This window comes from Paenibacillus sp. MZ04-78.2, assembly GCF_024213375.1.
Lineage (GTDB): Bacteria > Bacillota > Bacilli > Paenibacillales > NBRC-103111 > Paenibacillus_G.
The window spans coordinates 57,672-157,734 of record NZ_JANAVJ010000009.1 but is presented as its reverse complement, the minus strand read 5'-3'; the positions used below and the strand labels follow the sequence as shown (position 1 = coordinate 157,734).

At 55.2% G+C, this 100,063-nt stretch carries 86 protein-coding genes, 4 pseudogenes and 1 riboswitch (1 of these 91 running past the window's edge); of the genes and pseudogenes, 57 read left to right on the top strand and 33 right to left on the bottom strand.

Going from position 1 to position 100,063, the window contains the following annotated elements; translation table 11 throughout:
• Positions 1–83: 83 nt before the first annotated feature.
• The 7 genes from NLX71_RS10010 to nagZ all read left to right on the top strand — a co-directional run bounded on the left by NLX71_RS10010 (position 84) and on the right by nagZ (position 10,041).
• The gene (locus tag NLX71_RS10010; protein WP_254363455.1) at positions 84–1,292 is read left to right on the top strand and encodes a discoidin domain-containing protein; all 1,209 of its coding nucleotides are present in this window, start codon (positions 84–86) and stop codon (positions 1,290–1,292) included.
• A 24-nt stretch (positions 1,293–1,316) separates the two neighbouring features.
• Positions 1,317–1,982 (top strand): IseA DL-endopeptidase inhibitor family protein, encoded by a 666-nt coding sequence (locus tag NLX71_RS10005; protein WP_254363454.1) that lies wholly within the window; start codon positions 1,317–1,319, stop codon positions 1,980–1,982.
• Between the two features lie 48 nt (positions 1,983–2,030).
• Positions 2,031–3,161 carry a hypothetical protein gene (locus tag NLX71_RS10000; protein ID WP_254363453.1) on the top strand — a complete coding sequence of 377 codons (1,131 nt, stop codon included), beginning with the start codon at positions 2,031–2,033 and terminating at the stop codon, positions 3,159–3,161.
• A 353-nt stretch (positions 3,162–3,514) separates the two neighbouring features.
• A complete protein-coding gene (locus NLX71_RS09995) occupies positions 3,515–4,849 on the top strand; it encodes an extracellular solute-binding protein (protein ID WP_254363452.1) in 1,335 nt (444 codons plus the stop codon).
• A gap of 71 nt (positions 4,850–4,920) precedes the next feature.
• On the top strand, positions 4,921–6,744 hold the full coding sequence (locus NLX71_RS09990; RefSeq protein WP_254363451.1) for a cache domain-containing sensor histidine kinase: 1,824 nt from the start codon (positions 4,921–4,923) through the stop codon (positions 6,742–6,744).
• A 5-nt stretch (positions 6,745–6,749) separates the two neighbouring features.
• A complete protein-coding gene (locus tag NLX71_RS09985) occupies positions 6,750–8,402 on the top strand; it encodes a response regulator transcription factor (protein ID WP_483874627.1) in 1,653 nt (550 codons plus the stop codon).
• Positions 8,392–10,041: a beta-N-acetylhexosaminidase gene (gene nagZ, locus NLX71_RS09980; RefSeq protein ID WP_254363449.1), complete on the top strand. Its 1,650-nt coding sequence runs from the start codon at positions 8,392–8,394 to the stop codon at positions 10,039–10,041. Before NLX71_RS09985 ends, nagZ begins: the two co-directional genes overlap by 11 nt.
• 96 nt (positions 10,042–10,137) lie before the next feature.
• Here nagZ and NLX71_RS09975 read toward each other — a convergent pair whose 3' ends face one another.
• From NLX71_RS09975 to NLX71_RS09965, 3 genes are all read right to left on the bottom strand, one after another.
• Positions 10,138–11,049, bottom strand: a complete 912-nt coding sequence (locus tag NLX71_RS09975) for a CapA family protein (RefSeq protein WP_254363448.1) — start codon at positions 11,047–11,049, stop codon at positions 10,138–10,140.
• Positions 11,050–11,175: 126 nt separating this feature from the next.
• Positions 11,176–13,767, bottom strand: a complete 2,592-nt coding sequence (locus tag NLX71_RS09970; protein ID WP_254363447.1) for an Ig-like domain-containing protein — start codon at positions 13,765–13,767, stop codon at positions 11,176–11,178.
• Positions 13,768–13,947: 180 nt separating this feature from the next.
• Complete coding sequence (locus NLX71_RS09965) at positions 13,948–14,523, bottom strand: GbsR/MarR family transcriptional regulator (RefSeq protein ID WP_254363446.1); 576 nt, start codon at positions 14,521–14,523, stop codon at positions 13,948–13,950.
• 273 nt (positions 14,524–14,796) lie between these two features.
• Here NLX71_RS09965 and NLX71_RS09960 point away from each other — a divergent pair, with 273 nt between their 5' ends.
• The 4 genes from NLX71_RS09960 to NLX71_RS09945 all read left to right on the top strand — a co-directional run bounded on the left by NLX71_RS09960 (position 14,797) and on the right by NLX71_RS09945 (position 18,014).
• Entirely contained in the window at positions 14,797–16,005 is a 1,209-nt protein-coding gene (locus tag NLX71_RS09960; protein WP_254363445.1) for a quaternary amine ABC transporter ATP-binding protein, read from the top strand.
• A complete protein-coding gene (locus NLX71_RS09955; protein WP_254363444.1) occupies positions 15,995–16,840 on the top strand; it encodes an ABC transporter permease in 846 nt (281 codons plus the stop codon). Before NLX71_RS09960 ends, NLX71_RS09955 begins: the two co-directional genes overlap by 11 nt.
• 26 nt (positions 16,841–16,866) lie before the next feature.
• Positions 16,867–17,739 carry a glycine betaine ABC transporter substrate-binding protein gene (locus NLX71_RS09950; RefSeq protein WP_254363469.1) on the top strand — a complete coding sequence of 291 codons (873 nt, stop codon included), beginning with the start codon at positions 16,867–16,869 and terminating at the stop codon, positions 17,737–17,739.
• A gap of 122 nt (positions 17,740–17,861) precedes the next feature.
• Positions 17,862–18,014, top strand: coding sequence for a hypothetical protein (locus NLX71_RS09945; RefSeq protein ID WP_254363443.1), 153 nt, complete (start codon positions 17,862–17,864; stop codon positions 18,012–18,014).
• Positions 18,015–18,816: 802 nt separating this feature from the next.
• Here NLX71_RS09945 and NLX71_RS09940 read toward each other — a convergent pair.
• A protein-coding gene (locus tag NLX71_RS09940) for an IS630 family transposase (protein ID WP_254363442.1) occupies positions 18,817–19,861 on the bottom strand; the annotation gives its coding sequence in 2 pieces (ribosomal slippage) (positions 18,817–19,356 and positions 19,358–19,861; 1,044 coding nt in all).
• A gap of 452 nt (positions 19,862–20,313) precedes the next feature.
• Positions 20,314–20,595 carry a hypothetical protein gene (locus tag NLX71_RS09935; protein ID WP_254363441.1) on the bottom strand — a complete coding sequence of 94 codons (282 nt, stop codon included), beginning with the start codon at positions 20,593–20,595 and terminating at the stop codon, positions 20,314–20,316.
• A 136-nt stretch (positions 20,596–20,731) separates the two neighbouring features.
• On the opposite strand from NLX71_RS09935, the gene NLX71_RS09930 reads away from it, so the two are divergent.
• Positions 20,732–21,700: a hypothetical protein gene (locus tag NLX71_RS09930; protein ID WP_254363440.1), complete on the top strand. Its 969-nt coding sequence runs from the start codon at positions 20,732–20,734 to the stop codon at positions 21,698–21,700.
• A gap of 274 nt (positions 21,701–21,974) precedes the next feature.
• On the opposite strand, the gene NLX71_RS09925 is transcribed toward NLX71_RS09930, so the two are convergent.
• Together NLX71_RS09925 and NLX71_RS09920 are read right to left on the bottom strand one after the other, a co-directional pair.
• A complete protein-coding gene (locus NLX71_RS09925) occupies positions 21,975–22,244 on the bottom strand; it encodes an HDIG domain-containing metalloprotein (RefSeq protein ID WP_254363439.1) in 270 nt (89 codons plus the stop codon).
• A gap of 142 nt (positions 22,245–22,386) precedes the next feature.
• A complete protein-coding gene (locus NLX71_RS09920; RefSeq protein ID WP_254363438.1) occupies positions 22,387–22,767 on the bottom strand; it encodes a winged helix-turn-helix transcriptional regulator in 381 nt (126 codons plus the stop codon).
• Positions 22,768–22,990: 223 nt separating this feature from the next.
• Here NLX71_RS09920 and NLX71_RS09915 point away from each other — a divergent pair, with 223 nt between their 5' ends.
• Positions 22,991–23,512 carry a hypothetical protein gene (locus tag NLX71_RS09915; protein WP_254363437.1) on the top strand — a complete coding sequence of 174 codons (522 nt, stop codon included), beginning with the start codon at positions 22,991–22,993 and terminating at the stop codon, positions 23,510–23,512.
• 87 nt (positions 23,513–23,599) lie between these two features.
• On the opposite strand, the gene NLX71_RS09910 is transcribed toward NLX71_RS09915, so the two are convergent.
• Entirely contained in the window at positions 23,600–24,406 is an 807-nt protein-coding gene (locus tag NLX71_RS09910; RefSeq protein WP_254363436.1) for a histidinol-phosphatase, read from the bottom strand.
• 9 nt (positions 24,407–24,415) lie between these two features.
• Positions 24,416–25,318 carry a LysR family transcriptional regulator gene (locus NLX71_RS09905; protein WP_254363435.1) on the bottom strand — a complete coding sequence of 301 codons (903 nt, stop codon included), beginning with the start codon at positions 25,316–25,318 and terminating at the stop codon, positions 24,416–24,418.
• Positions 25,319–25,559: 241 nt separating this feature from the next.
• Here NLX71_RS09905 and NLX71_RS09900 point away from each other — a divergent pair, with 241 nt between their 5' ends.
• On the top strand, positions 25,560–27,119 hold the full coding sequence (locus tag NLX71_RS09900; RefSeq protein ID WP_254363434.1) for an MDR family MFS transporter: 1,560 nt from the start codon (positions 25,560–25,562) through the stop codon (positions 27,117–27,119).
• Between the two features lie 132 nt (positions 27,120–27,251).
• On the opposite strand, the gene NLX71_RS09895 is transcribed toward NLX71_RS09900, so the two are convergent.
• Both NLX71_RS09895 and tnpA read right to left on the bottom strand, forming a co-directional pair.
• A complete protein-coding gene (locus NLX71_RS09895; RefSeq protein ID WP_254363433.1) occupies positions 27,252–27,686 on the bottom strand; it encodes a MarR family winged helix-turn-helix transcriptional regulator in 435 nt (144 codons plus the stop codon).
• A gap of 88 nt (positions 27,687–27,774) precedes the next feature.
• The gene (gene tnpA / locus NLX71_RS09890; RefSeq protein WP_254363432.1) at positions 27,775–28,173 is read right to left on the bottom strand and encodes an IS200/IS605 family transposase; all 399 of its coding nucleotides are present in this window, start codon (positions 28,171–28,173) and stop codon (positions 27,775–27,777) included.
• Between the two features lie 316 nt (positions 28,174–28,489).
• On the opposite strand from tnpA, the pseudogene NLX71_RS27015 reads away from it, so the two are divergent.
• From NLX71_RS27015 to NLX71_RS09855, 7 genes and pseudogenes are all read left to right on the top strand, one after another.
• A pseudogene (locus tag NLX71_RS27015) lies at positions 28,490–32,314 on the top strand (Lhr family ATP-dependent helicase); the annotation flags it as partial.
• Positions 32,315–32,339: 25 nt separating this feature from the next.
• Positions 32,340–32,774: an Lhr family helicase gene (locus NLX71_RS27290; RefSeq protein ID WP_483874626.1), complete on the top strand. Its 435-nt coding sequence runs from the start codon at positions 32,340–32,342 to the stop codon at positions 32,772–32,774.
• Positions 32,775–32,866: 92 nt separating this feature from the next.
• Entirely contained in the window at positions 32,867–34,462 is a 1,596-nt protein-coding gene (locus tag NLX71_RS09875; RefSeq protein WP_254363430.1) for an IS1634 family transposase, read from the top strand.
• 19 nt (positions 34,463–34,481) lie between these two features.
• Positions 34,482–34,868: a hypothetical protein gene (locus NLX71_RS09870; protein WP_254363429.1), complete on the top strand. Its 387-nt coding sequence runs from the start codon at positions 34,482–34,484 to the stop codon at positions 34,866–34,868.
• A 28-nt stretch (positions 34,869–34,896) separates the two neighbouring features.
• Entirely contained in the window at positions 34,897–35,109 is a 213-nt protein-coding gene (locus NLX71_RS09865; RefSeq protein ID WP_254363428.1) for a hypothetical protein, read from the top strand.
• A gap of 149 nt (positions 35,110–35,258) precedes the next feature.
• Positions 35,259–36,623 (top strand): dicarboxylate/amino acid:cation symporter, encoded by a 1,365-nt coding sequence (locus tag NLX71_RS09860; protein ID WP_254363427.1) that lies wholly within the window; start codon positions 35,259–35,261, stop codon positions 36,621–36,623.
• A gap of 119 nt (positions 36,624–36,742) precedes the next feature.
• Positions 36,743–37,621 carry a VOC family protein gene (locus NLX71_RS09855; RefSeq protein ID WP_254363426.1) on the top strand — a complete coding sequence of 293 codons (879 nt, stop codon included), beginning with the start codon at positions 36,743–36,745 and terminating at the stop codon, positions 37,619–37,621.
• Here NLX71_RS09855 and NLX71_RS09850 read toward each other — a convergent pair.
• The 3 genes from NLX71_RS09850 to NLX71_RS09840 all read right to left on the bottom strand — a co-directional run bounded on the left by NLX71_RS09850 (position 37,618) and on the right by NLX71_RS09840 (position 40,966).
• A complete protein-coding gene (locus NLX71_RS09850; protein ID WP_309248934.1) occupies positions 37,618–38,415 on the bottom strand; it encodes an HAD-IIA family hydrolase in 798 nt (265 codons plus the stop codon). The two genes, NLX71_RS09855 and NLX71_RS09850, sit on opposite strands and share 4 nt — an antisense overlap.
• A 144-nt stretch (positions 38,416–38,559) precedes the next feature.
• Positions 38,560–40,260, bottom strand: coding sequence for a sensor histidine kinase (locus NLX71_RS09845; protein ID WP_254363425.1), 1,701 nt, complete (start codon positions 40,258–40,260; stop codon positions 38,560–38,562).
• Entirely contained in the window at positions 40,253–40,966 is a 714-nt protein-coding gene (locus NLX71_RS09840; RefSeq protein ID WP_302058158.1) for a response regulator transcription factor, read from the bottom strand. Before NLX71_RS09840 ends, NLX71_RS09845 begins: the two co-directional genes overlap by 8 nt.
• Positions 40,967–41,284: 318 nt before the next feature.
• Between NLX71_RS09840 and NLX71_RS09835 the strand changes: the two genes are divergently transcribed.
• The 5 genes from NLX71_RS09835 to NLX71_RS09815 all read left to right on the top strand — a co-directional run bounded on the left by NLX71_RS09835 (position 41,285) and on the right by NLX71_RS09815 (position 45,339).
• Entirely contained in the window at positions 41,285–41,782 is a 498-nt protein-coding gene (locus tag NLX71_RS09835; RefSeq protein ID WP_254363422.1) for a cysteine dioxygenase, read from the top strand.
• A gap of 366 nt (positions 41,783–42,148) precedes the next feature.
• Positions 42,149–42,931, top strand: coding sequence for an ABC-2 family transporter protein (locus tag NLX71_RS09830; protein ID WP_254363421.1), 783 nt, complete (start codon positions 42,149–42,151; stop codon positions 42,929–42,931).
• A 98-nt stretch (positions 42,932–43,029) separates the two neighbouring features.
• Positions 43,030–43,482 (top strand): NUDIX hydrolase, encoded by a 453-nt coding sequence (locus NLX71_RS09825; RefSeq protein ID WP_254363420.1) that lies wholly within the window; start codon positions 43,030–43,032, stop codon positions 43,480–43,482.
• Between the two features lie 490 nt (positions 43,483–43,972).
• Complete coding sequence (locus tag NLX71_RS09820) at positions 43,973–44,431, top strand: chemotaxis protein CheX (RefSeq protein WP_254363419.1); 459 nt, start codon at positions 43,973–43,975, stop codon at positions 44,429–44,431.
• A 131-nt stretch (positions 44,432–44,562) separates the two neighbouring features.
• Complete coding sequence (locus tag NLX71_RS09815) at positions 44,563–45,339, top strand: SDR family NAD(P)-dependent oxidoreductase (protein WP_254363418.1); 777 nt, start codon at positions 44,563–44,565, stop codon at positions 45,337–45,339.
• A 173-nt stretch (positions 45,340–45,512) separates the two neighbouring features.
• Here the strand turns inward: NLX71_RS09815 and NLX71_RS09810 are convergent, their stop codons facing one another.
• On the bottom strand, positions 45,513–45,797 hold the full coding sequence (locus tag NLX71_RS09810) for a DUF2573 family protein (protein ID WP_254363417.1): 285 nt from the start codon (positions 45,795–45,797) through the stop codon (positions 45,513–45,515).
• Positions 45,798–45,880: 83 nt separating this feature from the next.
• On the opposite strand from NLX71_RS09810, the gene NLX71_RS09805 reads away from it, so the two are divergent.
• The 3 genes from NLX71_RS09805 (at position 45,881) to NLX71_RS09795 (ending at position 48,864) form a co-directional block, all read left to right on the top strand.
• Positions 45,881–46,717: an alpha/beta hydrolase family protein gene (locus NLX71_RS09805; protein WP_254363416.1), complete on the top strand. Its 837-nt coding sequence runs from the start codon at positions 45,881–45,883 to the stop codon at positions 46,715–46,717.
• A 92-nt stretch (positions 46,718–46,809) separates the two neighbouring features.
• On the top strand, positions 46,810–48,234 hold the full coding sequence (locus NLX71_RS09800; RefSeq protein WP_254363415.1) for a DEAD/DEAH box helicase: 1,425 nt from the start codon (positions 46,810–46,812) through the stop codon (positions 48,232–48,234).
• Between the two features lie 87 nt (positions 48,235–48,321).
• A complete protein-coding gene (locus NLX71_RS09795) occupies positions 48,322–48,864 on the top strand; it encodes a hypothetical protein (RefSeq protein WP_254363414.1) in 543 nt (180 codons plus the stop codon).
• Positions 48,865–48,915: 51 nt separating this feature from the next.
• Here NLX71_RS09795 and NLX71_RS09790 read toward each other — a convergent pair whose 3' ends face one another.
• On the bottom strand, positions 48,916–49,362 hold the full coding sequence (locus tag NLX71_RS09790; protein WP_254363413.1) for a MarR family winged helix-turn-helix transcriptional regulator: 447 nt from the start codon (positions 49,360–49,362) through the stop codon (positions 48,916–48,918).
• A gap of 169 nt (positions 49,363–49,531) precedes the next feature.
• Positions 49,532–51,145, bottom strand: coding sequence for an FAD-dependent oxidoreductase (locus NLX71_RS09785; protein WP_254363412.1), 1,614 nt, complete (start codon positions 51,143–51,145; stop codon positions 49,532–49,534).
• 337 nt (positions 51,146–51,482) lie between these two features.
• Here NLX71_RS09785 and NLX71_RS09780 point away from each other — a divergent pair, with 337 nt between their 5' ends.
• From NLX71_RS09780 to NLX71_RS09755, 6 genes and pseudogenes are all read left to right on the top strand, one after another.
• Complete coding sequence (locus tag NLX71_RS09780) at positions 51,483–52,715, top strand: S-layer homology domain-containing protein (RefSeq protein WP_254363411.1); 1,233 nt, start codon at positions 51,483–51,485, stop codon at positions 52,713–52,715.
• Positions 52,716–52,908: 193 nt separating this feature from the next.
• Positions 52,909–54,513 (top strand): sigma-54 interaction domain-containing protein, encoded by a 1,605-nt coding sequence (locus NLX71_RS09775; protein WP_254363466.1) that lies wholly within the window; start codon positions 52,909–52,911, stop codon positions 54,511–54,513.
• A 152-nt stretch (positions 54,514–54,665) separates the two neighbouring features.
• Positions 54,666–54,863: a DUF3311 domain-containing protein gene (locus NLX71_RS09770; RefSeq protein WP_254363410.1), complete on the top strand. Its 198-nt coding sequence runs from the start codon at positions 54,666–54,668 to the stop codon at positions 54,861–54,863.
• The gene (locus NLX71_RS09765; RefSeq protein ID WP_254363409.1) at positions 54,863–56,341 is read left to right on the top strand and encodes a sodium:solute symporter family protein; all 1,479 of its coding nucleotides are present in this window, start codon (positions 54,863–54,865) and stop codon (positions 56,339–56,341) included. Before NLX71_RS09770 ends, NLX71_RS09765 begins: the two co-directional genes overlap by 1 nt.
• Before the next feature lie 31 nt (positions 56,342–56,372).
• Positions 56,373–57,470: a C45 family autoproteolytic acyltransferase/hydrolase gene (locus NLX71_RS09760; RefSeq protein WP_254363408.1), complete on the top strand. Its 1,098-nt coding sequence runs from the start codon at positions 56,373–56,375 to the stop codon at positions 57,468–57,470.
• 98 nt (positions 57,471–57,568) lie between these two features.
• Positions 57,569–57,634, top strand: a pseudogene (locus NLX71_RS09755) (DDE-type integrase/transposase/recombinase); the annotation flags it as partial.
• A gap of 103 nt (positions 57,635–57,737) precedes the next feature.
• On the opposite strand, the pseudogene NLX71_RS27285 reads toward NLX71_RS09755, so the two are convergent.
• Positions 57,738–57,945, bottom strand: a pseudogene (locus NLX71_RS27285) (hypothetical protein); the annotation flags it as partial.
• Between the two features lie 92 nt (positions 57,946–58,037).
• Here NLX71_RS27285 and ilvA point away from each other — a divergent pair.
• Entirely contained in the window at positions 58,038–59,291 is a 1,254-nt protein-coding gene (gene ilvA, locus NLX71_RS09745; protein WP_254363407.1) for a threonine ammonia-lyase IlvA, read from the top strand.
• A 61-nt stretch (positions 59,292–59,352) separates the two neighbouring features.
• Here ilvA and NLX71_RS09740 read toward each other — a convergent pair whose 3' ends face one another.
• The 4 genes from NLX71_RS09740 to NLX71_RS09725 all read right to left on the bottom strand — a co-directional run bounded on the left by NLX71_RS09740 (position 59,353) and on the right by NLX71_RS09725 (position 62,957).
• Positions 59,353–60,591, bottom strand: a complete 1,239-nt coding sequence (locus NLX71_RS09740; RefSeq protein ID WP_254363406.1) for a cation:proton antiporter — start codon at positions 60,589–60,591, stop codon at positions 59,353–59,355.
• Positions 60,592–60,594: 3 nt separating this feature from the next.
• A complete protein-coding gene (locus NLX71_RS09735) occupies positions 60,595–61,092 on the bottom strand; it encodes a cation:proton antiporter regulatory subunit (protein ID WP_254363405.1) in 498 nt (165 codons plus the stop codon).
• Positions 61,093–61,147: 55 nt separating this feature from the next.
• On the bottom strand, positions 61,148–61,513 hold the full coding sequence (locus tag NLX71_RS09730) for a hypothetical protein (RefSeq protein WP_254363404.1): 366 nt from the start codon (positions 61,511–61,513) through the stop codon (positions 61,148–61,150).
• A 136-nt stretch (positions 61,514–61,649) separates the two neighbouring features.
• Entirely contained in the window at positions 61,650–62,957 is a 1,308-nt protein-coding gene (locus NLX71_RS09725) for an aminotransferase class I/II-fold pyridoxal phosphate-dependent enzyme (protein ID WP_254363403.1), read from the bottom strand.
• 246 nt (positions 62,958–63,203) lie between these two features.
• On the opposite strand from NLX71_RS09725, the gene NLX71_RS09720 reads away from it, so the two are divergent.
• A complete protein-coding gene (locus NLX71_RS09720; RefSeq protein ID WP_254363402.1) occupies positions 63,204–63,968 on the top strand; it encodes a DeoR/GlpR family DNA-binding transcription regulator in 765 nt (254 codons plus the stop codon).
• A 289-nt stretch (positions 63,969–64,257) separates the two neighbouring features.
• Positions 64,258–65,091: a 5-dehydro-4-deoxy-D-glucuronate isomerase gene (kduI, locus tag NLX71_RS09715; RefSeq protein ID WP_254363465.1), complete on the top strand. Its 834-nt coding sequence runs from the start codon at positions 64,258–64,260 to the stop codon at positions 65,089–65,091.
• 89 nt (positions 65,092–65,180) lie between these two features.
• On the opposite strand, the pseudogene fucI reads toward kduI, so the two are convergent.
• The 3 genes and pseudogenes from fucI to NLX71_RS09700 form a co-directional block, all read right to left on the bottom strand.
• A pseudogene (fucI, locus tag NLX71_RS09710) lies at positions 65,181–65,701 on the bottom strand (L-fucose isomerase); the annotation flags it as partial.
• 508 nt (positions 65,702–66,209) lie between these two features.
• Positions 66,210–67,154, bottom strand: a complete 945-nt coding sequence (glsA, locus tag NLX71_RS09705; RefSeq protein ID WP_254363401.1) for a glutaminase A — start codon at positions 67,152–67,154, stop codon at positions 66,210–66,212.
• Positions 67,155–67,320: 166 nt separating this feature from the next.
• Positions 67,321–67,941 (bottom strand): pyridoxamine 5'-phosphate oxidase family protein, encoded by a 621-nt coding sequence (locus NLX71_RS09700; protein ID WP_254363400.1) that lies wholly within the window; start codon positions 67,939–67,941, stop codon positions 67,321–67,323.
• A gap of 397 nt (positions 67,942–68,338) precedes the next feature.
• Between NLX71_RS09700 and pdxR the strand changes: the two genes are divergently transcribed.
• The gene (gene pdxR / locus NLX71_RS09695) at positions 68,339–69,772 is read left to right on the top strand and encodes a MocR-like pyridoxine biosynthesis transcription factor PdxR (protein WP_254363399.1); all 1,434 of its coding nucleotides are present in this window, start codon (positions 68,339–68,341) and stop codon (positions 69,770–69,772) included.
• Positions 69,773–69,847: 75 nt separating this feature from the next.
• Here pdxR and NLX71_RS09690 read toward each other — a convergent pair whose 3' ends face one another.
• The 3 genes from NLX71_RS09690 to NLX71_RS09680 form a co-directional block, all read right to left on the bottom strand.
• Positions 69,848–71,098 (bottom strand): MFS transporter, encoded by a 1,251-nt coding sequence (locus NLX71_RS09690; protein ID WP_254363398.1) that lies wholly within the window; start codon positions 71,096–71,098, stop codon positions 69,848–69,850.
• A 36-nt stretch (positions 71,099–71,134) separates the two neighbouring features.
• On the bottom strand, positions 71,135–71,926 hold the full coding sequence (gene asd / locus NLX71_RS09685) for an archaetidylserine decarboxylase (protein WP_254363397.1): 792 nt from the start codon (positions 71,924–71,926) through the stop codon (positions 71,135–71,137).
• A gap of 186 nt (positions 71,927–72,112) precedes the next feature.
• A complete protein-coding gene (locus NLX71_RS09680) occupies positions 72,113–72,334 on the bottom strand; it encodes a hypothetical protein (protein ID WP_254363396.1) in 222 nt (73 codons plus the stop codon).
• A 620-nt stretch (positions 72,335–72,954) separates the two neighbouring features.
• Positions 72,955–73,060: riboswitch (TPP riboswitch) on the top strand.
• 188 nt (positions 73,061–73,248) lie between these two features.
• Between NLX71_RS09680 and NLX71_RS09670 the strand changes: the two genes are divergently transcribed.
• The 4 genes from NLX71_RS09670 to tenA are packed head-to-tail and all read left to right on the top strand — an operon-like array spanning position 73,249 to position 76,847.
• On the top strand, positions 73,249–73,833 hold the full coding sequence (locus tag NLX71_RS09670) for an ECF transporter S component (protein WP_254363395.1): 585 nt from the start codon (positions 73,249–73,251) through the stop codon (positions 73,831–73,833).
• On the top strand, positions 73,830–75,332 hold the full coding sequence (locus NLX71_RS09665) for an ABC transporter ATP-binding protein (RefSeq protein WP_254363394.1): 1,503 nt from the start codon (positions 73,830–73,832) through the stop codon (positions 75,330–75,332). The genes NLX71_RS09670 and NLX71_RS09665 overlap by 4 nt, the downstream gene beginning before the upstream one ends.
• A 6-nt stretch (positions 75,333–75,338) precedes the next feature.
• Positions 75,339–76,133: an energy-coupling factor transporter transmembrane component T family protein gene (locus tag NLX71_RS09660; RefSeq protein ID WP_254363393.1), complete on the top strand. Its 795-nt coding sequence runs from the start codon at positions 75,339–75,341 to the stop codon at positions 76,131–76,133.
• Between the two features lie 48 nt (positions 76,134–76,181).
• Positions 76,182–76,847 carry a thiaminase II gene (gene tenA, locus NLX71_RS09655; RefSeq protein WP_254363392.1) on the top strand — a complete coding sequence of 222 codons (666 nt, stop codon included), beginning with the start codon at positions 76,182–76,184 and terminating at the stop codon, positions 76,845–76,847.
• A gap of 64 nt (positions 76,848–76,911) precedes the next feature.
• Here the strand turns inward: tenA and NLX71_RS09650 are convergent, their stop codons facing one another.
• Positions 76,912–77,673, bottom strand: coding sequence for an aminoglycoside adenylyltransferase domain-containing protein (locus tag NLX71_RS09650; RefSeq protein ID WP_254363391.1), 762 nt, complete (start codon positions 77,671–77,673; stop codon positions 76,912–76,914).
• A gap of 366 nt (positions 77,674–78,039) precedes the next feature.
• Between NLX71_RS09650 and NLX71_RS09645 the strand changes: the two genes are divergently transcribed.
• The 3 genes from NLX71_RS09645 (at position 78,040) to NLX71_RS09635 (ending at position 80,508) form a co-directional block, all read left to right on the top strand.
• Positions 78,040–78,213, top strand: coding sequence for a cytochrome c oxidase subunit 2A (locus NLX71_RS09645; RefSeq protein ID WP_254363390.1), 174 nt, complete (start codon positions 78,040–78,042; stop codon positions 78,211–78,213).
• Between the two features lie 45 nt (positions 78,214–78,258).
• A complete protein-coding gene (locus NLX71_RS09640; RefSeq protein ID WP_254363389.1) occupies positions 78,259–78,729 on the top strand; it encodes a cytochrome c oxidase subunit II in 471 nt (156 codons plus the stop codon).
• Between the two features lie 129 nt (positions 78,730–78,858).
• Complete coding sequence (locus NLX71_RS09635; protein ID WP_254363388.1) at positions 78,859–80,508, top strand: b(o/a)3-type cytochrome-c oxidase subunit 1; 1,650 nt, start codon at positions 78,859–78,861, stop codon at positions 80,506–80,508.
• A gap of 120 nt (positions 80,509–80,628) precedes the next feature.
• On the opposite strand, the gene NLX71_RS09630 is transcribed toward NLX71_RS09635, so the two are convergent.
• The 3 genes from NLX71_RS09630 to NLX71_RS09620 form a co-directional block, all read right to left on the bottom strand.
• Positions 80,629–81,405 carry a pirin family protein gene (locus NLX71_RS09630; RefSeq protein ID WP_254363387.1) on the bottom strand — a complete coding sequence of 259 codons (777 nt, stop codon included), beginning with the start codon at positions 81,403–81,405 and terminating at the stop codon, positions 80,629–80,631.
• Positions 81,406–81,492: 87 nt separating this feature from the next.
• Positions 81,493–81,942 (bottom strand): MarR family winged helix-turn-helix transcriptional regulator, encoded by a 450-nt coding sequence (locus NLX71_RS09625; RefSeq protein WP_254363386.1) that lies wholly within the window; start codon positions 81,940–81,942, stop codon positions 81,493–81,495.
• Between the two features lie 163 nt (positions 81,943–82,105).
• On the bottom strand, positions 82,106–82,927 hold the full coding sequence (locus NLX71_RS09620) for a lipase family protein (protein ID WP_254363385.1): 822 nt from the start codon (positions 82,925–82,927) through the stop codon (positions 82,106–82,108).
• A 184-nt stretch (positions 82,928–83,111) separates the two neighbouring features.
• Here NLX71_RS09620 and NLX71_RS09615 point away from each other — a divergent pair, with 184 nt between their 5' ends.
• The 6 genes from NLX71_RS09615 (at position 83,112) to NLX71_RS09590 (ending at position 92,787) form a co-directional block, all read left to right on the top strand.
• Positions 83,112–83,690, top strand: a complete 579-nt coding sequence (locus NLX71_RS09615) for a DNA-3-methyladenine glycosylase I (RefSeq protein WP_254363384.1) — start codon at positions 83,112–83,114, stop codon at positions 83,688–83,690.
• 146 nt (positions 83,691–83,836) lie between these two features.
• Positions 83,837–84,988, top strand: coding sequence for a glycosyltransferase family 4 protein (locus NLX71_RS09610; RefSeq protein ID WP_254363383.1), 1,152 nt, complete (start codon positions 83,837–83,839; stop codon positions 84,986–84,988).
• 215 nt (positions 84,989–85,203) lie between these two features.
• On the top strand, positions 85,204–90,912 hold the full coding sequence (locus NLX71_RS09605) for a WIAG-tail domain (protein ID WP_254363382.1): 5,709 nt from the start codon (positions 85,204–85,206) through the stop codon (positions 90,910–90,912).
• 190 nt (positions 90,913–91,102) lie between these two features.
• The gene (locus NLX71_RS09600; RefSeq protein ID WP_254363381.1) at positions 91,103–91,339 is read left to right on the top strand and encodes a DUF3951 domain-containing protein; all 237 of its coding nucleotides are present in this window, start codon (positions 91,103–91,105) and stop codon (positions 91,337–91,339) included.
• A gap of 222 nt (positions 91,340–91,561) precedes the next feature.
• Positions 91,562–91,771: a helix-turn-helix domain-containing protein gene (locus NLX71_RS09595; RefSeq protein ID WP_254363380.1), complete on the top strand. Its 210-nt coding sequence runs from the start codon at positions 91,562–91,564 to the stop codon at positions 91,769–91,771.
• 239 nt (positions 91,772–92,010) lie between these two features.
• Complete coding sequence (locus tag NLX71_RS09590; RefSeq protein WP_254363379.1) at positions 92,011–92,787, top strand: DeoR/GlpR family DNA-binding transcription regulator; 777 nt, start codon at positions 92,011–92,013, stop codon at positions 92,785–92,787.
• Positions 92,788–92,951: 164 nt separating this feature from the next.
• On the opposite strand, the gene NLX71_RS09585 is transcribed toward NLX71_RS09590, so the two are convergent.
• Positions 92,952–94,433 (bottom strand): DHA2 family efflux MFS transporter permease subunit, encoded by a 1,482-nt coding sequence (locus NLX71_RS09585; protein ID WP_254363378.1) that lies wholly within the window; start codon positions 94,431–94,433, stop codon positions 92,952–92,954.
• Positions 94,434–94,683: 250 nt separating this feature from the next.
• Between NLX71_RS09585 and NLX71_RS09580 the strand changes: the two genes are divergently transcribed.
• The 5 genes from NLX71_RS09580 to NLX71_RS09560 form a co-directional block, all read left to right on the top strand.
• Entirely contained in the window at positions 94,684–94,965 is a 282-nt protein-coding gene (locus tag NLX71_RS09580; protein ID WP_254363377.1) for a hypothetical protein, read from the top strand.
• Positions 94,928–97,735 (top strand): leucine-rich repeat domain-containing protein, encoded by a 2,808-nt coding sequence (locus NLX71_RS09575; RefSeq protein ID WP_254363376.1) that lies wholly within the window; start codon positions 94,928–94,930, stop codon positions 97,733–97,735. The genes NLX71_RS09580 and NLX71_RS09575 overlap by 38 nt, the downstream gene beginning before the upstream one ends.
• A 275-nt stretch (positions 97,736–98,010) precedes the next feature.
• Positions 98,011–98,904, top strand: a complete 894-nt coding sequence (rfbD, locus tag NLX71_RS09570; protein ID WP_254363375.1) for a dTDP-4-dehydrorhamnose reductase — start codon at positions 98,011–98,013, stop codon at positions 98,902–98,904.
• On the top strand, positions 98,861–99,325 hold the full coding sequence (locus NLX71_RS09565; RefSeq protein WP_254363374.1) for a dTDP-4-dehydrorhamnose 3,5-epimerase family protein: 465 nt from the start codon (positions 98,861–98,863) through the stop codon (positions 99,323–99,325). The genes rfbD and NLX71_RS09565 overlap by 44 nt, the downstream gene beginning before the upstream one ends.
• A 19-nt stretch (positions 99,326–99,344) precedes the next feature.
• Positions 99,345–100,063 carry the 5' portion of a CgeB family protein gene (locus NLX71_RS09560; protein ID WP_254363373.1) on the top strand. 397 nt of this gene lie beyond the right edge of the window, so only the first 719 of its 1,116 coding nucleotides appear in the window; it begins with the start codon at positions 99,345–99,347; its stop codon lies beyond the right edge, outside the window.

Genomic DNA, 100,063 nt, shown 5'->3' with positions numbered 1-100,063 from the left:
TGGTGGAATTGATTTTATCGAAAGAGCGTCCTTTTTTCAATTTTCGGCTTCCTGATTCTGGTTAATCAACAGGCGTGAATGAAATGATACATTATGTAAAAAAAGCAGGTGATGAAGAAAGCTTCGTTTATATCGGTGGTTTTACAAGTTTTTTCATGAAAGATAACAAGGATATGCCTCAAGGTGGAATTTCTTATGTCGGCGGAATTTCGCAAGATGGAAAGAAAATATTATTAATGAATTTATCTCATCAAAGGCCCACCATTTCTGCGCAAATTTATAACTTGCTTTTGCATCAAACCGAGCTGGAATTTCAATTGCCTCATAAAGATTATGCGCTGTCCCCTGATCTCGACCAATATCTGTTTGAGGAAAACGAGGACATTTATCTAGTTCGAGTGAAGGAGAATGAAAAGACAAAACTACCCCTAGTTAGACGAGGTATGTACTCGGTTGCTGGCTGGAAGTTTTCCCCCGACGGCAAAAAACTGTGCTTTAGTGATGATGAGGGCAATCTTGTTCTGTTTGACATCGCACATAACAAAATCATCAAGAAGATAAACGTGGGTTCTAAGGATATCCATATTCGTCAATGGTTTGCTAAAGACAAGCTGATTTATACGGCGGATCGTGATACCACCTACTTATTTACAATTGAAAGCGAAGAACGGAAACCGCTTGGCCAATCCATGTTATCTCCGGTCATTTCCCCGGACGGCCAAGTGCTCGTCTACGCTGACCGGGATCGAAACGTTTTTCAATTAGACCTGCAAAACCAAAAGAAAACCAAGCTTGAGGACATGTTTCAACGGATTGGGTTTGAATTGTATCCCGTACAATGGATTCGCTCCTCAACGCCGTTCATGGACGTGAAGAAGAGCATCCCTGTCAAAAGGGTCACTGCTTCTTCTACCCTGCCAGACGAGAATAAAATATCGTACAACGCAAATCGACTTACGGACGGGAATACTAAAACCGGCTGGTGCGAAGGCGTGAAGGGCGACGGGATAGGAGAAACGATCACGCTTGAGTTTGGAGAGGTTCGAGAAGTATCCGGTATCGATCTCATCAATGGCTTGGCGCAATCGCTGCAAACGTTTAAAGCAAACAATAGAGTTAAGAGCTTGAAGGCTGAATTCTCAGACGGAAGCTCCGAGATTCTTGCCGCTTCTTTTGTACAAATGCATTTTAACAAGAAAGTTAAAACATCGTTTATAAAACTCACTATTCTCGAAGTGGAAAAGGGAGACAGGCATTCGGATACGTGCATGTCGGAAGTGCGAGTGTTTTAAGCCGATGAAAATGGAGATAAACAAATGACTTTTAGAAAAATAATGATGCAGATATCCATAGTGATCGCTTGTTTATGGGTCGCTACCGGTTGTACGGGGCAGGACCATCATCGCTTTACTCGTATTGATGAAGATGTTCGCCAGAAGCAGGAGAACGTCGGCAACAAGGACAGGTCCTCAGCGGTACCGCCGATTACAACCTCCGCACCGGCAGCCATACCGGAAGCTCCGCCTGAGCTAACGGCCGATGCCGCCATTAAACTTATGGATGAGGCCCGGGACAGAAACTACAAGCTGCTGCAAAAAGGCGGCCCTTGCGATGATTTCAAATATATCAATGACGAGGATGGCGGATATGCTTTTATTTGCGATGAGCTGAATTCCAAAGAAAAAATTCAAAAGTACTTGGAGGAAGTCTTCACTTCCCCTATCGCCGACACTATTATCGGTCAGCTAAATCTACGGAAAGTTGACAATAAACTAGCTTTTAGTCCCTTGGACTGGGGCTCCATGTATGACTGGAGCAGTATTAAGGTAACAAAGACCAAAAAAGATGGAAATAAAGCGACGTTTCTTTTTAAAGTGGGATTGTTTGATGCTTCGGTTGAATCGAAGACTATCGAAATAACGTTTAAATATATCGATAAGTCGGGCTGGAGAGTCGATACGGAGCCGCAACATTTTTTGTAATGGGAAGAAGCTCGCAACCGTTTCACCGAGTAGGAGAGGAGGATCTTCTTGAAGCGTCCGCTGCAATGGATGGTCGTCATGGCAATCCTTTCCATGCTAACCGCATGTACGGGAAAAATTGATTCGAAATCTCCCGAAAATTTAAAAGTCGCCGCAAATACAGAAAGTCCAAAAGAGGAAAGTATTAACAAGGGTGGAGCGAATAGCGATCACACAGAAACGGAACATGAAGAAAAAACTAGCAAATCAAAAAAAAACGTCCCAAAAGATAGCCCTCGGCAAGCCTCGAAGAAAATCATTGCGTGTCAAAAAGTATTGGAAGACCAGGGACGGTTTTCCGTAGAAGACGGAATAGTTGATTATCAATCAGGATTGCGTATTTTTCCTTTGTTGCATTTCATCATGACAAAAAAATCGGTTCCCGCCAATCATTCGGAACAGTCGGTATTTATGAAGGATAATCCTATATTTGTTACACGTGATGACAAGTATGCGAATTCTCTGGTATTTGCAACGATTCATTCTCAGAGAACGGGGGTTTTACACGGGGTAATCGGGTTTCCGGATAATGTAGTTACCCAATATTATGAACCTATGGTTTTTGGGGAAAAGACTGGTTTTACACCGCAGGTGCCTGTAACAGATGTAGCGCTATTAAACAAATCGGTTGAAGTTAACAGGGAAACTTGGGTGAACGAACTGGCTGAATACACGAAAGATTGTAACGACTCGTTGATCTTGCCGCCCACCAAAACAGACCCGCCCTTTTTTAAATACAACGGCAAAATATATTCTTTTTCAAAGGAGATTGATTTTGTCGCCGGGGTCGAAGGTGTAGGATTTGGATTGGCGGAGTATGGTAACAGCTATCCCGGAGGAAAAAAAATCCGAATACCGATTCTCCTCTATTGCCCCAATTGCAACATAGAAAACGTAGTTATGATTCAAGATGGCGTTAAATTAAAATTCAAAGAAGACGAATACAATGCGCAATGGCAAAAGTGGCTTGGCCAGGAATGGCATGCATTTAAATCCGAAGAAATTGATTTTGATGAAGAAGTGTTTACCGAGGCTAACTTTTCCAACATTCATTCCGACCTGCCGCCTTTTATCAGTGACAAACCGTCTACGATTCAAGTCACGATAAACGGGGAAAAAGTCGAGTATGTGAATCAATGAAGTTCCGAGCTCCAATAAGTTACCACGTTATTTACACATTCCTCTCGGAAGCCCCCCGATCCTCGCAAAATCGAGGTCGAAGACAAAATAGGAAGCATGACCGAGGCATTTTCACGAAAGGATACGACGGAGCTTTCTAATGAGGGAGTATATGTATGGGGGACCGGACGCAAAGGCAAACGTTCGTCCGGAGACGTTCCGTTCCGCTCCCGCCGGCGTGGCATACTCCAAATATACCCAATTGATTAGACGAATTTATCCCCCTGTTGTGAAAATCAAACCCTGCCGTCCGCGACGGGGCGCATACTATAATCAGTAGTGGATTACTGTCGGTTCCCGAAGGAGGGGTGCGGATGATAAACAAACGGCGGCCGCTCCAATGGGCCTCGCTGCTGCTGTGTTCCGGTTTTGTCACCGGGTGCGGTCAGATCAATGCGACGACGCCTGCGGTAGTCGATCAGGCAGGCGGCATCAGGCAGGCGAAGCCGTTCACGATCTCACTGCGGCATACCCAGGTCCGCGACGATGCCAGGCTCAAGCTGAAGCTGCTGGAAGACGTGGTCAAAAGAATGGAAGCCGCCGTTCCCGGGCTAACGGTGGAACTGGAGGGCATCGAAGACAAGCTGAACCGCTTCGAGAAGCTTCCGGCCGAGATGGCTGCGGGCGCGACGCCTAAAATATTCGACTTGTTCGGCGGCTCGGATACGCAGAAGTATGTCAAAGCCGGGCGGCTGCTGGACTTGACCCCGTTCCTGGAGGAACTGAAGCTCAAGGACCGCTTTTTCGATTTAGACGAGTTTACGGTGGACGGTAAAATTTACGGATTGCCGACCGCGTCCTTCGTGGAAGGCGTGTACTATAACAAGAAGATATTTAAAGAGCTGGGCGTAGACGTACCGAAAACATGGGAGGAGCTCATCGCCATCGCGGAAAAAGCGAAGGCCAACGGCATTCCGCCGTTTGCGCTTGCCGCGGCAGACGGCTGGGTGGTCAACATGCTGATAAATACGCTTTGGGTGCGTACAGCGGGCCCCGATTCCGTTCAGGGCTTCGTCAACGGATCACGCAAATGGACCGATCCCGACGTGCTTGACGGCTTCAAGCGCTACGAGCTCTTCGTCAAAAGGGGCTACCTCCACGAAGGCAGCCTCGGTCGTAAATATGCCGAGCAGCAGTACAAGTTCCGCGCGGGCGGGGCAGCGATGCTGTTCGATGGAAGCTGGGCGAGCGGGGCGATTGCCGACCCTCAATGGTCGAAGATCGCGAACGACGTCGGCTTCTTCAACTTCCCGGACACCGGAGGGAAGGGCGACGGCTGGATTAACGGCAGCTACTCGAACGGCTACGGCTTCGCCGCTACGCTCAGCGAGCAGGAGAAGGAAGCCGCCAAAGCGTTTATCCGCATTATGTATAGCGACGAAATGCAACGGCGCCAATTGAAAGAAACCGGCGTCCTGCCCGCCATGAAGCTGATCGATCAGTCGGGGTTTTATCCGATTGTGGATGAAATCATGCGGACGACCCGGTTCAAGCAGTTTCCGGCGTTCGATGCGGTCGTTCAGGCCAAAGTCCGCGAAGCGCTCGAAACCGGCATGCAGGAGCTGGTCGGCGGCAAGCTGACGGCGGAGCAGGTCGTGGAGAAGCTTCAGCGGGTGCAGGAAGTTGCAAACAAAGAAGCGAAGAGATGACGGTGGTTCGCCGGAAGAGCGGCAGCATAGCGGCGAACCCTTCGACATAAGAAAGGAACGACAGGCATTTGATGAATCTTCAGAAAAAAATGTTTTTGGGGTTCATGGCGTTTATCGTAGCGCCGCTGTTCGTGCTCGGAACGATCACCTATTTGCTGTCGCAGAGCATCATCCAGCAAAACTATGCGGAGCAGTCCCAATTTACGCTGAAAGCCGTCGGCCGCAATATTACGTATGTGCTGAAGGAAGCGAACTATTTCACTCAAGCGTCGATGCAGCGGGAAGATATCCAACGGATGCTCGGAGTCAAAGACGGCGTCGACGCCGTCACCTTGACCGAATACGACCGTTTGCTGCAGCGAACGTTTCTTTCCTATACCCCGGCCTACTCGGTGACGCTGTATGATTTTGAACGGCAGTCGTTCAGTCAGGGGAAAATCGGCTACAGGCCGCTTTCCTTCGCCGAGCTTGCCAAGCTGCCCGTGTTCGGCGAAGTCATAGTCTTGAACGGCGTACCTCGCTGGATCGGTCCGCACGAATTCGAGAATTGGACCGGCAAGAAGCCGTTATTTACGATGATTCGCGTGATCAACGACACATATACGCTCGACAATCGCGGGATTCTGCTGCAGCAGTTTCAATTCAGCGAGCTGAACCGTATTTTTAACTATTTCGGCACCAGCCACAGCAATGACGTCCGGTTCATGATCGTCAATCAGGACGGGCTGATCATGGTGGATAACAAGGATAAGCTCTCAGGGCAATCGCTGTCGTCGCACATCGACGGCTCGATTCATTTGGGCGGGGAATACGAGAGCGGCAGAATGAAATTCGACGGCGTCGAAAGCATCGTCTCGGTGCATCATCTGGACTTGGACGAATTCGGCAAAATGAATTGGAGCGTCGTTTCCGTCACACCTTGGGCGTATTTGTCCGGACGCTCGATTCAAGTGATCCAATGGATCGGCGCGATTACCATTTTGTCCTTGCTCAGCGCTTTGTTGTTCAACATGCTGTTTGTCGGTCGCGTGATCCGCTTTATTTTGTACATTGTGAATTCCATGAAAAAGGTGGAGATCGGCGATCTTGGCATTCGCGTCGAAGCGAAGAGCAAGGACGAGACCAGCGCGCTCGCCCGCGGCTTCAACAGCCTGGTCGAGCGGATCAGCACGCTGCTGGAGGACGTGAAACGGGAGCAGGAGCGGAAAAACAAAGCGGAGCTTATGCTGATGCAGGCGCAGATCAAGCCGCATTTTCTGTTCAATACGCTGGAGTCGATCAATGCGCTGGCGGCGCAAAACGAAGGCCGCAAGGTGAGCCGGATGGTCCAGCGGCTCGGGACGATTTTGCGCGTTAGTTTTTACCATAAAGAGGAAATTCCGTTGTCGATGGAAATCGACCATGTGCGCAATTATTTGGAAATCCAGAAATACCGTTTCGAAGATTTGTTCGAATACGAAATCGACGTGCCGCCTGCGTTAATTTCGACTCCGATTCTGAAGCTGACGCTGCAGCCGCTGCTGGAGAACAGCATTCAGCATGGCTTCGAAGGGATGGAGAGCAGTGCGGGAGACGGCGATCCCGATCGGCAGAAGGGCTTCTTGCGGATTGCCGCGGAAGAGACGGAGGACGCTGTCGTGCTGTGGGTACAGGACAACGGGGGCGGCATTCCGGACGACGTGCTGCTTCGTCTGTATGGGACGCCGGGGAGCAGGTCCAGCGGCTCGGCGGAAGCGGAAGCCCCGCTGCCGGAGGAGCGGGTCGGGCTTGGCATACCGAACGTGGCGGACCGCCTGCGCATCCATTACGGCAGCCGCTACGGCATGATGATTTGCAGCCGACCGGGCTTCGGCACGGTCATTCGCTGCACGATACCAAAACGAACAAACGGGTGATCATGATGAAAATCAAAGCCATGCTGGTGGACGACGAAATCAATATCGTGCGCAATCTGGAAAAGGTCATTCCTTGGGAAGCGATGAACATCGAGCTGATCGGTACGGCAGCCAACGGGGCCAAAGCGCTCGATCTGGCCAGCGAAGGGAAGCCGGATCTCATCTTGTCGGATATCCGGATGCCGGTTATGGACGGCATCGAGCTGCTGCGGCAGCTGAGGGAGTCCGGATACGAGGGCGAAATCATTATGCTGACGGGCTTCCAGGAATTCGACTACGCCCGTTCCGCCGTCAAGTATGGTGCGCGCGACTATATTCTAAAGCCGATCGATTACGAAGAGCTGCAGTTGGTCATCGAGCGGACGGCCGCGAGCATCCGCGAAATCAAGATCAACGAGCTGAAGGAAACGGCCAAATGGCGGGAGATGTCTGAGCTGGCTTACGAAAAAATTTTGCTCGACCTGCTGATGGACTATACGTCGTTTCCGCTGCATCGGCTTCGCGAAGAGGGGGATCGCTCTTGGCTCGACCAGCGCTATTGGATGCTGCTCGTCGATCTGGATGATTATTCGCAGATCGCGCGCCAGGATGAACGGGAGCGCAAGCTGGTGCATTTTGCCGTGCGCAACGTGCTGCAGGACGCGCTTAACTCGGAGCTTGCCGAATACGCGGTCTTACTGACGCGGGAAGGGGAATGGTGCGTACTTATTCCGCTTCCGGTGACGGGGCCGCCGACGGGAGCGATGGCCGCCACCGCCACGGAGCGGCTGAGGGCATGGTCGGAGCAGGTGCAGCAAGCGGTGGAGCGGTACGTCAAGCTGTCCGTCAGCGTCGGGGTATACCCGTCGCCGCTTGCGGCAGAAGAGCTGGCGGACGCGTACCGCAAAGTGCAGCGCGGCCTCCAGCTTTCGCTGGAGAACCGGCATATTCTGATTCACGAGCAGACGACCGGAACGGATGCGACGGGAAGCTCGTTCTGGGGCTTGGCTGACAGTCTGGCCACCGGATTGACGCAGGGGGACTCCGCCAAGATCGAGCAGACGCTTGAGGAGCTCGGCCGCAGCATCAAGGAGGCTGGCGGCCACAATTCGATGCGGGCCGAGCAAATGCTGCATTTCCTGTGCTTGCACCTGCTGCGGGAAATGCGGTCGGTCGGGCTGCTCGGAAGCTCGCAGGAGCAGACTGTATGGGCCAAACTGGAGGATAGCCTAAACGTGAAGGAACTTGTCGAATGCGTACACCTGCTTATCCGGGAATGCCAGCAGGTGAGCACGGGCCGGCGCAAATCGCCCGAGCTGCTGATGGCTTCCGCCCGGGAGTACATTCAGAAGCATGTAGCCCGCGATCTGGGCGTAGAGGAACTGGCTCAGCATCTGGGCATCAGCAACAGCTATTTCAGCCTGCTGTTCAAGCAGCATCATCAGGAGACGTTCCTCGAATACTTGACGCGCGAACGGATGGAGCTGGCCAAATCGCTGCTCCTCCACAGCGACAAGAGCGTTACCCAAATCGGCAAGCTGGCGGGCTACGCGGAGCGGCGCTATTTTACGAAAGTATTTCACAAATACGAGGGGATAACCCCTACCGAGTTCCGGGAACGGGCCAAGCCGGGCGTGGCGGAGCTTGAGACAGAGGAGGAAGTTGCTGATGGTGCCTAAAGGAATCGGGGAGCTGAAGCTCCGGCAAAAAATCGGTCAAATGCTGATGTGCGGCTTTCACGGCACGGAGCCGTCGGAGAATATCGAACGGCTGATCCGGGAGCAGCATCTCGGCGGAATCATTTATTTTCGCCGCAATCTGACGGAACCCGCTCAAGCAGCGAAGCTGTCGGCATCGCTCCAGCAGCTGGCGCTCGCCCATGGCGGCGTACCGCTTCTGATCGCGATCGATCAGGAGGGCGGGATGGTGATGCGCATCGATCAGGGCGTGACGCCGATTCCCGGCAGCATGGCGCTAGGGGCGACCGGAGACGTGGAGGCGGCTTATGAAGCGGCGAAGGTAATGGGCAGCGAGTTGAAGGCGATGGGTATCAATATGAACTTCGCGCCGTGTCTCGATATTAACAACAATCCGCTCAACCCGGTCATCGGCGTCCGTTCGTACGGCGGAGATGCGGAGACGGTCGGCCGTCTCGGCACGGCGGCCGTGCGGGGCTATCAGGAAGCGGGCATCGCCGCGACGGTGAAGCACTTTCCCGGCCACGGCGATACGGGCGATGACTCGCATACGGCGCTGCCGGTCGTGCCGCATTTGCGGGAGCGGCTGGACCGGCTGGAGCTCGCGCCGTTCCGCCAGGCGGCCGAGCTTGGCGTCGATGCGGTGATGAGCGCGCACGTGCTGTTCCCGGCCGTAGAGCCGGAGCGGCTGCCGGCGACGCTGTCGTCCCGCGTCATCGACGGGCTGCTGCGGCAGGAGCTCGGCTATGACGGCGTCGTCGTCACCGACTGCCTGGAGATGAACGCGATTGCCGAGCATTACGGCATTGCCGAAGGCGCGGTGATGGCCGTCGAGGCGGGGGCGGACCTCGTGCTGGTCAGCCACCGGATCGAGCGGCAGCAGACGGCGCTGGATGCGCTTGTGCAGGCGGTGGAGAGCGGCCGCATCCGCGAGGAGCGGATCGACCGCTCGGTAGAGCGCCTGCTGGCGCTCAAGAGCCGCGTCGCGTCGGCAGCGGTCGCGGGTGCGGATCATGCGCCGGTCGCGTCGGCTGCGGTCGCGGGTGCGGCTCATCATGCGCCGGGCGCGAGCCTGGCGACCGAGGCGTCGCAGCGGCTCGCGGAGCGCATTGCCGAGCGCAGCGTGACGCTGCTGCGGGGCGAAGCCGGGCTGCCGCTCGACCCGGCCAAGCCGGTGCTCGTCGTCTGGCCGGAGGTGCGGGTCGGCACCGAGGTTGATGAGGTATTGGCCCGCCGCGAGACGGCAGGCTACTGGCTGGCGAAGCTGAATTACCGGGTGCGCGAGGAGCGGATCGGCGTGCAACCGACGGCGGAGGAGCAGGCACACGTGGTTGAGCTTGCTCGCGAGGTGGAGCAGATCGTGCTGGTGACCTACAACGCCTCGTTCTCGCCGGGACAGGTGGAGCTTGCCAAGGCGCTCGCGGCGCTGCCGAAGGCGAAGCTGGTCGGCGCTGCGGCGCGCAATCCGTTCGACATCAGCGTCTTGCCTGATGAGGTAAAAATCTACCTCGCGTGCTACGAGAATACACCGTTCGCGATGAAGGCGCTGGCCCGCGTGCTAGCCGGCGAGCTATCCGCCCAAGGCAAGCTGCCGGCGCCGCTGGAAGCGTCCGAAGGGTAAAGCTTGCTGCTGCCTTTTAGACATACGATTTTTTATTAACCTGCGATTCGTACTCATACGATAGCAGGTTTTTTTCTTTTGTCGATATCCGTTCTATCAACCCGGCACAACCCGATAAACGTTTTTCTTCCCTATATTTTGCAAAATGCGGGTTGGCACACGTGACATTTTCACCACATCCGTTTTCCCTTTTGCATTTTTCGTTAAGGTTAACAGCAAGATGGTTCCTCGCAGTCTGGCGGTATGCTGGGGAAGTTCGGTGGATACGAAATTTCCTAGAGAAGACGCCGCTACCCGATTTCTAACGAGTCCGTCGATGTCCTTCACCTTAAACATTCTTATCGGGTGCAGCACATGGGGATGCGCTCCCAGCACGACATTCACACCATTCTTAAACAACAGCCGCATGAGCCGGATTTGGCTGCGGTCGGGATGAGTTCGAAATTCTTTTCCGAAATGCAGGCAAGCGATGATAAAATCTGTTCTACTCTTCAAGCTGCGTACGTCCGCTATTATTTTTTTCCGGTTTAGCCTGTTGACTAACCACGGCTCCGGCACGGAGATCCCGTTCGTGCCTTTCGTATAAGCCAATATTCCGATTTTTATTCCCTTTACGTTAACAATCAGTTTCCGACGGGCTTCCCGGGCGGAGCGATACGTGCCCGTATGTCGCAGACCATGTCGATCGAGGACGTTTAATGTCCGCTTCAACCCGGATCGTTTCCCGTCCATACAATGGTTATTGGCTGTGCCTAATACATCGAAGCCCAAGCTCCGGAGCGTAGCAGCGAATTTGTCCGGGGAGTTGAACAACAGTTTTCCGGGCTCTCCGCGAAAATTTTTGCCGGAGAAGGTCGTCTCCAGATTGCCTATCGTTAAATCGGATTTCCGCAGATAGGGTTTCACTTTGGCAAAAATAGGGGCGAATCCGCCTTCCCGCGCGGCCGAGGCGATCATCTTCTTTTTCATCAACAAATCCCCGACTGCAGCGATTGTGATTTTCGTCAATCTACCCACTCCTTTCATGATTACACCGTATGCGCTAGAAAAGCGAAATGCTTGTAAGTTGGGCCGAACAAAAAAACAACGTCCGGTTCCCCTATACAGAGGTTCCGAACGCTGTTTGTATACCGGTTAGTTTACCGTCACTAGAATGGTCGTTTTCTTGCCCGCATAGCCAACGGTGAGGGTGGCGCGTCCTTTTCCGGTCGCTTTGATCACTCCGTCTTTCACGTCGGCTACCCGAATGTTGCTGGAGTTCCAAAGGCCGGATACGGTCACGTCCAGATCCGAGCTGTCCATAAAGGTCGCTATCGCCTTGACATTCAGCGTTTCGCCCGGCTTCATATTTGCGGTAACGACATCCGTCTTCAAATATTTGAGACGGTCGATGTCGACCGGAATCGAGACGCTCTTGCCATTGAAGGTCGCGGAGATCGAAGCGCTTCCGGAAGCGATCGCTTTCACCAGCCCGTTCTCCACCTCAAGCAATTTGTAGTTGGTCGATTTCCATTGGGCCTGCGACGTGACGTCTTTCGTCGTGCCGTCCGCCATCGTAGCCGTTAACTTAACCTGGAAGGTGCCTCCCGTCTTCATCGGAAGATAGCGCTTGTCCGGCACCAGATCCTGCACGGAACCGATGTCGACCGGGATCGATACGGTTTTTCCGCCGAATTTGGCCGTGATGGTCGTCTTGCCGCGGGCCAAGGCGGTCACGACGCCTTTCTCAACCTGCGCGATCGTCGGGCTCACCGAGGTCCATTCTGCCGTACCTTCCACATCCTCCGATTTGCCGGTGGCATCGATGGAAGTCAGCTTGATCGTGCGGGATTCGCCCAAGTCCATCTGAATGGAAGCCGGGTTCGCTTTCAGCGTGCTGGCCATATCGACTTGCACGGTAATCGTCACCGTCTTCGCATCGACTTTCGCGGTGATCGCCGTTTCACCCGAAGCCAGCGCTTTGATCGTGCCTTCGCTGACCGAAGCGACCGCCGGATTGGAGCTCGTCCATTCCGCATCCTGCGCTACGTTGTTCGTCTTGCCGTCCGTATAGGTCGCGTCCAATTTGATCGTCCGGACGTCGCCTTTTTTCAGGACCAGGCTGGTCGCGTCCGCATTCAACGTTTTCAATACGCCGACGGACACCTGGATGGTCGTCGAGCGGTTGCCGAACTTCGCGGTGATCGTGGCGGTACCTGTGCCGATCCCCGTAATCATCCCGCCGCGCACTTCGGCGATTTGGTCGTTGGAGGACGTCCACTCCGCTTTTTTCTCCAGCCCGCCTTCGTTTACACCGTCTGGATAGACAGCTTTCAGCGTAATTTGCTCCGAATCTCCGATTTGGAAATTCACTTTCTTCTTACTTGGTACAAGAACGTTGGGAATATCGACCAGCACTTTGGCCGTTACGGTTTTTTCGCCGTATTTGGCTGTAATCGTCGCTTCGCCCGCTTTCACGGCGGTGACTTTGCCGTTAATGACGCTGGCGATGGTTTCCTTATCGGAGGTCCACTTCGCTTGACCGGTTACATCCTCGCTGCTGCCGTCGGCGTAGGTGGCGTCGAGCGTGAGCTGCTCCGATTTGCCCGAATTCAAAGTAATCGTATCTTTGCTCAGCTCCAGACGGCGGGGCACGTCGACGTCAACAGTGACGGTCACGGTTTTCTCGCCGTATTTGGCTTGCACGGTCGCTTCGCCCGTTTTGTTGGCGCTGATTTTACCTTTGACGACATAAACGATCGTATCGTCGGAGGACGACCACTCTGCGCGGTCGGTAATATCTTCCGTATTTCCGTTCGGATAGGTGGCGGTCAATTTCAACTGCTCGGTCGTGCTTTTCTTCATTAGAAGGTTCTGCTTGCTCAGATCGAGCTTGATAGCGTTGTCGACATCCACTTTAATCTTGGCCGTCTTCGTTCCGTAGGTGGCGGTAATGTTCGCCTGTCCCGGACCGTAACCGGTAATTTTGCCTTTGAGCGCATCGGCGACATCCGTGTTGTCGGACGTCCAGTTGGCGCTTTCCGTCACATCTTCCGTCGTTCCGTCAGGATACGTGGCGAGCAGCCGGATCGTTTCCGATTGGTTCAGCAGCAGCGAAACCCGGGATTTGTCGGCATCGACGCGCTTGACCACTTCGACGGTCAGCGGGATCGAGATCGATTGATTGCCGAACTTCGCCGTCATGGTGCCGGAGCCGGAGCCTTGGGCGGTCACCTTTCCGTTAAAGAGGGTGGCGATGGTGCCGTTGTCGATGGTCCATTCCGCTTTCGCGGTCACATCTTCCGACGAGCCGTCTTCGTAATAAGCCTTCAGCTTAACCTGCTCCGACTGGCCTTTGCGCAGATCGATTTTTTGCTTGTCACTGATGAGCGATTTGACCCGTTTGGTTACTTTTACTTTGACGGGAACTTGCTCCGTCATATATTTGGCTGTAATGATCACGTCGCCTTCCGCTTTGGCCGTAATGACACCGGCGTACACCGAGGCGATGTTCGGGTCTTCGGAATTCCACTCGGTCTTGATCGTTACCGTTTCCGTCTTTCCGTTGTCGTAAATCGCAGTGGCTGTCAGGTTGGCGGTACTGCCCACGTCCAGCGAAAGTTCATTTTTGTTCAAAACCAGCTTCGTGATGACATCCGCGGCCGATGCGCTCATGACGCCAAAACTGCAAGTGCTCAAAACGACGGTAAGCAACAACAAGAACACTTTTTGCATTCTAAAGCGCAAGCTCCTTCACTCCTGTTCCGTTTGTATTCGTCTGGTCAGACAATGGTACATGTATCGGCATATTCGCCCAAAATCTTTAGACTTTTGTTGGATAATGTTGTATTGAGGACGATTTCTGTGGACGCAAAAAAGCCGTACCGAATCGTCTTCGGCACGGCATATCATCATATATACAGCGTACTATTGGGAGTCCGCTTGCGGCTCCTCCTTCGGCACCAGCTTGAAAACCTCCCCGGATTCGAACGTATCGATCAAGCGTCCGAGCCACAAGTAGTAGTGGATCGCTTCCTTCAGCTTGCGGGTGTCGGTGGCGACAATGCTTTGCAGCGCCTCGTTGTTTGGATCGTTCTCCGCAAGCCGCTTCAGCTCGACCGCAGATTTGCGCAGCGCCTGCACGTTCATCTCGATGGACTTCTGCCATTTGATGACGAAAAAATCCGCGAACGTCTGGTACCAGTCCGGCTCGACCTCGTACAAATCTTTTCGCGTTCCTTTTGCCCATACTTTATGCACCATTTTGAGATCCGTCAGCGTGCGTACGCTCGTACTCATGCTCGTTTTGCTCATGCCCATCTCTTCGCCCATTTCATCAAGCGTCATAGGCTTATCCTGAAAAAACATCATGCCGTACAAATGGCCGGTGGAAAGGGTGACGCCATATAAATCCATATTTTTTCCGATGGATTCGATTACGCGTTTACGGGCTTTTTGAACGATGCCAGCTTGTTCTTCCGTCATCCCAACCCAGTTGTTCATAATTAGTTATGCCTCCTGCAGATGCTGCCGCCGGTAGAAGCCGTTCCACGGCGGAATGCTTTGCCTAAAATAAATATTCTCATTGTATTGTATTGAACATGCATTTGAAAGTAAAGCTACTAGTAGGAAAGGAATTTGGAGGAAATGGGAGTATTCTGTACAAAACGTATGTAAAGTTTTTTCTGTACGTACGAAACAAACTTTTTTCGCTTTTGACCCATCGCCTATGCGCCTGTAAACTTAAGAGCATCGAAAGAATGGGGGGATACGGCTTTGATTGAAGTAAAGCAATTGACCAAAATTTTCGGTCAGCATTCGGAGAAGGCGCTTGAGCTTCTTAACCAAGGCTGGAGCAAGAAGCGTATCTTTGCGGAGACGAAACAGACCGTGGGCGTGAACCGCGCGAGCTTTACGGTCAATGAAGGAGAAATTTTCGTCATTATGGGGCTGTCCGGCAGCGGCAAATCGACCCTGATCCGGCTGCTGAACCGACTGATTGAACCGACGGACGGAAGCATCCTGTTCCGCGGTGAAAATATTGTAGACATGAACGAGGAACGGCTGCGCGAATTCCGCCGGACGGCGATGAGCATGGTGTTTCAGAAGTTCGCGCTGTTCCCGCATAAGACGGTTGTGCAAAATGTCGAGTTCGGGCTGGAGGTGCAAAAGGTACCAGCCAAAATCCGCAGAGAAAAAGCGCGGGAAGCGCTTTCACTGGTTGGGCTGGAGGAATGGGCGGATCAATATCCGGACCAGCTGAGCGGCGGCATGCAGCAGCGCGTCGGACTGGCCCGGGCGCTCGCCAATTCGCCGCAGGTCCTCTTGATGGACGAAGCGTTCAGCGCGCTTGACCCGCTGATCCGCAAGGACATGCAGGAAGAGCTGCGCGAGCTGCAGGAAAAGCTGAAGAAGACGATCATTTTCATCACGCACGATTTGAACGAAGCGCTGAGGATTGGGGATCGGATCGCGCTGATGAAAGACGGCACCATCGTCCAGATCGGCACGCCTGAGGAGATTATGATCACCCCGGCCAACGAATATGTGGAGAAGTTTATTGAAGATGTCGATCTGTCCCGGGTATTGAACGCCTCGCATGTGATGCGCCGGCCGGAGACGATCGTGTATGATCGCGGGGGGCCGCGCGTGGCGCTGGCGCTGATGCGGGAGAACGGCATTTCCAACTTGTTCGTCGTTGACAGCGCCAAGCGGCTACTCGGCGTATTGACGGCCGAAGACGCGGCCCGGGCGATCCGGGAGCACCTGACGCTTGATGGGATCATCATTTCCGAGGTGCCGACGGTAGCGCCCAATACGCTGCTGAGCGATTTGTTCGATACCGTTAGCACAAGCCGGGTGCCGGTGGCCGTAACCTCTGAAAACGGGCGGCTGCTCGGCGTCATTATTCGCGGCGCGGTGCTCGGAGCGTTGGCCGGCAACCACGACCGGGTTCGAGAGGCGGTGACCACGGATGGGTCCTAAGCTTCCGATTGCCGAATGGGTCGAGAAATTCGTCGACTGGCTCGCTGCCTCCTTCGAGTGGCTGTTCGGCTTTATTGCTTCCTTAATCGAAGGAACGGTTGATTTGTTTTCGCTGCTGTTCCATTTTCCGCCTGCGCTGGTGCTCATCGTACTGGTCGCATTCCTGGCTTACCGTGCGGCGGGGCTCATGCTCGGCATTTTTACCCTGCTCGGCATGCTGCTGATTGCCAACCTTGGGTTCTGGGACCATACGATGGATACGCTCGCGCTCGTGATGACCTCGGCTTTCGTCTCGGTCATCGTCGGCCTGCCGCTCGGCATCTGGTCCGCGAGAAACAAGACGGTGCAGAACACGTTAACGCCGCTGCTCGATTTTATGCAGACGATGCCGGCCTTTGTTTATTTGATTCCGGCGGTTACCTTCTTCGGCTTGGGCGTTGTGCCGGGCGTCATCGCTTCCGTTATTTTCGCGGTGCCTCCGACGATCCGGCTGACGAACCTTGGCATCCGCCAAGTGCCGTTCGACCTGATCGAGGCGGCCGACGCTTTCGGAACGACGCCCGGACAGAAGCTGTGGAAGGTCCAGCTCCCGCTGGCACTGCCTACGGTGATGGCCGGCGTGAACCAAACGATCATGCTCTCGCTGTCGATGGTCGTCATCTCTTCGATGATCGGCGCTCAAGGGCTTGGAGCGGACGTGTATCGTGCCGTTACCCAGCTCAAGACGGGCGAAGGCTTCGAAGCGGGGCTCGCCGTCGTCATTCTGGCGATTGTGCTCGACCGGCTGACGCAGCATGCGTTTAAGAAGAAACCCAAAGGAGAGAAGAAGCATTGAAAAAACGAAACCGGAATCTGCTGTGGATGACGTTGTGTTTGCTCGGGGCCGCTCTGCTAGCCGCTGGGTGCGGGGCCAAGAGCTCTGACACCTCGGCGTTTGTGGGGGATCAAGTCAAATATGAAATTATCGGTATCGACCCCGGTGCGGGCATTATGAAGTCAACGAGCCAAGCGCTAAAAGAGTATGGCTTGACCGACTGGAAGCTCGTGGAGGGCTCCAGCACGGCGATGACTGCGGCGCTGGACAGAGCGTATAAAGCGAAAAAGCCGATCATTATTACCGGTTGGACGCCGCACTGGATGTTCGCCAAATACGACCTCAACTATTTGCAGGACCCGAAAGGCGTTTACGGAGCGGATGAAGAGATTCATACGATCGCAAGAACGGGGCTTAAAACGGCCGAGCCGTCCGCCTATGCGGTGCTCGACAAGTTCGAATGGACCGCGGCCGACATGGAGAAAGTGATGGGGGCGGTCATGGACGGCAAGAAGCCGGAAGTTGCTGCGGCCGATTGGGTGAAAGAGAACGCCGCCAAGGTGGACGGCTGGGTGAAGGACGTGCCGAAGGCCGAAGGCCGGAAGCTGAAGCTCGCCTACGTCGCTTGGGATTCGGAGCTCGCCAGCACGAACGTCGTCAAGCAGGTGCTCGAATCGCGCCTCGGCTACAAGGTGGATATGCTGCAGGTGGAAGCGGGGCCGATGTGGGCGGGCGTCGCCGGCGGAGACGTTGACGCAATCGTGGCCGCTTGGCTGCCGACGACGCATAAAGACTATTACGAGAAGTTCAAAGGCAAATTCGAGGACCTCGGCCCGAACCTGAAAGGGACCAAGATCGGTCTGGTCGTCCCGAAATATATGGAAATAAATTCGATCGAAGATTTGAAGAAGAAGAAGTAAAGGCGAGGCGTTAGCAGACCGGACGAACGTATGACGTTCTCCGGTCTTTTTTATTATTCAAGAACAAAAGGACAACTCTATCCAAGCAGGTCATTCCGCAGACGGAGCTGCTGACGGTCGGCTTGACGGAGGCGACAGGCACGAGCGTCACGTTCCGGCCGAATCGCGAGCTGTTCGGCGCGGGCTTTGAACGGAAACGGATCGAGGAGCGGGCATCCGAACTGGCCGCTGCTTACCCCGACTTGGCGGTCAAGGTTCACGGTTCTGCGGAATAATAAAAAAGGGAAGTCCGCTGGCGAAATAAAAATGGATAGAGTTTTCATATCCATTTTTTTTGAATTTTAATACATATTTTCTCTTTATATGGAGTTATCAGTTATAATTGACATATTCTTCACATGATGCTAATGGTACTCCATCAATTCTTAAATTGTGGATAAAGACACCTTAATTTTATTCTTGCTTCAACCTTGGTAAACTGCTTAGTCTACGCTCTTTTGGTTTTTGTTTCAAAGTACACTCTCATGCCGACAGTTCCTGAGCTAATTCAGAATAGAAGGGATGTGTCACCTCAGGTCCATGCACATGACGGGACAGTCGGCATCGTAGGGCAATCGATAGACAGCCAGTACATCATCCGTCGCTGCCGCAAACGTTGGATTCTGCTCAGGAGGGATATACCAGCATTTACTGAGGTGAGGTTTGAGTTGAGTTCGTTTTTTATAACCTGCCAGACGATCTCGTGAGAGATACGGTCGATGTATTTCAGTTCGACCGCCCGATCAGCCAAGAGCTCCAGAGCCCATCGGTTTCTGCCATGGGGCGGTGTGCTGCAACTGAGGGCGACGCTGTTCGCTTCGACTTCTCCAGTAACCTTTGGCGGTGTCACTCGTTTCTTCCTTTCAATGCCGCCCTCAAAGCTTTGATAGGCATACGCTTATTTCCAATTGTTTCAAGAAACCGCCAGGTCTGTTTTTATCAGCTGCCAGCAGTATCTAAGCTCGTCGAATGGCACGTGCGGACGATTTCCCTTTAGAAATAATAGCTATATAAGTTGAACTAATGAATTCATTAGAATTAGAACCTAACACAAAGCCGATCTATGATCGACCACCGAGATTTCATGATTTCGTCCATAAACTGCTGAACATTGTTACGGATTTCGGCCACCGTGTGATAGAACACATTGTTAATTACATCGGATTTCAGCCATTTCCATAACCCTTCAACAAGATTCAATTTCGGACTGTAAGGCGGCAGGAAAACCAGTTCGAGTCGGCCTTTCATCTCTTCCAAAAACGGCTGCAATAACTTGGCATGATGAATGCGAGCGTTATCCAACACGATGACGATTTTGTCCTTTGGATAGTGAGCGACCACCTTTTGAAGAAAGCCCAAGAAGGTCTCCGCTGTGTACTGCTCATCTTCCTGCCAAACAATCTCGCCAGTGGCATAGTCAACCGTTGCCAACAGTTTGACGCCGCGATGCTTGCCAGTGGTGCGGATGATCCGCTGTTTGCCGCGCAGAAAGCACGTTTTTTGAATGGCTTGGTAATCGCGGATCATCGACTCATCTTCAAACAGTAAATAATCGATTTCATCATTCATCAGTTTTTTTTAAATGCGGGAATGTATCTTCCGAAAACTGGCGCTGCTTTTCTTCATCCGCCGCCGCCAAGGTATAGGTGGGTTTCGTATAGCTTAACCCTTGGCGATGCATCATTTTCGAAACACCACGAAGCGAATAGGTATAGCCAAATTCTCGTTTAATAAAGGCCGCGATGATTTCCAACGTCCAGTTGTGGCGGGCCGTAAAACCCACATCATTTGGAACTGAGCTTACAATGGTCTGCTTTAGTTTTTCCTGCTGCTCTTTCGTTAAGCGAACAGGTGCTCCTGGTGAATGATTCATTTTCAAAGCGGAAAGACCACCTGTTTGATAAGCTTGAATATAGCCTTTGACCGTTTGAACGCTTCGGTTTAAAATAGGCGCAATCGCTTCCGCCCGGGTACCTTGCAAATATAAATATAGCGCCTGATAACGCTCGTACATGCGGCGATCTTTTGCTTTTTTCATCGCTTGCTTGACTTCTTCTAATTTTTGTGCGTTTTCCATCTTCATTCCCTGCCTGTCTGTTCATGTTTCATTACTTATTCGACAAGTAGGTATGATTTTCCTTACCATAGTTTTCTAAGATCTTTAGTTCAACTTATATAGTAAGTTCTTGTACCATCTATGGATACCTCTTTTGGTATTACTCCTATACATATCTATCCTATCTATACTATTAGATTTGAGAGACAACTAGATAGGTCATAACGTCCGTAGTGGATAGTTGAGAATCGGTGCGCAAATCCGTATGGCATCAACGAAATAGCTACCGTAGAACTCATCCGTATAGTGAGGTTTGATACTGGAAACTCGTCTTGGACTTTCTCTGAGTGAAATCTTAAAATCTGGATTAACAGTTCTCTTTTGGAAATAAAGGTCCTCCCGGACGCTTTGGTCGATTCACCGTCCATGATCAGATCCTGAATGGAGAACGACCTGAACAATGCTATACCCCGAATCTATCAAGGTATAAGTTCAAACTTCTCGAGAACATTTCTACCAAAAATATCACTTGTATAATTAATAAAATACTTATTGTTAACCTTTACCGATTCTATAACTTTTGATCCCCCTTTAATATCCTTATAATTCCCCAAATCATCATAACACCTGAAATAACCTTCTTTCGCATTTACTTCAGTTACAGTGATCAACTCTCCGGTGTACCGTTTTTCAAACGCGAAATACATTCCAACTAATATAGAAACTAACGCCAAAGCAAACAAAAATCTTCTTAAATTCATAATCAAACGCCTCTTCCAGAAAAGTTATTTTATAAATATTACTATAAACATTATTATTTTATACAAAAAAGGATTGAAATATATTCACTACATATGTTACCATAATGTTGAAAAAAAAAGAAATGGAGGAATTTAAGTGAAAAAAGTGGTATTGTTGATGAGGAAAATTAGTTTGTTTGTTCTCAGCATGGCTTTGTTAGTTGGCTTCGCCCTTCCTGCGATGGCTGCTGGCAACGATCAACAGAAAGATTTAAAAAAGAATGAAATTAAGATGGATAAAGAACTATCAATTTATCAATTTGATGATGGAAGAATTGAAAAAGTAAAAGACTATAGCAAATTGAGCGATCAACAAAAAAATAAGATTTTGCTTGAAATGAAATTTACACAAGAAGACATTGCTGGAATGTCCTCGATATTGAAAGATCAGTTCCTTTCTATCGGCGGCTATAAAGTTGATACTTCTGTCAAAAAGACAAAGATTTATACTGATAAAGATGGCACTAATCACGAATTTACCAGCAATAATGGGTCTGAAATTAATACATTAATTAATTCCGAAACAAAGCAAGCCCAAGCAAACTCGAGTGAAATTTCAACTATGAGTAGCGTTACAGACGGCATATTCTCTGCTAACTCCTGGGTTGTCTTTCAAGGGCTTACTTCTAACGGCGCTGAATACGAGTATCGAATGGTTACCAGATATGTATGGAATGGTCGACCGGGCGTTGCATTTACCGATACTATTGCACATTCCTACCAAAGCCACTCGACGCGTTACCAAACAAATATGAGCCGACACACATGGGCTAGCCCATCAAATATTATTTCAAACTATCAAATGAGTATGAGTTATCCTTCAGCTTATGCCACTTTCGGTGATATCGATTTGCTTTATGTAGACGGTCTTCAAGAAGGATACCTAAATGAGTCCGTGAGAATTCCTACAAGGCATTATGGCGAGACAGGGGCTTTTGCTGCAGGATATGCACATCCATACTCCAGTAGCTTGGTGAGAGCAGCTCTTGCATCGGCTAGCATTAGCTGGGATAGTACATGGGGTATGAAACACAACTGGTTATATTACTGGACAATCGGCCAATAAATCTAGCAACTGATTTCTTGATGCTCGAACAATAAGAAGCCATTGTGAACTATACAAGGGCTTCTTACTTGTTTTAAACGTTATAAAAACTAAGTGCCGCTAATCTATATTTGGCATGAGTTTTTTTTCGACAATTAGGACCATTAACGTGGGTAGCTTCCATTACCACTGTATATAGCCGATAGTTCTTCAACGAGCTACTTGTTGGTCATCTGCTTAATTTGCATCGATTCATCCTCTTGGTATAAATTTGGGGGCACCTACTATCCGGGCCCTAAACGAATTTTCGTCCCCTATTTGTTCGTATCTGAAAATAAGTAGTTTTAGAAATTACGTTGCTTATATCATGAAGAAAAGCGGCTTGGGCAGCGAGTTCGGTATCCAGGTCAAACCTGGTTGCTATTCGAACGGCTTCATTGGCAACGGAAACGGTATGCCGATAGGTTCCATGCTCATCATGATTCACAAAAAAACGTTCAATATCTTTCTTCATATCTCCGGTTAAAGAAATGCCCTCGGTATACCTTTCATATACGATACCCATCGCCTCCAAACTAAGAATATCTTCAGTAAGAAGACGCTAGGATGTGGAAAAATGTTTCAGCTCTGGTTGCAACTATCTTGTCTGATATCGAAAAGGAAAATAAGTAGCCTTTCGTCATGATCCGAAATTATTTTCCTTTAGTTTATTCTTGCTTTGCAGCCACGGCTTTGGCCGCACCGTTCATCCGGTCACGGTACGCTTCGCCCCACTGCTTCATTTGCAAAATGATCGGTTCCAGCGTCCGGCCGAACTCAGTGAGCGAATATTCCACTTTGGGCGGAACCTGCTGGTAAACTTCGCGATGCACGATGCCGTCCCCTTCCAGTTCCCGAAGCTGCAGGGTCAGCATCCTTTGAGTAATGGCCGGGCAGATACGGCGGAATTCGTTGAAACGTTTCGTTCCGTCGATCAGATGATAGAGCAGCACGCCCTTCCATTTGCCTCCGATGACATCCAGCGTAAACTCGACAGGGCACCCTTCTCTACTGGCAACAATACAGTCAGCGCTAACCTTCTTACTCATTCGCTCATTTCCTTTCGGTATATAAATGGATACTACAAGCTTTTTTGCATGTACCTATTTTCATTGAGTATATCACACAATTGGCCGCCGTACAGAAGCGGGTCTTTATACACCCATTTTCTTTCGAGCGGTCCACTTACCCATACGCGGAAGGGCAGACCGACATACGCTGAAATATCAGACAAGTCGGATTCAGTTTCTCAGCTAAGGAAGGGATCGACGAATGAACAATAAAAAGCATGGTGCTGCTCCAAAACGAGCTTCGGCCCGTACAGCCAAATCGACAAAACGAGGCGCTTCCTGCCCGCTGCGTCCGCATTCCGCTCCCCATATGAATACGGCACAGGTGCGGGGGCTGTTCAGCCCGTTCGGCATCGGCGGGGGGCTAGGTGGCTTCTCCAGCATTGGACGTACCGTAAGCGGCGTACCCGGTGGCGGCGTAGGAGCTGCGGAAGTGGCCGGAGCCGCCGGTAGCGGCGGGGGCTTCCTCTCGTTCTTCAATTCGATCGGAGGTCTCGACGGCATCATTTCCACCATGGGGAAGGTGCAGAAGGTATTCACCATCGCAAAGCAGATCGGCCCGATCTTCAAACTGTTCGGCAGCTTCGGGGGCTTGGGTGGTTTGTTCGGAGGCGGGGCGAAGGTCAAGAGCCTCAGGCTTCCGGCTAGGGCCGTACACAAGTCTCGTTCCCGGGCGCTTGTGAATTCCGCGCGAGCCGCGGGACCCAAGCGGACGACAAGATAGCGCGGCCTAGCGGCCGTCAAAGCACAAATATCCGGCTCAAATTCCTCGGACCTCGGAGAATTTGCCGGATATTTTTTTGCCCTTGTTCTATAAAGGGACGACCTGCTTTTGTTTTTCCTTGTAGTACACCCATTCGCGGAATCCGATTTCTTTCAGCCTTGCCGCCACTTCATCCCAGTCGTCGCCAACCCGGGAAGGGACATGCGCGTCCGAGCCGAACGAAACCTGGACGCCGAAGTGAAGCGCTCGCTCCAGAATCTCATCGATCGGGTACCAGCCGCCGCAATCCTTCGTTTTGCCGGACGTGTTGATCTCGATCGCGATGTCGTACTTCGCGATGGTCTGCAGCGTGCGGTCTATCGCGTCGGTCTGGATATCGGAGAAGGCCGGGTAGAAGCCGCGCATGGCGTCGATGTGGCCGAGAATCTGGAACATGCCGCTGCGCGCGGACTGATCGATCAGATCGTAGTACAGCTCCTTCTGCTCCACCTTCTGGCGGTCCGTCAGTCCGTTCCACCGCTTCCGATTGAAGATGCTGACGCCGCCCGACAAATGCACCGATCCGATGATATAGTCGAACGGATATTGCTCGTACACTTTGCGGTACACGTCCGTCACCTCGGGGAAGAAGTCCGACTCGACTCCCAGCAGAACGTCGATACGTCCGCGGTACTCTTCCTTCAGCTTCAGCACTTCGTCCACGTAACGGGCGAACTCACTCTTCGCCATCGCGATGCCGGGCTGCTCCCGATCCACGCTGCTTGCAAAGTACGGCGAGTGATCGGAAATTCCGATGACTTGCAGGCCGTTTTTGATCCCCGCTTCGATATAATCGCGGATCGTTCCGGTCGCGTGACCGCACCGTTCGTGATGCGTATGCAAATCGAATTTCATGGCGTTCCCTCACTCCGAACCTATGAATTGAATTTCCTGCATGCCCTTCAAATCCTCCAGAAACTGATGCAGCGCCGAGCTCAGATAGCGTCCCGACTTGTACACCACCCCGACCGGGTGGCTGATCTCAAGCTCGTTCACTTTGATCATCTTGAGCGTCCCGAGGCGCAGCTCGCTTTGGATCGACATCTTCGAGATGATCGCCGCCCCGAGATTCAGCTCCACCATCCGCTTCACTTCCTCGCTGCTGGACAGCTCCATCACGACCTGCGGGGTGATGTACAACTGCTTCAGAATTTGATCCACGAACCTCCGTCCCGCTGTTTCTGGAGACAGCATAATCAGCGGCAGCTCGTGAAGCCGCTCGATCGGCACATGCGCGAAACGCGCAAGCGGATGATCGGGAGCGACGACCAACTCGAACGTATCGTAATAAAGCACGGAGCTTTCGAGTGCGGGATGCTTGTCGAACAGGTAGGTGATGCCGATATCGATCGTTCCGTTCTCGACGCTGTGCATGATTTGCGAGGTGGTCATCGAATGGATGGTCGTTTTGATCAAGGGGAACTGGTTCTGAAAATAAGACAGCACCCTCGGCAAAATTTGGATCGCGATCGAAGTCGTCGTTCCGAGGTGAATATGTCCTTGTGGTGTTTGGTTCAAATCCGAAAGCCGCTGCTTCAAATCTTCGACCGTCTGTAAAATGATCTCCGCATGCTCAAGAAACACTTGGCCGCTGTCGGTCAGCGTAACCGGCTGGTTGCGGTCGATCAGCACCGTTTTGAATTCGTCTTCCAGACTTTTAATTTGTGCTGAGACGGCCGGCTGGGTCAGATTCAAAATTTCGCCCGCTTTGCGGAAGCTCATGGTCTTGGATATCGTAATGAGCGTTTCCAACTGATTGAGATTCACATCGTTCCTCCTCACCGGGGCGTGAACGCTTTCAATAGCATTCTCAAAATAAGAAAATTTTATCAATAATTTATTTAGGATAAATACAATTTCTTGACTTACTCCATTATATGATACTTAAAAGATTAGGGCAAACTGCGCCCCAGAGAAAAAAATCACACTTGCCCTTGTCGCTTACTTAAAATCGAATATAATTTAATTTAGCGCTAAAAATACACTCAGGTAAAATAAGGAGCAACTTATGGTTCAGAAGAAAACGAATACCGCATGGACGGTCGGCGCGTTAATGCTCGGGCTGCTGCTGGCCTCGCTCGATCAGACGATCGTTTCGACCGCCATGCCGACGATTATTGGTAAGCTCGGAGGACTCGACAAGTACATATGGGTATTTTCCGCGTACTTAATCGCCAACGTCGTATCGATGCCGATCTTCGGCAAGCTCGGCGATATGTACGGCCGGAAGCTGTTTTTCCTGCTCGGTCTTGTCGTGTTCATGATCGGCTCGGCGCTTTGCGGCACCTCGACGACGATGACGCAGCTGATCGTCTACCGCGCCATCCAAGGGATCGGCGGCGGGGTGCTGATGCCGATTACATTCGCCATCATCTTCGATATTTTTCCCCCGGAGAAGCGGGGCAAGATGCAGGGGCTGTTCGGTGCCGTCTTCGGCATATCAAGCGTGCTCGGGCCGCTGGCGGGCGCTTATTTCACCGATCACGTGGACTGGACGTGGATTTTCTACATTAATCTGCCGCTCGGTATCGTATCGCTGATTCTGATTTCGCTGTTTTATCATCCGGTGCTGCCGAACAATCCGAATCAGAGAATCGACTGGCTTGGAACGTTAGTTTTCACCGTTTCGATCTTGAGCCTGATGTTCGGGTTGGAGCTCGGGGGCAAGGAATATGCATGGGATTCGGTGCAGATCATTGGCTTGTTCGCTATGGCGGTCGTCTTCCTTCTGCTGTTCATCCGGGTAGAGATGCGCGCTGCTTCTCCGATCGTGCCGCTTCCGCTCTTCGGCAACCGGTTGTTTACCGCCAGTATGGGCGTCTCTTTCTTCTACGGGGCGCTGATGATTTCCGCGGCGACGTACATCCCGCTGTTCATCCAGGGCGTATTTCAAGGGTCGGCAACGAGCGCCGGACTCGTACTGACGCCGATGATGCTCGGCGTGGTTGCCAGCAGCGCGATCGGCGGGCGGTTTATCGGCAAGCTGTCGTATCGGGGCATCATGCTCGGCTCCGTCCTGCTGCTGCTGATCGCAACCTCGCTGCTCAGCCTCGTGTCCATCGATACGCCCCGTTGGCAAATTACGCTTTATATGATTCTTATGGGGTTCGGCATCGGTGCGGGCTTCCCGGTGACGTCGATTTCTTCGCTGCATAACGTCGATTTCCGGTTTCGCGGCACCGTCACCTCGCTTGTCGGCTTTTTTCGTTCGATCGGCTCTGCCATCGGTCTGACGGTGCTGGGCGCTTTGCAAGCTTCCGCGCTGACCCGCCGGCTGGCTGAGCTGCTGCCGGCCGGAGCAGGAGCGAAGACGCCGGCCGATCCGAGGGCGTTGCTGTCGCCGGAATTTCAGGCGCACGTTCCGAAGCCGGTACTGGAGAAAATGATGGTCGGTCTTGCGGATTCCATCGCCTATGTATTTCAAGTGACCATCGTTATGGCCGTGCTCGCGCTCGTCTTTATTCTGCTGATGGGCAAAGCCAAAATGGAAGTCCCGGCGAAAGGCCCCCGCAAAGAAGGCGGCGGTCCGGATGAGGACTCCGGCATTCATGCCCCGCAGCATATGTAAGATTGATAACTCAAACCCGAATTTTTAAACGTAAAAATCATAAAGAGGACCGCTCCGATGAGCTCACCTCCAATGTTGTTAGACTGTGTCTAACCATTGGGGGCGGCTCACTGGGGCGGTCCCTTCTATGTTTTATTCGGACATTTTATGGGCGATTTTCTCGAAGCTTTGCAGGAACGGCTCCAATTCGTGCGGGTCCAGATAGGACAAGTAGTTGTTGATCACTTCCGAGCGGAGCGCCCGGATACGGAGCAGCGCCTCGCGCGCCTGCTCAGTCGCTTCCAGAAGCACGACGCGCCTGTCGTTCTCGTCGTGCTTCCGGTGTACGAACCCGTTCTGCACCAGACGGTCGATCATGACGGTAATCGCGCTCGGCGTCACTTCCATCCGTTGGGCCAGCCGGCCGACCTGGCACGGCTCGCATTTGACGATCGTGTACAGCATCAAGATCTGCGGCCCCGTCAAATTCAGATCGGAAGGCAGCGCCAATCCGGGTCCGATTTTTTGGAACATGGTAAAAAATGCTTTTTCAAACCGCTCGATCGCATGATCCATAGGATCAGCCATGCTTTTCAACTCCTCGTTCGATAATCCGATATGTGAACTCCCGCCACCTGCGCTTCGCTTAGGGGTGGGGGCTTCTAAGGTAATCCCCTCACTTCATCCCCTGATTTTCGATATATTTCTTTATCATTTCAAGAGGTGCGCCATCCGTTGTAAGCAAGCAAAAACTTCTTGACCAAAAGTATTCTTTCCAAAGCTTCTCTCTCACTTGTGGAAACTCTTTTTTTATCAGCCTTGAGCTTGCACTTTTATAAGCATTGATGAATTTGGACAATTCGGTGTTCGGGTGTGCTTTGAACAAAATATGCACATGGTCCATATCACGATTCCATTCGACTAAGGATATATTATAGTTTTCACCTAATCGAACAAACATTTCTTTCGCATAGTCAGATAGGGTATCATCCATCACTTTTTTACGATATCTCACAACCAAAACAAGATGATAATGCAGAGAGAATACCGAATGATTATTGTTATCTAATCTCATTGATATAACAACCTTTCTTTTATATAAGACTGATTATATCCCATCATAGAAAATGTGGCAATAAAAAAGACTTTAGGCTTCGCCTGCCGAAATTCATCTCCCGCTTTCATCAAGCTTCGCAAGATTTAGAAGTGGGAGACTTCTTTCGGAGGGAAGTTACAGTGTGAATAGGTTAGATTTAATTTAGTCGAATGAATCGTAGCACCCAGTTTCAAATGTGTCAATGGAAGGCCGCGGCCCGGACGGCGGGGGAAGACGGAATTCGCTCGGATGTGCCGATGCCTGGTTTTTGGTATGATACCGATATCGAACAACTATGTTTGAAAGAAGCTTAGGGGAAGAAGGGGAAACGAACATGGATGCGGAGTCGCCAATCGGGTTTCATCCGCTGCTGACCGCCTGGTTCGGTCAGACGTTCGGGGAGCCGACGGAGGTGCAACTGCGGGCGTGGGAGTCGATCGGCTCGGGCGCTCATACTTTAATCGCCGCGCCGACAGGCTCGGGCAAGACGCTTGCGGCGCTGCTGCCCTGCCTGGACCGGATCGTGACCGGCAAGGCCGCGGACGGACCGGTCCGAGGAGTAAAGCTGCTGTACGTCACACCGCTGAAGGCGCTGAACAACGATATTCACCATCACGTTGTCGGCTTTATCGATCAATTGGAGCGGACGGCGGCGGAGACGGGCTTGCCGTGGCCCGGACTGACCGTCGGCGTCCGTACGGGCGACACGACGCAGAGCACCCGCGCGTCGATGCTGCGGCAGCCGCCGGACGTGCTCGTGACGACACCCGAGTCGCTGTATATTTTGCTGACGTCTCTGAAAGGCAGAGACATGCTGCGGACCGTTGGCCATGTCATTGTTGACGAGATTCACGACTTGGCTGAGGGAGCCAGAGGGCTGCACTTGTCGGTAACGCTCGAGCGTCTCGTCGCTTGGTGCGGACGTTCTCCGCAGCGCATCGGCGTATCGGCGACGCAGAAGCCGATCGAGCGGGTCGCTCGTTTTCTTGGAGGCTGGGAACCCTCGGAGACGGGGGACGCGAACGGAGAAGCGGGAGCAGAGGATAGCGGGTCGGATAAAGCTCAAGCCGGAAAAGCTGCGGGATCGGATGATAGTGGGGCGGCGGGTATGGACGTAGAAGCCGGTAATGAAACGATTGCGGACGTCCCTATGCGGCCTCGTACGGTGAACATCGTGGAGAGCCGGATGCACAAAGCGCTTCAGCTTGTCGTCACGATGCCGGAGCAAACGTTCATTACGCAGGACAAGCAGGAGGCCGTCTGGGGACCGGTCACCGAACGCCTCGTGAAGCTCATGGACGTAAGCAGATCCGTGCTGATTTTCACCAACAACCGTCGGCTTTGCGAGCGGCTGACGCTGCGGTTGAACGACCATGTTGGCTACGAAATGGCCCGCTCGCACCACGGCAGCGTCTCCCGGGAGCAACGGCTTGAGGTGGAGCGCGCGCTCAAGGCGGGCGAGCTTCGCTGCCTCGTGGCCACGTCTTCACTGGAGCTGGGCATCGACGTCGGCCATATCGATCTGGTGGTGCAGATCGACTCGCCGAAGAGCGCGGCCGCGGGAATTCAGCGCATCGGCCGGGCCGGACACAGCGTCGGCAGCGTCAGCCGGGGCGTTATTCTGGCGCGCAGCCGCGGCCAATTGCCGGAATGCGCGGTGCTGGCCCGCCGCGTGCTGGAGCGCGACATCGAGGAAATCCGCATCCCGGTGCAGTCGCTGGACGTTTTGTGCCAGCAAATTGTGGCGATGGTGGCGGGGGGCGACTGGACGATCGACGAGCTGGCCCGCGTGCTGGCCGGCAGCTACGGGTACCGGGATTTTCCGCGCGAGCGGCTGTTGGACGTGCTGCAGGTGCTGTCCGGGTACTATCCGTTCGTTCGTCCTCTTCTGGACTGGAACCGTGATACAGGCGTACTGTCCCGCCGCGGGGTAACGGCCATGGCCGCCATTATGGGAGCCGGCACGATTCCCCAGAGCAGCGCCTACCCGGTGCATCATGCGGACAGCCGCGTGCACATCGGCGAGCTGGACGAGGAATATATTCACGAAAGCCGGGTCGGCGACGTGTTTCAGCTCGGAACGTCGTCCTGGAAAATTCAATCGATCAAAAACGACCGGGTATACGTCGTCGAAGCGGGCAACCGGTTCAGCGAAATTCCGTTTTGGCGGGGCGAAGGGCAGGGCCGCACGTATGAACTGTCGCGGGACATCGGGAAGTTCATGGACGACTTGGAGCGTCGGCTGGAACGGGAGGAGCCGCACAGCACGCTGGACTGGCTGATCCGGGATTATGGGCTGGACGCCGGAGCTGCGGGCGAGCTGATCGCGCTGGTCCGGTCGCAGAAGGCCGTGTCGGCGGTACCGACGCACCGCCGCATCGTCATCGAGCGGTTCCGGGACGAGATGAAGCAGTGGCATGTCATCGTGCACAGCACGTTCGGCCGGACGTTCAACCGGACGTGGCTGCTGGCGCTTCGGCAGCATGGGGAGGAGCGGCTCCCCGTGCGGCTATTCGCGAATGCCAAGGACAACGGTATTCATTTCGTCTTGTCCGGCGCCGACGAGGGCCGCCAGCTTCGTGGCGATGCTTCGCGGCGTGACGTCCGTCCGGCTCGAAGCGCTGCTGCGCGAAGCGGTTCCGTCTTCGCCGCAGTTTGGGGCGGCGTTCCGCCGTCTCGCTGAGACGTCGCTGCTGCTGTCGCGGAGCTTTACGCGCACGCCTGCGTGGAAGAAGCGGCTGCGCAGCGAAGAGCTGCTGCGGGAATCGCTGCCGTACGCCGAACGGTTTCCTTTTCTGAGCGAGGCGATGCGCATTTGCCTGCAGGAGGAGCTGGACATGCCGCGGGTGCGGGAGGCGCTGGAGCAGATTGAAGCCGGATCGCTGGAGGTAAACGTGCGCGAGAGCCTGTTTCCTTCGCCGCTGGCTGCTGCGTTTCTGACCGAGTTCATGGGCGCTCAAATCTACGAGTCCGACGCCGTCGGCAAAGATATTCAACTGCAGCTGCTCGGCTTGGAGCGGGCGCAGGCCGGGCGGCTGTTCGGCGAGAGCCCGGTGCTGGAGGCGGGGCAGCCGGACCGGGGCGCTGTAGAGGAGGAGCCGTGGCCCGCTCCCGCTCCGCTGGAGCAGCCGGAGACGCTACTGCGCCTCCTGAAGCAGCGAGGCGACCGGACCGCCGCGGAAATTGCGAGGCTGGCCGCCGATAGCGGCGCTGATGAGGCGCAGCAGCAGGCGGTGGGCGGGAGCGGCCCGGGTTCGGCAGAGCCTGCGGGCGCGAAAACGCAAGCGGAAGAGATCGGCAGGCTGCTCCGCCGCTTGGAAGAGGAAGGCCGCGTGCGTCGGATCGAAGTCGGCGGAGAAAAGCGCTGGATCTGCTCCGACGAAGCGGATACGTATGCACGGTTTGCAGACGATCCGCTGGCCGTGCGGTTTGTGCTGACCCGTTATATGGAGCATCGCGCGTCGTTTACGGCCGAAGAGCTTGCCGCCCGGTACGGCGCGGCTTTGCCGCTTGTCGAAGACCTTGTAGGGCAGTGGGCCGCGGACGGGACAATCGAACCGGCCCTTGGCGGGAACGAAGCCGGACCGCGGGCTTGGGTGAGCCGCGAAACGGCAGAGCGCCGTATCCGTATAGCCGAACGGGCATTGCGCGAGCAGGCAGAGCCGATCGATCCGGTCCGGTACAGCCGGTTTTTGATGGCCGCGCAGCACGTCCTTCCGGGCAGCCGCCTCAGCGGAGAAGAGGGGCTCCGGGACGTGATCGGCAAGCTGCAAGGCTGGTTTTTGCCGCTGCCGGAATGGGAGGCGTCGGTATTTTCGCTGCGCTTGACCGATTACCGCAAAGAAACGCTTGATCGGCTGTGCGCGGCGGGCGAGGTGATCTGGATCGGGCGCAAGGAAGCGGGAGAAAAGGAAGGCCGGGTCGCCTTCTTTTTGGCGGAAGCGAAGGAGCTTTACACCCCTCTGCTCAAGCGGGGAGCGGCTTCGAAGCACGAGCCGCTGCTGGAGCTGCTCCGGCGCAAGGGCGCAAGCTTTCTGTCGGCGCTCAGCCGCGAAACGGGAAGCGTCCCGTCGGAGCTGACGGCGGATTTGATCGAGCTGGCTTGGGAGGGGCTTGTCTCTAACGACCAGTTTGCGCCGCTGCGCATGAACGGAAGCGGCAGGAAAACCGCCGCCAAAAGTGCCGCCAAATTCCAATCCGGCCTTGGCCGCTGGTATGCGCTGGAGACGCTGGCAGAGGAGCAGCCGAGCGGAGGCGATTCGCTCGGCGCTTGGGTAAAGCAAGCGCTGGACGGCAGCGCGCTGCTTACGCGGGACCTCGCGGGTACGCTGCTGCCGTGGTCCTGGGACGACGTGTACGGCTCGTTGAAGCAGCTGGAGCTGTGGGGGATGCTGACCCGCGGTTTCTGGGTCCAAAATATTGCGGCGATGCAGTTTGCCGCGCCGGAGACGGTAGGGCGTCTCCGCGAGGCGGTCTGGGAAGACGGAGGCGGCGAAACGGTGCTGCTTCCGGCCGCCGATCCCGCCAATCCGTTCGGATTGACCCTGAATCCCCGCGATATTATAACGAGGCTCCCTTAGAACCCTTGTAATGTCGCGGTTTTTTGGTCATTTTTACCTTGCCAATTGCAGTAATTCCACGTTATAATTATAACGTGGAATGGGGAGATCATATGCCGCTCATTTATCTGAAAAACAAGAATAATGGCATTACATACGTCTATGAGTCCGAAAATTACTGGGACAAAGCGAAGAAGCAATCTCGCAGTCGCCGCACTTGTATTGGAAAGCTGGATTCGCAAACCGGAGAATTGATTCCATCGAAGCGATTGACCGCATCGCATCGTCCGGCGAAGCCAGGTCCGGTTCCCGTGACGGAAACGAAACGCTTATACGCTGGTGCAACCTATTTGTTGGACGCCATAGGTGAGAAACTGGGCATAACAGCGGACTTGAAACAGTGCTTCCCTGAACAGTACAAGCTACTTTTGTCGATTGCCTATTTTCTGATTTTGGAGGACCCTAACCCGCTGATTCGTTTTTCAAAGTGGGCGATTACACATCAGCATCCTTATGGTAAGGATATCCCTTCTCAGCGTAGCAGCGACTTTTTTGCTTCCATTACAGAAGAAGCCCGGGAACGCTTCTTTCGTCTGCAGGGCAGACGACGGGCGGAAAAGGAGTACTGGGCCTACGATACGACAACCCTTTCGAGTTACTCGGAATGCTTAAAACAAGTCAAGTACGGAATGAACAAAGAGCACGATCCGCTCCCGCAAATAAATCTGGCGCTACTGTTCGGCGAGCAGTCGAATTTACCGTTTTACTACCGTAAGCTCCCTGGTAACATTTCGGATGTGCAAACGGTGAAGAAGTTGCTCGCGGACATGGACTTCCTCACCTACAAGAAGATCAAACTGGTCATGGACCGCGGTTTTTATAGTGAAGCGAACATCAATGCCATGTACCAGCACCATCTGAAGTTTCTGATTGGCGTGAAAGTCACACTTAAATACGTACAAGAGAAATTGGAATCGGCCAGGCCTCAACTGCAGAAATGGGAAAACTTTCATCCGGATTACAACCTGTATGCACAATCGACCACCATCACATGGAAGTATACACAGCGGCGACCGTACAAGGGCGACGTGCTGGAGGGAGAGCGCCGGGCGTATCTGCACCTTTATTTTAACAAAGAGAAGGAAACCGAGGACGCCTACAAATTGAATCGGCTACTCGCAAAGCTGAAAGCAGAACTGGAGAGCGGAAAACGCGATCCCGAGCATGAAAAGTCCTATGCCAAATATTTTGAAGTGAAATCTACGCCCAAACGCGGGACTGTTGTAAAGCCCAAACAGGAAGTCATTGATGCGGCTGTCAAGAATTATGGGTATTTCGCGCTGCTCAGCAATGAGATCAAAGATCCGATCGAAGCGCTCGTCGTGTACCGAAACAAGGATTTGGTTGAAAAAGCATTCGGAAATCTGAAGGAGCGTCTGAACTTTCGTCGGATGGAGGTTTCCTCTGAACGCAGTCTGGACGGAAAGCTGTTTGTTGAATTCGTGGCACTGATCTATCTGTCGTACATCAAAAAGGTCATGCGCGAGAAAAAGCTCTTCCAGCGCTACACAATGCAAGGGTTGCTCGATGAACTGGACGTGATTGAGTGCTACGAACGGCCCGGGCGGGATTTGAAATTCGGAGAGATCACCAGACGCCAGATTGAACTTTATGAAGCACTGGAAATCTCAGCGCCTGCCTCGTTATAATTTGACCGGGGATTTAGGATTGACGGTAAAATGGCCGGCGGTGCCGGGCGTCGCTTTTGCCCGTAAGCCGGGCAACGATCTCGTATTTGCCCGTAAGCCGGGCAACGATCTCGTATTCCGCGGCGGCCGTTGGGTGCTGTGGTGCGAAAATAACGGCAGGCGCATGCATACGCTGCATGGGTTAGCTGACGCGCCCGAGGAGGCATGGCTGCCGGAGGAAGAGCGGGTGCAGACGCTTCGGGCTGTGCTGCAATCGGTTTTGAAGAAGCCGGGCGTCCGCAAAGTGGTCATCGAGACGTGGAACGGGGAGCCGGTGCTGGATACGCCTGCGGCGGGGACGCTGCGGCAGCTCGGAGCGGAGGCCGATCGCGCTTCGCTCGTCCTGTGGCCGAGCTCGTTGCGATAAATTTTACTTTTGGGAGTGGAAGAACCGGATGAAAAGCATAGAAGAACGGTTGAACGAATATAAAGAAAGGGCGGGCTCCGTTAGCCGGGAATCCGGCAGGGCGGCTCAAGACCTCGCGATGGAGCTGATCGGAGAAATCGAGAGGCTGGCGGGCGAAAACAAGCGGCTGCGCAAAGCGCTCGCGCAGTCGGCGGACCGACGGTACGAATCGACGAAATTAAGAGACGCCTTAAGAGAATAGCCGGTTTATGCCGCACTGTCGGATGGTCCGCGAAAAAATAAATAAAGCCATAAAATACTAAATACTATTGACAGTCACAGAAAATGGGAATACAATACCTAGTAAATGGGTTGGGATTATTAGATATACTCCCGAGGAGGCGTAGGTTTGTGAATTCCCTGTATATTGCCAGCTGGGCTGTGGCTGTCGTAGTCCTGCTGTTGCTATTTTTCGCGGCCAAGAAAAAGGTGGGTTTCGGGACACGCGTATTAATCGCCATGGTGCTCGGCGTGGTCGTCGGGGCAGTGTTCGGTAAAGAGGCAACCGATCTCGGAACGATCGGTTCCATATACGTCAACCTGATCAAAATGATCGTTATGCCGCTCGTCGTGGCAACGATCATTTCCAGCATTACGTCCATATCCGATCCCAATATGCTTCGAAAGATCGGAACGAAAACGATCGCCTTATTCCTGATCACGACCGGCATCGCGGCGGTCATCGGTGTCGTCGTTGCGGTGATCATCGATCCGGGCGCGGGCATTCCTTACGTGCAGGATGCGAAATTCGCCGCCAGAGAAATACCGTCGTTCCTGAAAGTGTTCATGGACCTCGTACCGGCGAACCCGGTGAACGAGATGGCCACCGGCAAGGTCGTGCCGGTCATTATTTTTGCCATGTTCGTCGCGGTCGCCATTACGATCGAAGGCAACCGCAAACCGGAATCGGTCCGGCCGATCAAGGATGTGATTCAATCGTTCGCCGTCGTGATGTTCCGCGTGACGAAGCTGATCATCCGCCTGACGCCTTACGGCGTGTTCGGATTGATGGCGGCGATGGCTGCGAAATACGGCCTCGCTTCGCTGCTGCCGATGGGCAAAGTGGTGATCGCCGTTTACATCGCTTGCTTGCTGCACTTCGTTCTGACCTACGGCTTCCTGGTCACGTTCGTGGCGCGGGTCAATCCGATCCGCTTCCTGAAAAAGATTTATCCCGTGCTGGCCGTCGCTTTCACGACGCGGAGCAGCTATGCGACGCTGCCGGTCAACCTGGAGGTGATTACGAAGCGGCTTAAAGTATCCGACCGGATCGCCAGCTTCGTCGCCCCGCTGGGCGCAACCATCAACATGAACGGCTGCGGCGGCTTGTATCCGGCGATTGTGGCGATCTTCGTCGCCAAAGTGTTCGGCATTGATCTGACGATCACGCATTATCTGCTCATCGTCGGCTCGGCAATGATCGCTTCCATCGGCGTGGCCGGGGTGCCCGGACCGGCTTCGATCTCGACGACGGTCGTGCTGGCCAGCGTCGGTCTTCCGATCGAAGGGATGGCGATGGTGCTCGGCATCGACGCGATTCTCGATATGGCCCGGACGGCCATCAACGCAACGGGTACAACGGTCAGCTCTCTTGTCGTCGCCGTAACGGAGAAAGAATTCGACCGCGAGGCGTTCAACAATGGAGCGGACGAAGAGCTTGATAGCTATGACGTATCTTCGCGCAGCGGCGGGTCCAAAACCGTCGTCAGCGGTTGACAAATGCCAAACACCGCTCTTTTGCAGGGCGGTGTTTGTTCGTTTCCGACGTTTGTTTGGATCGGGATATGGTAAAATAGGGCGAACTCAGCCTCAGTTTCTGCAAAGGGGGAACGCGAATGGGGACCAACGCGGTTCAAGCGGACTTGCTGCTGCGCGTGCCGGAGGTGACGGCGGCGCTGCGCTTTTACGAGCAGGCGCTCGGCTGGGAGCGCCTGGAGCTGAACGCGGCAGAGGGCTGCGCGCTGCTGCGTCAGCCGGGCGGCGAGATCGCGCTGCTCGCCGCGGAAGGCATGGCGGCGGAGGCGCTCCGCCGCCTGCAAGCTCCGGCATGCCGGGAGCTGTCGCCCGGCGGCCGGTTTTATGTGACAGCGCCGCCCGGCGAGGCGCTGGAGCGGCTCCAGCAGCGCGCCGAGGAGGTCGGCGGGCGCTGTAGGGACGAGACGGAGCCGGGCTGTTGGCGGACGGTCACGATCACGACGCCGGAGGGCTACCGCGCGGCGTATTGGAAAGAGCTGTTTCCGAGCGACGAGGAAACGCTCGCTTTGTTCGCAGCGGGGCCGGACCGGCTGGAGGCCGCGCTGGAAGGGCTTGGCGAGGCCGGGCTCGATCTGGCCCGGGCGCCCGGCACATGGAGCATCCGCGAGCAGGTGCTCCATGTGGTGGATTTGGAGCTTGCGGCGCTGCACAAGCTCAAGTTCACTTTGGCCGGGCCGGAGCGCGGACGCGCCTACAACGGCAACGGCTTCTCGCAGGACGCGTGGGCCGCGGGCATGCGTTACGCCTCGCGGCCGGTCCGCGCCGAGGTCGCGCTGTTTCGGCTGCTGCGCGAGCACGTGCTCAGCGTATGCGAGCATACGCCGGGAGCGCTGGCGCGCAGCGTCATCGCCTCCGGCAGGGAAGAGACGGCCGGCCGTCTGATGAAAATGATGGCCGGCCACGCGAACGTCCACATTCGCCGGATCGGCGAAATCCGGAAGCAGCACGCCATCGATTAGCCGAGACTTTCCGCCAGCTCCATCAAATGCGTGCAGATCCGCTCGGGACGCACGCCCGTTCGTGCGATCTGCTCGTCCACATTCGAGGCGTTGGCCAGTCCGGTCAGCACGAGCGCCGTCCGGCATCCTGCGTCCGCCCCGCCGCGAATGTCGGTGTTCAAGTTGTCCCCGACCGTCCAAATCTCCGCAGGGGCTAACCCCAGCTTGGCGACAGCGTAGCGCATAATGATCGGCGAAGGCTTCCCGATCACAACGGGCGGCGTTTCGCTTGCCCATTCGATCGAAGCCGCGATGGAGCCCGCTCCCGGCGTCAGCTCGCCGTTCCACGGCAGCAAGTGATCGGGATTCGTCAGGATGTACGGGGCTCCGCCGCGGATGTGACGGACGGCTGCAAGCAGCTTGCCGTAGTGGAACGCCCGGTCGATGCCTTGTACGACCGCAGTGACCGTTCCTTCCGGCGCGTCCGCTGTGACGGGTTCGAAGCCGCCGTCCTTCAGGGCCGTTCTCAGTCCTTCCTCGCCGATACACAGCACGCGTCCGTTCCGGGCGCCGGTCTCCTGCAAATACATCACAGCGGCTTTCGAGGACGTGAGTACTTCCTCCGGCCTGGCTTCAATCCCGGTCTTGATGAGGTGGGCCGCAACTTGCTCCGGCGTCCGAGACGAATTGTTGGTCACATAGAGGAACGGGTAACCTTTCTCCCGCAGCCAGCGGATAAATTCCGCCGCATACGGGATCGGACGGTCCCCATGGTACAGCGTTCCGTCCAAATCCAGCAAAAATCCATGACTCATGATCCGATTCTCCATTCTTGAGGGGCGTGCCGCACGGGCCCGCCTCGTTGCTGCGTTGTCCGATCCATTATACCGCGCACAGCTTTCCAAGGCGAACGTGTCGCTTGATTCGCCTGCGCCTGAATAACCCAAAAAGCCGGCATCCTAAGATGCCAGCTTCAGCTTCACGTAAAAATGGATTTCGCCGTTCTCCGACTCGGCCCAAATGGTGCCTTCGTGCGATTCGACGATGCTTCTTGCGATCGCAAGACCCAGTCCCGAGCCTCCGGTATCCGATGTCCGGGCTTTATCGACCCGGTAGAACCGATCGAACAATTGCTCCAACTCGTCGCGGGTCAAAGCGTCCGCTTTGTTGGAGATCCGGATGATCGCGTGCTCGCGTTCGCGGATCATGCCGAAGGTGATGACGCTGGGCTTAGGGCTATATTTGATCGCGTTGCCGAGCAGGTTTTCGAACACGCGGATCATTTTGTCCACGTCGATGCGCACCAGCAGCCGCTCCTGCGGCAGGCTGCGAATGAGCGTGAGCTGCTGCTCCTCGCTGAGGGTCACATATTCCTCCAGCAGCTGCTCCAGCACTTCGTTGATCACGACGCCCTTTTTGTGCAGCGGAACGTCATGATTGGAGAGCTTTGTAAATTCGAACAGATCGTCGATCAGCCCTTTCAGCTTCTCCGATTTGCTGTAAGCGATACTGGCATAACCGGCGGCTTGCTCGGACGTTTCGAAATTTTTGTCGTGCAGCAGTCTTAAGTACCCCATGATCAGCGTCAATGGCGTGCGCAAATCGTGCGAAATGTTCGTAATCAGCTCGTTCTTGAGCTGTTCGGCGCGCCGTTCCTCTTCGATTCTGCGCTGCAGATCCGTCACCATAAAGTTCATGTCCCGCGCCAATGATCCGAGCTCGTCTTGGGAGCGCTCGATGACCCGATGATCCAGATTGCCTGTAGCGATAATCCGAAGACCGCTCGCAAGCTCCTCGATATATTTCATTTTCCGCTGTGTTAAAAAGTAGAACAGAAAGATAAAGACGGCGAGCGAAGCCAAGATGGAAAGCGGGTTCTCGCCCTTATGGTAGCTGATGTTCGGTTGAGGGATGCCGCTGACGATTAAGTATGCCTTCTGATTGTTATACGTCACCGGGTAAAAGCTGGAAAACTCCGAACGGGAATCGGATTCCCGGTTGCGCGTTTCCATTGCGTTGCGGATAACGTTGTGCACGTCGACGTACGTTTCCGGCGCATTTTCGCTGCGGAAGACGACTTTGCCTTCCAGATCCGTAATGACAACTTTGAGCTTGTCGTTGGTAACGAGCCGTTTGACCGTAGTCTCAAAATCTTTGTGGCGGTCGGCTTCCTCCTTCGCTTGCGAATTGGCCGCCGGGGCCCCGGGCACGCTGCCGGGCTCTTCTTGACCGTTCGCATGAGGGACAGGAACGGCTGTGCCGGGTTTGGGCGTCTGCGTCGCCCCGCTGGGAGATTCGTTGCTTGTCCCGTTTTCGTTGCTGCTGCTGCGCCTCGGAGGCGTAAGGAACCGGTCCGCGAGCGAGCGGGCTTCACGATCGATGCTTTCCATCCCTTGACTGTAATCGATGACCGTGTTCTGGTTGACGGCGCCGAACAGCGCCGAACTGATGCCGTAGAATGCCAGCGACACGCCGAAACAGAAGGCAAAGGTCAGCATCAGCTGCAGCCGGATGCTGCACTGCACGTGATTGCGCGCCATTCTGTAGAGGTCTTGGAGGAACAGGATCATGCCCCGCAGCAGATTAAAGGGGAACCAGGTGAACGGGAAGCGGTCAAGCATGGGCTTGCGCGGCGGTTTGATCTTTTCTTGTTTACTCAACTTTATATCCCACTCCCCAAACCGTTTTAATAAACTTCGGTTTCCGCGGATTGTCCTCGATTTTCTCGCGAATTTTCCGAATATGAACCATCACGGTATTGTCCGAATCGAAATACGCTTCCTTCCATACGGTCTCGTAAATTTTCTCGATGCTCCAAACCGTACCGCGATGGCGGGCCAGCAGCTCCAGGATGGCAAATTCGCGCGGGGTCAGCTTAATGTCCCGGCCGTCCAGCTTGACCTCATGCGTCGCGGTATTGATCGTGAGCTCGTCGATCTCCAGCTCGTGTTCCTTATTCGGGCGCTGAACATTGAGCCGGGTATAGCGGCGTAGCTGCGACTTGATCCGGGCAATCAGCTCAAGCGGATTGAACGGCTTGGCGACGTAATCGTCCGCGCCGGTGCTCAAGCCGAGAATTTTGTCCATGTCCTGGCTTTTGGCGGATAGCATGATGATCGGCATATGCTTCTGTTCGCGTATTTTCAGACAGGCTTCGATGCCGTCCATTTTCGGCATCATGATGTCGAGCACAATCAGATCGACATCTTCCTTTTGCAGCACGCTTAACGCTTCGATGCCGTTGCTTGCGCGCAGCAGGCGATAGCCTTCGTTTTTTAAATAAATTTCCAGCAAATCGATAATTTCTTTCTCGTCGTCGACGAGCAATATTGTAGGCTGCGCCACAGGGGCCGACCTCCTTTTCATCCCAAAAAATCTCGGTTGTTGCGGAGTGGAGTCGGCGTGCATTCCGGGCGGCGCCGACGACAAAAAAAGCATATCACGCCGGGATAACCTTGACAAACGGCATGCGGGCCACTCTCCTTTCCGAACGTTGACTGTCACCTAGTATAGCCGGCAAATCTTAACGACGAACGATTCAAAATCTTAAAACATTCTTAAGGGAGAGCTGGAAGCCGCCGCCGTTTTTTACGAAAAGTTCACTTTTGGTTGAAAGAGGAATATATTAGATTATAAAATGAACTTATTAAAGCGGTAAAAAAATGTTATGAACGGAGGAACCCCATGAGTCGAATCGAAACGATCGAACGGATTTTGAACGCGCTGCTGCCCTTGCGCAGAACCTCGCCCAAGCAGCTTCAGGCGATCATGAGAGGCATGGATTTGTCACTTGAAGCTTTATCGCCCTACATTGCGGAGCCTGCGGACTTGCCTTACGGAAGAACATGCCTGTACCGGAACGATGCCGCCGAAGCGGTGCTGATCCATCTCCCTCCGGGTACCGAAACGTACATTCACGATCACGGGGCTTCCGTCGGTTGCTCGAGGCTGCTCGAAGGCACGCTGACGAACCGGATGTTCCGGCTGGACGGTTACGGGTACCCTTGTTTGTCCGGGGAGGTTGAAATCGAGGAAGGAAGCTATTATTACGCGCCGAAAAAACAAATTCACCAGCTTCGCAATTCCGGCCCTCAGCGCGCGGTGGCCTTCCATCTGTATGCTCCTGCGCCCACTGGGAAGTCGTATTTTCCATATGAGCAGGTGCTCGATTATGTGATCTAAGTTCTTGCGATTTTCAGCGCGGGTGCAACCTTCGGAGCGGCAGCAGCATCCATTTCCATATCATGACAGAGGAGGATGGAGAGATGCCGAAATCCGGAGTCATCATGAAAAAAACAATGCCATTGCTGCTGGCTGAACAATTTCATCTTGTCATTCCTTACAACGCATGGTAGTATATAACAATTAACGTGGAAGGGCTTCTAGGGAACCGACGGCCGAACGGCCGGGCGAACCAAGCGAAGCCGGCGCGCTGCTCCTGGAGCCGCGCTACACCGTAGGGATAAAAGACCTCGTGCAAGTTCCGCCGACAAGGCGAAACGGCATGGGGTCTTTTCTGCTTTAGCAGAGGAAAGGAGAAGGAGGAATATGAATGCGATACGGGCCGAAGGGCTGACCAAACGGTTCGCCGTGAAACGGAAGGAGGAAGGCTTCAAGGCCGGGGTACGTTCGCTGCTGCACCCGCAGTACAGCGAGAAGACGGCGGTACAAGGCATGGGGCTTTATTTTCATCGGTTTCCGGTCGTGAACGGCTGGGAGCTGCAAGACGTGATGATGATGTGGGCGGTGAGCGCCGGCGGCTTCGGCTTGTCCGCCGTGCTGTTCGGCAATGCGTACCGGCTGGCCTCGCTGATTGCTGGCGGCCAGCTTGATCTGTACCTGACGCAGCCGAAGCCGGTGCTGCTTCATATCCTGGTCAGCCGGATGTCCGTCTCTGCGATCGGGGACGTGCTGTTCGCCCTGCTGCTGTATGGGCTGTTCGGGGACCGCTCGCCGCTCGGCCTGCTGAAATTCGCGTTGGCGCTGCTGATCGCGCTGCTGATTTTTCTATTCTTCGTGGTGACGACGCAGTCGCTCGCCTTCTACATCGGGCAGGCCGAGGGCATCAGCCAACAGCTGTTCAATGCGATTATGACCTTCTCCACTTATCCGACGGGCATTTTCAGCGGCTGGGGCCGGCTGATTTTGTTCACGGTCATCCCCGCCGGATTCATCAGCTATTTGCCGATCGGACTGCTGCGGGAAGCGGACCTCGCGTTCACGCTGCAGGCGCTTGGCATGGCGGGGCTCGTGACCGCGGCCGGTCTATGGTTCTTTCAGCGCGGCTTGCGCCGGTACAGTTCCGGCAACGCGATGGGGCTGCGGATGTGAAATCCGTCCGTAGAGATGTATAATGGTTCTGGAACGAACGGACAAGCTTGATTTTAACGGCCCTATGATAAACGACGACACAGCGGAGGACAACTTATATGAGTGCGACCGAAAAAGAGTGGTTCCGGATACACAGCGCCGTGTATCTGCTCCTTGTGCGGGACAACAAGCTGCTGCTGCTTCGCCGGACCAATACCGGTTACGAGGATGGCAAGCTGAGTCTGGTAGCAGGCAAAGTGGACGGGAACGAAGAAGTGAAGCGGGCGGCTGCGCGCGAGGCGTGGGAGGAAAGCGGCGTCCGGGTGGACCCGGCCGATCTGGAAGTGGCGAGCGTCATGCACCGGAATTCGGATACGGGCGAATGGATCGATTTTTTTCTGACCGTGAAGCGATGGGAGGGGGAGCCGTACAACCGGGAACCGGAGAAATGCTCCGAAATGGCATGGTATCCGCTGGACGGTCTTCCGGAAGATATGATTCCCCATGTGCGCCAAGCGGTTGAGAACGCGCTGGCGGGCGTATTTTACGACAGCTATGGATGGCAGGAATAAGGCAGGCGGCGGAGAGACCCGTTCGGGTAGCTTGGCCGCCTTTTGTCATCTTAGACGAAAATTCGACGCTTGTGTCGATTTATCGTAGTAAGCTGATCGGTATTTTGCTAGAATAAAGGTAGCGAGGGGAGGACGGATGTTCGGTTCATCGTCGGTGCCGAGGCCGAAGCGCCGCATGCTGCAGTCGGTTCGATGCGGAAGGGCGCTGGCTGGACGGACAGTTCGTTGCCGAGAACCACGCCATCAGATGTACGAGCCCTGCTTGCAGGAGAGAGCCGGCCCCGGCGAAGTCCCCGGGAGTCACTTGTTGTGTGTTTAAAGAATCCAGACCGTTTCTTCGAAGGCTGCTTCAATCCTATGATTTTTGTTATATTTCACACGAAACACGACAAAAGTTCTATACTTGCATCATGAATTTAGGTATAATGAAATAACAAAAAAGTCCTATGGAACTGAGGCATATTGTCGAAAAAAGGAGACCGGTCATCTTATGAAGGCAGAGCTTATCAACCCGTTTTTAGAGTCGGCCAGAATCGTCATCGAACAAGTCGCCAATGTACGACCGACCACCGGACAGCTCGGCATCAAGGACGTGAAGTTTGCTGAAAAATACATTTGGATTCAAATCGGCATGACCGGACAAATGGAAGGGGACATCGTCTTCGGATTGCACGAGGAAGTCGCGCTCAAGGTCGTGTCCGCCATGATGGGCGGATTCTCGATCACCGAAATGAACGACATCGGCAGAAGCGCCATCTCCGAGCTCAGCAATATGATCAGCGGCAATGCCAGCACGATGCTGTTCAACCAAGGGGTCCGCGTCGATATTACGCCGCCCAAGCTGCTTCATTCCGCGCATGCGGCCGGCATCAACGCGCAAAAGGCGCTGACGATCCCGCTGATTATGGAAGGCATCGGGGAACTGGATATACAAGTGCTGATGGCTTAACCAAGCGGCATGTTCTATAGTTGAAATGACAAGTCCATAACGTGTAAGCTGTAAGCGAACGCTTCTCCGGTTCCAATAATGCCGGGAGCGCTTCGCTTTTTTGTTCGATAGAAGACAGGGGGAACCGGAGGATGGATTTTCAGGGCAAAATCGCGGTAATCACGGGAGCGTCCAGCGGGATCGGCGCGCTGATGGCGCAGATGCTGGCGCAGCGCGGAGCCGTTCCTATATTGATGGCGCGATCAGAGAAAAAGCTGACGGAGGCGTCCGCTAACATACAGGGCAAGCACGGTGTCTATCGGCTCGACGTCACCTCGGCGGAGCAGGTAACGGCAACGATGGAGCGGGTGATCGCCGAATACGGCCGGATCGACATTCTAATCAACAATGCGGGCTACGGCGTGTTCGATTCGTTCGTGAATGCGCCCTTAAGCGAATTCGAGGGCATGATGGACGTCAATTACATGGGGACGATCCGCTGTACGAAAGCGGTGCTGCCTTCCATGCTGAAGCAGGGGAGCGGCCATATCGTCAATATCGCCTCCATGGCCGGGAAGATCGGATCGGCCAAGTCGAGCGGCTACTCCGCCACCAAGCATGCCGTACTCGGCTTGACCAACTGTCTGCGGCAAGAGCTTGTCGGCACCGGCGTTCGTCTGACCGCCGTCAACCCCGGGCCGATCGATACGCCGTTTTTTGACCGGGCCGACCCTTCGGGCAACTACGTAAAAAATATCCAATGGTTTATGCTGAAGCCGGAGCGCGTCGCTCAGTCGGTGCTGGAAGCCATCGTGCGGGGAACGCCCGAGGTGAATCTGCCGTTCATGGCGGCTGCGGGGGTGAAGCTGTATCAGATGTTTCCGCGGCTATTCGACCGCGTAGCCTATAAATTGCTCAACAAGAAATAGCCGCACGTCCGACCTGTAAAACGAAGGAATGCGGCGCCGCCTATTCGTTGTTTGTCCTGCAAGTCGATATTCCGCCTTCCTCTGTCAGCGAAAAATGAAGAAAAGAAGACCGAGGTCGATTGCTTTTCGGTCTTCGTGCAGGGTATGGTAAAGGTAGCATGGGTTCTCAGTGATCAGGCTTCTTGCTCCGGCTCCGCCTTCACTTCCGCCTGTTGATTGGCGGCCTTCAGCTTCTGATTCAGATCGCGGACCTCTTCGAACAGCTTGCGGACATCGGCTTTACCCTCGGGATGCTGCTGATTCCAATGGCTGGCGAGAGCCGGCATCGTTTTATGGATATGGTTGTAGATTGCCCAAGCTTTAATTTTTTCCACGGTTTCAGCGGAAGCGTCGCCGGTCAGCAGCTCAGTATATTTCTCGACCAGCCCTTCGAATTCGGCGGCAAAACGGGAATTCATTTGAAAATCCTCCTTTCCGGTCATAATACATCTTAGTGTAACGCCGGAACGATTTTGTGTCAAAAAATGGAGTGAACCGAGACATGCCTATACCTACCGATACAAACCTTCCGCCAAGTGGGTTATCCGGCGGCACGCTGGTCCGGAGGGAAAGTCTCCGCAGCCTGGCGAAGGGTATATCGCTTTACCGGCTGACATATATTAGCCAAGGACTTCAGGTTAAAGGTTATCTTGCCGTGCCTGATGCTACCATGCCCGTTCCGGGCTTAATTTACTGCCGGGGAGGCATCCGCAAGGTCGGAATGGTGCGCAAACGCCGCATTTTCTCGATGGCGCGGCGCGGGTATGCGGTATTTGCGCCGTTTTATCGAGGCAACGAAGGCGGCGAGGGACGGGAGGACTTCGGAGGGGAAGACCGTTTTGACGTGCATCACGCCATTACCCTTATGCAATCGCTGCCGGAGGTGCAGTCCGGACCGATTCCGCTGATCGGCTTCTCGCGCGGCGCATTGATGGCGCTGCTGGCGGCCAAAGAGTGCGAAGGCGCCGGTCCGGTCGTCGTCTGGGGCGGCGTAAGCGATCTGCTCGATACGTATGAAGAGCGGGTCGATCTGAGGCGGATGCTGAAGCGGGTCGTCGGCCATCCGCGCAAGCAGGCCGAAAGCTACGAGCGGCGGTCGCCCGTCTGCTGGGTCGATGCGATCCGCGTACCCGTTATGATCGTGCATGGTACGGCGGATGCGCAGGTCAGCGTGGAGCAGGCGCGCAAGTTGGGAGCGGCGCTGGAGCGGGCTGGGAAGGAGTACACGATGGAGCTGTACGACGGGCTTGGGCACCGCTTTCCGAAGGAGGACGATGAGTGTGCGCTTGATGCGGTATTCGGATGGATTGCAAGCAAGCGGGAGCGAGCGGAAGGTTAGGACCGGTAAGCCGGCCATCTCCCGCCGGGTAGGGGCAATCGCCCGCATATTCTGGTATACTAAGGAAACGCAAGGGAAGAAAGGATGATCGAATGAATACGGGGTTTGCAGCTTTACATATCGCTCCGCAGTATGTCAAGCGGCTGCAGGAGCTCGGTATCACGGAGCCGTCGGACATACAGTCCGAAGCGATACCGATCGCGCTTGAGGGAAAGGATGTTGTCGCGCAATCGCAGACCGGTACGGGGAAAACGCTGGCCTATGCGCTGCCGCTGCTGCAAAAAATAGACACGGGCACGAGAGAGGTACAAGCTCTTGTGCTGGTGCCGACACGGGAGCTCGGCATGCAGATCGTACAGACGCTGGAGCAACTTGTGAAAGATAGCGACATCCGCGTGCAGCAGTTGATCGGCGGCGCATCCATCGAGCGCCAGATCGACCGGTTGAAGCTCAAGCCGCAGATCGTGGTCGGGACGCCCGGCCGCGTGCAGGAACTGGTCAAGCTTCGCAAATTGAAGCTGCATGGAATCCGCACGGTCGTCGTCGACGAGGTCGATCAAGTGTTCGAGCTGGGGTCCATGCAGGATGTGGAGGCGCTGTTCAAAGGCATGCTGCGCGACCGGCAGCTGCTGTTTTTTTCCGCGACGTTCCCGCCGCCGCTGCAGGACGTCATCGACCGCTGGATGCGCGATCCGGCCTACGTCCGGGTAAATCCGGCGCAGCGCACCTCGGAAACGCTGGAGCACTTGTATTTCGTATGTCAGGAACGGGAGAAAATCGATACGCTGCGCCGGATTGTCCGGCTGTATAACCCGAAGGCCGCGATCGTGTTCGTCAATGAGACCGACGATATCGGGGAAGCGGTGGCGAAGCTGCAATACGTCGGCCTGTCGGTCGAAGGCTTGTACGGGGATTCCTTCAAGCAAGAGCGGGCCAAGGCGATGCAGGCGTTCCGCGCGGGCAAGTTCCAACTGCTGCTGGCGACCGATGTAGCTGCCAGAGGATTGGACCTGCCGCAAGTCACGCATGTGATCAACCTCGACCCGCCGATCGATGCGGACCATTACGTGCACCGCGTAGGGCGGACGGGGCGGATGGGCCGCAAAGGCACGGCCGTCTCGATCATTACTCCGCGGGAACAGTTCATTATCGATAAGTTCGCCAAAACGCTCGGTATCGAGATCAAGCGGCGGACGATGTTTCATGGCAAAATCGTCGATCCCGAGCAGGAGCGGACTATTCACCGGGAAGCGAAGAAGCTCGTGGAACGCCGGGTGCCGGACGAAGCGCCGTCGGGAAGGGAAAAGCCTGAAGCGCGTATTGCCCAGGCGGGAGCTCCGAAGCTTCCTCGTACGGAAGGCAAGAGCGTAAAGCCGGCACAGACCGGCACGGGCCGCATCCCGGCTCCGGCTGCCCCGGATAAACGCAAGGCGGACCGGGAGCGGGACCGCAAAAACAAAGGAGCGCCCCGCTGGCTCAAGGAAAAGCGCGATCCGTCGGGTAAACCGAAAAGGTAAAGAAGGAGCCGCCGATTCCGCCTATCAAACTCCGGGAGAGGACATTGGGCTCAGGTTAGGACCGGCTCCTTCTAAGGGGGAAGTCAGATGAAATCGCTCTTCAAAGGAATCGTCACGATCGTGATTCTGGTGGCGCTGCTGGCCGCCGGGGCATTATGGTACGCGCAGCCGCAAGCGGCGCTGGACTTGTCGTACAACGATCTTCCGGTGCGCGAAAAGCTCGCCGCTATGGTGACCAACCTCAAGCCGGAAGCGGTGTTGACGGAGCAGGAGGTAGGCGATTTGCTGAAAAAAGCGCTTGCCCGCAAGCCTGAGCTTCGTCCCGGCGTTAAGCTGACGGGAGCGAAATTTTTCCTGAAGGGAGAACGGCTCGCGGCTGACGTGACGCTGCTGCTTCAAGACCGCTGGAAGGTGGGCGCGCGGCTCAATTTCGACCTTGCCTGGAACGAGCCGTATTTGACGGCCGTCCATACCGGCACCGTCGTCCGGGATGTTACCGTACCGGGCGAATGGCTGAGTCTTGAGCCGATTCAGGTTGATCTGAACGGTTATATGCCGAAGCATGTGGCGATTCGGAACGTAGCATTTGAAGGGTCCACGGCACGCGTGACCTTCGGGCTGCGCTTATGATGGAAGCAAAAGGGACGGTTTCCTTCCTGGTCGAAGGTAACCGTCCGTTCTCTAGTCTCTATCTACAACCGTTCTATACTCGACCGCTTTGCGGAGCAGCCGGGTCAATTCAGCGGTTTCGCCCGGCTCCAGCCCTCGCCAGAACCACTCCACCAATTCCGCCGCTTTCTCGTCCAACTCGCCCAAAGCGCCCAGACCTTTCTGCGTGATTGTCACCATGACGACCCTTCGGTCCGTTTCGTTATACGCCCGTTCCGCATACCCGCCGGTCACCAGCTTATTGGCAAGGTTCGTCACGGCCGGCAGCGTGATTTGCAGCGTGTCTGCCAGCTCCGAACACCGCATCGTCCCGTTCGCCCGAAGGCTCTCCAGCAAATAGTACTGCTGAATCGGCAGCCCGTGCTTCAGCCGGCCTGTTATTTCGGAGATCCATCGGCGCATTGCCAGCCGGGTCCATTTTTCAATCTCTGTGGACGCATGAAGCCCCTGCTCCTGCATAACGGCTCCCCCTTTGAATTTTAGCTCTTAATAATTTTATTTATGAATAATTCGAAGTTTGAATTAAATTATTGTACTCCGTTTTACCCGATGTGTCAAAAGGCAAGGAATCATAAAACAAAGCCCTCCCGCAACCGGACGCATGATCCGGTGCAGGAGGGCTTGCTTGTTATTTCTTGCGCGTTTTCATATAAGATGGATATACGATCTCGCCGGTATCCAGCTTGGCGATTTCGTCGGCCGACCAGCCGGACAGCTTGTTGTTGCCGGTGACGCCGGTCAGCTTGATGCTATACTCCGAAGCCAGATACTGCTGAAGCTGCGGCATGTCGGCTTCTTTCAGCTCGCGAAGCTTCTTCTTGCCTTGAATTTGCCCCAGAATGACGCCGATCGATTCGGCTGCCAAGCTCGTATTCGGCTGAATACGCGCGCTGCCGTAAGCGATGGCGGAGGAACCGACGTTTTTGCCGGCCATAATGACGTTGTCGTAATTTTTGAGCAGGAAGCTGCGGAGCGGCATCCCGTATTTGTCCGGGCGGCCCATCTCGATGCCCCACATGTTGGCGCTGGTGCCCTGCAGATCAAGCGGGTAGCCGCCGATGCTCACGTTGTCCCAGAACATTTTCGCCCCGAGCATGTCCGAAGGCTTCAGTACGTAATCTGTCTCGTAGTGGTTGTATTCGCGGATGTACAGGTAGTTCGGGAACCCGTTCAGCTCTGCTTTCTCCCAGCCGGGCAAGCTTTTGCGGAAATGGTTCAGGATCAGCGGAATTTCCTTCTTCCCGAGCTCTAACGCATCGGCCACCGATTTGTCATCCGACGGATCGACCGTATAGATCAGGAAAGCATTGATAATCACTTCGCCATCCCGCTGGCTCACCGCATTCAGCCCGCGCAGAAACACGCGGTCGTTCGTCGGCTTGTACTTGCTCGTCATGCCCGAGAGGCTGATGGCGAAGCTGTTATCCACCGAGCCCCAGCCGAATTTGGCGCTGCGCTCTTCCTTCGGCATATTGTTGAAGCTCTGCTGGAATTTCGCCCAATCGACGTTTTTGAACTTCATCATCATGCCGGAGCTCATATACTCGATGTTATTTTGCCCGTAGAACTTCTCCAGTCCCGGCATCCGGGTCGCCTGAAGCTTGCTGACCATCGCGGCGTAATCGGTGTTCTCCACCCAGTAGGAGGCGTCGATCCGTTTCTTCTTGCCGTCCTTCGTCGTGTAGACGATGCCGTTTAACGCCTGCCCGCCGAATTGGCCGGGGTTTTGCTCGATGCTCTCGATCTTAATCCCTTGCTCGACGGGAATGTCCTTTTTCAGCTTGTCAAAATATTGCTCGAATTCTTTCAGCTTGCGGATTTTGCCGTTGCGGAAGCCGTCAAACAGCTCCTTTGCCCGGCCTTGGACCAGCAGCCGGCGTTGTTCGTCGCGGGTTTCGTCCAGGAACAGCATCTCTCCCTGCAGCACTTGGCCGCCGAACGCACTGCGCGGGTCCAATATTTTGACCTTCAATCCTTCGTCCGCCGCAGCGCGGGCCAGATAGAGCCCTTCCAGTTCGCTGCCGATGACGACGATATCCGTTTGCTCCGTCGGGAGGTCGGGGTCCGTCTTGGAGGCGGGTGTGTTTTTGCCGCCGTTCGAATCGTCTTTTCCTGCGGTTGCCGTTGGGGTCGGAGACGGCTTGGCCGTCGCGTCCCGCTGCAGGAACGCATAGACCCCAGCGAGGGCGACCAAGGCCACCAGAGCCAGAACAACCGTCAGCTTTTTGCCACTAAGTTTCATCTCTCTCTCCTTATCTTTCGTTTATGGTAGATTCCGGGACAGGGTCCGAAAACGAACAATCCCAGGTATCCAGTTAAGTTTAACATTTTTGGCAGGCGATCTAAAGTGACCCCCCTAAACAAATTCAGGGGGGCGAACGATGTAAGGGAAGTCAGGAACTCTTCGCGAAGGTTCTGAACCATCCTCTTTTCATACTTCATCACATATCGCACCCGGTTTGGTTGATCGACGGGCGACGGACTTCCTCCGCTATTTGAGCGCGGCGGGTCCTGTACTGTCCGTGCGTTCGTCGGGATGGGGACCGCGATACAACCCACTTGGCAAAGGAGAATGAATGATGAGCAAAGCATTCAAGAAGACCGTGATTTCCGGATTAACCCTGGCGATGGTGCTGGGCGGTTCGACCGCGGCTTTCGCCGACAGCAAAGGAAAAGGTCACGACAAGGATAAGGACCGTGACAACCGCGACACGATCGTAAAAAAAGTGGATTACGGCAAAGATGTTAATATTAACATTAAGCTGACGTTTGACGATCTGAAGGGCAAGGATGTGGAATGGGCGCAGCGGTACATCGCTTCTCTCGCTTCCAAGCGTGTATTCGAAGGCTACGAGGACGGCACGTTCCAGCCGCGCAAAACGATCTCCCGCATCGAGGCGATTACCGCTGCGGTCCGCTTGATGGGGCTGCGTGATCAAGCCGAGTCGGCCGATGCGAAAGCGGCTAACCTGAACTTCAAGGATGCGGACAAATTAAAGCAAAAATATCCGTGGGCGACCGGCTACGTTTCCGTCGCGCTGCAAAACGACTTGTTCGCCGAGACGGACGACATGATCCAGCCGGAGAAAGAAGCGGACCGCCTGTGGGCGACGACGCTGTTGGTCAAAGCGATGAAGCTGCAGAACGAAGCCAAAGCGAAAATGAACGCCAAGCTCCCGTTCCGCGATGCCGACAAAATTTCCGCCGGCTCCGTAGGCTACGTTGCCGTGGCGATCGAGAAAAACTTGATCGACGGGTACGAGGACAACACGTTCCGTCCGAACAAGCCGGTTTCCCGCGCCGAGCTTGCCGCGCTGCTGGATCGTACGGGCAGCCAGCTGCCGGACCGCGCATCGGTGAAAGGCACGGTAACTGGCGCGCTGAACAACAACCTGCTGCCGGTTAAATTGCAAAACAACGAAGCTCTGAACGTCGAGATGGATTCGAACGTATTCGTATTCCGCAACGGCTCCCGCGTAGCTCCCGGCGACCTGCGTACGGGCGATCAGGTGCTGATCCGCACGTACGGCGGCAAAGCGATCTACGTCGAAGTGTTGAACACGACGGGTGATCCGCAGCAGCAAACGGACTTCACGGTAACGGGAACGCTGAACAGCTACACGCTGAACTCCAAAGGCGGACTCGCGAACATTACGATTAACCAAAACGTGAACAACGGCGGTGTGCAAACGGCTGTTTACGGAGTCGCTCCTGAAGTGTACATTTCCGGCGATGTCAGCCAGCTGACCGCAGGACGCGCTTTGGAGCTGAGAGGCAAAAACCAACTCGTACACACCATCATCATTCGATAAAAGAAAGAAAGCTATTAAAAAAGGTTAGAGTTGCAACGGGAAACGGACCTTCTTCCAGGCACATGGGATGCCGGGGGAAGGTCCGTTTTTTTACATGAGCATTTTGCATAATTCCGTGATCAAGAACTAGACAGCAGAATCTAAGGGTCAATCAATGGTGCATTGTAGCATAAGGCGACTTTACTTGACTGACGTGCCATCGCTAGTGCAGCAGCAACACGATCGCATTCAGATATTGGCGAGTGGTCACCTTCCGGATTCCCCAGACGTGCATGGCGTCCGCTTCAAACTTCGCACCCAAAAGAGATCATTTGGCTTTTTTGACTTTCCTCCCGATTCCATGGACGTTCAGGGACAGACAGACTACAATAAAGGGAAGCTGAATCGGATAACAAGGGGGAACATACTGCTTGTGCAAAAAGACCTGGATAGTATCTTGGACCTGTTCTACGACGGGGTGATCATCACAGACCGAGACGGAACGATTGTGAAAGTAAACAAAGCATATCAGCGATTTGTAGGAAAAACAGCAAAAGAATTGATCGGGACCGATATTCGAAGCACGGCCGGGATCAAAACTTATTCTAATGAATCAAGCACCTTCAAGGTATTGAAGGAAAAACGGCCGGTAACGATCATGCAACGCGCTGTTAATGAAAACGGGTACAAGGAATTTATGACAACTGGCATGCCTATGTTTAATGACCAGAATGAAGTTGAGTTCGTGGTCAATTGTGTACGCGATATGACAGAATTAAACGAGTTAAAGCGGCATTTAAGTAAGATGGAACAAATAAATCAGAATTATCTGGAGGAAATCAAATCACTCAAGCAACAGCAGGCTAACGAAGGTGGGTTGGTTGTGCGCAGCAAAGTGATGCTGGATGTCAAGGATGCGGCCGCCAAGGTGGCTTCCGTTGATTCGCCAGTAATGCTTCGGGGCGAATCGGGGGTCGGCAAGGAGGTGATCGCCAAGTACATCCATCGAAATAGCAAGCGGGCAAAAGGCGCGTTTATCAAGGTAAACTGCGGTGCAATCCCTGCTTCCCTGATGGAAAGCGAGTTTTTTGGCTATGAGAGGGGGGCGTTCACCGGGGCAGGCAAGGAAGGAAAGCCGGGCTTTTTTGAACTGGCCGACAAAGGCACCCTGTTTTTGGACGAGATCGGCGATATGCCGCTTGAATTACAGGTGAAATTGCTGCGTGTGTTGGAGGAGCAGGAGTTTCGCAGGGTCGGGGGAGTGAAGATCATCCGCTCCGATGTTCGTATTATCGCTGCTACCAATCAGGAGCTAGAGGAAATGGTGAGTCAAAAAGTTTTCCGCAAAGATCTGTATTATCGGCTTCAGGTTTATCCCATCCTGATTCCGCCTTTGCGGGAGCGTAAAGAAGAGATACCGTTCTTTATTGAACATTTTTTGCAACGCTACCAGGAGAAGAATGCGATCCAGATTCAAATCACCCAGGAAGCCATTCAGATGCTTTGCCAGTATGATTGGCCCGGAAATATCAGGGAATTAATCAATGTGCTGGAACGGATGGCTATCTCTTGTCCAAACGGGGAGATTTTACCCGAGCATTTGCCGAGAGAGATATTTGGGATTCTGGGCAAAATCATTCCCAAATCATTTCAGGAAGAAGTGGAATTGTTTGAATTTCAGGGGATGAAACGTGCACTGGTCTTGCACAAGTCAACGCGAAAGGCAGCTCGAGCCTTGCAGATGAGCCAGCCTACCTTTGTGCGAAAATTGAAGCAGTATGATAAAAAATATAAAAGTGATCCAAATACGGATCATTGAAAGTAAAATTGAATTATTTATGGATCGTTTTTTACGTGAGCCAATGGTCCGACCGCATTACTTGTGGGATTTTCGCTATTGGCATTCTTTTTGCTTTATGAGATTTGCAAGAAAGGAGAAAAAACATCAAACAAAAAATGAGGAGGCAACTCATGAAACCGATTCATGCATTGGGACTGATACCTTTTATCGGTATGCTGGGCGGACTCCCTTTTGCCAACAAGGCCACTCCTTTGGTGTTAGGAATGCCGTTCTTACTCTTTTGGATCGTGCTTTGGGTCATTCTGACCTCGGCCGTGATGGCCATCGTCAATTTTATTGATCCTGCTGATCGGAAGGAGGACGTCTGATGAACAGCGCTTTGCTAATTATGTTTGCCTTTTTGATGGCGGCTATTTTTCTAGCCATTCGCTCGGGCTGGGGCAAAAAAATGAACCTGGAGCAATGGGCCGTTGGAGGGCGCGGTTTTGGAATCGTTTTCATTTTCCTTTTGCTTGCCGGAGAATTCTTTACGACATTCACATTCCTTGGCGGCAGCGGGATGATCTATCAGGTTGGCTCACCTGCTTATTACGTCCTTGCGTACATGACATTGGCCTATGTCTTTTCTTACTATTTGCTGCCTCCGATTTGGCGGTACGCCAAAGAACACAAGCTCATTTCGATCTCCGATTTTTTTCGCAGCAAATATGAGAGTGCGCCGCTGGGCATGCTGGTCTCCGTCGTCGGAATGGTCGCTTCCGTTCCGGTGGTAGTCTTGCAATTGAAAGGGCTTGGCATTATCGTATCGGAAACTTCTTACGGGATGATTTCACCTACGCTCGCCATGTGGATTGGGACCATCGCCGTTACTATCTATGTCATGATTTCCGGGATTCACGGCGCTGCTTGGACGGCGATTATCAAGGATATCACCATCGTAATGATCGTGGTATTTCTGGGATTATATTTACCCTATCACTACTATGGCGGAATTAAGCCGATGTTCGAAGCGGTTCAGGCGGCAAAACCGGCTCATTTGACACTGCCCGACAAGGGACAGAGCCTCAGTTGGGTCATTTCCACCGTTTTGTTGACAGCAGTCGGTTTTTACATGCAGCCTGGGCTTTTTGCCGCAGCGTTATCAGCCAAGAGCGAAAAAGTATTTCGCCGCAATACGATTATTATGCCGCTCTACACCTTGCTGCTTGTATTCGTCTTTTTGGTAGGCTATACGGCCATCCTGCAAGTTCCTGGATTAAAAGGGGCGGAAGGGGACTTGGCCTTGTTACGGCTTTCCATTCAAACATTTGACCCTTGGTTTATCGGGGTGATTGGCGGGGTCGGACTGTTAACCGCACTGGTGCCTACCTCCATCATCTTGCTAACGATTGGGACATTATTTGCGAAAAACGTCTACCAGCCTTTGGCCAAGTCAAGCAGCGAGGCGCACGTAGCCAAGGTGGCGAAACTAACCGTTCCGGTCGTTGGTCTCATTTCTCTTTACTTTGTCCTTAATGGAGGCAATGCCCTGTACGCATTATTGCTGATGTCGTTTAGTTTGATCACTCAGTTATTTCCGGCCCTCCTGTGGAGCTTGCTGCCGAACAACCCGGTCAACAAATATGGAGCTTCATGGGGAATATTATTCGGTGTGGCGACCGTTGCCTATTTGACGATTTCCAAGACGACGATTGGGACGCTATTTCCCGGTTTGCCGCAGGTAGTTAAGGATTTGAACACCGGGTTTATCGCGCTTTTCGTGAATCTACTGATCACTTTGCTAATCAGTGTGCTTACCCGCAAAAGCGTTGTCAAAGAAGAAACCGTATCATCCGCAAATTACTAGAACATTTATATGCCGTTGGAGGTTTAGCAACATGACATCGTTTCCGCATTACCGTGTGAGAGGGTCCGCATTTGAGCGAGGGAAACAACTCGGACAGCTGGCCAAACAGCAGATCATTCATAATATCGAAACGTACAAAGCTCTGTTTTTAGAGATGGCCCAAGTCCAATGGCAAGCGGCCCGTGCGTATGCCATCCAGTACATTCCCTGGATCGAACGCTATGACGCCGAGATTCTGGATGAAATCAAAGGGATCAGCGAGGGGGCGGAAGTAGATCTGATCGATCTGATCGTGCTCAATACCCGCAGTGAGATCATCACGAATCTGGCAGGAAGCAATGTGCCGTCGGACGGATGCACAAGTATGGCGGTCTTACCTGAGGCGACGAAAAATCAGGAGATGCTGCTCGGCCAAAACTGGGATTGGAACAACCGGGTCAAACCGGGGATGATCGTTCTCGAAATCAATCAAGCACCACGCCCGGCCATCCTGATGGTAACGGAAGCGGGAATCGTGGGGAAGATCGGCATGAACAGCGCAGGAATCGGCGTTTGCCTGAATTTCCTCGGAACATCGGAGAGAGAAATGGGTGTACCGATTCATATTGTACTCCGCGGGATTTTAAATAGTAAAACGCTTCCCCAAGCGGTGGGACAGGTTGCACGCCTAACGCGGGGCACCTCGGCCAATTACCTGATCGCGCACAAGGAAGGGGAAGCGCTGAATGTAGAAGCGGCGCCGACCAATTATGATGTTCTTTACCCCACTGAAGGCTATCTGGTTCATGCCAACCATTTTATCGGCCCGCGGATGGTAACAATTCACGATACGGCAAGAATCATATCGCCTGATACGCATCTGCGTCAGGGACGCGCCAACAAGCAATTGGCTAGTTATGGAAAGGAAATTGATACGGACGCTTTAAAACGAATTTTTCGTGATCATGGCGGGTATCCGGACGGCATTTGCAGGCATGGGGAAGTGCTGGCTCCCGACCTCGGCCGCCCGATGATCTCCAGTACCGTGTTTTCCATTATTATGAACATGTCTCAAGGTACATTTGAATTGGCTATAGGGCAACCCTGTGAGAATCCGTATGAGGTGTACGGGTTCGCTTCGAGGGAGTAACGGAAACATTCAGTTGCAGATCCCCCCGTTTTCCATCCGGCCTAATACGGTGTTAAACCGGGGGGATATTTCTGCAAGATCACCATGTCTGATGGTGAACTACTGATTCTTGGCGTGTTGATGAGACTTATATTAAGGTAAGAGGTCAATGGAAGTATCTATATTGAGCAGTGGATTCGAAAGGAGCTACGATCGATTTTGTCTTACGATCGCGTTCAGATATTGGCGAGTGGTCACCTTCCGTATTCCCCAGACGTGGATGGCGTCCGCTTCAAACTTCGCACCCCAGTTGGCATTTCCGGTCAACTCGCTTTTGCGTTTCGGTTGTTTTTTCGCTTAACGTCGCTACTGAAGGGGCTTCCCGTCTACAGTGTCCATCGGCTCCTCGGGGTGAGTTGCTTCTTAATTCCCTGGCATAAGGTCTTAAGTCAAGGGCGCTAAAGAAGATAGGCCATGAGAAAGGGGATGGACAGATGCGCCGAACGGTGTATAATTAGGAGAAATTGCGAGCAAGCCCGTACTACCGGGCGCGAGACTTATGTACACCGGGTTGGAGGAAAAGCGATTATGACCGCACAGCATATCAAACTAGAGGATATTCTCGTCGCCAGCCATCTGCTGAAGGACGTCGTACATCAGACCCCCTTGCAAAAAAATTTCATTTTATCCGAAAAATACGGCTGCAACGTGTTCTTGAAGCGGGAGGACTTGCAGGTGGTCCGCTCGTTCAAAATTCGCGGCGCCTATAATATGATCCGCAGTCTGCCGGAGGACAAGTTGCACAAAGGCGTTGTCTGCGCCAGCGCTGGCAACCATGCCCAAGGCGTGGCTTATTCCTGCAAAGCGCTGCAAATTCCGGGAAAAATTTTCATGCCGACGACAACGCCACGGCAAAAAATATCGCAAGTCAAGCTATTTGGAGGCCCGTTCGTCGATGTCGTGCTGACCGGGGACACCTTCGATGATTCGCTGCGGGAAGCGCTGGATTACGGGGAACGCGAAGGATTGTCGTTCGTTCACCCATTCGATCATCCGAAGGTCATTGCCGGGCAGGGTACCGTCGGTCTGGAGCTGATGAACGACATGCAGGGGCCGGTTGACTACGTATTCGCCGGGATCGGCGGCGGCGGACTCATTGCCGGCATGAGCACATATATCAAGGGCGTCAGCCCGACTACCCGGATCGTCGGCGTGGAAACGACCGGAGCGCCTTCGATGCGGCAATCGGTCGATTCGGGCGAGATCGTCACGCTCGGCGAGATCGACAAATTCGTCGACGGCACGGCGGTCAAGCGGGTCGGCGAGCTGACGTACGACATCTGCCGCGAGTTCCTCGACGATATCATCGTCGTGCCGGAAGGCAAAGTGTGCACGACGATTCTTGAGCTGTACAACGAGAACGCCATCGTGGCGGAGCCGGCGGGAGCGCTGTCGGTGGCGGCGCTGGAGTTTTACCGCGAGGAGATCGCCGGCAAAAATGTCGTGTGCGTCGTCAGCGGCGGCAACAACGACATCGACCGGATGCAGGAAATCAAGGAGCGGTCGCTCATCTACGAGGGCCTGAAGCATTACTTCATCGTCAATTTTCCGCAGCGCGCAGGCGCTTTGCGGGAGTTTCTCGAATACGTGCTCGGACCGACCGACGACATTACCCGGTTCGAATATACGAAGAAAACAAGCAAAGAAAACGGTCCTGCGCTTGTCGGCATCGAGCTCAAGCACAAGGACGATTACGGTCCGCTGATCGAACGGATGGAGCAGCGCGGGCTGCGGTTCAGCGAGATTAATAAGGACCCGAACTTGTTTAATTTGTTGATCTAAGCCAACATGAACAAGCCTGACGAAAAGGGAGCGATCCCTTCCGTCAGGCTTGTTTGCGTTGTCAGGCCGGATGGTTTTCCTGCGCCTTGGAGCGGTCCGGCGGCGCTGCCGTTTTGTCAAATTTAAACCAACGATTCAGCAAGCCGTACACGAGCTTCGATTCCTTCGTCAGCAGCGGTCCGAGAATCGCCAAAATCAACACGTACAGCGCGGCGAACGGCTGCAGGACGGTCATCAATCCGCCAGCTTTGCCGAGATTGGCCATAATGATGGAGAATTCTCCCCGAGAGACGATCGTCAACCCGATGTTGGACGACGCTTTCGGGGATAGCCCGGCGCTTCGCCCGGCCAGCATCCCTGCCACGTAATTGCCGATGAGGGTCAGCAGAACCGCTCCCAAGGAGAGCCAGACGGCGCCGCCGAGCGCGAGCGGATCGATAGTCAGGCCGAAGCTGAAGAAGAACAGCGCCCCGAAGAAATCCCGGAACGGAAGAATCAGCTTCTCGATCCGGTGCCTGTGCTCGGTCTCGGCCAATACCAACCCGACGAGCAGCGCGCCGATCGCTTCCGCGACATGAATCGTTTCGGAGAAGCCCGCAACGACCGTCAAAAATCCGAAGACGAACAGCAGAAACACTTCGTTGGACCGGATATTCAGGAAGCGGTTCAGCCAAGGCACCGCTTTGCGCCCGACGATCAGGAAGACGAGCATGAAGGCGAGCGAGATCAGCGCGGACAAGATAATGCCTCCTACCGATGTGGCTCCGCTTAACAGCAGTCCGGACAGAATGGAAATATAGACGGCCAGGAACACGTCTTCGAACATGATGATGCCCAGAATCATTTCCGTCTCGGCATTGGCCGTCCGCTTCAGATCGACGAGCACTTTGGCGACGATCGCGCTGGAGGAAATCGTCGTAATGCCGGCAATGACCAGCGTCTCGTACAGCGGAAATCCGGAGAGCCAGCCAAACAGCAGCCCGAGCGTGAAGTTGATCGCGATATAGATCGTGCCTCCGACCGCGATGGAGCGCCCGGACTTGATCAGCCGGCTGACCGAAAATTCAAGTCCGAGATAAAAGAGCAGGAACAGCACCCCGAGACGGCCCATAAATTCGATCAGCGGAGCGCTGTCGATGAAGCGGAAATCGAATGCCCCGAACTTCGGCGCATGGGGGCCGACCGCCATCCCGATCAAAATGTAAAACGGAACGACGGAAAATCGCAGCTTCGTGGAAAGCCAGCCCGCAGAGGCAATGAGACAAATCGCCAGCCCAATCTCTAGAACGATGTGCTTCATAGGCTACAGGCTCCCTTGCTGAAGGAGTTCCTTCAGCGCCTTCAATTGCTTGCGTTCTCCCGCGACGACGAGCGTCGATTCCGCATGAAGCACGTACTCTGGGCCCGGATTGATGCAGTGCGTATGGTTTTTCTCGGCGACGGCGATAATCGTCGCTCCCGTTTGCTGGCGGACGTTCAGCCCGCCGATCGTCTGCCCGACGCTGCCTGCGCCGGCGTCGATCTTGAACCATTCCACGACCAAGGCGTCCAGCGCCACTTCCATCGTTTCGAGCGATTTGGGCCGATAGCTCATCCCGCCGATAATCCCGGCCATCATTCTCGCTTCGTCGTCATCCAGCGTTACCGTGGAGATGGTCTCATCCGGATCGTCCGGATCAAAATGGTACAGTTCTCTTCTTCCGTCGTCGTGGATGACCACGACCAATTTATCGCCTCCGCGTGTGTGCAGTTGAAATTTTCGTCCGATTCCCGGAAGATCGGACTCTCGGATGTCTGTCATGGAATCTCCTCCCAAGTTTTGGATTGCGGGTCCGGCTGCCGGAGCCCGTAAACGATCAAACTTGGGGAGCGAGGTACGTATTCACCGTAAATTTTAAGGGCATCAAGAGCTGCTGCTTGAGCAGGAGGAAGATGGAACGGTCTGAGCGCCGCTCCAAGATGAAGGCAGGTATGGGAAAGCGGATTGCTTTCGAACAGAGATACGGCATGCCTGAAACAGGCGTGTGCATGTCGTTGTCCGTCTGCTGACGGGATCTGGTGGAGACAGCGCGGGAGGCGCCCGATCGGCCCATCGTCATCGAGCGCGTGAGCGGCGGATTTTCCGCTTCGGCAATCGGGATGAACCAGGAGAATGTGAGGAACAGACCGGTAAGCAGTACAAAAAGAACATGAAGAGGGTGCTTATGTCGGCGTGCTGTCATCCACATTCCTCCTTTCGGATAAAGCCTCACTTAACCGAGGTGTTAACGTAGGTTTATTGTAGCATTCATTTTCGGTCGATTGCAAATGCAAAAAAAGCCGAAGGCTCTTGCGAACCTCGGCTTTTACGGATTTCGTTTATTTCGCGGCGACATTTTGGAGATCCAGAACGCCTTGGTAGATCGTTTCGAACAGCTCGTCGATATTCGCTTCCTCGATGCAGGAGAAGGCGACGCGGAGATCGGTTTCGCCGAGGGCGATCGTCCCGACGCCGTATTTATCGAGCAGGTGCAAGCGCAGCGTTTCGGCGTCGACCGTCTTCAGCTTCAGGCACATAAAGTAGCCGGAGTTGAACGGGTAGTAGTCCCATACCTGATCGAATTTCCCGGTATCGAGTAGCGCTTTGACGCGGTTGGCGCGGGCTTTCATAATGTCGAACTTCTCCTGCTTCTGGGCTTTGAAGTCCGGCGATTGCAGCGCATGCAGCACGAACGTCTGCGACGGATGCGGGCCGCTGGAAATCGTCGCGCGGATAATGCCCATCGTTTTTTGCTCCAGAGCCGCCAGCGTCGCATCGCTTTGTCCGACGTACGTAATAAAGCCGACGCGGAAGCCCCACACGTATTCTTCCTTCGTCGCGCCGTCGATCTTGACCGACAGCACGCGCGGATGAAGCTCCGCCAATTGGCCGGCAAGCGACTCATGCAGCGATTCTTCGAAGAACAGGCCGAAGTAAGCGTCGTCCGTGACGGCCACGACGTTGATGCCGGCTTCCGCCGCTTCCTTAATTGCCGCTACGATGGCGAGTCCTTCTTCGGGACCCGGCGTGTAGCCAGTCGGGTTGTTAGGGAAGTTCAGCACGACGATGGCTTTGCCTTTGCCCTTTTGCGCAAGCAGGGCGTCGCGGAGCGCTGCCGCGTTGAACTGACGGTCTTCCGTGTAAAGCGGGTAGTATACGATCTCCGCGCCGCGGCGAATGCCGAAGGTCAGCTCGTAGTTTTCCCAGTTTTTATCCGGAATGATGACGGCGTCTCCGGGACCGGCGAACAAATCCGCCACGATGCTCAGTCCGTGGGTAAGCGCGTTCGTCACGATCGGATTGCCGAGGTTTTTGCCTTGTAGGGACGGATTTTCCTCGATCATCTTGCTGCTCCATGCGGTGCGAAGCTCCGGCTTGCCCGCCGGCGGGGCATATTCGTAAATGTCCTTCGGATTGTAAGCGGACAATGTATCTTGGATGACTTTCAGATGCATCGGCTGACCGTTCTCCAGCGCCGTGCCGATGGTGGCGTTGAACTTCTTGGCCTTTGCCTTCGCTTCGGCGGATTGGCTCAGGATGCCGACCTTCGGAAAATAAATTTGTTTGCCGAGCTCGGACAGCATCTCGTAAACGTGCGGGCTTTCCTTTTGAATAGCTTCATTTAAACTTTGGGCAAGAGGGTTCATGACGGTCCATCCTTCCATGTTCTTCATTGCTTACATCAGACCATATTATAACACTTTTCGTACGGCAGCGTCACGGAGTTTCGGATTTGACGGCAGAGACCGCCTGCAAAGGGAGGGGAATGGGCATACGGGTGAATTTGCCGGGGATGCTTGGTTTTCCCGAGGAAGCTGTGATACCATAGGGGCAGCAAAAATAGGGGTGCGGATTGGCGTGAGGAGCAACGATCCGCAGAGCGGGGGACAAGGATGACGGCCATCATACGATACGAGAAAATTATGGAGCTGCTTATGGCGCACCGCGAGGTGTCCGTTGCGGATTTGGCGGGCAAGCTCGGGGTGACGGGCAAGACGATCCGGCAGGATCTCGAGAAGCTGGAAAACAAAGGACTGCTGCACCGGACTCACGGCGGCGCCGTGCTGGCCAACGAAGGCTACTCCGGCCTGTTGGCCGGGCTCGCGCCGAATCCGAAGCATCCGGACGAGAAGCGGGAGGCGGCGGAGTGGGCGCTGCGGTTCGTCGAGCCGAACGACATTATCGCGCTCGACAGCGGCAGCACGACGCTGGAGATGGCCAAGCTGCTCGACAATGCGCCGCTGACGGTCATCACGAACGATCTGCATATCATCAGCGAGCTGATCAAGAAGGACCGCGTAAGGCTGGTCGTCCCCGGCGGCTTCCGCAGCCGGAATATGCTGGTCAGCGAAGAAGCCGCGAAATTTCTCGGCAGGCTGAACGTGCAGAAGGCGTTCTTGTCCACGACCGGGATTCATCCGGAGTATGGATTTACGATCTTTACCCATTCCCACGTCGGTCAAAAACGGGCGATGATCGATTCCGCGAAGCAGGTGTTTTGCGTGGCGGACCACAGCAAGTTCGACAAGTGCGCCCTGATCACCTTCGCGAAGCTATCCGAAATCGGCGTGATCGTGACCGATCCGTATTTGCCGGAGGAGACGGCACGCAGCTACGAAGCGGCAGGCACGCGAATCGAGCGGAACCGGCGGAGCTGAGCCGGAAGGTAGCGTTGGAGCGGAATGCTCTCAGATGCGGCCTGACTATCCGTCGAGCCGCAGCGAGCGCCGCATGGGGACGCTTGCGATCCGGAAGCCTGCGCATCCGGCTGGCAAATACGCTGAAAAGGGCGGAGGCGGCGAACGATCATGCTCGTTACTCGCGGTTGCGCTTTTATATGTCCTTTTAGGTTCATATTGGTTCGAAAATAATTAATTTGAACTTAAACGAACGTATGGTTTATAATAGCAGTGACTATGTAAATACGGGAGGAATTATACGATGGCTATGGAAATTCGTTATGCGACCAATCCGACGGAAACGAAAACGTACGATACGGAACGTTTGCGCCAACAATATTTGATCGAAGGCTTGTTCGTGCCGGGCAAGCTGAATCTGGTGTACAGCCACGTGGACCGCTTCATTACGGGTGGCGCCGTACCGACGACGGAGCCGGTTCTGCTCGAAGCGGATAAGCACGACATGGGGGCGGACTATTTCCTTGATCGCCGCGAAATCGGGATTATTAACGTAGGCGCCCAAGGCATCGTCACGGTCGACGGCACCGATTACGTGCTGGAGAACAAAGACGGCCTGTACGTCGGCCTCGGCAACAAGCAAGTCGCGTTCAAGAGCGCGGACGCCGCGAATCCGGCGCGCTTCTACCTGAGCTCGACCCCGGCGCACAAAAATTACCCGACGCAAAAGGTGGCGATCAGCGAGGCGGAGCCGCAGCATCTTGGTTCGATCACCAACTCCAACGAGCGCACGATCTACAAATATATTCACTTGAACGGCATTCAAAGCTGCCAGCTCGTGATGGGTATGACACTGTTGAAACCGGGCAACATGTGGAACACGATGCCTTGCCATACGCATAACCGCCGCTCGGAAGTGTACTTCTACTTCGATATGCCGGAAGACGGCGTCGTTTTCCATCTGATGGGCGAGCCGACGGAAACCCGTCACGTGGTTGTCCGCAACGAGCAGGCGATCATCAGCCCGAGTTGGTCGATCCACAGCGGCGTAGGCACGAGCAATTATACGTTCATTTGGGCGATGGCCGGTGAAAACCAAGAGTTCTCTGACATGGACGCGGTCGCCATGAAAGATTTGAAATAAGGCACTGGGAAGTGAAAAGCACAGCTTCATTGACGCGCGATCCTTACGGGGACGGCTCAAGAGGCTGTGCTTTTTCGTTTGTACAAATTCTATTTATAAAGCGGTCCAAAATTGGAGCATGCGCGATAGTCAGCGCCTTCGGTTTGCGCTGTTCCGAACAGTCCCCACGCACGCGGGAGGAAAATGCGCTCTTCAGCAACATTATGCATGTTTACAGGAATGCGCAGCATGGATGCTGCGTAATTAAGTCTGCGCCAATATGTCCATAGCTAATCGCTCCGTGATTCGCTCCCCAATTATCCATAACATCGTAAACGGAACGGAACGCTCCTTCGCCGGTTACAATCGGCGCAAACCAAGTTGTCGGCCAAGTAGGGTCCGTACGATGATCAAGCGCTTCATGCACTTCTTCCGGCAGGTCAACCGAATAGCCTTCGGCAATCTGGAGAACAGGGCCGATACCCTTCACAAGATTGAGGCGCGACATCGTCATCGGCATGCCGCCTTTGGTCAAATAATCGGAGGAATAGCCGCCGCCGCGGAAATAACCCATGTTAGCCGGACGCCATGATGTCGCAGCCAGGCAGCGATTTGCTTCTTCTTCGGAAATTTAATTTGGTTGGGGATGTTGCTTTTCAGCAAATAGAGCACGGGAAGGCGTTATTTGATTTTTTTTCGATGCCGGGACTGCAATTCGACATGGATAAAGCACGGGAAGTTTCTTTAATTTGAGGAGAAAGAGAACATACGTTTGATAGAAATGGCCTGTTGAGGGTTTCTCAATAGGCTGAAGGTATAGATTCTATGTTCTATACCTTTTTTAAAAATCTCCTTTTTTTCTACGATAGCAAGACTGATAGCGGTATTCTCCTAGAATTGTGGATTTAGTAAGCAATGGTTGTCTTTCAGATGAGCCCTCGCTCGCGGCGACAGCGTCTCCGGATGATGGCACGCGCAATTAGGTTTTCTTCTCGAATACGGAAAGGTGCCGGACGCTCCACAGGTCATTGCTTCCTTGTATGTATTTCTTGATCTAACTCCAGTCCTCGGGACTGACGGCTACCTTCAAACTTCCAGTTTCGTTCTTTGAAAATTAAATTTGGGACTGTCCGCTCCAGCTAAAACATGCTCCAGTCGAACGCTTCCGACATCGTCTGCAGCAGGTGGACGCCTGCGATGCTGTTGCCCTTATCGTTCAGCGCCGGGCCGACGACGCCGATGCCGTACCGTCCCGGCACGAGGGCGAGAATGCCGCCAGAGACGCCGCTTTTGGCCGGAAGCCCGACGCGGATGGCGAACTCGCCGGAGGCGTTGTACATGCCGCAGCTGACCATGAACGTCTTGGCGATCTGCACATAGCGCCGCGGCACCAGCTCCCGTCCCGTCAAGGGATCGGTTCCGTTCATCGCCAGAACGAGCGCCATGCGCGCCACATGGCGGCAGGTCACTTCCACCGAGCAGTGCTTGAAATAAACATCCAGCACCGGCTCTACCTCTTCGTCCAGCACTTCGTTATCTTTGAGGAAGTAGGCAAGAGACCGGTTCCGGTGTGCGGTAGCGGCTTCGGAGCGGTACACGGCTTCACTGAAGGTCAGCGTTGGGTCGCCCGCGAGCTCGCGGAAGAAGGAGAGGATTCGCTCCGTTTTTTCCACGGGGGTAGCGCCCCGGATCAATGACGAGATGGCGATGGCTCCCGCGTTGATCAGCGGGTTGAACGGGATGCCGGGCTCAACCAGCTCCAGCTTCAGCATGGAGTTGAAGTCGTCGCCGGTCGGCTCCATGCCGACCTTGCGGAAAACGCCTTCTTCGCCTTGATCCATCAAGGCAAGCAGCAGCGTGAACACTTTGGAGATGCTTTGCAGGGTGAAGGACAATCGGCTGTCGCCTGCCGTTACTTCGCGACCTGCGGCGTCGAGCAGCGCGATTCCCAAGGCGTCGCCCGGAGCATGCGCCAATTCGGGGATGTAGGAGGCGGGCTGGCCGTGCCGGGATTCCTTGCGGCTCGTTTCGAGCCAGGCGGGAAGCCGCTCGGCCAGCCGGTTCAGTTCGGTTTCGGATGTCATCGTTTGCGGGAGCCTCCTCGGGGTCCAAAAGTGCGATTTACCTTTAGCATACCGCTTTTGCGTCGGGATGAAAAGACGGGTATTTTTCAGGTAATCGTCAGGTACGGGATGCCCCCGCAAGCTTGCCATCCTTATTAACTCTATAATCCAGCAGTTTTCGTGTCACCTACTCTTTTTTATGCATGGGACAGTACTTTTTCATAAATTCAATAGCTGCTTCGTCTTCAGCTCTTCCTCTTTCATTAAGCCCCTCAATAACTTTATCGCGACGTTCCCCCTTTAGGTTTTGCCCAAATTTAAATTTCGCAGTTATTTCTTCAACAGAGATTCTTACTACTGAAACCGCCTTTAATTCTCCTTGATATTTTGGATCTTCCGGAGTAATAGGAGCATAGCCCCCTTCAGGTTGAAGTTTTTCCATTAGGCCGCTTAGTGCAACGGATTTTTCATGTAAATCCTTAACAGGCTCAGCGATTCCTCGAATATGAACGGATTTATAAAAAGCTGATGCGGGACAAGCTTGCCGAGCGTCTGTGAAATAAGATGGGATAATAGCAAACTCTTTAGCAACCGCGAAACTTACTTTTTGTGAAGCCAATATCTCATCCATTTTTGCACCTTTCTTTGAACCATGGATGTAAATGCTCCCATTCTGATACGTGTAATTTAGAGGAGTAATATGTGGCCACCCGTCCTTGTCTAAGGTTCCCAGATAACCGAAGGACATCTCATTTAAAAAATGATCAATTTCCTGTTGCTCTTGAATAGAAAATTCAGCTCTTCTCATTTATAAGCCCCTCCCCAAATTTTTTTAATCATTGTTCATTCCTGCAAACAGCGGCGCCAGCGCCTTGATATCGCCGTGCTCGGCTTGACGAACGGTCAAGGAATGCGAAGGGTTCATCGTATCGTGCTCTCCTTTCGGATAGTTGCCGCCGCAGGTGCAAGCGGCTCCTAAATATTCGACATCGTACCTCGATTATTGACAATGGAAAAGAGCCAATTGAGTGGTTTTTTATAAGACCATTTTAAATTGTTCTCCGATTCTTAAACATTTTTCTTTTCGTGAGCCCTTTTGATATGGCTTGTTGATGATTGATATTATAAAATAGTCAATATAAACTTATTTTATTGGACCACTTGTAGAAAACGAGCCTTTTCGGCTTGAAAGGATGATATCGGAAATGCACTTTCACATCGCTTACCACGCTTATCTTGAACGTCACCCGACGAAGCTTTTGGCGCTCTATCATGCGCTGCACGACGGAGTAACCGGAGGCGTTCTCGCCTACGGGCTGCGGCTTCCGTCGACCCGGGAGCTGGCCGGACTGTACGGGCTTTCGCGCGGGACGGTCAATCAGGTGTATGAGATGCTGGCCTCCGAAGGCTATCTGCAATGCCGGACCGGAAGCGGAACCTACGTCGCTTTCCGCAAGGAGGAGCAGGGCGGTCCGGACGCGGCCCGTCCGGAAGCGTCGTACCGCTTGTCGGCTTGGGGGGAGCGGCTCGAATCGGCCTCGCCCCGCGGCCGCATGGTGCCGCAGGCGGCTATCGATTTCGACTGCTTCGCACCGGAGCTTGATGCTTTTCCCCGCGAGGCGTGGAACCGCTGCCTGCACGCCGCGGTGCGCGAAATGACCGCCTCCGGCGCGGGCCGGAGGGAGTGCCCGCCGCAAGGCTACGGGCCGCTGCGCGAAGGCATCGCCCGCTATCTGCGCCGTGCCCGCGGCATCGCCGTAGAGGCCGGGCATATCGCCGTCACGGGCGGCTCGATGCAGGCGCTTGCGCTGCTCGCGCAGCTGCTGGTCGAACCGGGCGAGCCGGCTGTCGCCGAGATGCCGGGCTACGCGGGCATCCGCCGGGCCATCCGGGCCGCCGGGGGACAGTGCATCGACGCGGAGGTCGATGCGCAAGGCATCGTGCCCGCGGACTGGGAGGCGCGGGCGCTGTTCGTGACGCCGACGCGGCAGTTTCCGACGGGGGCGGTGCTGAGCCTGGAGCGGCGGCAGGCGCTGCTGCGGTGGGCGTACGAGTGCGAAGCCGTCATCGTCGAAGACGATTACGACAGCGAGTTCCGCCACCGCGGCAAAAGTCTGGAGCCGCTCAAGGCACTCGACCGCGAAGAGCGCGTCGTCTACGTCGGCAGCTTCACCAAGACGCTGCTTCCTGAGGTCCGCATCGGCTATGCGGTGCTGCCGCCTTCGCTCGTACAGCCGTTCGCCCGCGCCCAGGCGCTGTACGAGCCGCACCCGGCCAACCTGCTGGAGCAAAAGGCGCTGGCCGCTTTTATGGCTTCCGGGGAGTACGAGCGGCATCTGCGGCGGATGAAGCGGATCTACAGCCGCAAGTTTGCCTTGTTCATGCAAATGCTCACAAGCGAATTGTCGGACCGGTTCCGGTTTGTCGAGAGCGACGCGGGACTTCATATTTTCGGCTGGTGGCTGGGGACAGAAGGGGAGTACTTGGACTACCGCGCCACTTGCGAGGAACGCGGTGTCCGCTGGTCGGAAGCGCGGGTCGAGACGGAAGAGGGAGCAAAATACGGGGCGTACTTTAATTTTCCTCATTTGTCCGAAGAGCAGCTTAGGCAGGGCGTAGAACGGATGAAAGGGGAGTAGGCAAGCCTTTCGATATATAGCAAAAAGGCTGTTTCGGAATTTCGAATCCAAAACAGCCTTTTCGTATTGTGCGCGTTACTCCGCTTCTTGCGCCCATTGTTTCAGCGTACGGTCGCTCGGCAGGAAGAACGTCAGCAGGCCGATGAGCGGCAGGAAGCTGACCAGCTGCATGACGAGCGGCAGATGGAAGGTGTCGATCAAGCTGCCGAGACCTACCGCGCCGAGCGCCCCGAGTCCGAAGGCGAGGCCTGTGATCAGACCGGACACCGTGCCGACCTTGCCGGGCATCAGTTCCTGCGCGTAGACGACAGTGACGGAGAAGCTTGACAGGATGATGAAGCCGTTCACCAGCAGGATGACATAAGTCCAGAACGCATTGGCATAAGGCAGCGCCAGAGCCAGCGGGGCCGCGCCGAGCATCGCCATAAAAATAACGTTCCGGCGTCCGATCTTGTCGGACAGCGGACCGCCCATGAATGTGCCGAGCGCGCCCGCGGCGGCGAACAGGAAAATGTACATCTGCGCGCGCTCCAGACTGATGCCGAATTTGTCCATTAGGAAGAACGGATAATAAATCGTGATGCCCGCGTGGTACCAGGAACGGGCAAACACGAGAAAGATCAGCATGCCTACCGCAAACGCGATCTGCTTCTTGCGGGCCGGGCTCATGGCGCGGGAGCCGCTTTTTCGGGCCTGCGGCGGGTTGGCCGCTACGTATCCCTGATACCATCGGGAGATATACAGCTGGACGAGGACGCCCGCCCCGGCCACGGCCGTAAACCACAAGGCGCCGAGCTGCCCAAGCGGAACGAACACGAGCGCCGTCATGACCGAAGCGAGCGATTGCCCGGAGTTGCCCCCGACTTGAAAGATCGACTGGGCCAAGCCGCGGCGGGAGCCTCCGGCCATGTAAGCGACGCGCGAGCCTTCCGGGTGAAAGATGGCGGAGCCGACTCCGATCAGCAGAACGGACAGCAGAATGAGCGTGTAGTTCGGCGCAAGCGACAGCCCCAAGACGCCGAGAAAGGTAAAGCTCATGCCGATCGGCAGCATGTACGGCATCGGCTTGCGGTCCGAATAGAAGCCGACAACCGGCTGCATGACCGAAGCGGTCATATTCAGGGCGAATACGATGATGCCGGATTGCATATAGCTGAGACTCATCTTGTCTTTGAGAATCGGCAGGATCGCCGGAATCACCGCTTGTATCGTATCGTTAAACAGATGCACCAGACTGATGGCGAGCAGAATGCGAAAAACAGTCGGCTTGACGTCCGTCCGCACAGCCTGCTGAGCCGCAGGCGCCGGACCGCTTTGGACCTTCATGAGAAACGACTCCTTCCGTCTGTCGGTCGGTATGCGCTACTCCCGACGCTTAAACGTTCCGAGCGCTTCTCCGACGTTCACCTTGCTTCCGACTTCCAGTGCGGTCCGCGGTTCGAACGTGCCGTTCTCCATTAGAAGAACGATGGTCGAGCCGAATTCGAAGTAAGCCAGTTCGTCGCCGCGCTCCAGCCGGTCCGGCAGCGGGACGACGTATTGAATGCTGCTGACGTTCAGCGCGCCGACCTTAACGACGGCGATTTCTCCCGCGTCGTGCTGCATGTACGTAATTAACCGTTCGTTCCGGCTAAGTACGCGACGCATGTGACGGAGACCAAATTCGTTGACCGGATACACCTTGCCGGGGACATGCTCCTTCTCGAGAATGTCGCCTGTGACGGGCGAATGAATCCGGTGGTAGTCGGTCGGGCTCAAGTAGAGCACGCAATAGTAGCCGTTCGTATAATTGATCATCCGGGGGCTCTCGTTAAGCAGCTCCTGAATGGTATAGTCCTGTCCTTTGACATTGACGATCAGTCCCTCATGAATCGGCCCGATGCCGGTAATCATGGCATCCACCGGGCTAACCAGCGTGTTCGGCGTCGCATCGATCGGACGAAGTCCGCTTTTGAGCCGACGGGAAAAAAACTCGTTCAGCGATCCGTATTCGTGAACCGCTTTTTCCGCGTCCTGCACACGGATCCCGTACGTTTTTGCGAAGCGGGGAATCAGCCCGCGGCTGGCACGGGATTTGGCGAAAGCTCCTGTCAGCCTTGACACCGATTTACGGGAGGAGAGCTCGGTCAGCAGCCGAAAAAACGAAATCTTCATAGGGCTATGGTTCACCTGTTCCTTTTAATATGGAAATGCGGTACAACGCTTATCTTGACATAGAACAAAAGACAAAGCAACAGTCAAACGGGTCCGAAAAAGCAAGAAAAGCCCCCGAAGGAGCCTTCCGTTCAGACGGTCAGGTCATATAAAGCTTCATAAGCAAAAACTTTTGTAGAAGCGCGGTCACGATGGCTCGAAGCGCAGCTCGCATTTCTTGAAATCGCCGCACGTCAGACACGTCGCTAAATTAACCAGGATCGGGGTGCTTGACCCGGAATATTTAATGCAATAGATGGGAGTTCGGTGCAGCGGATCGGGCGAGATCATGACGCAATAAGAACAATGCTTCACCATTTCGGTCGTGATCAATTCCGTCTCAAGCTGCGATCGAAGCAGTTTGTCCATAGTAAGGCTCCTTCCTCCGTTGAAGACAGCGCTTCCATCACTTGCAACCCGCATACGTGGTCTACAGGCGCGCAAAGGTACCGGGTAGTACCAAGGTTCCTTTATTTTAGCAGAATCCGACAATGAAGGCCATAGTTCGCAACCATTTCCTAGTAAAGGATAGTAATTATTTTTCGATATAAGGTAAATTTCTCCTAGTTTTCTTCAAACTTCGACATGAATACGGTACAAAAGGGCTAACCCTGGAGTAGATCCCGTGGATTGCCTCCGTTTTTGTTAAGATTGAGCCTCCGACACGGTTAAAGCCGTGGGATTCTTAGCTAGTTAACGCACGCAGGCCATTTCTGTTTTGTGCAGACTGCTAAGTTAAGAGCTAGCTCATTAGCTCATCCTAGATCAGAGCGTATAGCTATCTAGGCTGATAGACTGTTACCATCTATCACAGGTTGGCGCAGGATGTTGATCGCTCCAACTCTGTCGCGGTGTGCGCGATAACCGCATGAACACTCAACTTTCTGCTCGCAAGAAAAGCTTCCTCTAAGACACGAATGTATCTTCCTCGATAATGCTTCGATAAGAAGCTTTTCTTATTGACAATTTGGTGAACCGTGGTAATATAGGTGTGTCACTAGGGGCGCCGCTTAGGCTGAGATTGGATCGATAGATCCTAGACCCTCTGAACCTGATCTGGTTGATACCAGCGTAGGGAAGTGGAGAGCGTCAGCACGCTTGCATCAAACTGTGCTTACAAGAGCCGCTTCCGTCTTATACGGGGGCGGCTTTTTTAGTTGATGCGGAGCCGTAAGCTTCATGTCATTTACGGCTTCGCGTTTATCTTGGCGTAATCCGCTTGGGCAGACCGACGTTGTTGTGTCCCGGATAAGACTTACAGTTCTTCGAAGGAGAGGAAACAGATGAAAAAAGGCTTGAAGCTGACCGACATTCTGGTCACCGTCGTCATCGCCGTCGTCTTCGGTATCGTCTACCGGATATGGGGGGACGTGTACAATCTGGCGGCGGTGCCGGGCATCCAATTGGAGCAATTCGTTTATGGCATGTGGTTTATGGCATCGAGCGTCGCTTTCTTAATCATCCGCAAGCCGGGCGTCGCCTTTTTGGCGGAAGTGGCTGCAGCTCTGACGGAAATGCTGCTTGGCTCGCAATACTCCGTCAGTTCGCTGACGTACGGAATCTCGCAGGGGTTGTGCGCGGAGCTTGTCTTCGCGGCGTTCGGCTATAAGCGGTATGGCGCGGCCGTTGCCGGTCTGGCCGGAATGGCGTCCGGCGCAGGGGCGCTCGTATTCGACTACTTCAAAAGCTACTTGACCGTATTGCAGCCATGGAATCTCTCATTGTATATCGTACTCCGATTCGTCGGTTCGTTCCTGATTACCGGACCGCTGGCTTACGCTTTGGTTAAAGCGCTGGAGAAGACCGGCGTCACGCAGCTTGTCCGCCCGGCAAGCCTTGACGATTACAAGGCGCTGGACCGGAAATGAGCGGCGTAGACCGGATCGCGCACGTATCGGGGCTGCGCTTGAAATTTCCCGGCAGTCCGTCGCTGCTCTTCAACGGCTTGAGCTTCGGCGCCGACGCGGGGCAAAAGGTGCTGCTGCTCGGGCCAAGCGGCTGCGGTAAATCGACGCTGCTGCAAGTATTGAGCGGCCTGATTCCGCAAGCGGTCGACGTGCCGGTCAAATACGACAGCATCGGCATTCCGCCATCCTGGGGCTACTTGTTCCAAGACCCCGACGCACAGTTCTGCATGCCGTATGCCGACGAAGAGATTGCGTTCGTGCTCGAAAATCTTCAGGTGCCGCGCGACCAAATGCAGCTGCGGATTCTAAGCTGCCTGGAGCAGGTCGGCCTGCGGCTTGAGGAACTGCACACCCCGATCGCCGCCCTGTCGGGCGGCATGAAGCAGCGGCTCGCCATCGCTTCGCTTCTGGCGCTGGAGCCGGACGTCTGGTTCCTCGACGAACCGACGGCGCTGCTCGATCCGGAAGGCACGACCGAGGTATGGGAAACCGTCAAGCAGGTGACCCGGGACAAGACGGTGCTCATTGTGGAGCATAAGATCGACGAGATCGTCGATTTTGTCGACCGGGTCGTGCTGTTCGATACGCAGGCGCGCATTCTGGCCGACGGAGAGCCGGGCGCGGTGTTTAGATCGCATAAGCGCGAGCTTCGGGAGTATGGCATCTGGTACCCCGGCGTATGGGAGGACTACGACCGGCGCAATGCCGCTGCGCAGCGGGAGCGGATAGAGCCGGCAGCGACGAAGGAGCCGCTGCTCCGGCTGGACCGCTTCGCCGGCTATTACGGCCCGGTGAAGAAGTTCGAAGCGGCGGCGGCCGAATTGACCGCCGGCGACTGGATCGCCGTCGTCGGCGAGAACGGCGCAGGCAAAAGCACGCTGCTGCAATCGCTGATGCAGCTGCTGCGGACGGAAGGAAGCTACGAACTGGGTGGCCGTACGGTCCGGGAATTCGACGACGTCGCCGACATGGCGGCATACGTCTTTCAAAATCCGGAAATGCAATTTGTCGCGAATACGGTATACGACGAAGTAGCATTTAATTTCCGCCGGGACGGCGAGCCGGAACCCGCGGTCCGTGCGAAGACGGAGGAGTTGCTGGCGTGGTTCGGCCTTGAGGGCCACCGCAGCCTGCATCCGTACCAGCTCTCGCTTGGACAGAAGCGCCGGCTGAGTGTAGCGGCCGCAACTGTCAAAGCGCAGCGGCTTCTGCTGCTGGACGAGCCGACGTTTGGCCAGGACGCGGCGAATACGTTTGCGCTTCTGGAGAAGCTCGAAGCATGGCGGCGGGAAGGAACGGCCATTGTCATGGTGACGCACGATCCCGACATTGTAACCCGCTTTGCTACCCGGGTGTGGGAGGTGCGGCAAGGCGTCCTCGCCACGGAGTTGAGCCCCGAAGCTTATGAGGCGCGGCTGCGCCCGGAGCGGCGGACGACATTCGAAGAGGTAGGGAGTTGACGAGACGTGCTGTTGGCCTGGTCGTATCGGGAAACGTGGCTGCACCGCGTCAATCCGAGCTTTAAGCTGCTCGTATCGGTAGGCCTGTTCCTGCTTGTTCTGTTCACGCATGACATCAACGTGCTTACCAATATCACGTGGATGTATCTGGTGCTGCTCTTTGCCGCCACCGGACACCCGTGGCGCAGACTGCTGCTGCTGTCCCTGCCGTTTGCGCTGATGTTCGTTTCTTCCTCCACCTCGATGGTATTTTTCGGCAAGGGAGAGACGACGTGGGTGCGCTGGGGGCTCGTGCACATCACGGAGGAAAGCTTCTTCCGCGGGCTGCAAATCGGGCTGAAAACCGTAAACGCCGCGATGATCGGACTGCTGTTCGGCTTGACGACCAGTCCGGTAAACTTGTTTTACTCGCTCATGCAGCAGTGCCGGCTTCCGGCGAAATACGCCTACAGCTTCATGGCCGCTCTGCGGCTCGTGCCGATGGTGGCGGCCGAATACCGCACGCTGCAAATGGCGCTCAAAGTGCGCGGGGTCAAGATGAGAAAGGGCGTCATCGGCTGGGTCGATACGCTGAAGCGGCATTCGATTCCGCTGCTGGCGCAGAGCATCCGCCGAGCGCAGCGGATCGCGGTGGCGATGGAAGCGAAGTGCTTCTCGTCCGTCACAAATCGTACGTATTATTACCGTATCGGGTGGTCGGGCAGCGACGGCCTGCTGCTGGCCGTCACATTGACGGTCTGGGCGGCCGCTTGGCTGCTCGGCTGGAAGTTTCCGTATTTTCCGGTCGGCGACGTACGATAGTTATGCGGCAATGGTTGGCTTACCCAATTTCAAGGAGGTAGATTGGTTATGAAATTTTCAGAGCAAGTACGACAAGCGGCGGACGCAAGCTGGCAAGCCAGCTTCGAGCACCCATTCGTCAAGGGCATCGGCGATGGAACGCTGCCGCTCGATTGCTTTCGGCATTATGTGCTGAACGACGCGTACTATTTGGCCCAATTCGCCCGCGTGCAGGCGCTCGGCGCGGCTAAAGCAAACGAGTTGGCAACAGTGAACAGCATGGCGCGTCATGCGCAGGGCACCTACGAGGCGGAGTTGTCCTTGCATGAGAAATTCAGCAAGCTGCTTGGCGTCACCGAGGAAGAAAAAGCGGCGTTCGAGCCTGCGCCCACTTCGTATGCCTACACTTCCCATATGATCCGCGCGGCATATACCGGTCAGCTCGGCGACATCATCGCCGCGATCCTGCCATGCTATTGGCTGTATTACGAAATCGGCGAGCGGCTGGCGGGCTGCACGCCGGAAGAGCCGATCTACCGCGATTGGATCGCAGCCTACGGCGGCGATTGGTTCCGGGTGCTCGTCGAAGAGCAGATCGCCCGGCTGGACGAGCTGGCGGAGCAGGCAACGGCTCAGGACCGGGAACGGATGCAGAATCATTTCATTCTCAGCAGCCGGTATGAATACATGTTCTGGGACATGGCTTACCGCAAGGAGACATGGCCGGTATTATAATCCTTATCGCAAACAGGCGCACCGCCGAAATACGACGGTGCGTCTGTTGTTGTGTCTGCCGGGCTCACGGAACCGACCGCCGGATTTCACCGAGCATATAGCTGGCGAAATCAGATAGCAGCCCCTTGTCCGGCTCCAAGAGGTCCGCTTTGCCGCCGTACCGCTCCAAGCATAGACGAACGGTCTCCACGTACGCCGAAGGCAGCGCTTTTAAGCCCCATTCGCCGCCCTCCCGTTTCGAAGCAACGACGCCTTCCTTGAGATAATATAACGTTCTGCACAAATTCAAGACATAATACTCTGGCGCCTTCAGGATGCCTTGGGGCGCGTCCTCTACATCGTGAAGAATGGATTCGATGTAAAACCGCTTGTCGATGGGCCGCATCACTTCGCGCAGCGGCTTTCCATATAAAGCAATTCCCCGATGAAAAGCGACAACAAAGTGCGCCACCAGGTCGGGGTCTTCCCGGCCTCCGCAAATATAATTCTCGTCCATCCGATACTTGTCCCTGTGCAAGGGGGAATAGTGAAATTCAAAAGGCGTAGGATAAACGAACTTGTCCAAACTGCTTTCGAGGACGACGCTCAGCTCGATTCCGCCTTTGTTCGGCAGCTCGCCGTCGATGGCAAGCAGCTTTTTGGCGATCCGCCTCGCCGTTTTCGCTGCCAAGCTGCGTTTGGCAACAATCAGCAGGTCGATATCGCTTTTATCCGGGTTAAAGCATCCCATCGCCAAAGAGCCGTGCAAATACATGCCCGCCAGGTTGTCGTTCAGCTCTTCTTTAAACAGGCTTGCGATGTTGTTCAATACCGATGGAACAGGCATATCGTCCCTCCTCGTACAAAATCGTTTGCCTCTCGGCGTCACTCTGCATTGATATAGATTGACAACGTCGAAATTCCCTTATCCTAGAGGGTACAGCACATCGAGCAGCAATTTCAAGCGTATATCATCAAAAACAAAGCCATGAAAGATGCCTCCCTTATCCTTACAATTTGAGAATAAATAAACAAAATCAAGCCGTCATCGAATTTCGTCACAACCGGAAGCAGGTTCGACGATTTTCGTCTTTTTCGTCCATAAAACGTTCAAGAATCCTCGACTTTTGAAGTGATTTAAATCATAGGGCCTTTTGGTCCCAGACCTCTACAATAAGGACATAAGATGTCCCGCACAAGGGGAGGGAATGAGATGGCTAAACCACACAACGCCGCGCCCCAAACGCATCAAGGGGAAACGCCGATTGTCAAACAAAAGAACGAAGAGGAAGGCTTAAGAGGCACGTTCGCTTCCGTCATGCTGCTCGGATTGTTTCTGCTGCTAAGCTGGATCGGGGTCTTCGTATTGTTCTTGGTCAGGGGATAAAACCGTAACGGGGAACGAAACAGAGATTGAAGGAGTTGAAGAAGCATGCATATTCATCGTTTGGAAAAAATTTGGCTCATTTTCGGGATTTCCATGTTAGTCTTGTTTTTAAGCGTCGTTGGAGTGGGAGCGTTTGCATTAGGGATGGAGCCGCCAGGCAATCACCGGCATACGGTAAACCCGGAAACGCTGAGTACGACGCCGCCGTTCGATAACCCGGGGCTTCGCCAAATTGGCGACAAAGAGTACGAAGCGATTTTGATCGCTTTCGCTTTCGGGTACAATCCCGATAAGTTGGAAATTCCGGCGGGGTCGAAGGTTCGCTTTCAAGTAACCAGCTCCGATGTCGTGCACGGGTTTCAAGTGAACGGAACGACGATCAACATGATGGCCGTACCGGGCGAGGTGAACCATCTTTCGTATACGTTCGATAAGCCGGGGGAGTACCTGGTACTGTGTAACGAATACTGCGGCGCGGCGCACGAAGTCATGATGATGAAAATCATCGTAAAATAGGCGCGCACGGTCGCTGAAAAAACCGCAACATCTTATATTGTGAAAACTATCACAATTTGTGAAGGCGGAAGCGAGCCGATTCCTTCGCCGGAATGTCTTGCCTGGTCCGCAATTAAAGGAGCGTATCCTATGATTCAAAATCTGAAAAGTTTCGATCGGCGCGATTCGGCCTTGGTGCTCGCCCATATTTTGTTCGCTTTCTTCGCGTTGTTACTCGGTGGCGTTGCCGGCGTTATGCAAGGGCTCGTCCGCGGGGGAATGCTTGCGCTGCCGATGGGCATCGGCTATTACCAGTTGCTGACGGCGCACGGCGTCTTGATGGCGCTCATCTTCACCACTTATTTTATCATCGGCTTTTTATATGCGGGGGTGGCCCGTACGCTTGGAGGCCACTTGCTGCCGATCGCCCGCAATCTCGGCTGGCTCGGCTTCGGCCTGATGACGCTCGGAACGGCGATAGCCACAGTTGAAATTTTGCTGAACCGGGCGACGGTGCTGTATACGTTCTATGCTCCGCTTAAAGCATCGCCCGCGTTTTATATCGCGCTGGTGTTCGTCGTCGTCGGGAGCTGGATGAGCGGCTTCGGCATCTTCATCAATTACCGCTATTGGAAAAGAACGCACCGCGGAGAAACGACCCCGCTCTTTACGTTTATGGCCGTCGTGACGATGCTGATGTGGGTTATTGCAACGCTGGGCGTCGCAATCGAGGTATTGTTCCAGCTTATCCCGTGGTCGCTCGGTTGGGTCGATACGGTCAACGTCGTATTGAGCCGGACGCTATTCTGGTATTTCGGCCATCCGCTTGTTTACTTCTGGCTATTGCCTGCTTATATGTGCTGGTATGTCGTCATTCCGAAGGTGATTGGCGGCAAATTGTTCAGCGATGCGCTTGCCCGCTTGTCGTTCATCATGTTTCTGCTCTTCTCGATTCCGGTCGGCTTCCACCATCAGCTCATGGAACCGGGAATCTCGAACGTCTGGAAATTCGTGCAGGTCGTTCTAACGTTCATGGTCGTTATTCCGTCGCTGATGACGGCGTTCTCGCTGTTCGCCTCCTTTGAGATGCACGGCCGCTCCGTCGGTGCGAAAGGACTGTTCGGCTGGCTGAAGAAGCTGCCTTGGAAGGACGTCCGCTTCTTCGCTCCGTTCATGGGGATGCTGATCTTCATCCCGGCCGGAGCCGGGGGACTGATTAACGCCAGCCATGAGCTGAACGCGATCATTCACAACACGCTGTGGGTAACCGGCCACTTCCATCTGACGGTGGCAACGAGCGTGGCGCTGACCTTCTTCGGCATCACCTATTGGCTGATCCCGGCGATGCTGGGGCGGGAAATGACGCCGCTCATGCACCGGATGGGGATTATCCAAACGATCGTGTGGCTGGTCGGCATGTTCTTCATGTCGGGCGCGATGCATACGGTCGGTCTGTTCGGGTCGCCCCGCCGGACAGCATTTACCACGTATCAGGATAGCCCGGACGCGTTAGGCTGGATGCCGTACCATGTGGCGATGGCCGTCGGCGGCACGATCTTGTTCATCGGCGTCGTCATGATGATCATTAACGTCGTCATGCTGCTCAGCGCCCCGAAAGGGGAAACCGAGTTCCCGATCGCGGAAGCGAGCGAAGCGGCGGAAAAAGCGCCGGCCATCTTCGAGCGCTGGGGCGTATGGGTCGGTGTGGTGGTTGTCCTTATTCTTGTAGCTTACTCCGTACCGGTCATGGATATTATTTCGAATGCCAGCGTTGGCTCGAAAGGATTCAAGACCTGGTAATATTCGATACTCTATTCCTCCATTTTCTCTCTTTTGCCTCCGACACGGCCATGGGCCGGCGGAGGCCCTTTTTTTTTGCGCTCAAAAAGCCCCGCGGTTATCCGCGAGGCTTAGCTTACGTTATCGTTTGGGGTAAAGCGGGTAATCGACGGTGGTAGGAACCTCGATCAGCATGATCCGCAGCGTTTCGCCGTCCGCAGCTTGAAGCGACACGTTCGTGTCGGCGGCCGCCCCGAGCAGCATGAAATCTTTGTGCCGAAACGGCGTGACCGCGTCTCCGGCCGAAGCATTCGTCCAGGCTCCATGCCCGCGGACGGCGAGCGCCGTTAACGTATGGTCTGCCGGAATGACATGCCGGTAGACGGCGCCGGGCTCCAGCGTCAGGTCCCATACTTTGGCGTCCGCGACAAGCTCGACCGGCGAGCCGTCGCCGATGACTGTTTTGCGTACGAACCCTTCTCCGGCTTCCTCCGGAAACGCTTCATGGTCGAACTGGCGATAAGTCGGCTTCCGTTTCAGCGCTTCATTCAGCTCCGGCTCGAACCAGATCTGGAAGCCTTCCATATCCGGGCCGATAAACCGCTCTTCGTGAGACACGCCCGACCCGGTCTGCATGACCTGCGCGCCGCCAGGTCCGACAACGCTTCGCGTGCCGAGCGAGTCGCCATGCTCCGCTTTGCCGGTAAGAACATACGTGATGATCTCGAACGCTTGATGGGGGTGAGACCCGATATAGCCTTCCTCTGCGGCGAAAGCCCACGCCCAATAAAACAGCGGCCCGACCCGCTTGACCACCGACCGTTCGCCGGGAAATCCGATCGGCTTCTGCTCCGTAATCCGGCCTCCGTCGAAGGCTCCGCTTCCTTGCATCGTGGGGGGATAGATCATGATTTGCATCAATATAACCTCCTGAATAAGCTTAGTTTGGGCTAGGGGAAATCTCAATATTAAGATATGCGCTGCGGGTTCGCCGGGGGCGACCCACTATTTGAAGCTTTCCTGCGCCGCGATCCCGAGCTTCTTAAGCAGGCCGATCGCTTGGTGCTTCTCCTCGGCAGATATGCCTGCGACTGCGGCTTCGATCGCTTTGCGATGCTGCGGGAACGCTTCGTCCAGAAATGCACGGCCTTTCTCCGTAATTTGCGCGAAACTGACCCGGCGGTCTTCCGGGCACGGCTTTCGGACGACAAGCCCCTTTTGTTCCAGCTTGTCTACGACATAGGTGATGTTGCCGCTGGTCATCAAAATTTTGCCGCCGATCTGCTGCAAAGGCTGGGAACCCTTATGATACAGCAGCTCCAGCACCGCATATTCGGTCGGATTCAAGCCGTACCGCCGGATGTCGCGGTGGGCGTGGGCCGTGATCCATTCGTTCGCCCGGGAAAGCACAATGAACAAATGCAGCGATTCGTCCCGGTTGTTCTCTGCGTTCAACGTTCGCAACTCCTTTCGCTGCCGCGCGATGAGTCTGCAATCAGTATTCCTCATTCCTGAGCGGCAATACATACCTGAGTTAGATTGTTTTAGAAGTTCGGAGTGAATGGTTGATAGCGACTGTTTTGTCTTAAATTTAAGATAATACCTTTTAAGATGATTGTCAAGGAAAAAAGCAAAACCGGTTAGGGCTTTGAGTTTGTTGAGAAAGTGGTGAACGAGCTAAGCAAAGGCTTCGCTTTTTCCTTGGATTCGGGCCGCTAGTTGGTCTCTGCTTGTCGGAGACGTTGCGGCCTGCGCTTCGGCGCATCAGCTCGTTGTAGTAGCTTTTGATCGAATGGCTTCCCAGCAGACCTTTGTTTTGGAAGCGGATCACGTAGCGGTACCGGACATGCCGGTATACGGTTTTGCCGAAGGAGAGGGGCAGCAGCGGCACGAGATCGTACCGGTTGGCAACGTGGGTGCTGTGGTGAATTCGGCGGTTAAACCGACGGACAAAATCAGGATTACCGACCTTCGGGGCTCCGAACGTGTAGACGACGGGCTGCTTGAAGGGAGTGTGAAAGACGAGGTCGAGCGCGCACAGCGTAACTAGCGAGCCGCCGATACTGTGGCCGGCCAAATACAGTCTTTTTTGAGGGGAAGCTTTGTTCAAAAAGCGCATAATCGGCTTGCGGAGCACAGATGCGTACAGCTCCGTAATACCGCGATGCGTCAGTCCGGCGTTGCGGACAAAAGGGAACGGAATTTGATCGAACTGCAAATCTTTCTTCAATTCGGATACAGCCGCCGTGCCGCGGAGTGCGATGACGATCGATTGCTTGGACTCAAGAATGAATCCGAGGTAAGGAAACTTCTTTTTGCCCAAGACGGCGGCCAGCTTATACCCGGGGGGCAGCTCGAACGATCCGTTATTGTTGTACTGCCGGATGGCCTGATACACGATAGCGGCCAGCAGGATGGCCCGGTTGGAAGCTATGGTCATTCGACATGCTCCTAACATTGGAATCGGTCGTATAGTGTATTCCGGCGCCTCCGGCAGTGAAACGGGGGAGCAAGGAGAGGGCAGCGGGCTAGTCCTCGTTCAGCTACGCCAAGTCTAGAACGGTGACAAACGGTGTCGCAACAATGTGGTATAGTTAGGGAAAAAAGGAGAGGGGAAGTGTCCTATGACATGCCGCTGTGGCTGGTGTAACGAAGACCCTTTATATATCGACTATCACGATAAGGAATGGGGAGTTCCCGTTCATGACGACCGGAAGCTGTTTGAGATGCTGATCCTGGAAGGGGCGCAGGCGGGACTGAGCTGGTATACGGTGCTCAAAAAAAGAGACCGGTACCGGGAGGCGTTCGACGGCTTCGATCCCAAGGCGGTAGCCGCTTACGACGATGCCAAATTGGACGAGCTGCTCGGTGATCCGGGCCTGATCCGCAACCGGCTCAAAATGCGCGCCGCCGTGACGAATGCGAAGGCTTTTCTCGCGGTGCAGGAGGCGTTCGGCAGCTTCGACCGCTACATTTGGCAGTTCGTCGGCGGCGATACGATCCGCAACCGCTGGCAGAGCCTGAAGGACGTCCCGGCCAGCACGCCGGAATCGGATGCGATGAGCAAGGCGCTGAAGAAGCGCGGCTTCACCTTTGTCGGCTCGACGATCTGCTATGCGTTTATGCAGGCGACCGGCATGGTGATGGACCATACGGTCGATTGCTTCCGGTTTGCGGAGCTTTCCGGAGCCGGGGCGGATTAATCTGGATATTCGCTAGTTCGTTCTTTATGATGAGGCCCTGCGCGGCAAAATTCAAACGGCCCAAACTACGGCCCGGACAACTCCAGCCTATCCACATCCACAGCGCCAAGAATATACTGCTAAAAAGATCGCGGGGGGGCTGCTCCATGAAAGAGCGAGATGTCGTCTTCGTGACGCCGGGTTCATTCGTCATTCCTTCAGGCAACAGCAGCTCCGTTGAACTGGTCGTGGAACAAGTCGTCCGCCGCCTGCAGAAGCACGTCCGGCTGGCGGTGATCGGGCGGCGGGGCCGGAAGCTCCGACGGACCGAAATTCGCGAAGGCGTCCTCTACAAGCGCGTGCGCGCCGCTTCGCCCCGCCGCTATGTGGAGGGCGTCAGCCGCAAGCTGAAAAAGCTGCGGCCGAAGGTCATTCAGGTGGAGAACCGCCCGCGCTTCGCCCGGTTTCTCAAGCGAAGGCACCCGGACGCGGAGGTATGGCTGTCGCTGCATTCCGTTACGTTCGTCTCCAGGCCCCATATCCGGCGGCCCGAACTGCGGCGTTGTTTCGCCGCGGCGGACCGGATCGTGGTGAACAGCCATTACCTGAAGGACGAAATGGTGCGCAGGGACCCGCGTGTCAAAGCCAAAATTATCGTGAATCATCTCGGGGTCGATCCGGACCGTTTTATTTCCCGGTGGTCTCCCGAAGGGGCGGCCAAGCGGGAGGCGCTGCTGCACAGGCTCGGTCTGCAGGACCGCAAAATCATTCTGTATGTCGGCCGTCTTATTCCGATTAAAGGCGTGCATCGTTTGCTGGCGGCGATGCCCGAGATTGTAGGTAGAGTGCCGGAAGCGATGCTGCTCGTGGTGGGCGGGGCCTTTTACGGCTCGAAGAGGCTTACCCCCTATGTGAGACGGCTTCGGAGGGCGAGCGTGCCGCTGAGTAAGCATGTGCGCTTCGTTCCGTATGTTCCGCACGGCGAAGTGGACGACTGGTTTCGTTTGGCCGATGTCCTCGTCGTTCCGTCCGCCCGCCGCGAGGCGTTCGGTCTTGTCAATGTGGAAGCGATGGCAGCGGGCGTCCCGGTCGTCGCCACCCGTGCCGGAGGAATGCCGGAAATTGTCGAGGAGGGCGTTACGGGAATAACCGTGGAACCGGACGCATTGGAGAGCGGCCTTGCGCCGGCGGTAATCTCCCTGCTGCAAAACGAGGACGAAGCCCGCTGTATGGGGGAACAAAGCGTAGAGCGGGTACAGCGGCTATTTACATGGGAGCGGATGGCGGAGCGGTGGCTTACGCTTTACAACGGGTGGTGAACGATGCCGCCTGTTTTTTTTGCGTTCTTCGCAGATCGGCGGTTCATGGCTTCAATGCTTAAACGAGCAAAAAACGCCTCGGCTTTCTTGAGCGCATGCCCATTTTTCGCCGGGCGAATGACTTCCTTCTGGGTGCATGCATATGTTACAAGTATCCACTAGCGTTGATTGCCAGTATGGCCGACCAGGCATTACACCATATGGGAGGATCTGATATGAAACGAGAAAACCGCCGGATTAACGGCCCACGCAGACCGGTGCGCAGCAAGCGCATGGACTCGTATATCGATGAGCTCAAGTGGCTTGATGACAAGCCGCGAAACGTGAGGCAGCGAGCTGACATTGAAGATGAAATCGGCGACATCGGTCACTTTGTCGTTGAGGAAAGAAAAAATCAAAAGGTTGCCGAATCGCATGCGGTTACGGACGCTCCCCGGGCAGTCGAAGGGGAAACCAGACCGCGGTTGGCACCAGGGTCCGCCGTGTACACGGACGATTTGGCCGATGAGTCGGTAACGACGGAGAAAATCGCGCGTTACGCCGTCGACGGTACCCGGATCAAGCGAAATAGCGTCGGTCGGGACAATCTGACCGACTATGCGGTCGACAGCACCAAACTGGCAGACCGGAGCGTCACGATGCAAAAGCTTGCTTATCAGTCGGTGACATCGGATCACCTTGCTTCGGCCTCCATCACCACGGAAAAAATTCAAGACCGTGCAATCAGCGGGGAGAAGCTTCAGGACAACAGCATTACTTCGGAGAAGCTGGCGGATAAGACGATCGATGGGATGAAAATTGCCGAAAAATCGATTTATACGAAGCATTTTGCCGACGAAGCGATTACCGGGGAGCTGATTCAACAGCAGTCGATCACGTCGGACAAAATCAGAAGCGGCTCGATTAACACGATTCATTTGGCCAACGGAGCGATCAATTCGTCAAAACTGCTGGAAGGCGCGGTTACGACGGAAAAGCTGCGCGATTTTTCAATTACAGCCGCCAAGCTGGTTGATGGAGAAATTAGTGCCGAGAAGCTGGCCCATCAGTCGGTCACGGAGGATAAGCTGGCGCCTTGGAGTGTGGCTTCCGAGCATTTGAAATTGAATTCGGTGCTGCACGATCATTTGACGGCGGGGTTGATCCGGGGAGTCAATATTTCGTCGAAGCAGATCGACGCAAGTCACCTGACGGAAGATGCAGTGCAGAACGTTCATCTGAAGGACGGAGCCGTGACTTCCGCCAAATTGTCCAAGGAAGCGGTGCAGGGGCCGCATGTGCAGGAAAGGGCGATTGAAAGCCGACATCTGCAGCACGGGGCGGTGGAAGGCCGTCACTTGTCCGTCCATGCGGTGACAACGGATAAACTGGCGCTTTACAGCGTCGGCACGCCGCAGTTGTCGGATTCGTCCGTCACCTCCGAGAAATTGGGCGAGCAAACCGTTACCTCGCGAAAGCTGGCGAAAAAATCGGTATTCGGCGAGCATTTGGCAGAAGACGCCGTCAATTCGCTGCATTTGACCGACAAGGCCGTGCAAGCCGCGCACATTGCAGCTTTGGCCGTCGGTCCGGACCATCTGCAAGACCGCTCAATCACGGCGGAGAAGCTGCAGGACCGGGCCGTCACATCCGAGAAGCTGGCCGGTGCTGCGGTGCTGACCCATCACTTGCAGGAGGGTGCGGTACAAACTACGCATCTGGCGAAACACAGTGTCACCACCTCCAAGCTGTCCGGTGAGTCGGTATCGACCGACAAGCTGACCAATCTGGCTGTGACGACGGCGAAGCTGGCTTCCGCAAGCGTAACATCGGAGAAGCTGGGCAAGGAATCGGTGCAGGCGGAGCATGTGGCCTTCGGTGCGATTCAAAATGCGCATCTCGGCAAAGCGTCCGTGAAGACGCACCAGCTTGTTACCGGCGCCGTCACCCGCGATAAGCTGGAAGACGGCGCGGTAACGGCGGAGAAGCTGGCGGAAAACGCGGTGACGGCGCTGCATCTTACGGAGGGAGCGGTGCGAGGCTCGCATTTGGTGGAGGGAGCGGTGGACGGCAGCCGCTTGGCAGCGGGCGTGGTGACGGCGAAGCATCTGATGCCCGGCGCGGTAATGGCGCCGCACCTGACGGAGGGAGCGGTACGAGGTCCGCATCTGGCGGAAGGCGCGGTGGACGGCAGCCGTCTGGCAGAAGGGTCCGTGACGGCGGCGCATCTAACGCCAGGCGCGGTTGGCGCGGAGCATCTGGGGCACGGATCGGTGGGCGCTGCACAGCTGCAATCGCAGACTGTGACGACGGCGAAGCTGGCGGAAGGCGCAGTGACGGCGCTGCACCTTGCGGAGGGAGCAGTGCACGGGCTGCATTTGGCGGAAAGCGCGGTGGACGGCAGCCGCTTGGCGGAGGGGGCCGTAACGGCTGCGCATTTGACGCCGAACGCGGTCGGAGCGGAGCATCTGACGGCGGAGGCCGTGGGCGAAGCGCAGCTGCAGGCGAGGTCAGTAACGTCGGCGAAGCTGGCGGAAGGCGCAGTCATGACGCAGCACCTGACGGAGGGCGCGGTCCGTGGTCCGCATTTGGCGGAAGGTGCGGTGAGCGGCAACCACTTGACGGCGGGCGCGGTGACGTCGGAGAAGCTGGCGGAAGGTGAGGTGACGGCGCAGCACCTTGCGGACGGGGCGGTCCGCGGCCGCCATCTGGCGGAAAGCGCGGTGGACGGCAGCCACTTGGCGGAGGAGTCCGTGACGTCGCTGCATCTGGCGCCGGGCGCAGTAGGCGCGGAGCAACTGGCGGCGGAAGCCGTGGGGGAAACGCAGCTGCAGGCGCAGGCGGTGACGTCGGGAAAGTTGGCGCTGCGTTCGGTGATGTCGCTTCATCTGAAGCCGGGCACTGTAGGCGAGGAGCATCTGGCGGAGGAAGCCGTAGGCGAAACGCAGCTGCAGGCGCAGGCGGTGACGTCAGAGAAGCTGGCGGAAGGCGCAGTGACGGCGCAGCATCTCGCAGAAGGCGCGGTGGACGGCAGCCGCTTGGCAGAGGAGTCCGTAACGGCGCTGCACCTGGCGCCGGGCGCAGTAGGCGCGGAGCAGTTGGCGGCGGAAGCCGTAGGCGAAACGCAGCTGCAGGCGGAAGCCGTAACGTCGGGGAAGCTGGCGGAAGGCGCGGTGAAGACGAGGCACCTCGCAGAGGGAGCGGTGGACGGCAGCCGCTTGGCGGAGGGCTCCGTGACGACGGCACATCTAACGTCAGGCGCGGTAGGCGCGGAGCAGCTGGCGGCGGAGGCCGTAGGCGAAGCGCAATTGCAGGCGCAAGCGGTGACGTCGGAGAAGCTGGCGGAAGGCACGGTGACGGTGCGGCACCTCGCAGAGGGAGCGGTCGACGCAAGCCGCTTGGCGGCGGAGGCCGTAACGACGGTACATCTAGCGCCAAGCGCGGTGGGCGAGGAGCAGTTGGCGGCGGTGGCGGTAACGTCGGAAAAGCTGGCTGAAGGCGCAGTGACGACACTGCACCTCGCGGAAGAGTCGGTTCGCGGCCGGCATCTGACGGCAGGCGCAGTCACGGCGCTGCACCTTGAAGAAAAGGCTGTGCGCGGCCGGCATCTGGGGGAAGGCGCGGTCACAACGCAGCACCTCGCAGAGGGAGCGGTGGATGGCAGCCGCTTGGCAGAAGGCGCGGTGACGCCCCTGCACCTTGCGGAAGAGTCCGTGCGAAGCCGGCATCTTGCAGGAGGCTCGATATTGGCCCTGCACCTAGCGGAAAGGGCAGTACGCGGCCAGCATTTGTCCGAAGGCGCGGTGGGTACGGAACAGCTTGCGGCGGAAGCCGTAGGCGAAGCGCAATTGCAGGCGGAGGCCGTGACGTCGAAGAAGCTGGCGGAAGGCGCGGTATTGGCCCTGCACCTGGCGGAAGGTGCTGTACACGGTCAGCATCTGGCCGAAGGTGCGGTAGGTACGGAACAACTGGCGGCGGAAGCCGTCGGTGAAGCGCAATTGCGGGCGAAGGTCGTGACGTCGGAAAAGCTGGCAGAAGGCGCAGTATTGGCTCTGCACCTAGCGGAAGGTGCGGTTCAAGGCCGGCATTTGGCCGAAGGTGCGGTAGGCGCGGAACAGCTTACGGCGGAAGCCGTAGGTGAAGCGCAATTGCAGGCGGAGGCCGTGACGTCGGAGAAGCTGGCGGCAGGCGCGGTATTAGCCCTGCACCTAGCGGAAGGTGCGGTTCAAGGCCGGCATCTGGCCGAAGGCGCGGTGGGCGCAGAACAGCTTACGGCGGAAGCCGTAGGTGAAGCGCAGCTGCGGGCGCAAGCGGTGACGTCGGAGAAACTGGCGGAAGGTGCGGTCACGGCGCTGCACCTAGCCGAAGGCGTGGTTCAAATCCGGCATCTGGCCGAAGGCGCGGTGGGCGCAGAACAGCTTGCGGCGGAAGCCGTAGGTGAAGCGCAGCTGCGGGCGCAGGCAGTAACCGCGGAGAAGCTTGCCGAAGGCGCAGTAGGCACGGAACAGCTGGCGGCAGAAGCCGTAGGTGAAGCGCAATTGCAGGCGGAGGCCGTGACGTCGGAGAAGCTGGCGGCAGGCGCGGTTACGGAGCTGCACCTTGCGGAAGGCGCAGTTCAAGGCCGGCATCTGGCCGAAGGCGCGGTGGGCGCAGAACAGCTTGCAGCGGAAGCCGTAGGTGAAGCGCAGCTGCGGGCGCAGGCAGTAACAGCGGAGAAGCTGGCGGCAGGCGCAGTAGGCACGGAACAGCTTGCGACGGAAGCCGTAGGCGAAGCGCAGTTGCGGGCGCAAGCGGTGACGTCGGAGAAGCTTGCGGAAGGAGCGGTGATGGCCCTGCACCTTGCGGAAGGTGCTGTACACGCTCAGCATCTGGCCGAAGGCGCGGTGGGCGCAGAACAGCTTGCGGCGAAAGCCGTAGGTGGAGCTCAGCTGCAGGCGCAAGCGGTGACGTCGGAGAAGCTGGCGGAAGGAGCGGTGACGGCCCTGCACCTTGCGGAAGAGTCGGTGCGAAGCCGACATCTGACAGGAGGCTCGGTGATGGCCCTGCACCTTGCGGAAGGTGCTGTACGCGGCCAGCATCTGGCCGAAGGATCGGTGGGCGCAGAGCAGCTTGCGGCGAGAGCCGTAGGTGAAGCGAAGCTGCAGGCGCAAGCAGTAACGTCGGAGAAACTGGCCCTGCGTTCGGTGACGTCGGATCATCTGTGCGTCGAGTCGGTCGACGGGCTGCACATCAAACAGAAGACGATCTCAGGCTATCATCTGCTGCCGGGCACGATTTCCTTCATTCATTTGGAACCGTCGTTGCAGGCGCTGCTGAACAGGCGGCCCGCTGAGGAAGCGTGGGAAGATGTCGCCCACATGGTCAGCGATCCGGATCGATTCGATCCTAGCGGCGAAACGGAAGATATTTGCATCCAGAGCGAAACCGAAACACCGGAAGCGGATGAAGCAGCAATTGTTCTGGATTTGGAGGAAGTCGTAGTACCTGAGCTTGAGTCGGAGTCAGCGGAGATCCGTGTTAGCGCGCTGCGTCTCCCATTGGACGAAGTGTCTGCGCGACATTCGGAAGCCGACGTCCCGGAGGCCAGCCAACTGCAGCCGGGAAGCATCGGGTCGGAGCATTTGGCGGCCGGAGCGGTCACGCCGGAGCATTTGTCCTTCCAGCCGGTGCAGACGGTTGGCGTCCGGACGACGGTGCAGCAGTTCGGGATGAGTCCGTTCCTGCTAAGTCTCGAAGACGAACTGACGGAAGTCGTGCTAATCTTTGACCGGCCTTTTGCGGACAACAGCTATGTACTGGTAGCTTCGACAAATCAGACGAACACCTACGCCGTCATTCAACAAAAGGAGCCCGACGGTGCTATTTTGGAAGTGGTCCGTTCCAAGGATTCGTCAGAGCTGCAAGGAGTGGTCAACTGGATTGCGATCGGAGCGGCGAACGAGTAATTGAAACGGCCATGTTTTCCTCAAGGAAGGCTGTACACCCCCGTAGAGCAGCGGCTTTGAAGCCGGAGCTTTGCGGGGGATATTTTTTGACTTGCCCCCCGGTCTGCGAAACTATTTTTTGGCCCCATTCGTATAAAAGTTACACACAAGTACAAGGATAGCTAATAAAGAAGAAGGACGGGCCTGGAACATGGACGATTTTGCTTTATATACGATGCTTTCCTTAATTGTTCCAATCATCGTTTTACTTACAATTATTATCTGCAAGATGATTGCCGGCAAGGCGATCCCGAACAGCGATTATACTCCTATCGATCACATTACAGGAAATACGCCGATCGAATTTCACGAAGAAAAGCAGGAGAAGGAAGAAAAAGACGGGCAAGGCGACGATAAGGACAAAAATATAAGAAAAGCTCCGTATTAAAAGCCTTTTCGGGGAACAACCATTCATGTGATGGCGGAAGCTTTATGATCGAAAAACGTTAAGCGGCGGGCGAAGGAATCATGATCCTTCCCCGTCGTTTTATCGTTAAGGCTGAGAAGACTCCCTCTTCGATAAGGGGGAGATGAATCAGCATCTCTTGTGCACGAGTGCGAACATATGTGCTATAATTGTCGTTAAATCACCAAAGGAGATAAGTCTCGCATGTTGCATCATAAAGCTTTTCGCTTTCGCAGCTACCCTACGGAGGAGCAAACGACGTTGATCCATCAGATGTATGGATGCGCTCGCTTTGTCTTAACCACTTCCTGGCGAGATGGAACGACACCTTCCAAGAAACAGGCAGAGGCTTGTCAGGCTGCCAGCATGAACATCTTGCAAGAAGGACTGCGTTTGTTGGCGAAGATGGGCTGAACTGCGGGAACCGCAGGGATCGCTTGCTCAAGAAGAGAAGGATGCTTCTCTGTTCGCAAGAATCCCCCACCTCAGCGCCGCTAGCGCAGGTGGTGGGAGTGTTCAATATGGGCTCAAACGTGTCGTACAAATTATTGTAATCTGCGGATTTTGGTTTATAATTAATAATATCACTTAATTTAACTTAATATAACTTATAGTAACTTAACAATAGCAGAGTATTTGGAAGGGGATTGCGCATGTTTCAAGAAGAAAGACTGATTGCGATTTTGCAGAAGCTGAACGAAAAACAGCGCATCACCGTCACGGAAATTTGCGAGTGGCTGCAAATCTCGTGGGATACCGCCCGGCGCGATCTGATTAAGCTGGAGGAGCAGGGGAGCATCATCCGTACCCGCGGAGGCGCGATGCTGCCGTCGATCACCAAGGAGGTGCCGAACTACGAGCAGCGGCTGCAACTGGGCGCCCCGTCCAAGGAGGCGATCGGCAGGCTGGTTGGGACGCTGATTCACGACGGCGATTATTTGTATGCGGATTCCTCCACTACGGTTCGCTGCGCTATGGAATCTATGCGGACCCGGCGCAATGTGGTCGTCACCAATTCGATCGATCTGGCGGGCATGCTGACGCAAAAGGACGAAATCCGCATCCATCTTCTCGGAGGCCTGCTCGATAACGAGCAGCGGCTCGTATACGGAGCGCGGACGCTGGAAATGCTGTCCGAATATCAGGTGGACAAAGCGCTGCTGGGTACGTGCGGCATCTCGTCGCATGGTTTGACGACCATGTTCGAGGAGGAAAGCTATTTGATCCGTCAGATCATGCGCAAGTCGGACCAAGTGATTGTGCTGGCCGATCATACGAAATTCGGCAAAAAGCTGTTTCACCGCGTCGCCGGGCTGGAGGGAATCGACATTATCGTAACGGACCGGGAGCCGAGCGACGAAATGAAAGAAGAGCTTCATAAGCATCAGGTGGAGCTTCTGATCACAGGCGAAGGCGAGCATCATGATTAACCGGCTGATTTAGATGGGATGTTTGTGTTATGCACGGAGGTCGGGGTGTCGCCAAAATCTAAATTTGGTAGTTCACGTAAGCAAAGAAGACGGCACCCGCCATGCGGCGAGGGCCGTCTTCTTGCGTCCGCAATCGCGTGAGGCGATCCGGAGGTTAAACCGTCTTAGTGTGCGGAAACCCGCTCGCTTCCGCCTCCCGAAGGCTTGGCCCGTTTCAGGAAGAACGAAACAATCCAAGCGGCGACGACCAGGCCGAAGGCCAGCAGAAACGCGCTCTTCATCCCGGCCATCATCGCCAGAATAGGCAGCGGAGCGTCTGTTTTGGCGCCTGCGGCGCTTTCCAGAAAATGCTTGGACCCGTTGGTCATCACCGCGACCAGCAGCGCCGTTCCGACCGCGCCCGACACCTGCTGAAGCGTGCTGATAATGGCCGTGCCGTGCGGATATAACCGCGGCGGGAGCTCGTTCAACGCATTGGTCATGACCGGCATCATCAGCATGGAAATGCCCAGCATTAACAGCGAATTCAAAATCATGATCATCGCGTACGGAGTCGACAGGGTGATCGAGGAAAATTGCCACAGCGTATTGGCGATAAGCGCCAGTCCGACGACTGCCAGCCACTTGGCGCCGAATTTATCGAACAGCCGGCCCGTAATCGGCGACATAATGCCCATCAGAACCCCGCCCGGCAGCATGACCAGACCGGCTTGCAGAGGGGTGTAGCCGAGCGCGCCCTGGAGGAACATCGGCAGCAGCATCATCGCGGAAAACATGGCCATCATGACGATCATCATAATCAGCGTCGACAATCTGAACACGTTGAATTTAAAGGTTCTCAGATCCAGCAGCGGTTCCGCCAGCGTCAATTGTCTCCAAACGAACAAGCCTAAAGCAACGGCTCCGATGATAACCGGAATCAGGACTGCGCCGCTCGACCAGCCGCCATGCCCTTCGCCGGCGCTGCTGAAGCCGTACACGATTCCTCCGAATCCACAGGTGGAGAGCAGGAGCGACAAGACATCGATTTTCGGATTCCTCGTCTCGGTTACGTTCTTAAGCTTCAGATAGGCGATGGCGATGACGAACAGCGCGATCGGAATGACGGCGTAAAAGAGCACCCGCCAGCTGAAATGCTCGACGATGATCCCGGACAGCGTCGGTCCGATCGCCGGGGCAAAGGTAATGACGATACCGATCGTTCCCATGGCCGAGCCTCTTTTTTCCAAAGGAACCGTAGACAGCACGACATTGGTCAGCAGCGGAAACAGCAGACCGGTTCCCGACGCTTGCAGCACCCTGCCGAGCAGAAGCATGCCAAATCCCGGCGCGACAGCCGCCGCCAGCGTACCCAGCGTAAACAAGCACATGGCCGTAAGGAACAAGGCTCTTGTCGTAAACTTCTGAATTAAAAAAGCGGTGACCGGAATAAGCACCCCGATAACCAGCAAGTATCCGGTTGATAACCATTGCGCGGTACTTGGTAAAATCCCGATGTCCGTCATAATTTTGGACAAAGCGACATTAAGGAGTGTCTCATTCAAGATGGCTACAAATACCCCAAGAATCATAACCATAACGACCAGAAAGTTGGTTCTGCTCCCAAATGTCCCTCCGCTATCGTTTGGTTTCGTATGGTTCTCCACGTTGTTACTCCTCTCTAGCAAGTATTTTAACTCTGAATTATTCAGCAGCTTCTATTGTAACATGAATCACAGGCTGTTATTTCTTTTCGATTGTGATTTTTTTGTTTAGAACTAAAAAATACTTTTCACGCGTCGACATGATATCGCGTTTTGCGTAGGCAGGAATTTCCTTGGTTCTGTAGAATTATGTCGAAAGCACTAATCCATCCATCGTCTGCACATATTTTAACGAATAGGGGAATCGACTCGCATGTTTAGCAAAAATCGTATGTATACCATCACGCTTCTATCCGCATGGGTCATGGCGGCGCCGCTCGTCATGCCGCTTCCGACGGAGCGCGTATGGAGCGCGGCGGCCGCCCTGGTGCCCGACGCCAATCTGGAAAAGGTGATCCGCGGCCAGTTGAAAAAGCCAGACGGCGACCTGACGCCGGAGGACCTGCAAAGCCTTTCCCGTCTCATGGCTTCGGACGGCAATGCAGTACGCCGACCGGATGACGTGGCTCGATGTGAGCGGCAACCAGATCAGTGACGTCTATCCGATTAGCGGGCTGAAGCAGCTTACTTATTTGGACCTGTCGGATAACCGGATCGCCGATGTGCGTCCGCTTGATTTGCCGAAGCTGCGGCACTTGTTCCTGAGCGGCAATCCGCTGCAGGACCCGGAGCCGCTTTGGAAGCTGACGCAGCTGGAAAGCCTGGCGGCAAGCAGCGCGGGTATCGGAGCCGTGGACGGCATCGGCTCGCTGGCGGGATTGCTCTATCTGGATTTGTCCGGCAATCCGCTCGGCAAGCTGGGAGAGATTGCCGAGCTTGCGGGAATGCAGCAATTGAAGCTTCGGAATACGCAGCTTGCCGACCTCTCGGGGATTGCCGCTCTGAAAGAGCTGCGGACGCTTGACCTGCGAGATAACAAGATCACAGACATCCGCGCGCTGGCGGACTTGAGCAAGCTGAGCGAGGTGCGGCTCAGCGGCAACCCGCTGGAGGCGGCCTCTGTGGAAACGGTGCGGGCGCTGCAGGATCGAGGAGTTCATGTCGAGTTTGACTCGTCTTTGTTCCCAAGCTATGAGCGCAGCATCAACGTGTTTGTCGACGACGAGCGGGTCGCCTTCGAGGAGCCGCCACTCAACCGGAACGGCTCCGTGCTTGTGCCGTTTCGCGGCGTATTCGGGAAGCTTGGGCTGCAGGTGGCGTGGAACGAAGAGCTGCGCCGGGTAACCGGGACGAAGCCGGGGCTGGAGCTTGTGCTGACGATCGGGCAGGAAGAAGCGTTTGTGAACGGGCAGACCGTCAAGCTGCCGGCTGCGCCGGAGCTTCGCAACGGGACGACGCTGGTGCCGCTGCGTCTGGTAGGCGAGGCCGCAAACAAGCTGGTCGTCTGGAATCAGGACAGGCAAACCGTTTATATCGTGAGCAACGTCACGGACGGCGTCGGCAAGCGGTACAACGAGAAGGGGCGGCTGATCTACAGCGGCGAGCTGAAGGACGGCAAGTATAACGGAAAAGGAATTCGATACGCAAGCAGCGGCGAAATCGAATATGAAGGCGAATGGAAGGACGGCCGCAAGCACGGCCAAGGCAAGCAATACGATCAGGCGGGCCGTTTACTTATGGAAGGGGAGTTCCGGGACGATCTGCCGAACGGTCAGGGCAAGAAGTACGAGCCAAACGGTAACCGCTTGGAAGGCCACTTTATCCAAGGCAAGCTGAACGGCCACGGCAAGCTGTTCGTGGCGGGCCGTCTGTTCTATGAAGGCGACATCAAGGATAACGTCCTCCATGGCAAAGGCACCGTTTATTTTGCGACGGGGGAAAAATACACCGGCGAATTCGAGCGCAATGTTAAAAAAGGCCATGGCACCGTCTATTTTGCAAACGGCGAACGGTTCGAAGGCAAAGTCGACAACCAGACGATGGTCGAGGGCAAATATTTCGTTTTGGACAAGCTGCTGTTCGAAGGAACGTTTAAGGACAACCGTTTTCATGAAGGGACGATGTATTTTTCGAGCGGAGCGGTTTATAAAGGGACGTTCGCGGACGGAGAGTTCGGCAAGGGGACGTTCCTCAATGCGCAAGGAAAGACGATTGACCCGGTAAAGGACGGCAAGGGCCTTCGGTTCTACACCAACGGCGATTGGTACGAAGGGGAGACGGCGTCCGGAGAGCTGAGCGGACAAGGGGTGTATCATTTTCTGACGGCCGGACGGGTCGAAGGATCGTTCCTCGGCGGCATGATGAACGGCGAGATGAAGGTATACAGTGAGGAAGGCAAGCTGGAGTTCGAAGGACGTTATGCGGACGGGGAGCGCAGCGGACAAGGTAAGGAATATAATATGGAAGGCAAGCTGCGCTACGAGGGCGGCTACATGGCCGGAGAATATAGCGGTCAGGGCAAGGAATACGATTGGCAGGGCCGCCTGATCTACTCCGGCGAATTCGAGGATGGAACGATCAACGGTCAAGGCACGGAGTACCGGAAGGACAAAGCGGTCTACGAAGGCGGGTTTCGCGATCGGCTCTATCACGGCCAGGGCAAGCTAACGTACTATAACGGAGATACGTACACCGGAGAATTCAAAGAAGGAGAATACGGCGAACGCGGCTCCTTCGCCGATTCGTTCGGGAAGCCGGTCGCGAACGGAGCGGATCAAGGCACGGGCGTATACCGCTTCGCTGACGGCACGGTATACAAAGGCGAATTTCAAGGCGGCGTCCGGCAGGGCCGGGGCGAAACGTACAACGAGGACGGTACGCTGAACTACCGGGGCGAATACCGGGCCGGCGAACGAAGCGGCATCGGTCAAAGCTTCGGTCTGGACGGGCATGTATGGCACGAAGGCGCGTATGTGGACGGCTATGCCAAAGGGCAGGGCAAATCGTTCTACGAAAACGGCAAGCTGCAGTACGAAGGAGCATTCGATTACGGCACATGGTCGGGCAGCGGGAAGGTCTATACGAAAGAAGGCCGCCTGCTCTACGAAGGGAAATTCGAGGATGGCGAATTCCAAGGCCAAGGCAAGCTGTACTATGCCGACGGCACCGTCTACATGGGGGCCTTCGAATACGCCGAATTCGGCGAGGGCGGCAGCTTCGCGGATGCCAAAGGGAAGCCTCTGTCCGGCATCAACACGGCGCGCAACGGTACCGGCAAATTGTACTATGCCGATGGCGCGATGTACGAAGGCGAGCTTGCGGAAGGGAAGGCGCACGGACGAGGCAAGCTGTTCAATGCGGATGGCAAGCCGGAGTACGAGGGCGAGTTCAAGGAAGGATACCGCAAGAACTGGTATGACGAATAAAGCGGGTTATTGTTATACAGCGGGCCTGTCTCTATTAACGGAGGCAGGCTTTTTGCCGTTCCCCTATTATTCGGTACAAGAGCCAATTTTTCGGCCCGTATGGTATTCGTCCACCAGTCCTGCCCGAGGGGTGCATATCATAGGAGCATGGCAATCATCCGTACCAGCCGTACACACTCATCTCATACGAGAGAAAGGAGAAGCGCGATGAAAGGCATAATTCTCGCAGGCGGCATTGGTACCCGGCTGCGTTCGATGACGAGAGGGGGTGGCGTATGAAAATGCTCATTACCGGCGCCGGGGGGCAGCTGGGCCGGGATCTCGTCCGGGTGCTCGGGCGGCGGCACGACTGCGCGGCCTTCACCCGGCAGCAGTTGGACATCGCCGACGAAAAGGCGGTACGGCGGCTCATTGCGGAAGCAAAGCCCGAGGCGATTGTGCATGCGGCAGCCTATACGAAGGTGGATCAAGCCGAGGCGGAGCCGGAAGAGACGTACCGGATTAACGCGATCGGCGCCAGCCACGTCGCTATCTCCGCGGAAGCGGTTGGCGCCAAGATGGTGTATGTCAGCACCGATTACGTGTTCGACGGTACGAAGGGGGAGCCGTACGACGAACAGGACCGTACGAATCCGCTCAGCGTATACGGCAAATCCAAGCTGCTCGGCGAGCAGCTCGTGCAGGCCGTATGTCCGCGGCATTTTATCGTGCGGACGTCATGGCTGTACGGCAAGGATGGAAATAACTTTGTGACGAAGGTGCTGGCGCTTGCGGAACGGCAGCAGGAGCTGACCGTCGTCGACGATCAGTTCGGTTCGCCGACTTACACGTACGATTTGGCCGAATGCATCGGCGGACTGCTGGAAACGGACCGTTACGGCATCTATCATGTGGCGAACCGGGGGTACTGCTCCCGATGGGCGCTGGCCAAGACGATTCTGGAGCTGGCCGGGCACACCGGTATTACGGTTCGGCCCGCCCGCTCGGACGATTACGCGCTGCCTGCGCCCCGGCCGGCGCATTCGGCTTTCGCGGACCGGGGGCTGCGGCTCGCCGGATTGCCGAGAATGAGAGATTGGAAAACGGCGCTGGAGGCATTTTTGCGCAACGATTGGGGGAAGAGTGATGAAAACGGCGATCGAAGGAGTCCAATCGAAGCCGCTGGTTAGGCACAGCGACGACCGCGGCTTTTTTATGGAAATTTTGCGGGAGGACGACGCTTTGTTCGGACGGTTCGGTCAAGCGTCGCTGTCGATGTCGTTTCCCGGCGTCATCAAGGCGTTTCATTATCATAAGCGGCAGGACGACATTTGGTTCTTTCCGAGCGGGCACGCGCAGGTCGTGCTGCATGACATGAGGGCCGACTCCCCGACGCATGGGCAAACGTCCGTGCATTATATGGGCGAAGACCACCCGTATCTGCTGTTTATTCCGCGAGGCGTTGCTCACGGATACCGGGTGCTCGGCGTCAAGCCGGCGACGATCGTTTATTTTACCAATCTGGCTTACGATCCGGGGCAGCCTGACGAATACCGCATTGCGTATGACGATCCTGCAATCGACTTCGACTGGACGACCCGGTTCCGGTAATCGATAGGGGGTGACCGCCATGAGCCGGGTTCAACAACTCGCAAGCCGGAAAGCGGCCGTGCGGCAGCAGGGAAGCCGTGCGGGAGGGCTTCTCGGCTACGAACAAGGGTATCGGTACGGACGGTGCGAGGCTTTCCGGAAGCAAACCCCGCCGGTTGCGCCAGCTTGGTATGACCTGAAAGTGCTGTATATCCCGCAAGGTTTTCCGGCCATCGATAACGGCGTCATTGCCGCTTTGCGGCGGACGGTCCGGGAAACCGTCGTCGGAACGTCGGACGCCATGCTCGCGCTGGCGGAGCAGCACCGGCCCGATCTGCTGCTGGTGCTGAACGGGCTTCACGTCTTTCCCGCCGACCATCTGCGGCAGGTGGGCCGGATTCGGGAGCTCGGCATTCGTACGGTGATCTGGTTCGCCGACGATCCGTATTTTACGGACGATACCGCAGCGATCGCTCCGCATTACGACGCCGTGGCGACGCACGAGCAGAGCTGTGTGCCGTTCTATTTGTCGCTCGGCTGTTCTCAAGTTCTGTACGTGCCGCTGGCCGTCGATACTGACGTGTTCCGGCCCGTTCCCGTCGGTTCCGGCTACCATGCCGACATTTGCTTCATCGGGATGGCGTTCTGGAACCGCGTCCGGTTCTTCGATCAAATTGCCGGGTATTTGTCGGGCAAAAAAGTGATCGTCGGCGGCGGGTTGTGGGAACGAATGCGGTTGTACCGGCTGCTGAAGCGGAG

Excerpts from the sequence above, each read along its gene's own strand:
- NLX71_RS09990 (WP_254363451.1), top strand. The coding sequence starts at position 4,921 with ATGAATCTTCAGAAAAAAATGTTTTTGGGGTTCATGGCGTTTATCGTA.
- NLX71_RS09815 (WP_254363418.1), top strand. The coding sequence starts at position 44,563 with ATGGATTTTCAGGGCAAAATCGCGGTAATCACGGGAGCGTCCAGCGGG.
- NLX71_RS09765 (WP_254363409.1), top strand. The coding sequence starts at position 54,863 with ATGAACAGCGCTTTGCTAATTATGTTTGCCTTTTTGATGGCGGCTATT.
- NLX71_RS09925 (WP_254363439.1), bottom strand. The coding sequence starts at position 22,244 with ATGGGTATCGTATATGAAAGGTATACCGAGGGCATTTCTTTAACCGGA.
- NLX71_RS09635 (WP_254363388.1), top strand. The coding sequence starts at position 78,859 with ATGATTCAAAATCTGAAAAGTTTCGATCGGCGCGATTCGGCCTTGGTG.
- pdxR (WP_254363399.1), top strand. The coding sequence starts at position 68,339 with ATGCACTTTCACATCGCTTACCACGCTTATCTTGAACGTCACCCGACG.
- NLX71_RS09910 (WP_254363436.1), bottom strand. The coding sequence starts at position 24,406 with ATGAAATTCGATTTGCATACGCATCACGAACGGTGCGGTCACGCGACC.
- NLX71_RS09830 (WP_254363421.1), top strand. The coding sequence starts at position 42,149 with ATGAATGCGATACGGGCCGAAGGGCTGACCAAACGGTTCGCCGTGAAA.
- NLX71_RS09615 (WP_254363384.1), top strand. The coding sequence starts at position 83,112 with ATGACATGCCGCTGTGGCTGGTGTAACGAAGACCCTTTATATATCGAC.
- NLX71_RS09680 (WP_254363396.1), bottom strand. The coding sequence starts at position 72,334 with ATGGACAAACTGCTTCGATCGCAGCTTGAGACGGAATTGATCACGACC.
- NLX71_RS09720 (WP_254363402.1), top strand. The coding sequence starts at position 63,204 with ATGACGGCCATCATACGATACGAGAAAATTATGGAGCTGCTTATGGCG.
- tenA (WP_254363392.1), top strand. The coding sequence starts at position 76,182 with ATGAAATTTTCAGAGCAAGTACGACAAGCGGCGGACGCAAGCTGGCAA.
- NLX71_RS09865 (WP_254363428.1), top strand. The coding sequence starts at position 34,897 with ATGAAAAGCATAGAAGAACGGTTGAACGAATATAAAGAAAGGGCGGGC.
- asd (WP_254363397.1), bottom strand. The coding sequence starts at position 71,926 with ATGAAGATTTCGTTTTTTCGGCTGCTGACCGAGCTCTCCTCCCGTAAA.
- NLX71_RS09810 (WP_254363417.1), bottom strand. The coding sequence starts at position 45,797 with ATGAATTCCCGTTTTGCCGCCGAATTCGAAGGGCTGGTCGAGAAATAT.
- NLX71_RS09900 (WP_254363434.1), top strand. The coding sequence starts at position 25,560 with ATGGTTCAGAAGAAAACGAATACCGCATGGACGGTCGGCGCGTTAATG.
- NLX71_RS09855 (WP_254363426.1), top strand. The coding sequence starts at position 36,743 with ATGGGGACCAACGCGGTTCAAGCGGACTTGCTGCTGCGCGTGCCGGAG.
- NLX71_RS09875 (WP_254363430.1), top strand. The coding sequence starts at position 32,867 with ATGCCGCTCATTTATCTGAAAAACAAGAATAATGGCATTACATACGTC.
- tnpA (WP_254363432.1), bottom strand. The coding sequence starts at position 28,173 with ATGAGATTAGATAACAATAATCATTCGGTATTCTCTCTGCATTATCAT.
- NLX71_RS10010 (WP_254363455.1), top strand. The coding sequence starts at position 84 with ATGATACATTATGTAAAAAAAGCAGGTGATGAAGAAAGCTTCGTTTAT.
- NLX71_RS09630 (WP_254363387.1), bottom strand. The coding sequence starts at position 81,405 with ATGCAAATCATGATCTATCCCCCCACGATGCAAGGAAGCGGAGCCTTC.
- NLX71_RS09965 (WP_254363446.1), bottom strand. The coding sequence starts at position 14,523 with ATGAACAACTGGGTTGGGATGACGGAAGAACAAGCTGGCATCGTTCAA.
- NLX71_RS09580 (WP_254363377.1), top strand. The coding sequence starts at position 94,684 with ATGTTTAGCAAAAATCGTATGTATACCATCACGCTTCTATCCGCATGG.
- NLX71_RS09820 (WP_254363419.1), top strand. The coding sequence starts at position 43,973 with ATGAAGGCAGAGCTTATCAACCCGTTTTTAGAGTCGGCCAGAATCGTC.
- NLX71_RS09605 (WP_254363382.1), top strand. The coding sequence starts at position 85,204 with ATGAAACGAGAAAACCGCCGGATTAACGGCCCACGCAGACCGGTGCGC.
- kduI (WP_254363465.1), top strand. The coding sequence starts at position 64,258 with ATGGAAATTCGTTATGCGACCAATCCGACGGAAACGAAAACGTACGAT.
- NLX71_RS09770 (WP_254363410.1), top strand. The coding sequence starts at position 54,666 with ATGAAACCGATTCATGCATTGGGACTGATACCTTTTATCGGTATGCTG.
- NLX71_RS09610 (WP_254363383.1), top strand. The coding sequence starts at position 83,837 with ATGAAAGAGCGAGATGTCGTCTTCGTGACGCCGGGTTCATTCGTCATT.
- NLX71_RS09590 (WP_254363379.1), top strand. The coding sequence starts at position 92,011 with ATGTTTCAAGAAGAAAGACTGATTGCGATTTTGCAGAAGCTGAACGAA.
- NLX71_RS09950 (WP_254363469.1), top strand. The coding sequence starts at position 16,867 with ATGACGTTGTGTTTGCTCGGGGCCGCTCTGCTAGCCGCTGGGTGCGGG.
- NLX71_RS09955 (WP_254363444.1), top strand. The coding sequence starts at position 15,995 with ATGGGTCCTAAGCTTCCGATTGCCGAATGGGTCGAGAAATTCGTCGAC.
- NLX71_RS09690 (WP_254363398.1), bottom strand. The coding sequence starts at position 71,098 with ATGAAGGTCCAAAGCGGTCCGGCGCCTGCGGCTCAGCAGGCTGTGCGG.
- NLX71_RS09935 (WP_254363441.1), bottom strand. The coding sequence starts at position 20,595 with ATGAATTTAAGAAGATTTTTGTTTGCTTTGGCGTTAGTTTCTATATTA.
- NLX71_RS09790 (WP_254363413.1), bottom strand. The coding sequence starts at position 49,362 with ATGCAGGAGCAGGGGCTTCATGCGTCCACAGAGATTGAAAAATGGACC.
- NLX71_RS09800 (WP_254363415.1), top strand. The coding sequence starts at position 46,810 with ATGAATACGGGGTTTGCAGCTTTACATATCGCTCCGCAGTATGTCAAG.
- NLX71_RS09595 (WP_254363380.1), top strand. The coding sequence starts at position 91,562 with ATGTTGCATCATAAAGCTTTTCGCTTTCGCAGCTACCCTACGGAGGAG.
- NLX71_RS09825 (WP_254363420.1), top strand. The coding sequence starts at position 43,030 with ATGAGTGCGACCGAAAAAGAGTGGTTCCGGATACACAGCGCCGTGTAT.
- NLX71_RS09665 (WP_254363394.1), top strand. The coding sequence starts at position 73,830 with ATGAGCGGCGTAGACCGGATCGCGCACGTATCGGGGCTGCGCTTGAAA.
- NLX71_RS09670 (WP_254363395.1), top strand. The coding sequence starts at position 73,249 with ATGAAAAAAGGCTTGAAGCTGACCGACATTCTGGTCACCGTCGTCATC.
- NLX71_RS09575 (WP_254363376.1), top strand. The coding sequence starts at position 94,928 with ATGACGTGGCTCGATGTGAGCGGCAACCAGATCAGTGACGTCTATCCG.
- NLX71_RS09640 (WP_254363389.1), top strand. The coding sequence starts at position 78,259 with ATGCATATTCATCGTTTGGAAAAAATTTGGCTCATTTTCGGGATTTCC.
- NLX71_RS09725 (WP_254363403.1), bottom strand. The coding sequence starts at position 62,957 with ATGAACCCTCTTGCCCAAAGTTTAAATGAAGCTATTCAAAAGGAAAGC.
- NLX71_RS09760 (WP_254363408.1), top strand. The coding sequence starts at position 56,373 with ATGACATCGTTTCCGCATTACCGTGTGAGAGGGTCCGCATTTGAGCGA.
- NLX71_RS09850 (WP_309248934.1), bottom strand. The coding sequence starts at position 38,415 with ATGAGTCATGGATTTTTGCTGGATTTGGACGGAACGCTGTACCATGGG.
- NLX71_RS09840 (WP_302058158.1), bottom strand. The coding sequence starts at position 40,966 with ATGAAAAGGAGGTCGGCCCCTGTGGCGCAGCCTACAATATTGCTCGTC.
- NLX71_RS09805 (WP_254363416.1), top strand. The coding sequence starts at position 45,881 with ATGCCTATACCTACCGATACAAACCTTCCGCCAAGTGGGTTATCCGGC.
- NLX71_RS09645 (WP_254363390.1), top strand. The coding sequence starts at position 78,040 with ATGGCTAAACCACACAACGCCGCGCCCCAAACGCATCAAGGGGAAACG.
- NLX71_RS09795 (WP_254363414.1), top strand. The coding sequence starts at position 48,322 with ATGAAATCGCTCTTCAAAGGAATCGTCACGATCGTGATTCTGGTGGCG.
- NLX71_RS09700 (WP_254363400.1), bottom strand. The coding sequence starts at position 67,941 with ATGAGAAGAGCTGAATTTTCTATTCAAGAGCAACAGGAAATTGATCAT.
- NLX71_RS09835 (WP_254363422.1), top strand. The coding sequence starts at position 41,285 with ATGAGTCGAATCGAAACGATCGAACGGATTTTGAACGCGCTGCTGCCC.
- NLX71_RS09895 (WP_254363433.1), bottom strand. The coding sequence starts at position 27,686 with ATGGCTGATCCTATGGATCATGCGATCGAGCGGTTTGAAAAAGCATTT.
- NLX71_RS27290 (WP_483874626.1), top strand. The coding sequence starts at position 32,340 with ATGAACGGAAGCGGCAGGAAAACCGCCGCCAAAAGTGCCGCCAAATTC.
- NLX71_RS10005 (WP_254363454.1), top strand. The coding sequence starts at position 1,317 with ATGACTTTTAGAAAAATAATGATGCAGATATCCATAGTGATCGCTTGT.
- ilvA (WP_254363407.1), top strand. The coding sequence starts at position 58,038 with ATGACCGCACAGCATATCAAACTAGAGGATATTCTCGTCGCCAGCCAT.
- NLX71_RS09600 (WP_254363381.1), top strand. The coding sequence starts at position 91,103 with ATGGACGATTTTGCTTTATATACGATGCTTTCCTTAATTGTTCCAATC.
- glsA (WP_254363401.1), bottom strand. The coding sequence starts at position 67,154 with ATGACATCCGAAACCGAACTGAACCGGCTGGCCGAGCGGCTTCCCGCC.
- NLX71_RS09915 (WP_254363437.1), top strand. The coding sequence starts at position 22,991 with ATGAACAATAAAAAGCATGGTGCTGCTCCAAAACGAGCTTCGGCCCGT.
- NLX71_RS09650 (WP_254363391.1), bottom strand. The coding sequence starts at position 77,673 with ATGCCTGTTCCATCGGTATTGAACAACATCGCAAGCCTGTTTAAAGAA.
- rfbD (WP_254363375.1), top strand. The coding sequence starts at position 98,011 with ATGAAAATGCTCATTACCGGCGCCGGGGGGCAGCTGGGCCGGGATCTC.
- NLX71_RS09735 (WP_254363405.1), bottom strand. The coding sequence starts at position 61,092 with ATGACAGACATCCGAGAGTCCGATCTTCCGGGAATCGGACGAAAATTT.
- NLX71_RS09920 (WP_254363438.1), bottom strand. The coding sequence starts at position 22,767 with ATGAGTAAGAAGGTTAGCGCTGACTGTATTGTTGCCAGTAGAGAAGGG.
- NLX71_RS09740 (WP_254363406.1), bottom strand. The coding sequence starts at position 60,591 with ATGAAGCACATCGTTCTAGAGATTGGGCTGGCGATTTGTCTCATTGCC.
- NLX71_RS09785 (WP_254363412.1), bottom strand. The coding sequence starts at position 51,145 with ATGAAACTTAGTGGCAAAAAGCTGACGGTTGTTCTGGCTCTGGTGGCC.
- NLX71_RS09565 (WP_254363374.1), top strand. The coding sequence starts at position 98,861 with ATGAAAACGGCGATCGAAGGAGTCCAATCGAAGCCGCTGGTTAGGCAC.
- NLX71_RS09985 (WP_483874627.1), top strand. The coding sequence starts at position 6,750 with ATGAAAATCAAAGCCATGCTGGTGGACGACGAAATCAATATCGTGCGC.
- NLX71_RS09780 (WP_254363411.1), top strand. The coding sequence starts at position 51,483 with ATGAGCAAAGCATTCAAGAAGACCGTGATTTCCGGATTAACCCTGGCG.
- NLX71_RS09995 (WP_254363452.1), top strand. The coding sequence starts at position 3,515 with ATGATAAACAAACGGCGGCCGCTCCAATGGGCCTCGCTGCTGCTGTGT.
- NLX71_RS09620 (WP_254363385.1), bottom strand. The coding sequence starts at position 82,927 with ATGACCATAGCTTCCAACCGGGCCATCCTGCTGGCCGCTATCGTGTAT.
- nagZ (WP_254363449.1), top strand. The coding sequence starts at position 8,392 with ATGGTGCCTAAAGGAATCGGGGAGCTGAAGCTCCGGCAAAAAATCGGT.
- NLX71_RS09730 (WP_254363404.1), bottom strand. The coding sequence starts at position 61,513 with ATGACAGCACGCCGACATAAGCACCCTCTTCATGTTCTTTTTGTACTG.